Here is a 109,849-nt window from a genome sequence, read left to right as displayed (position 1 = left end):
TTCGAAGAGGTCGAAGCCAAGTACGCCGACGCAGACCGCATGCTCGGACATCTGGTCAAGGTGACGCCGTCGTCGAAGGTTGTCGGCGACCTCGCGCTCCATCTTGTCGGTGCCGGTGTGCCTTCGGAGGAGTTCGCCGCAGATCCGGCGAAGTTCGACATTCCCGACTCCGTGGTCGGCTTCCTGCGCGGCGAACTCGGTACGCCTCCCGGTGGCTGGCCGGAACCGTTCCGCAGCAAGGCACTCGAAGGCCGTGGCCAGGCCAAGCCCGAAGCGACGCTCTCCGCCGAGGACGAGGTACTGCTGGAGGGCTCGTCGAAGGACCGTCAGGCGACGCTGAACCGTCTGCTCTTCCCCGGCCCGACAAAGGAATTCCTCGAGCACCGCGAGAAGTACGGCGACACGTCGCGGTTGTCGGCGAACCAGTTCTTCTACGGTCTGCGGCGCGGCGACGAGCACCGCGTCGAATTGGCTCCCGGCGTGGAACTGATCATCGGTCTCGAAGCGATTTCCGAGCCCGACGAGCGCGGCTACCGCACTGTCATGTGCATCCTGAACGGCCAGCTGCGTCCGGTCTCGATCCGCGATCGCTCCATTGCCAGTGACGTGCCGGTGGCGGAGAAGGCCGACAAGAACAACCCGGGCCACGTGGCGGCACCGTTCGCGGGCGTCGTGACGCTCGCGGTCAAGGAAGGCCAGAAGATCGAGGCCGGCGACACCGTGGCCACGATCGAAGCGATGAAGATGGAAGCGGCGATCACCTCGCCGCGCGCCGGCGTCGTCTCTCGGATCGCGATCAGCGCCGTCCAACAGGTCGAGGGCGGAGACCTGCTGGTAGTCGTCTCGACGGGGGAGAGCGCCGCAGAGTGACACGCATCATCTCGGGACTCGCGGGCGGTCGACGCCTGCGAGTCCCGCCGAGCGGCACCCGTCCGACGTCGGATCGGGTTCGTGAGGCGCTGTTCAGTGCTCTCGAAGCGCGCATCGATCTCGAAGGGTGCGCGGTTCTCGACCTCTTTGCGGGTTCGGGTGCTCTCGGCCTCGAGGCGCTCTCGCGGGGAGCCGAGCACGTTGTTCTCGTGGAATCGGATGCCAAGGCTGCTGCCGTCATCAAGGCGAACATCGGCACAGTCGCGTTGCCTGGGGCGACGGTTCGCGCCGCTCCGGTTGCGGCCGTGGTCTCGGGTCCGAGCGCGCGTGAATACGACATAGTGATCGCGGACCCACCGTATGCGGTAACCGACGAGGCCGTCGTGTCCATGCTCGCTGATCTGCAGGCCAACAAATGGGTGGGGGAGGGCACGATCGTGGTACTCGAACGATCGTCGCGCTCGCCGGAGACCGTGTGGCCTCAGGGCTACGAGCCGATCAAGGCCAAGAACTACGGTGAAGCCCGCATCGAGCTGGCCACCTGCTACGGTCTGGACTCATGACTGGCGCCGTCTGCCCCGGATCCTTCGACCCTGTGACCAACGGTCACCTCGACGTAATCGGAAGAGTTGCTGCGCAATTCGACGAGGTCGTGGTCACCGTGCTGATCAACAAGAGCAAGCGTGGCATGTTCACGATCGACGAGCGGATCGAGATGCTCGAAGATGCGACGAGTCACCTGCCCAATGTTCGCGTCACGTCGTGGCACGGATTGTTGGTCGACTACGCGAAACAAGAAGGCCTCAGCGCGATCGTCAAGGGTCTGCGCGGCGCGAACGACTTCGATTACGAGCTGCAGATGGCCCAGATGAATCAGAAGCTCACGGGCGTCGACACACTGTTCGTCGCCACGAACCCGACCTACAGCTACCTGTCGAGTTCTCTGGTGAAGGAAGTCGCGACTTTCGGCGGCGACGTCTCCGACATGCTCCCGGCCAAGGTGCATTCTCGGCTACTCGCGCGTATCGCCGAACGAGCAGCAGAAAACAGCTGATCCCCGACACACCGACCACGACGACACCCCGTTGGCCGTTCTTCCGGCAAACTTGGACAGGAACGGGCACAGGTCCGAGTGGATCGGTGACGATGTGGGCCGAATTCGGCCGGTAGAGATTGGGGTTGCTTGTGTACCGCGTATTCGAGGCACTGGACGAACTGGTCGCAATTGTCGAAGAGGCGCGCGGTGTTCCCATGACCGCCGGGTGTGTTGTGCCTCGCGGCGACGTACTCGAGCTTCTCGACGACGTCCGGGACGCAATTCCGAGCGAGTTGGACGACGCTCAGGACGTCCTCGATCATCGGGACAAATTGGTCGGTGACGCGCGAGCTAACGCGGAGAAGACCGTCAGCAGCGCCAACGCCGAGGCGACGTCGACTGTGGAGAACGCACGCGACGACGCCGACCGCATTCTGTCCGACGCCAAGGCTCAGGCCGATCGCATGGTTGCCGAAGCACGTGCACATGCCGATCAGTTGGTCGAGGACGCAGAGGCAGAAGCGGAACGCACTGTCACTGACGGCCGTCGTGAGTACGACGCAGTGACCGGACGGGCTCGTACCGAGGCCGATCGGATGATCGAGTCGGGCCAGGCTTCGTACGACCATTCGGTGGCCGAGGGAACGGCAGAGCAGGCTCGTCTGGTCTCCCAGACCGAGGTTGTCCAGTCAGCCCACGCGGAATCTGCGCGGGTGATCGATGCCGCTCACGCCGAGTCCGATCGGATGCGTTCGGAGTGCGACCTGTACGTCGACACCAAGTTGGCCGAGTTCGAGGAGTTCCTCACGGGAACCGTTCGATCGGTCGGGCGTGGTCGTCAGCAGCTTCGAACGGGTTCAGGAGTTCCCGATTACCAGGACGACGATCGTCGTTCGGAGCGGCGCCGCTAGAGCCGATCAGACAGTCGAGGGTGGGTCGTCCGATATGGGGCGGCCCACTTTTTCGTGGACGGAATTGGGATTTGCCTTGTAGCTGCCGTATTGTGGAGTGGTTGCCCATACCAGTTTCAACAGTTAGGTGAGTTCTCTTTGTCAACGCATCGTCGTAGTTCGTCGCATCAGTCAAGTGATGCGGGATTTTTGCTGGACACGGTCAAGCTCGGTCGTCGTCCAGGGTCGATGCGTACCGTCGAGAGAACAATTCAGTCCCCGAACCGTATCGGTCTCGATCTGATCGCGATCGAAGCGGGCGCGGACATAGATCTCGATCTTCGTCTCGAAGCAGTGTCCGAAGGCGTTCTTGTCACCGGAAACGTGCACGCACCCACCAAGGGTGAGTGCTCGCGGTGCCTCGAACCGTTCACCGACACCGTGGACATCTATCTCACGGAGTTGTTCGCTTACCCGGACAGCACCACCGAGGAGACGACGGAAGAGGGAGAGGTCTACGCGGTCGAAGACGACGAAATCGACCTCGAACCGGTCATCGTCGATGCAGTCGGGCTGGCGCTTCCGCTCCAGCCTCTGTGCAGTGACGATTGCCTGGGATTGTGCTCAGAATGTGGCATTCGCCTGGCGATTGCGGAATCTGGGCATGGGCATGACATACTTGATCCTCGCTGGGCTGGTCTCGCGGCCAAATTTGGCGTGGAATCAAACACCAGCGAAAATCTTGTGATCACCGAAGCCGAGGAGAAGTAGAAGTGGCTGTCCCCAAGCGCAAAATGTCGCGATCCAACACGCGGTCGCGTCGTAGCCAGTGGAAGACCACTGTGCCCACCCTCGTTACCTGCCCCAACCGTGGCTGTGGCGAGCAGACCCTTCCCCACATCGCATGCCCGTCATGCGGTACTTACAAGGGCCGCCAGGTAACCGCTGCTGTCTAGTTCTCCCCGGAGAAAGACTATGACGAGCGAAAATACAGTTTCAGCCGCCGGCGGCGAGGGCAATCACGACAAGCTCCTCGCCGCTGTCGGCGTAGATATAGAGCCCGGTCTTCTGACCCTGGCTCTCACGCACCGCTCGTACGCGTACGAGAACGGCGGACTGCCCACGAACGAGCGCCTCGAGTTCCTCGGGGATTCCGTTCTCGGCGTCACGGTGACCGAAAATCTCTACCTGTCCCACCCGGACAAATCCGAAGGTGATCTGGCGAAGATCCGTGCCAGCGTGGTGAACATGCATGCACTCGCCGAGGTCGCCAGGACTCTGGGTGAAGGTGGACTCGGTGCACACCTGCTGTTGGGTAAGGGCGAGGAAATGACGGGCGGCCGTGACAAGCCGTCCATTCTCGCCGACGGCATGGAGTCGATTCTCGGCGCCATTCACCTGCAGCACGGCATCGAGACTGCGCGACGCGTTGTCCTCGATCTGTTCGACGATCTACTCACTCGCGCACCGCTTCTGGGCGCGGGTCTGGATTGGAAGACGAGTCTGCAGGAACTGACCGCAGAACACGGTGCCGGAGTTCCCGTTTACGAGATCACCGCTACCGGACCCGATCACGACAAGGAATTCACGGCCACCGTTCTCATCAGTGGCAAACCCTTGGGTGTCGGTGTCGGTCGTTCCAAGAAGGAAGCCGAGCAGAAGGCAGCAAGTTCGGCATGGAAGACGATGTCGGAGAATGCCGCTGCTACCGCAGTTGCTGCCGACGACGCGCCTGATCTTGCCGGCTGAGTTCACTCTTGCCTGAGCTTCCCGAAGTCGAAGTCGTTCGCCGCGGCCTGCAGTCTCATGCTGTAGGTGCGGCGATCGAGGCCGTCGAGGTCCTCCATCCCCGCGCGATCAGGCGCCACGTTCTCGGTTCCGAGGACTTGATCGGCCAACTCACCGGGCAGACCATCGCTTCGGCAGAGCGTCGAGGCAAGTATCTGTGGCTGGTTCTCGAGCCTGCCGGTGTCGGGCTGGTGGTTCATCTCGGGATGAGCGGACAGATGTTGGTCCAGCCCCCGACAGTCGACTGGGAAAAGCATCTACGCATCCGGTTGGCCCTCGATTCCGGAGCGGATCTTCGATTCGTCGATCAGCGAACTTTCGGTGGCTGGTCGATTTCACCTCTCGTCGAGGTCGACGGAACGATGCTGCCCGAGTCGGTGGCGCACATCGCGCGCGATCCCATGGATGTTGCATTCGATCTCGAATCCGTCGTGAAAGTCCTGCGGGGCAAACACACCGAGATCAAGCGCGCGATTCTCGATCAGACCGTGGTCTCCGGGATCGGAAACATCTACGCCGACGAATCGTTGTGGCGCGCAAAGATTCACGGCAACCGAATCGCCGAATCCCTCACCAGGCCCAAACTTCGAGAGCTGTTGACAGCAGCGCACGCGGTGATGGGTGAAGCGCTCGATCAGGGCGGTACGTCCTTCGATGCTCTGTACGTGAACGTCAACGGCGAGTCCGGTTACTTCGACCGGTCACTGTCGGCCTACGGGCAGGAAAATCTTCCGTGCCCGCGATGCGGCGCGCCGATCAAGCGTGAGAAGTTCATGAATCGATCGTCGTTCAGTTGCCCGAGGTGTCAGCCGACCCCGAGGGCAAGGCGAATCGCCTAGGTCTCCCGCCCATGGGGTTCGGCGGAGTGGCAAGATTGCGTCATGGTTGAACAGACTCCCGACAACGCTGCAACCGCCCCCGCTCACACGGAGCTTTGGGTCGAACGCACCGGAACCCGCCTCTACACCGGCAAGAGTTCGCGCGGCGCAGAGGTTCTCATCGGCTCCGAATCGGTTCCAGGAGTCTTCACGCCCGGCGAACTGCTCAAAATCGCGCTCGCCGCGTGCACCGGTATGAGCTCCGACTTCCCGATTTCTCGCCGCCTCGGTGACAACTACGACGCGACGGTCCGCGTGTCCGGCGCCGCCGATCGGGAGAACGAGGTCTACCCGCAGCTCGACGAGGTCCTCGAACTCGATCTCAGCGAGTTGGATGCCGAAGCACAGCAGCGCCTCATCACTCTCGTCGAGCGCTCCGTGGACAAGGTATGCACCGTCGGGCGCACGCTCAAGGCCGGAACCAAGGTAACTCTGTCGTTCGACACGGAAGCCTGATGTCTCGCGCGGGCAGCATTGTCGCTGCGATCGCACTGGGTTCCATTGTGGCGGTGAGTGCTCCGGCGCACGCCTCGGTCCCGGTCGACGGCTCGGCCGGTGGTTGCGGGTCGTGGACGTCGAGCGTCGTGACGACTGGCGCCGGCATGCTCGAGAATCTCGAATTCGACGGCAACGGGTCGATGGTGTTGTCGCAGTCGGCTCTGATCGGGCCGGGTGCACTGCTGAAAGTGACTCCGGACGGAACCCGGACAACTTTGGTCGGTGACGTTACCGGACCTGGCGGGTTGGTCGCGCGTGACGGATCCGTGTACTTCACCACGGGCAACTCGACTGTCTCGGGACTGTTCGGAATCGCCGACGGCAGCCTTCGTAAGGTCGACGTCGCAGACGGATCGGTGACAACGATTGCCGACGGTCTGGTGATGCCGAACGGGCTTGTGCCGCTGGACGGTAACCGCTTCCTCACCGCTCGCACGCTGACCCGGCCGGGCCTGACAGTCGTCAACGGTGACGGAACCAGTTCGATCGTTCGTGAGGATCTCGGCACCGTCGACGGTCTCGCACGCTCCGGGTCGGCGATCTACGTGAGCACGACCTTCGACATGGTGACCGCCGTCCATGTCCTCGACGCACACGATCTGGGCGGAGCAGTGCGGACGATCACGCTCCCCGGATTCGGTCCGGCAAACATGGCGGACGATCTGACCGTCGGACCGGACGGCGCGCTGTACGTCGCTTTCAATGCCGGCGGCAAAGTTGTTCGCGTCGATCCGGATTCGGGATCTTCGTGTGAGATCGCCTCGGGTCTGTCGTTCACATCCGCGGTCAAGTTCGGCGCCGGTCCGGGCTGGGATCCCAACTCGCTCTACACCACCGGTTTCCTGGGTGAGGTTCACCGTCTCGAACGTGTGGCGGGCTGAGCGCCGTGGCTGAGACAGCGCCTGTGCGGTTGACGGCGTGGGTTCACGGATACGTTCAAGGCGTCGGATTTCGGTGGTGGACCAGGGCCCGCGCTCTCGAACTCGGGTTGATCGGATATGCGTCCAACCAGCGTGACGGTCGAGTGCTCGTCGTGGCGGAAGGCGAACGCACGCAACTCGAGCGATTGTTGGAGTTACTGCGCTCGGGGACTACCCCGGGCACGGTGGATCTTGTGGTCGACAGCTGGGACCCCGCCAGGGGCGACCTGACAGGGTTCGTCGAACGCTGACCGGTTTGGCGGTAAAGTTTCCCCCCATGCACCTCAAGAGTCTGACACTCAAGGGATTCAAATCCTTTGCGTCGGCAACGACTCTTCGGTTCGAGCCGGGGATCACCTGCGTCGTCGGCCCCAACGGCTCGGGTAAATCCAACGTCGTCGATGCGTTGACCTGGGTGATGGGCGAGCAGGGCGCCAAGGCCTTGCGCGGCGGCAAGATGGAAGACGTAATCTTTGCCGGGACCTCCGGTCGGGCGCCGCTGGGCCGCGCCGAGGTGACCCTGACCATCGACAACGCCGACGGCGCGCTCCCGATCGAGTACTCCGAGGTGTCGATCACGCGCCGGATGTTCCGCGACGGCGCGGGGGAGTACGAGATCAACGGCTCGTCCTGCCGTCTGATGGACGTCCAGGAACTGCTCAGCGACTCCGGTATCGGCCGCGAGATGCACGTCATCGTCGGGCAGGGACGGCTCGCCGCGATCCTCGAATCCCGGCCCGAAGATCGGCGCGCCTTCATCGAAGAAGCCGCCGGAGTCCTCAAACATCGCCGCCGCAAGGAAAAAGCGGTCCGCAAGCTCGATTCCATGCAGGCCAATCTCGCTCGGCTCAGTGACCTCACCTCGGAACTGCGTCGGCAACTCAAACCGCTGGGACGCCAAGCCGAGGTTGCTCGGCGAGCGCAGACGGTGCAGGCCGACCTGCGTGATGCAAAGATGCGTCTGGCTGCTGACGATCTGGTGACCCGTCGAAACCAGTTGAACGACCAGGCGCAGGACGAGAAAGCGGCCCGTGAACAGCACAACCAGGTGGCGGCTGCGCTGGACGAGGCCAATCTCGAACTCGGGCGCCAGGAGCAAGCTCTCGCTCGTCTGACTCCGGGATCGGAAGCCGCTGCGCAGAGTTGGTTCCAGCTTTCCGCGCTTGCCGAACGCGTCAACGCCACCGTGCGCATCGCCCGCGAGCGTGCGCGTCATCTCGACTCCGAACCCGTCGGCAACCGAGGCCAGGACCCGGACGAGATGGAGGCGCGCGCCGAACGTCTTGCAGCCGAGGAAGCCGAACTCCTCGAAGGCGTCGAGATCGCGCGAGCGGCATCGGAAGCAGCTCGTGAGCAGCTGGCAGCCACGGAAGATGCTGCAGCAGAGGCGGAACGGGCGCACATGGCGGAAGTCCGCGCCGTCGCGGATCGGCGCGAAGGTCTCGCTCGACTCTCCGGTCAGGTCGACACTCTGCGTACCCGCGTCGAATCCGTCGACGCGGAAGTGTCTCGGCTGACCGAAGCGATCGACGAGGCTCGCCTGCGTGGGGATGCCGCACAGGCCGAGTTCGACACGGTGCAGGAAAGCATCGGGGATCTCGATGCCGGTGAAGTCGGCCTCGACACCAATCACGAACGCGCCATCGAAGCTCTCGAGATGATCGACGCGCGCGTCGAGGAACTTCGCGAGGAAGAAAAGACGAGCGGGCAACGTATCGCTTCGCTCCGTGCGCGCGTCGAGGCGCTGTCGATGGGCTTGCAGCGCAAGGACGGTGGCGGTTGGCTGCTCGAACACCGGCGTGACGACGGCATCACCTCGCTGGCCGGATTGATCCACGTCGAACCAGGTTACGAAGCCGCGATCGCCGCCGCGATGGGACCGGCAGCGGACGCCGTCGTGGCGCAGTCGCTGGACTCGGCTCGGTCGGCGGTTGCATCACTGGCAGATCAGGACGGTGGGCGTGCATCACTGATCGTGAGCGGTGAGCCGGCGATCAAGCGCGAGGCCGAGATCGCGCCGGGTAGTCGTCATGCCGTCGACGTCATCGACTGCCCTGACGAGTTGCGTGCCGGATTGACCGCCATCCTCGATGGCGTCGTCCTGGTCGAGACACTCGATGACGCGATTCGAGTTGTTGCTGACCACAAGGGAATTCGTGCAGTGACGCGTTCCGGTGATCTGCACGGTCCGGGGTGGATGATCGGCGGCTCGGATCGGCAACCGAGCACGCTCGAGGTGCAGGCGGCGATCGACGCGTCCGCAGCGGAACTGGCGGCAACGGAGAGCCGATCCGAGGAACTCGACGCTGCGCTGTCCGGCGCCCTGGCCGAACAGGCCGCTCGACGCGAGACCGCGGAGCAGACATTGGCCGCGCTCAACGAGTCGGACGCCGCCATGTCCGCCATCTACGAGCAGCTGGGCAGATTGGGGCAGGCAGCACGAGTCGCCCACGCGGAATCCGATCGGCTGACCGCCCAGCGAGTGCGTGCCGAGGAGGGACGCGGTGAGTCGCTGACCAAGCTCGCGGATCTGGAGGAACGACTGCGCGTTGCCGAAACCGACGGCAGTGCACCGGGACACGGCGCAGAATCGACCGCAGCCGACCGTGAAATGGCGGCAGCAGCGCTGGCGGAAGTACGCATCGTCGAAATGGATGCTCGCCTTGCGGTGCGCACCGCCGAAGAACGTGCGGAATCCGTTCGCGGAAAGGCTGATTCGCTTCGCCGCGCCGCGGCCGCCGAACGAGAAGCGCGAATTCGCGCCGAACGGGCTCTGCGCGCCAGGGCGCACGCGGCGGAGGTTGCAGCTGCCGTCGCCGAATCGGGACAACGTGTGGCGGCCGAACTCGAGACCGTCGTCGCTGCGGCTCTTGCTCACCGCGACGAGTTGGCTCGGGCCCGCTCCGAGTGCACGGCCAAACTGGATCAGGTCCGCGAGATAGTCCGAGCACTGACCGGACAACTCGCTTCGCTCACCGACGCCGTCCATCGCGACGAGGTCGCCAAGGCTCAGGCAGCGTTGCGCATCGAACAACTCGAGGAGTCGATCCTCGATCAGTACGGTATCGGCCTCGACGACCTGATCGCCGAGTACGGGCCCGACGTCGAACTGCCGCCGACGGCACTCGAAATCGAGGAGTACGAACAGGCGAAGGAGCGTGGAGAGCAGGTCACCGCGCCCGCTCCGCTTCCGTACGACCGAGCCACTCAGGAACGCCGAGCCAAGCGTGCAGAGAAAGACCTCGCCACCCTCGGCAAGGTCAATCCGCTCGCGCTCGAGGAATTTGCAGCACTCGAAGAGCGGTACACCTTCCTCTCCACTCAGCTCGAAGACGTCAAGACCGCTCGCAAGGACCTTCTTGCTGTGGTCGCAGACGTGGACGCGCGAATTCTGCAGGTATTCACCGAGGCGTACGCCGACGTCGAGCGTGAGTTCGTGGGAGTGTTCGAGAAATTGTTCCCCGGGGGCGAAGGGCGACTGGTCCTCACCGACCCCTCGGACATGCTCACCACCGGCATCGAAGTCGAGGCGCGTCCGCCCGGCAAGAAGGTCAAGCGGTTGTCGTTGCTGTCGGGCGGCGAGAAGTCGTTGACCGCGGTGGCCATGCTGGTCGCGATCTTCCGGGCTCGCCCTTCCCCGTTCTACGTCATGGACGAGGTCGAGGCGGCGTTGGACGACACCAACCTGCGGCGGCTGATCGGACTCTTCGAACAATTGCGGGAGAAGTCGCAGTTGATCGTCATCACCCACCAGAAACCGACCATGGAAATCGCCGACGCGTTGTACGGAGTCAGCATGCGCGGCGACGGAATCACCACAGTGATTTCGCAGCGACTTCGCGGTCAAGACATGGCCTCTACGTAAGCCCTGCTCACTTTCCGGCTCGGAGCCTGAAACAATGGGCCGGTGACTACCCAGGCTTGGATCATCATCGCGGCTGTAGCAGCCGTACTACTCGTCGTTCTCGTTGCCGGATTCCTGCGCTACCGCAAGGGGCAGGTGTCGCTGAAGGCGCCCGAGACGAAGCCGGAGCTCGGCGCCCCCGAGAAGGACAAGTCAGGCGGCTACAAGGCCGGCGGCGGGTTCAACTTCAGTCAGGGGTCCACGGCGACGGCGCCGCCTCCGGTGGTTCCGACACCTCCGGTCGCGGAGAAGCCGCCCGTTGTCGAAAAGCCGATAGTTGAAGAACCTGTCGTCGAAAAACCGGTTGTCGAGAAGCCGGCTGCTGCGGAACCGGCTGTCGAGGAACCTGTCGCTGAGAAGCCGGCCGTCGTCGAGGAACCGGTAGTAGAAGAGCCGGTAGTAGAAGAGCCGGTAATCGCAAAGCCGGTTGTCGAAGAACCGGGTGTCGAACCTGTTGTCGTTCCCGAACCTGTAGTTGTACCCCAGCCTGTCGTGCCTGCACCGCGCGTGCTGGACGAGATCGACCCGACCGAGGGTCGGCTGGACCGACTGCGCGGACGCCTCTCCCGCTCGCAGTCAGCGGTCGGCAAGAGCTTGCTCGGTCTGCTCGGTGGCGGCGATCTGGACGAGGATTCGTGGGAAGAAGTCGAGGACACCCTTCTGATCGCGGACCTCGGCTCCGCGACCACCGAGAAAGTCGTCACCAAGCTTCGTGAGCAGATGGCGGCCCGCAGTGTCCGCACCGAGGCTGACGCCCGCGCACTGCTTCGCGAGGTGCTGATCGCCGAACTGCGTCCCGAACTGGACCGTTCCATTCGCGCACTGCCGCACGACGATCACCCGGCTGTTCTGCTGGTCGTCGGTGTCAACGGGACCGGCAAGACCACCACCACCGGCAAGCTGGCTCGCGTGCTCGTCGCCGACGGTCGTCGCGTAGTGCTCGGTGCCGCGGACACGTTCCGCGCCGCCGCAGCCGATCAGCTCCAGACGTGGGCCGAACGTGTCGGCGCCGAAGTTGTCCGTGGCAAGGAGGGCGGCGATCCCGCTGCGATCGCGTTCGACGCGGTTTCTCGCGGCATCGCGGACGGCGTCGACGTGGTCCTCATCGACACCGCCGGCCGCCTGCACACCAAGACCGGTTTGATGGACGAACTCGGCAAGGTCAAGCGGGTCATCGAGAAGAAGGCGTCAGTCGACGACGTTCTGTTGGTTCTCGACGCGACGGTCGGCCAGAACGGACTCGCGCAGGCACGAGTGTTCGCGGAGGTCGTGGACATCACCGGCGTCGTGTTGACCAAGCTGGACGGAACCGCGAAGGGCGGAATCGTCTTCCAGGTTCAGCATGAACTGGGTGTGCCGGTGAAGTTGGTCGGTCTCGGTGAAGGCGCCGACGATCTGGCGCCGTTCGAGCCGGGTGCGTTCGTAGACGCCCTGTTGGGCTGACGCCCCCGTGCGCCTTTTCGGTAGTTCGAACTACCGAAAAGGCGCACAGGGTTCGTAGAACCCCCTGGCGAAACCTGTTTGCAACAAAGTTGGGCAATTGGTTCACGTCTGCGAAACGCGACAGCGCCATGGACGAAACACCAGCCCAGCACTCTTCTCCTTAACGACGTGCTGCCCGGCACGTGCGACTAGGAGGTAGTAAGTGAGTACCGACGATTTGTTGGCGAACTCCGGTAACGCCGCATGGATGCTGATGGCTGCATCTCTGGTCTTGCTGATGACACCCGGCCTCGCTTTCTTCTACGGCGGGATGTCTCGGTCCAAGTCCGTCCTGAACATGATGATGATGTCCTTCGGGGCCATGGCCGTCATCGGCGTCATCTACGTTCTGTGGGGATGGTCGATGTCCTACGGCACCGAGAACATCGGGGGCATTTTTGCCAACCCGTTCGAGTTCTTCGGCCTCAAGAACAGCATCACCGATGCTGACGGCAACTTCATCGCCGGCGCGTGGGGCTACCCCAACGTCATCGACATCGCGTTCCAGGTGACATTCGCGATCATCACCACCGCCCTCATCAGTGGCGCCCTGGCCGAGCGAGTCAAGTTCGGCACCTGGCTCCTGTTCTCGGGTATCTGGGTCACCGTCGTCTACTTCCCCCTCGCACACATGGTGTGGGGCGGCGGACTCCTCTCGGGCTCCGAGGACGGCATCGCGGCAAAGCTCTTCGGCACCACGGTCAACGACGACGGAGTCACCGTCGCCAACGTCGCTCCGATCGACTTCGCCGGTGGCACAGTCGTTCACATCAACGCCGGTATGGCCGGTCTGGTTCTCGCCCTCATCGTCGGCAAGCGTCTCGGCTTCGGCAAGACCGCCTTCCGTCCGCACAACCTGCCGTTCGTGATGCTCGGCGCCGCACTGCTCTGGTTCGGTTGGTTCGGCTTCAACGCCGGCTCGGCATTCGCCGCCGACGGTAACGCCGGTCTCGCTTGGGTCAACACGACCACCGCGACGTGTGCTGCAGTCCTGGCCTGGCTCGCTACCGAGCGTATTCGTGACGGTCACGCCACCAGCCTCGGCGCAGCATCCGGTGCGGTTGCCGGTCTGGTCGCCATCACTCCGGCTGCCGGTGCGCTCAACCCGGTCGGTTCCATCTTCCTCGGCGCTGTCGCCGGCATCCTGTCTGCTCTCGCAGTCGGCCTGAAGTTCCGCTTCGGCTTCGACGACTCGCTCGACGTCGTCGGTGTTCACCTCGTCTCCGGCTTGTGGGGCACGATCGGTATCGGATTCTTCGGCACCGCAACCGGCCTCTTCTACGGCGGCGACTACAAGCAACTGGTGGTTCAGATCGTGATCGCACTCGCAGCACTCGTCTTCACCGGCGTTCTGACGACGATTATCGGCTTCGCGCTCAAGCCCCTGGGCTGGCGAATCTCGGCCGAGGACGAGGCACGCGGCATCGACGAGACCGAACACGCAGAGACCGCATACGACCTCGCGTGATCAGCACGTGATTAAAGTGAATTCAGGCACTTCAGAGTTGGGAAAGGGATGAGCACATGAAGCTGATCACAGCAATCGTCAAGCCGTTCACGCTCGAGGACGTCAAGACCGGACTCGAGCAGGCCGGAGTGCTGGGTATGACAGTCAGCGAAGTTCAGGGCTACGGCCGACAGAAGGGCCACACCGAGGTGTACCGAGGCGCGGAGTACTCCGTGGACTTCGTACCCAAGGTTCGGGTCGAGGTCGTCGTCGACGACGCGGCCGTGGACAAGGTGGTCGAGGTGATCGTCGAGGCCGCTCGCACCGGCAAGATCGGTGACGGCAAGGTGTGGGTCTCGCCCGTCGAGTCGGTCATCCGGGTTCGAACCGGGGAACGCGGTGGCGATGCACTCTGACCCGAAAGGGTCCGAGAACTTCGGCCCTGGTTCCGTCGCGAAAGCGACGGGGCCAGGGCCGGTCTCGTCAGGGGGATCCGACGAAGCTGCGGACCTGGCCCGCGCACGCAAGGCCCTACTCACCGGAGGCGTCAAGAACAGGAGGCTCGACGCCCCGTCACTGCGACATGCACTGGTCGATCTGCACGAATTCTGGTTGACCACCAAGGGGACCGAACTGGGCATCAAACCGGATTGTGGGTTTGCCATCGTCGCCGTGGGTGGTCTGGGCCGACGCGAACTGTTGCCGTATTCCGACCTCGATCTGATTTTGCTGCACGACGACATGGACCCGGCAGTCGTCTCCCACGTTGCGGACAGCCTGTGGTACCCGCTGTGGGACGCGCACATCAAACTCGACCACAGCGTGCGGACGCTTCCGCAGGCGCTCCAGGTTGCGGCCACCGACATGACCGCGGCGCTCGGAATGCTCGAAGCGCGCCACATTGCCGGCGACGTGGAACTGAGCAACTTGTTGATCAGTGGTGTCCGTCGACAGTGGCGTATGGACATCCGCAGCCGGTTCGACGAGTTGATCACCCAGACTCGTACGAGGTGGGAGCGCAGCGGCGAGATCGCCCATCGCGCCGAACCGGATCTCAAGAGCGGCCGCGGAGGGTTGCGTGACGTGCAGTTGCTCAACGCCCTGTCCATCGCCCAGTTGACCGACGGGATGCCAGGACTCGGACCCAACTCGCCCGGCGGCGGTCTGGCACTCGCGCACAGGCGGTTGCTCGACGTGCGCACCGAACTTCATCGCGTTGCCGGTCGCGCCCGCGATCAACTGCGAGCACAGGACGCCGACGAAATCGGTGCGGCGCTGCGGATCGGGGACCGATTCGATCTTGCGCGCCTCCTCAGTGAATCAGCGCGCACCATCAGCTATTCGGTGGACGTCGGTATCCGTACCGCCGGAAACTCCTTGCCCAGGCGCGGTTTGTCTCGGCTGCGTCGTGCGCCGGTGCGGCGGCCCCTGGACGAGGGCGTCGTCGAGCACGCGGGTGAGGTTGTTCTGGCGCGCGACGCCAGGCCGAAGAAGGACCCCGGTCTGGTGATGCGGGTGGCGGCAGCAGCAGCCACCAACGGCATGCCGATCTCTGCGTCGACGCTCAATCGCCTGGCCGACAATGCCCCCGAACTACGTGAACCGTGGCCCAAGAACGCGGTCAACGATCTTCTTGTCGTGCTCGGTTCGGGCTCGCGCGCGGTTCCGGTGATCGAGGCGATGGACCGGACCGGGCTCTGGGGTCGACTCCTGCCGGAGTGGGGAACCATTCGCGATCTTCCGCCGCGCGACGCCGTTCACACGTGGACGGTCGATCGCCACCTGGTCGAAACTGCCGCCTATGCAAGCGGATTCACCACGCGTGTCGCCCGGCCGGATCTGCTCATGCTCGGTGCGTTGATCCACGACATCGGCAAGGGTCGAGGGGGAGATCACAGCGTCGTCGGTGCCGAACTGGCCACCGCTATCGGAAATCGCTTGGGGCTCTGGCCTTCCGACGTCGCGACGTTGACGGCGATGGTGCGCTATCACCTGCTGTTGCCGGAAACCGCGACCCGTCGCGACCTCGACGATCCGGCAACGGTGCAGCGAGTGGTCGACGCACTCGAGGGAGACGGGACCCTTCTCGATCTCCTGCATTCGTTGGCGGAAGCGGATTCTCTGGCCACCGGGCCTGGTGTCTGGGGCGACTGGAAGTCGTCGTTGATCGGCGAGCTCGTGCGTCGTTGCCGATTGCTGATGGCGGGGGAGGAGCTCCCGCAACCAGATCCACTCGCACCCGAGCAGTTGGCCATCGCCGAGGACGGCGGGGTTCACGTCTCGCTCGTTCCGGCCGAGAATCCGCACACCTACGTCGTGACGGTCATCGCGCCCGACGCACCCGGGTTGTTGTCTCGGGCTGCCGGGGTTCTGGCGCTGCAGTCGTTGCGGGTGCATTCCGCTTCGCTGGGGTCGCATGCGGGTTCGGCGGTCAACTCGTTTGTCGTGACGCCGAGGTTCGGTACACCGCCGCAAGCGGTGTTGCTCCGACAGGAACTGATCCGAGCGTCCGCCGGTGAGCTGAATCTGCTCGAACTTCTCGATGCAAAGGACGAAGAGGCGCGGGCGGAGCAGTGGGACGACCCGATCCAGACCAACAAGGATTCGGCGGTTCCGGTGCTCTATTCGCAGGCGCCGCCGCGGGTCATCTGGTTCGACGCGCCCGGCGACGGTCACGCGATCCTCGAATTGCGCACCGAGGACCGCGTCGGCCTGCTCTGCCGACTGGCCGCAGCACTCGAACACAGTGGTGCCGATATCCGGTGGGCAAAGGTCGCGACGTTGGGTTCTTCGGTGGTCGACGCGTTCTGCCTCGACTTCGGTGAGGCAGACACCCGCGCGGCCAGAGAGCGTGTGGAAGAGGCGGTCCTCGCGGTGGTTCCGGTGCCTCAACCCAAGAAGAAAGAGGATTGACGGACCTGGTTTCGGCGGTTACGCCCGCATCGGCTGGGATCGGTGCGGGCGTAGCGGCTAGGCTGGTGCCCGAGAATATCCACGGCTAACTCGCACGACCTTCAGGAGCGCACTCGGTGTTCGAATCCCTTTCCGACAGATTGACCGGATCTCTCAAGGATCTGCGTGGCAAGGGTCGTCTGTCCGGCGCCGACATCGACGCTACGGCCCGCGAGATCCGCCTTGCCCTGCTCGAGGCCGACGTCGCACTTCCCGTAGTGCGCAGTTTCATCGCCAAGGTCAAGGAACGAGCCAAGGGCGCCGAGGTCTCGGGTGCACTCAACCCGGCTCAGCAGGTCGTCAAGATCGTCAACGAAGAGCTGGTCGAGGTTCTCGGCGGCGAAACCCGTCGACTCCAGTTCGCCAAGACTCCGCCGACGGTCATCATGTTGGCCGGTCTGCAGGGTTCCGGTAAGACCACGCTGGCCGGAAAGTTGGCCAAATGGCTCAAGGATCAGGGGCACACGCCGCTCCTCGTCGCCTGTGACCTTCAGCGTCCGGGCGCCGTCACTCAGCTTCAGATCGTCGGTGAGCGCGCGGGCGCTGCAGTCTTCGCTCCGCATCCCGGCACCTCCATCGGCGGCGGCGAGAACGCCCTCGGTGTGTCCGCTGCCGACCCCGTCGAGGTCGCCCGCGCCGGCGTCGAGGAAGCACGCAACAAGCATTACGACGTCGTGATCGTCGATACCGCCGGTCGTCTCGGCATCGACTCGGAGCTGATGGCGCAGGCCGCCGGCATCCGTGACGCCGTCAACCCGGACGAGACCATCTTCGTTCTCGACGCCATGATCGGTCAGGACGCGGTCAGTACCGCCGACGCTTTCCGTGAGGGAGTCGGCATCACCGGCGTCGTCCTCACCAAGCTCGACGGCGACGCCCGCGGTGGCGCCGCGCTGAGCGTCCGCGAGGTCACCGGCCAGCCGATCCTCTTCGCCTCCACCGGTGAGAAGCTCGAAGACTTCGACGTCTTCCACCCCGATCGCATGGCCAGCCGGATCCTCGGCATGGGCGACGTCCTGAGCCTCATCGAGCAGGCCGAGCAGGTTTTCGACGCAGATCAGGCCGAAGCCACCGCAGCCAAGATCGGTTCCGGTCAGCTCACCCTCGAAGACTTCCTCGATCAGATGATGGCCGTCCGCAAGATGGGCCCGATCGGCAACCTGCTCGGCATGCTGCCGGGTGCAGGCGGCATGAAGGACGCGCTTGCCAACGTCGACGAGAAGCAACTCGATCGCATTCAGGCAATCATCCGCGGTATGACGCCGGCCGAGCGTGACGATCCGAAGATCATCAACGCCTCACGCCGACTGCGCATCGCGAACGGTTCGGGCGTCAAGGTTTCCGACGTCAACCAGTTGGTGGACCGTTTCTTCGAGGCTCGCAAGATGATGGCTGCCATGGCCGGCCGTATGGGCATGCCCGGCGCCCGCAAGCAGGTGCGCAGCAAGAAGGGCAAGAAGGGCAAGAAGGGCGGCAAGGGTCCGACGCAGCCCAAGATGCGCGGAGGATTCCCCGGCATGGGCGGGTTCCCGGGTATGCCCGGCGGCATGCCGGCCGGAATGCCCGACCTGTCGAACATGCCCAAGGGTCTCGATCAGTTGCCGCCCGGACTGGAAGGCATCGATCTCTCCCAGCTCAAGCTGCCCAAGAAGTAGTCGGTGACTGCGCTTCATCTTCGGGGTATCGGTCTGCCCGATGCCCGGCCGATCGAATTGTGGATCGTCGACGGGCGGATTTCTTTCGAGCCGGTGTCGGTTGCGGAGACGATCGTCGAATCGGGTTGGATCACACCGGGTCTCGTGGATGCGCACTGTCACGTCGGTATCCGTTACGGCGGTGGCGGCGGCGAAACCGTCGACGGCTTGCTGGGGCAGGCGCAGACCGAACGTGACGCGGGCGTGCTGTTGCTTCGCGACGCAGGATCACCGGTCGACACCAGGTTCATCGACGAGCGCCTCGATTTGCCGCGGATCATTCGCGCAGGTCAGCACATCGCGGCACCCAAGCGATACATCCCGGGCCTGCCGGTCGATCTGGACGACGAATCTCAGTTGCCGGCCGAAGTCGTGCGGCAGGCACGCGCCGGTGACGGTTGGGTCAAGCTCGTCGGGGACTGGATCGATCGTTCCATCGGCGACCTCGCCCCGTTGTGGAGTGACGAGATTCTGGTCGAGGCCATCGCCGCCGCTCATGCCGAAGGCGCACGGGTCACCGCTCACGTTTTTGCCGAAGACGCTCTACCCGGACTGATCAACGCCGGTATCGACTGCATCGAGCACGGGACCGGACTGACGGACGCGACCATCGAATCGATGGTCGCTCACGGCACAGCCCTGGTTCCGACGCTGATCAACATCGCTACTTTCCCCGAGATCGCGGACTCTGCCACGCGGTATCCGACCTACGCAGCGCACATGCGGGATCTGCACGCTCGTCGACACCAGACCATCGGTGCCGCTCACGACGCGGGGATTCCGATCTATGCCGGAACGGATGCCGGCGGTTCGATCAGGCATGGGCGGATCGCCGACGAGGTGGCCGAACTCCAGGTTGCCGGTCTGACGGCGCACCAGGCGCTGGGTGCAGCCTGCTGGGACGCACGGAGTTGGTTGGGCGCTCAGGGCATCGAAGAAGGAGCGCCCGCCGACCTGGTGGTGTACGCCGAAGATCCGCGCGGAAACCCCGCTGTGCTCGCGAAGCCGACGCGTGTGATCCTGCGCGGCACCCCCGTGAGTGGTTAGGGAGTCCCTGCACTCCCCGAACGCGCACAGGGTGGTTTCCGAACGAGCCCACCCATCTGGCACAATGGACCATTGTTCGTCGCAACCGGTTACGTACCGCTGCGGCGGTCACAGGATAGAGGCAAAACCGGGCTCACAAATCGTGTGGGTCGCTGAATTGCACGTGACATGCGCAGCACTGTTGTGCGCGCTGAAGGAGAACTGCAGCTGTGGCTGTCAAAATCAAGCTCACCCGCCTCGGCAAGATCCGCAACGCTCAGTACCGCGTTGTCATCGCCGACTCGCGCACCCGTCGTGACGGCCGTGCGATCGAGACCATCGGCAAGTACCACCCCAAGGAAGAGCCCTCGCTGATCGACATCGATTCCGAGCGCGCTCAGTACTGGCTGTCCGTGGGCGCACAGCCCACCGAGCCCGTCGAGGCACTCCTCAAGATCACCGGTGACTGGCAGAAGTTCAAGGGCCTGCCGGGCACCGAAGGCACCCTGCGTGTCAAGGAAGCCAAGCCCACCAAGCTCGAGCTCTTCCAGGCTGCACTCGCGCAGGCCGAGAACGAGCCGGTTGCTGAAGCAATCACCCCCAAGAAGAAGAAGGCTGCAAAGGCTGACGAGGCCAAGGCAGAAGACACCGCGGCTGACGCCGAGGCTCCCGCTGCAGACGCCGAGGCTGCTGACAAGTGAGTGCCGTCGTCGCTGATGCGGTAGAGCATCTCGTGCGTGGCATCGTCGCCAATCCCGACGATGTTCGTGTCGAGCTGATCACCGGACGTCGGGGACGGACCGTCGAGGTGCACGTGCACCCCGACGATCTCGGCAAGGTCATCGGTCGGGGTGGTCGCACGGCGACCGCTCTGCGGACCTTGGTGTCCGGCATCGGTGGCCGCGGTATCCGTGTTGATGTCGTCGACACCGATCAGTAGACGGCAGTAAACAGGTGGAACTCGTAGTCGGTCGTGTCGCGAAGTCGCATGGCATCAAAGGTGAATTGGTTGTCGAGGTTCGTACAGACGAGCCCGAAGATCGTTTTGCCGTAGGTTCCGTGCTGCGTGGGCGTAAGCCGCGCGAGTCCACACTGAAGTCGTACACAGTGGAAGCCGCCCGGGATCATTCCGGGCGGCTTCTGCTGCGCCTCGAAGGCGTCAGTGACCGTGGCGACGCAGATGCGTTGCGCGGCACACTGTTTGTGATCGACAGTTCCGAACTCGAGCCTTCGGATGATCCGAACGAGTTCTACGATCACGAACTCGAAGGACTGAAGGTCGTCCTCACGGACGGCACCGAGGTCGGTTCGGTCATCGAGGTATTGCATTCCGCCGCAGGCGAATTGCTTTCGATTCGCCGCGCCGGTGAGACGTCCGGTGAATTGCTGATCCCGTTTGTCGCAGCCATCGTCACCTCGGTGTCGATCGCCGACGGCGTCGTGGTGATCGAGCCCCCCGAGGGACTGCTCGATCCGGACTTCGGTGACAAGTCGAACAGCGACAATTCGAACGCCGACAGCGACTGATCGCTTGTCATGCGTCTCGATGTAGTCACCATCTTTCCCGAGTATCTCGAACCGCTTCGTGCTGCCTTGCTGGGAAAGGCAATCGAACGTGGCTTGATCTCGGTCGACGTCCACGATCTGCGGTCGTGGACCCACGACGTCCACAAAGCCGTCGACGATTCTCCGTACGGCGGCGGACCCGGCATGGTCATGAAACCGACCGTCTGGGGCCCGGCCCTGGACGACGTGATCGGACGAGCAGATACTGACGGCCCGGATGACGCCGAGACGATTCTGGTGGTGCCCACTCCTGCCGGCGTCCCGTTCACTCAGGCGACCGCGCACCGCTGGTCTACCGCAAAGCATCTTGTCTTCGCCTGCGGCCGATACGAAGGAATCGATCAACGAGTTTTCGACGACGCAGCCAAGCGGGTTCGCGTCGAAGAAGTCAGCATCGGCGACTACGTACTGATCGGCGGTGAAGCTGCCGTGCTGGTGATGGTCGAGGCTGTTGTTCGACTGATGCCCGGCGTTCTCGGCAATCAGCTTTCACACCAAGAAGATTCGTTTTCCGACGGACTCCTCGAAGGACCCAGCTACACGCGTCCGGCCGTGTGGCGCGACCTCGAGGTCCCTCCTGTTCTGCTGTCCGGTGATCACGCAAAGATCAAGGCTTGGCGCCATGAGCAGTCGCTGCAGCGCACGGCCGAGCGTCGACCGGACCTGCTCGCTTAGTTATTTCGCTTCAACCAGGTGATGCTCGCGCCGTCACTCAGCGATTCGGTTGCAGTCGGCGTGAACGGTGTCGGCTCGAAGTTGCCTCTGATCATTGGTATACCAGCGCCTGCGACAACCGGATACCTCTTGACGACCAATTCGTCGATCTCCGGTAGCAGTTCGCCGGCGAGAGTTCCGCCGCCGCAGAGCCAGATGTCTTGTCCTTCCTCCTCTTTGAGGGATTTGACCAGCGCCAGGGGATCAGCGCGGACGAGGGTGATCGCAGGATCCTCGGTGTCGGGGAGGGTGGTGGAGACGACGAACTGGCGCAGATGTGCGAAGGGGCTGCTCACCCCGGCGGACAGTCCGGGCTCGTAGGAACCGCGACCCATGATGACGGTGTCGAAGACCTTGTTGGGTACGCCCTCCACTCCGAGGGAAGACCGCACGTGCGTTGGCACGGTGTCGGGATACCGATCGCATATCCAGGCCGTGATCTGTTCGGATACCGGGTAGAAGTCGAATTCGCCGCCGGGTCCCGCGATGTAGCCGTCGAGCGATGCTCCTACGTAGTACACAAGCTTTCGCATGAAATGCTCCGTTCGTAGTACTCTGTTTGTAGTGGTTTAACCTAGGGTCGTGTCTGGAGTGATGTCAAGTGCGAAAGAACCCGGAACGTCGGCTTGCCCTGATCGACGCGGCAATCGAGGTGTTGGCGCGAGAGGGCGCTCGAGGCTTGACCTTTCGAGCCGTCGACAGTCAGGCAGCTGTGCCGAACGGGACTGCGTCGAACTACTTTTCCAATCGCGACGACCTACTGACACAAGCCGGTGGCCGGATCTACGAGCGACTGATTCCGGACGACCTCGAGGGATTGATCGATCCCGTCAACGGCACCGATCGTGAGCGTCTGGTGACGCTCATGCTCGAAGTGGTCGAGCGGGTCACCTCGTTCGGGACGGGTTTCCTTGCGCTCATGGAGTTGCGACTGGAGGCGACGCGTCGACCGGACCTGCGTGCGGTACTGACCGTCCGCATCCGAGAAGACTTCGATCTGAACGTAGCCAATCATCTGGCGTCGGGCGTGCCCGGTGATGCGATGACCGTTCGCCTGCTCTACATGTCGTTGAACTGGCTCGCCCTGGATCGACTCACATTGCCGAACCTGTTCGGAGAGGAAGACATTCGAACGATCGTCGAGGCGGCAGTGGATCGCGCGTTACCCCGCGAGTCGTAGAAGGTCAGTGCCGTTCGGTTGGTTTGCGGCGGAACGAGAAGTATCGATGACCGAAGAAACTCACACCGGCAACGATCAGCATGACAACGGCCTGAGCGGGGAGCGGCGGGGCGTGCAGAATCGATACTGCGAGTGTTCCGAGAATCAGATTCAGCACGAGGCCACCGGAATTGACGACAATGAACGCGCCCAGGTCGCGGGCAACATGTCCGCGAACGCGGAAAACGAGAGTCCGATGCAGAACAAAAGCGATGAGGACGCTGATGGAGTACGCGCCGATCACGGCCACCTGATACAGATTCTTGTTGTCGAGGATCAATGACCACATCACGAAGAGCACGTAACCGATCGCCGTATTGGCAACTCCGACAATGGCAAACGCGATGGGTTGATGCTTGACCACCCGCAGCAGTGGGCCGGGGTTCTCGGTTGATGCGACGTCTTCGGTCATGAAGACTCGGTGTGCACGTCGCTGATCCGGTCCTTGCGTCGCGCGCGCAGATACATCCATTCGAGCACCCCGAGTCCGAGGACTCCGGCGACCATCGAAGCGCCGCCGACCTTCCATCCCGGGGGACGCCACGTCAGGACAAGTTCCGCGTCTTTCGTACCGGCTGGAACGTCCACGGTGACAAAGGACTTCGCGACGACGTCGATCGGGACAGGCTGACCGTCGATGCTCGCCCGATATCCGGGCCAGCCGAGCCGTGCGAACACAACCTTGCCGCCGGTCTCCGAACTGACACGAAGGGTGCTCGACATGTTCGATTCCCCGGTCGAAACAGCCTCGACGCCGTGGGCGTCGGCGATGCGTCCGTTGCGTGTCGAGACGGGGCCGTCGACGCGTTCGAGTACCGAGATGTAGTTCTCGTGTCCGGGGTAGTCGACCCATTTCCATCCGTCGGGAGCCGGGTTCTTGCGTGCATCGGGGTAGAGGGCGTTTTGCAGTACGACGCGGTCCACGTTCATCAGATCGACGATGGTGCGGCCAGTGGTGGGTTCGACGGTGAATGCGCGTCGGAAGGCGTCGGGGCACACGCTCATGTCCCAGCGCATGCAGAGCAGGTCACCGAAGTAGAAGTGCCCGTTGGGGGTGTAGCCGCTGGTGTAAGTCAGTTCGAGGTCTTTGGGGTAGTTGCCGAAGGCCAGGGAACCGTACGCTCCGTCGAGTGTTCGCTCGCCGGGGCCGATGAGCGCGCGGTCGCCCAGTTGTAGTGTCGTGCCTTCGAAGTCGGGGAAGGCTTCCTTTATCTCCGAGCGGGATTCGGGCAGGTTCCAGCTCATCGGGGTCGGTTGTGCTGCTCGAACCTGGGCATAGGCGATGGGGGAGACCGCGACGATCGCGACGAGGCATGCGAACGCAGTGCCCTTGGTACGGCCGAGCCACACCATCGCGGCGCCGAGGGCAACGACGGCGACGGCTGAGATCACATGCCATTTCGCGAGCCCCGGGGCTGCCGAGGCGGACCGAATCAGAAGCAGGCCCACGAGGATTCCCGCTGCAACGCAGCGCCCGCGCAACTTGTCGGTCGTGGCGTAACGCCCAAGCAGGATGCACACCAGAAGCAGAAGGCCGATCGCCACCATCGGAAGCACGCGTGCGGGCCACCGCAGTGGGCCGATCGTGCTCGGCCCGGCCGTCCACATGAGGACGGCGACGGTGAAGATCCCGACGGCGGTCAATTCGCGTGCCGCGGCGCGTGCCTTGCCCCAGTCGATGAACGCCAGCGCCGGAATGAGGAACCAAGCGATGTAGACCATGGGCATGGTCTGGATGTATCCCCACCAGGAGGTGAACGCAGGCATGGTGCTCGGCAGGCTCGCGTTCAGCGATTCCGACCACGGAACGGCGAGGAATGCGTCGTTCTTGACCTCGGATGCACCGCGCCAGGTGACGTCGGCGGTGAGCAGGCTCGGCAGATACGTCGCGAGCCCGGCCAAAGCCGCACATGCGGACACCGCCAGAAGCCGCAGCGACGGCAGCCAACGCCGCTGATAGACAACTTCGCCGATTGCGACCGCGCCGATCATCAAGCCGGATTCGACTGCGGGAAAAACATATTGGACCGACATCGCGAGATACAGGAACACGAAGGTCGGGATCGGACCGCTCTTACCTCGCGCGTAGCGGATTGCCGACGCCCACGCCTGAACCATCCATGCAGTGCCGGTGAAGGCAGTCATCCAACTGGCCGAGTCGAAGAACAGTAGGAAACCGGTGAACGGAATGGAGACGCCGGCGACCGCAGCCCACGTGGGCTTCGAACCGTACTCGAGACAGATCCGATAGACGCCCAGCGCAAGGATGATCGCGAAAATCAACTTCACGATCGTCGCGTACAACGCCAAGTTGTCGAAGGACGGTGCGATCAGGTCGATCAGGAGTTGCGGTGGATTGAGAAGGCCCGCTTCCTCGATCGCGTAGTTGCCCGCCATCCAGTTCTCGGGGACGAGTACCGGGAGGTGTCCTTCTCGCAGACTGCGGCCGAGCATGACCCACAGCGGTGCGTACTGGGACTCGGTGTCGTCCGTGTAGAAGTGACGAGCATTCGCGAGCACCACGGCCAGGTAACCGGCGATGACACCGACCGCCGTGACGGCGCCCCACTTGTACACATCGGCCCGGGCGAGAGTGCGAGTTTCCACCACGAGTTCCAGACCTTAACAGGGCAGGTCGGGCGTACGGAGACGCGAGCGCGTCACGCGCCGCCGGCATCCGAAGTCAAGACATCTTTGCGTGTTAAAGTTCGCGACGGTGTGGGCCCGATCGTGCCTGTCTCTCGGCGCCAGTCGAGCCCCCTGAAGGGAGTGGAAGCGAGTGCACTCGATTTCCGTCGTAGTGCCCGTTTATCAGGGCGAAAAGACGATCACAGCGCTCGTCGAGGAGCTGGACGCCCTGGGCGCACCGAGTACGACGCCCGGTGGTGCGCAGTTCTCCGTCGACGAGATCGTGCTGGTCCACGACAACGGCCCGGACCGCTCCGACGTCGTGTTACTCGAATTGGAGCGCCGTTTCGAGCAGGTGCGTGTCGTGTGGCTCAGCCGCAACTACGGCCAGGACGCGGCGACCATCGCCGGCATGGCCGCTGCAACCGGCCAGTGGATTGTGACGATGGACGAGGACGGCCAGCACGACCCGGTGCACATCGGGGCTTTCCTCGACACCGCGCTGGCGGAGCGATCCGATCTCGTGTATTCCAAACCCACGAACACCCGCCCTCACGGATTTTTGCGGAACCTGACCTCGCGCGGCGCAAAGATCGTCTTGGCGACGGTGTTCGCGTTCCCTGATTCGACGAGATTCGAAAGTTACCGCCTGATCCGCGGTGACATCGGTCGACAGTTGGCCGGCGTCGCCGCCAACGGCGTGTATCTGGACGTCGCGCTGACGTGGGTTGTCGGTAACACGGCCACCGCCCCGGTGACACTTCGAGCCGAAGGCCGCGAGGAATCCGGATACAACTATCGCCGTTTGTTCTCGTTGTTCTGGAAGATGGTGTTGTGTAGCGGAACCCGCGGTCTGCGGCTGGTCAGTCTGCTTGGAGTCACCCTGGCGTCAGCCGGTGTGATCATGGCCGCGGTGATCTTCATCCAGGCCATGACCGGCGACAACAACGACCCCGAAGGATGGGCGTCGATCATCATGGCGCTGCTGGTCTGTTCAGGTGCGATCCTGTTCTCGCTCGGGCTGATCGCCGAATACCTCGGTGTGGCACTGCACGTCCTCGTCGGAAAGCCGCTGTATCTGACTGTCGATTCACCGCGGCCGGGAACCTCGATCGATCGGCGTACTCGTGAGCACTGATCGAATCATCTTTTCCCGCCCCTATCGGGCCTCGAACGAATTGTCGAATCTGGCAACGGTTCTGGAGTCCGATCACATTCACGGTGACGGGCGTTTCACCAAGTCCGCGACTGCAGCCATCAAAACGATTACCGGATCCACGCATGCCCTGCTGACCACCTCGTGCACGCACGCACTCGAATTGGGTGCCCTGCTGCTCGAATTGGGCCCGGGCGACGAGGTGATCGTTCCGAGCTTCGCGTTCAGTTCGGCGGCGACCGCCGTCGCGTTGCGTGGGGCCACTGTTGTTTTCGTCGACATCGATCCGAGTACCGGCAACATCGATCCGGCGTGCGTCGCGGCGGCGATCACCGAACGCACCAAAGCGGTACTCGTCATGCATTACGGCGGGGTCGCCGCCGACATGGAACCTCTGCTCGACCTCGCGGAACTTCACGGCGTCGCGTTGATCGAAGACAACGCACACGGGCTCGGCGGAAAGTGGCGCGGGCGCACGCTCGGCACCATCGGAACAATCGGAACGCAGAGTTTTCACGACACCAAGAACGTTCATTGCGGCGAGGGTGGCGCGCTGTTGCTCTCCGACGATCAGCTGATGACCCGCGCCGAAATCATCCGTGAGAAGGGGACCGACCGTGCGCGTTTCCTGCGCGGACAGGTCGACAAATATTCGTGGCAGGACATCGGGTCGAGTTATCTGCCCAGTGAACTCAATGCCGCCGTCCTCGACGCACAACTCTCCGAGTTCGACGCGATTCAGGCGGCCAGGCATCGCGTCTGGGATGCCTACAGCGCGAGTCTGGGCGAGTGGGCGTCCGCGAATGATGTCGTGCCCATGGCGGTCCCCGACGATCGCGAGCACACCGCGCACCTGTTCTATCTCAAGATGCCGACCGAAGAGAGCCGTGACGGCTTGATTCAGCACCTTGCCGCCGACGGAATCGTGGCGCCGTTCCATTACGTTCCGCTGGATACGAGTGCGGCTGGTGTGCGCTACGGACGAACACCGGAGCCGTGCGTGCGTAGTGCCGAGTTCTCGGCGTCGATCCTTCGACTGCCGCTATGGCCGATGCTTACATCCGAACAGCAGGAGCGGGTCATCAGTTCGGTGCTCGAGTACAAGCAAGACTGAGTTCGAACAGACCCTCGTGGACAGAATCAGGGTCCGGATGCTTCGGGCATCGCCGAATCCGTGGTCGTGGATGCTGCAGCCCAGTCGTCGATGCTTCCGCTCGGGAAGAGGATTTGTGTGACGCCGGTGACTGTGTCGCGCGCGTGCAGTGCACTTTCGTCGTCGACAGCATCGGTGAACGAAGTGTCGGGATAGAAGCTGTCCTCGTCCGTGTACTGGACGTCTTCTCGAGAACCGATCGCGATGATGTATCGGTTGTCGTCACCGACGATGCCGGTGGACAGGTGTATCCACTTGTCCTCGACACAGCACATCCAGCCTTGTTTGACTCCGATGACCGGCTCGCCGAACAGGGCCTCGGGCAGTCCGAACCTCTGGTCGTAACCGTCGGTTCCTTCGGGAGTGGATTGCCGCAGGTACTCGACGAACTGGTCGACCCGTTCGGGTCCGAGTTGGTCGGAGTCGTCGAGGACGGCGTTGTAGAAGGTGACCAGGTCACGGGTCGTGGTCTCGGTGTTCCACCACATTCCGTCCCACGGCGGCGTCGTCGCGGTCAGTGCGTAACGCTCGGCGACGCGGGTGATCACCTCTTGACCGCCGACCTCGTCCCACAGGAGGTTGGCTGCAGTGTCGTCGGAGGATTCGAGCATCGCCGCCATGAGGGTGCGGTCGTCGTCCGTAATGGGCCGCTCGCCTCGCGCGTCCTGATGAAGTAGATCCTCCGCGATGAATAGCTTTGCCACCGAGGCGGTTTCGATCTGCTGGTCGCCTGACACATCGAGGTACTTGTCCGAGGAGCGGTCGAGGATGGCGATGGAGACGTCCGCGCCGCGCCCGAGCGCCGCCACCTGAGCTTGCGCCAGTCGACCGTCGAGAGTCTCCGCGACCGGAACATTGGTGTCGGGGAAGGCGGGGGTCTGCATCGAATCATCCGGGTTCTGTCCGCCGCTGCACGACGCCGCAAAAGTAACTGCGGCCGCCATTGCGGCAATCCGGACGTGCCGCGTACTCATCTGTTTCCCCCGGTAGCCCTGACACGGCACTGTTGCCGATCTTCTTGTCTCAGGATAGCGGTAGGGTCGGATCTCGTGATTCTCAAGACCGTGAACCAGCGCATTGCCGAGGAACTCGACGTCCGCGAAGGCCAGGTTGCAGCAGCAGTCGACCTTCTCGACGGCGGAGCCACGGTGCCCTTCATCGCCCGGTACCGCAAGGAAGTCACCGGCACGCTCGACGACGCTCAGTTGCGACTCCTGGACGAGAGACTGCGGTATCTCCGCGAGCTCGACGACCGTCGTGACGCCGTGCTCACGGAGATCGACTCTCAGGGCAAATTGGACGATCAATTGCGTGGTCAGATCATGCTGGCCGAGACAAAAGCGCGGCTGGAGGACATTTACCTTCCCTTCAAGCCGAAGCGTCGTACCAAGGCGCAGATCGCCCGTGAGGCCGGCCACGAACCCGTCGCGGATGCCCTCATCGGCGACCCCGCCACCGATCCCGCGCAGTATTCGGACGAGCAACTCGACGGAGCCCGGTCGATCCTCGTGGAGCGCTTCGCCGAGGACGCCGATCTGGTCGGCGAATTGCGTGAGCTGATGTGGAGTCGCGGCCAGGTCGTCTCCTCAGTCCGCAAGGGCAAGGAATCCGATGGCTCGAAGTTTGCTGACTACTTCGAGTTCTCTGAACCGTTCTCCAAATTGCCTTCGCATCGCATCCTTGCCGTCCTGCGCGGAGAGAAGGAAGAAGTGCTGTCGGTGAACATGGCTGCCGACACCGAAGAGCTCGCGCCGGGGGAGCGCACGGTCTACGAAGGCCGCATCGCGTCGCGGTTCGAGATCGCCGACCGTGGCCGTGCCGCAGACGGGTGGCTCCTCGACACCGTGAGGTGGGCGTGGAAGACGAAGTTCGCGGTCACGCTCGGTATCGACACTCGGATGCGTTTGCGACAGTCGGCCGAAAAGGATGCCGTCGACGTCTTCGCCACCAACCTCAAGGATCTACTTCTCGCGGCTCCCGCAGGCGCCCGACCCACTATGGGACTCGACCCCGGATTTCGCACCGGAACCAAAGTTGCCGTCGTCGACGGAACCGGCAAAGTTGTTGCCTACGAGACGATTTACCCACACCAGCCGCAGAACAAATGGGACGCTGCTCTCGCGACGCTTGCCGGGCTTGTCACCAAGTACGGCGTCGAACTGATCGCCATCGGCAACGGCACGGCTTCACGCGAGACCGACACGCTCGCTACCGAACTGATCAAGAAGACCGGCGCGCCCAACCTGACCAAGATCGTCGTGTCCGAGGCAGGCGCGTCGGTGTACTCGGCTTCGGCCTATGCGTCGCAGGAACTTCCCGACCTCGACGTCTCGATTCGCGGTGCGGTGTCCATCGCGCGTCGCCTGCAGGATCCGTTGGCGGAGTTGGTGAAGATCGATCCCAAGTCCATCGGCGTCGGTCAGTACCAGCACGACATCACCGAATCGCTGCTCTCACGTTCCCTCGACGCCGTCGTCGAAGATGCCGTCAACTCGGTCGGCGTCGACGTCAACACTGCGTCCGTGCCGCTGCTCGCTCGGGTGTCCGGAATTGCAGGCTCGCTCGCGGAGAGCATCGTCGCGCATCGGGACCAGAACGGTCCGTTCAAATCCCGCAAGGGACTCAAGGACGTCTCACGATTGGGGCCCAAGGCATTCGAGCAGTGTGCCGGCTTCCTCCGGATCGCCGACGGCGACGACCCCCTCGACGCGTCGAGCGTCCACCCGGAGGCGTACCCGGTGGTTCGCAAGATCGTCGCGAGTGCCGGCGGGGACGTGCGCACGGTGATCGGAAACTCGCAGGCACTTCGATCGGTCAAGGCGTCCGACTACGTCGACGAGCGATTCGGTCTGCCGACCGTCACTGACATCATCTCCGAGTTGGAGAAGCCTGGACGAGATCCGCGACCCGAGTTCAAGACCGCGACTTTTGCCGCAGGCATCGAAAAGGTCGCGCACCTCAAGCCCGGTATGACGCTCGAAGGTGTGGTCACCAACGTCGCGGCCTTCGGCGCCTTCGTCGACATCGGAGTTCATCAGGACGGTCTGGTTCACGTCTCGGCGATGTCACACAACTTCGTCAAGGACCCACGAGAGGTCGTCAAATCGGGTGACGTCGTCAAGGTGAAGGTTCTCGAAGTGGACGAGGCGCGCCAACGCATCGGGTTGACGCTCCGACTCGACGACGAGGTGGGCGCACCCCGCAAGTCCGAAGGCCCGCGAGGTGGGCAACCTCAGCGACAGGGCCAGCCTCCGCGTCAGGGCCAGCCTCCGCGTCAGGGTCAGGGTCAGGGTCAGGGTCAGGGCCAGCAACGAGGTGGCGGAGGGCGACAGGGTGGACGCGAGTGGGTTCCGGACAACCGTGCGCCCGTCGCAGGATCGATGGCCGACGCGCTGCGCAAGGCCGGATTCGGCAAGTAAAGCCGTACGCCGGGTTTTCGAAGTCCGTATCGTCACAATCGAGTCGGTTCGCGGTATGAATCCGATCAGGGTCGGATCATGAATTCGGTGAAGGGAGGACAGTGATGCGGGAGTGGCTCGAGCGAGAGATCATCGCCCACGGCCGATTGCCGCTGCTGTTCTTCCTTCTCGGGTTCCTGTCCGCCTTCCTTTTCATCCGCCTGAGCGTCCGGATGATCCGCGCGAAGGTGAAATGGTGGCCGGGCAACATCGCGCCAGGCGGTCAGCACGTGCATCACGTCGTCTTCGGTGTGATCGCCATGATGATCTCCGGTGGTGCGCTGATCGCGGTCTACGTCGACGGTTCGCAGACCACCGGTGCCGTACTGGCGGCGATCTTCGGTATGGGTGCTGCATTGGTGCTCGACGAGTTTGCACTGATCTTCTACCTGAAGGACGTGTACTGGTCCGAGCAAGGTCGGACCTCGGTGGACGCGGTCTTCGTCGCGATCGCCGTGACCGGTCTGGTGCTGTTGGGTTTCCGCCCGCTCGAACTGCTCGACGTCGCCGGATTCCGTGAGGAACGAGATCCGTGGATCAAGTTGGTCTTCGTTTTTGTCGCGTTGATCAACTTCGCCCTGGCCGCCATCGTCATTCTCAAGGGGAAGATCTGGACGGGGCTCGTTGGCCTGTTCGTCTTTCCGTTGCTGGTAATCGGTGCAGTTCGCCTGAGCCGGCCGGGTGCGCCGTGGGCACGTTGGCGATACACGCGCAAGCCGAAACGGATGAACCGCGCTCTCGAGCGTGAACGGAAATGGCGTCGGCCCGTCATCCGGGCCAAGATCTACGTACAGGATCTCATTGCCGGATCGCCGAGCGTCGAACATGCCATGACGGCGGCCGAGCAGGAATTGGACCACACCATCCACGCGGCTCCGCCACCACCGATTTCCCCACTGGTGTCCGCGTCTGGCATAATGGACGGGTTGCCTGGACCAGGCAGCAGCACTTGATCTGGGCACGAACCAGACGAGCGCCGTTTCGGGAGACTGAAACGCGTGCCGCTCGGTTCCTCTGCTCCTGCGAAATACAAGGATGACATATGAACACCCTGGACTTCCTGGACAAAAAGTCGCTTCGCGACGACATCCCCGAGTTCCGTCCCGGCGACACGCTCAACGTGAACGTCAAGGTTATCGAAGGCTCCAAGGAGCGCGTGCAGGTCTTCAAGGGCGTCGTTATTCGTCGCCAGGGCGGCGGCGTTCGCGAGACCTTCACCGTCCGTAAGGTCTCCTTCGGCGTCGGCGTCGAGCGCACCTTCCCGGTTCACAGCCCCACGCTGGCCTCCATCGAGGTTCTGACCCGCGGTGACGTCCGTCGCGCCAAGCTGTACTACCTCCGTGAGCTTCGTGGCAAGAAGGCGAAGATCAAGGAAAAGCGCTGATCTTTCCGATGAGCCCGGCACCGCGTACGCGCGGTGTCGGGCTAATCTGGTTTCTGTGGCAGATTCTTCGAAGGAGCAGGCATTGTCGTCCGGACCCGAGAATCATGAGGGATCAAGCGGTTCCGAGGAACCGACCTCACATCGGCCGCAGAAGAAACAGCGATCGTTCCTGCGAGAACTCCCTGTTCTGATCGGCGTTGCGCTGGTACTCAGCATCGTTCTTCAGGCATTTGTCTTCAGAGTTTTTCTCATCCCATCCGAGTCGATGGAACCGACACTGCACGGCTGTGCGGGATGTACCGGTGACCGCATCGTGGTGGAGAAAATCGGATACCGCTTCGGCGATCCGGAACCCGGCGACGTCGTCGTCTTCAAGGGACCCGATTCGTGGAACACGAAGTACGTGTCCAATCGGTCCGACAACGTTGTCGTCCGAGGCATTCAAGAGGTCGGTTCGTGGGTCGGCCTCGTCCCGCCCGACGAGAACGACTTGGTCAAGCGAGTGATCGCAACCGGCGGCCAGACCGTCGAATGCTGCGATGATCAGGGCCGCGTCCTGGTGGACGGCAAACCACTCGACGAGCCATATATCAAGATGGACTTCCCGTTCACTCCGGGAACACAAACGTGTGACACCGAACTGAAGTCGGGGCGCTGCTTCGGACCGATCACCGTGCCCGAGGGACACGTATGGGTCATGGGTGACAACCGGAGTAATTCCGCCGATTCGCGCTACCACGTCGACGACGAGTTCCAGGGAACTGTCCCGGTCGACAACATCATCGGTCAAGCACGATTCATCGTCCTTCCCCCGTCGCGAATGGGCGGCATCGATGCGCCTGATATTCAGGGCAATTGAGTTGTCGGACCGCGCACATGGATTCGCTTAGTTCCGAGTAGGCAGAGACAGTGAGTAGTTGGCCCCCTCGCGTTGTCATTCGCAGATCGGCAGGTCTGCGGACGATGGAGTCTGCGTTGGCGCGAACCGGTCTCGGCCCGGTCGCCGGCGTCGACGAAGCCGGTCGCGGAGCGTGCGCTGGCCCGCTCGTCATTGCAGCGTGTGTCCTGGCACCGAAACCGCAAGCGGCACTGGCGCGTCTGGACGATTCGAAGAAGCTGACCGAACGTGCTCGCGAGGAGCTTTTCCCAGCCATCAAACGCTTGGCATTGGCGTGGAGTGTCATCGCTGTTCCCGCCGCGGAAGTCGACCAGATCGGTATTCACGTCGCGAACATCGAGGGGATGCGGCGAGCAGTTGCGGGCCTCGACCTCGAACCGGGCTACGTCCTCACCGACGGATTCCGGGTTCCGGGTTTGACGGCTCCCTCGCTGCCGGTCATCGGCGGTGACGGCGCCGCCGCATGTATCGCTGCGGCCAGCGTTCTCGCGAAGGTGACCCGAGATCGCGTGATGACGGAGATGGACAACACTCATCCCGGATACGGCTTCGCAATTCACAAGGGATACAGCACGCCCCTGCACATGGACGCTCTCGATGAGCTGGGGCCGTGCCCAGAGCACCGCATGACCTACGCCAACGTGGTGGCTGCGGGAGTCCGGTTGGAACAACGTGCAGGCCGTACGGGATGATGGAAGTTCAGACGAACTGGGAGGACTGGCTAAACCGATGAGTGCCGAGGATCTCGAGAAGTACGAAACCGAGATGGAGCTGTCGCTCTACCGCGAATACCGGGACATCGTTGGACAGTTCTCCTACGTCGTGGAGACCGAACGACGTTTCTACCTGGCCAACACGGTCGAGTTGCTGCCCCACAATTCAGACGGGGAGATCTACTTCGAACTGCGGATGTCCGACGCGTGGGTGTGGGACATGTACCGCCCGGCGCGATTCGTGAAATACGTACGCGTCGTGACGTTCAAAGACGTCAACATCGAAGAGCTGGACAAGCCGGATCTGCGCCTTCCCGACTGACCTGCGCCTGCCAGACTGCTCGACAACGAAGTGCCCCGCCGATATCGGCGGGGCACTTCCTATTTCGCGGAGTTGCGCGGGGTCAGTTGCCCTTGACGTTCACGATCTGACGCAGCGTGTGCCGAATCTCGACCAAGTCCTTCGCGTCGTCCATCACGACGTCGATGTCCTTGTAGGAACCCGGGATCTCGTCGAGGAACGCCGCGGAGCGCTTGTATTCGATTCCGACCATTGCCTTGTCGAGATCTTCGATGGTGAAGGTCTTGCGTGCCTGGTTACGTCCGTACACCCGACCCGCGCCGTGGGGGCTGGACTTGAACGACGGTACGTTTCCCTTACCGATGACGACGTAACTCGCTGTCCCCATCGAACCGGGGATGAGCCCGGGAGTGCCCTCGTCTGCCTTGATCGCACCCTTGCGGCTCAGCCACACACCTCGACCCATGTGGAATTCCTTCTGGGTGAAGTTGTGGTGGCAGTTGATCCGCTCGACTTCGTCGATGATCGCGGGCTTGCCGTCACCCATGAAGTGCGCGAAGTCCTTCACCACGCGGTCCATCATCTCTTCGCGGTTGAGCAGAGCGAAGTGCTGAGCCCAGTTCAGATCGGTGATGTACGAGTCGAATTCGGGTGTCTTCTCGATCAGGTAGGCAAGATCCGGATCGGGAAGATTGATGTACCACCGCTCGCACAAGTCCTTGGCGATCTTGATGTGATGCTGTGCGAGCTTGTTTCCGATACCGCGGCTGCCTGAGTGCAGGAACAGCCAGACGCCGTCGCTCTCGTCGAGCGTCACCTCGATGAAGTGATTACCAGAACCCAGCGTTCCGAGCTGAAACCTCCAGTTATTCTTGAACTTGTCGTAGAAGGGCAGGCGATCGCCCGCCATGGTCTCGAGTTCTGCGATGCGGATTTGCGCCGTGTCGCTCAGCGTCTTGTTGTAGACACCCGCCGAGAGTGGAACGGAGCGTTCGATGCTGTGGCGAAGAATGCTCAGGTCGCGGCCTTGGAGGTCGCGTGCGTTGAACTGGGTTTTGACTGCGATCATTCCGCAGCCGATATCGACTCCGACGGCGGCGGGCATGATTGCGCCTTCCGTCGGAATGACCGAACCCACCGTCGCTCCCGCACCGAGGTGCGCATCCGGCATCAATGCCAGATGTGGACGGACAAAAGGCATCTGGGACGTGCGCAGCGCTTGCTCGCGAGTATTCTCGTCGAGTATCGATGCCCAGTTCCACAGCCTCTTGGTGATCTTCTCCATCAGATTTCTCCCACATAGTTCACAGCCGAACCGATCGGTCCGGTGTGTCGTGCAGGAATGACCATGCGCTCGGTCAGTGGTTGTGTGCAACCCCTTTTCATGTGCGCAGGCCGTCTGCGAGTTCGTAGATTCGTCCGACGTACTTCTCCTGGAAGGCTTTTCGGGCAGCGTCTGCTTGTTGTCGCTCGCCCATTCTGGAGTAGAGGTACTCGAGTTGAACCAAGCTCTCGCCGATGTCGACGCGTCGCTGGTCGAGAACCGTCAGCTCGTCGACCAGTCGAGCCAGATCTAACGCGGTGCCCGGTACCTCGTCCATGGTGGTCCTCGATGTTCATGGGTGCTTCCTGACTTCGAGGCTAGCACTCTTCGAACATAGTTTCGATACCCGTCCTGTTTGTTTACTTCGACAACGTGGCGGTCAGTTGGTCGATGGCATACGGAATGCTCAGGACTGTGTTGCCGGACATCGCCGCACCAACCGGTGGATCTGCGGTGTATCGCACGACTACCGCGTTTCCGTTCTTCACAGCGGGTAGCCGCTGGTAGAGGCTGTTGCCGGCGAGGGCCTTCTCTCCCTCCGGGTCGGCCATCACGATCAAGCGGTCGACTGACTCGAGGATGTCGTAACGCTCGTTCGGAAGCCAGTCGCCGAACTGTTCGCCGACAAAGGCGTCGACCGCCGGAGGGAGGGTGAACCCGAGCGAAGAGAGGAAGATGCCGCGTGGGTCGTGCGACGAGAACACGTATCCCTCGGGAGTGTCGAGGTTGACGATCGTTGCGGTTTTCCCGGCGAACTCCGGGTGCGCGGCGCGAGCGGCGGCAAACGCGTTTTCGGTATCCGCGATCAGTTGCTGAGCTTGTGGTTCTTTGCCGAGAGCGCGCCCGGCTGTGAGCGTCATGTCGGTCCACGGCGTTGTGTACGCGTCGTAGTCCTTGCTCTGCGCGACAGTCGGCGCGATCGAGGTCAGCTTCTTGTACGTTTCCGTGTCGATGTCGGCGTACAGCGCAAGAATCAGATCCGGTGCGAGGGAGGCGATTTGCTCGAAGTTGAAGTCTCCGCCGCTGTTGATGTACGTCGGAGTCTTTCCCCTCCAGTAGTCCTTCGTCCACGGCCAGCTTTCATCCATGCCGGAGCCCCACCATTCGGCCATGCCGACGGGTTCAACTCCGAGGGCAAGCAATGGTTCGTGATCGGTATATCCGAGTGTCACTACGCGCTGTGGTTCGGCATCGATTGTCGTCGAACCCAGTGCGTGCTCGATCGTCACGGGGAATGCGTCGTTGCTCTGGGTCGCTGATGCGGTGTCGACGCCTTGTGAGGTTCCACAGGCGGTCGAGAACCCGATGATCGCGGCCGTCGTGAATAAGGCGGCGAGGATTCGGGTGCTACGTGAGGGCACGTGCATGCTCCTTCGAAGTGGTGGGCGAGTGATCTGAGTTCCGCATTGAAGTGCTGAACTGGTCGCGTCAGCAATAAAGTGAGGCTAACCTTTGCAGAATCGTCGGTCCATCCTTCCGGATAGACTCGGATACGCCCAGAAAGACGCAAAATGTCCACTATCGAGTACTCGACTCGACCAAAGTCCTTGCTAGCGCTGCCTGATAGTCGCGGACGGACATTCAAAGATTTTCAGGTTTTCGCCAACGTCGTCGACGGCGTGACCGCGTACGGGGCTCATCGACATCCGGAGCATCAGATCGCGTGGATGAGCGAAGGGACGATGCAGGTCGCTGCCGGGGGCAACGTGTGGCACCTGCACAGCGAACACTTGGTCTGGTTGCCTGGCACCGTTCTCCACGACATGACGCTTCTGTCAGAGGGATGCATGATCGCGGCTTATGCGCGCCCGGATCTACGCCCCGATGGGCCTAGGTGGACTCAGCCACTTGTTCTCGAAGTCGATGCTTTGTCCGCTCAATTGCTGCGGCATCTCGCCGATCGGACCATCGACGATGCTCGGCGGTTGATGAGTCAGGAGTTGCTCTACGACATTCTTGCTGCCGCCCCCGAACGGCACGACGTCCTCGCGGTTCCTCGCAGCGCTGTGGCGAGTTCGGTTTCTGCACGGATCCTCGCCGATCCGGCAGACTCACGAACACTAGGGGAGTGGGCAGGCGAACTCGGGGTCAGTTCCAAAACCTTGATGCGCGCCTTTGTCGCCGATACCGGGATTACTTTCGGACAGTGGAGAACTCGTGCACGCATGTATGCGTCACTCGAGATGCTCGCGCGGGGTGAGGGCGTCAACGACGTTGCCCCGCAGGTGGGTTACCGAACCAGTAGTGGGTTCATCGCCGCATTCCGCGAAACTTTTGGTACGACGCCCGCCAGGTACGGCGCGAAAGCTGATGCAATGATTCGCTGAATTGGAAACCGACGCCGCACACGCGGAGACGATAGTTGATAGATCTTGCTCGCGTCGACAGGCTAAAAGCTGAGGGTGGCAATCTCCCGTACACCCAGGCTGGCTTTGTGGAGGCTGAGCGTCGGCGTGGGCATCGGATTCGTCATTCAAGGCTGCGTCTAGAACATCGGTCAATCGCTTACGGGCAGCATTTCGACGGCGATTAGACAAAATTCAGAAATGTCCTCAGCGTGAGCGTTTTCCGGCAATCTGCGCAACCGTGGAAGCTGTAACACACAATGCTGCGCCAGACAGGAGGACAACCCAAAGCCCCCACCCGATCGATGGAGAAACGGTGGTGCGAAGAATTGTTGCTTCTACGTCGGACACGTTCATGGCGTCGATTATTCCGATCACGACCGTGATTGCGCCTACCGCTGGCGCGACCCACCGGTCTCCAAACTTTGCCTTTCCTCCTCTAGACAGAATAGTGAACAGTGCGATTGCTGCCACCGCGCCGAGAACGAGTGTTAGGACGCCGTCTCCGTCGACACCGGACTTTGAGAAGTTGAGAAATGTCACCCATGGACCGAGGCTTCCGACGACTATCCCGAAACATGCAAGCAAAGCTGCCACGATATTTGGCAGGTAGTTGGAAGGGAGGGGAGAGTCGGCCTGTACGAATCCAACCGGCGGTACACCTGCGAATCGCCACTCTGTCTCGTGTTCGGAATGGGGTTCGTAAGGTTGATCCGATTCTGGCGACGGTGCTTGGTGCTGAGCGAGCCAGTATTCCGGTGGTCGGGGCTCGTAGTTCGGTTGGTCAAATGGAGAGTTGGGTGGCTGCGTCACTTGAGAACCAACTTTCTGCTGTGTAAGCCGCTCAGTTTGTGGGTGAGTTGATTGCAACTGCAATCCGTCGGACAGACTATACAAGTGAAAGCTTCGCGGAGTTCTTATGGTTTCGGTCAGGGGTAAATTCGAAGAGTTGACTGTCTTTTCAGAGTTAGAAAATGTTCGCCAAGAGCCTGTCTGCTTACTTCGAACGAATCGTGAATAGATCTGGCGGGCGGAGCAGAGTCCCGGCGACGTTGACCGCCTGGGTGCTTCGCGTAGAATGCCTTTGCTTACGCCTATGTTGACTCACTTTGCTTCCTGAGACCTTCCCTGCTGTCTTCGTGGGACGGGGTGTTTGCTTGTAGGGAATTCGACAACTAGGTAGTTCGAATTTATGGAGTTTAGTACAAAGCTGGAAGTTCCAGGTTTTCCTCGTCGGGCGAATTTAGACCACAGCTGGATGTCGTGCGCTTCTCCTTTCAGTGTCGCAACACTGAACGTGATTGTTGGTTTTCAATTGCGGAACATGCCTCCAGAACGAGGAGATGGGCCGAGCTGCCAGCATGCGCTGGTGGCTCGGCCCATCTCCTATCCGAACTGGGTCAGCTCATGTTGCCGAGCACATTGCCCAGGACGCCGCTGATGACATTGGTCATCGAGCCCTGCGGGTCGGTCAGGGAGCCGAATACCTGGCCCGATCCGGAGTTGAGTGAGCCGAAGCCCATGTCTTCGAGGCTTCCGGCGCCCGCCTCGACGGGGTTCGGCTGCCGGATGGTGACACACACGCCCATCGGATTGATGTTCCAGTTTCCGCCCGCGAGCACAATGTTGGTGCCGGCGCCGCTGTCGAGCTGCGTGCCGACGACGGCGTTGTCGGGAACCTTGTAGGTGGTTTCCAAAGCGATGACGCCACCGCCCGCCGTGGTCCATCCGCCGCCCTTGGCGATTACGGAGTCATTCCCGACGACGACGGTCTTGGTGACGTCGTCCCACTTCTGGTCGCCGATAAGCCATTTGACGTTCAGACGAGCCTTCACCAGCTGGAATCCCGCCGGATGGAAATCGCGGATCTCGTTGACGAGGGCTCCCGAACCGGAAACCTTGGTGATGTAGGTGACCGTCTGACCCGCTGCGACCTTGCCGTCGCCGACAACCTCCTTGCTGACGGTGTAAGGCGTCCAGACGGAGCCGGGCCAATCGTCGGTGACCGACTGGTTGAGCGCGCAGGCCGGCGCTGCTTGTGCCACCGAAGCACCAAGTCCAACAGTGACGCCGGCGGCGATGAGAACGAGGGAAGTGGTGGTGGCTACTGCGTGGCGTAGTGAGCGGCGGGCCATGTAGAACTCCATTCAGCGGGGTGCGTGACGGTTTGAGCAAAACTGTAACTAGTTCTACTGGACTTTCGTCCAATTTGTGGGGATTTCAGAAAATTGTCGGAGTGTGCGCCGTCGTTCATGTATCGCGCTGCCGAATTCCACAGGTTCTGGGTTGTCAACAGGTTGGTTTTGGGTGGCTTGGTTTTGTGGTGGTGGGTTGAGGGTGTGTTGGGACGCGTTTCGTATGGGGCGGGCGCGCGGTCGTGTGAGTGGTGGGGGCTGCGATGGCGGGAAATATGGCGTTGGGTGCTCGGGGCGAGGATGTGGCTGTCGAGTTCCTGATCGGTGCGGGTTTGGAGATTGTCGAGCGTAATTGGCGTTGTCGGTACGGCGAGTTGGATGTTGTTGCGACGTCCGGTGATCGGATTGTGTTCGTGGAGGTGAAGACTCGCTCTGGTGTCGGGTACGGAAGTCCTGCGGAGTCGGTGACGTTCGCGAAGCAGCGTCGGATTCGGGTTTTGGCGATGCAGTGGCTCACTGATTCGGGCCGGTCGTGGTCGAGGGTGCGTTTCGATGTGGTGGCGGTGTTGATCGGCCGCGACGGTGAGCCTTCGGTCGAGCATTTTGTGGACGCGTTCTGATGGCGTTGGGGCGGGCGCATTCTGTTGCGGTCAGTGGCGTGGACGGGCAGATCGTGGAGATCGAGGCGGATATCGGGCGCGGGTTGCCTGCGGTGCATTTGGTGGGGCTGCCTGATACGGCGTTGCACGAGTCGCGTGATCGGATTCGCGCGGCAGTGACCAATTCTGGTGAGGAGTGGCCGGACAGCAAGGTGATTTTGGCGTTGTCGCCGGCGACGTTGCCGAAGGTGGGCAGTGTTTACGATTTGGCTTTGTCGTTGTCGGTTCTCGATGCGGCGAAGAAGCTACCGCGGAAGTTGTTGCGGGAGACTGTGTTTTTGGGGGAGTTGGCGCTCGACGGTCGTTTGCGGTCGGTGCGTGGTGTGTTGCCTGCGGTGCTTGCGGCGAAGCGGGCGGGGTGGGGGACTGTGGTGGTTCCAGCTCGGGCGTTGGCTGAGGCGGGCTTGGTGAAGGGGATCGAGGTGCTGGGTGCCGATGATTTGTCTGCGGTGATCGGGTGGTTGCGTGGTGAGTTGGCGCTGGCTGTTCCTGATGTTTTCGAGCGTGCTGGTGTGGTGGTGGTGCGGGATTTGAGTGAGGTTGTCGGGCAGACGGATGCTCGGTGGGCGATCGAGGTTGCTGCGGCGGGTGCGCATCATTTGATGTTGACTGGTCCGCCGGGGATCGGGAAAACGATGTTGGCGCAGAGGCTTCCGGGGATTCTTCCGCCGTTGACGGAGGGGGAGTCGTTGGAGGTGACGGCGATTCATTCGGTGGCGGGGGTGTTGCCGGAGGATCGGCCGTTGATCGATATGCCGCCTTTCATTGCGCCGCATCACAGTTCGTCGGTCAGCTCACTGGTGGGTGGCGGCAGTGGGATGGCTCGTCCTGGTGCGGTCAGCCGCGCCCATCGCGGCGTGCTGTTTCTCGACGAGTCCGTCAATAGCGAAACACCCCACACTCACGGATCGTCCATACTGCCACAAAACCCCACGTGACAGGGGTTACTTGGGTGATTGCGGGGTGTGTCGCTTGTTAGCGAGAAGCGAGCGCTAGGCGCGCAATAGCTGCGACTGTCGGTTGATGGATCACGCGCAGGGGAACCCCACTAGCCTGTGTGGATTTCGCAAGATAGGTAGCGAGATCAAATCCGTCTTTCATGTACCTCTATTGTCTCACATTTCCCTATTTACTTAAAGATTCAACTATGTCTAACTAGAAGTATCGCAATGGCAAAAGTCGTTGTGTCGCATCTAGTTTGAAAGTTGGTGAGAGCAATGGGTTTCAGAAGCGTTCGCGTATCTGACCTTACGGGTATCGAGCTCGATGATGACCAGGTGGTCAACGTCGTCGTTCGACATCCCGAGCACGAAGAGGCTCGTCAATTCGACGCCTCGCAGGAAGAGCTGAAGGCGCTCAAGACAGTGGGAAACCTCGTGAGTCTCGAACTTCGGTTTGCAAATGGGACTTCGCAGGACGTGTTCGCCACTGCTGTCGAGTTCGCGAAGTTGGTTCCTGCGGAGAAGTTGACGACATTCGATCAGCTTCGTGGTCGGCGTAAGGGGTATCGCCCGAACGTGGACTGACTCCCCGTCTCATCTACACAACTAAATACGCTCCTCGTTTCACCTTGAGATTCGTCTCGGTGAAGCGAGGAGCTTTCAATTTGATGCGTCTGGACATGAAATGCCCCGGCTCGCAATGAGCCGGGGTCTTACTCCCACGATCTAAGCTGCAACGACACGAGCTTCCCTGACGAGCTGCCACCGTGAAGCCAGTTCCAGCACGCTATGTGCGGCATCCCAGTAGTCCGTGAACTCCAGGTTGTTGCTGCTCCAAGAGTCTTCGTCGCTGAGGGTAGTGACCTCGCCCTTATACTTCTCAGTACTGAACAACAGATCCACCAACTCTTGCGGAACGGACGTGGAGTCGCCTTCATCGTCAGGTGGTCCGATGATGAACACGTTGCCTGCCACGACGTCTTGGAACCGCCAGACACTGTCCGAGAGCCAGAGCAGCATCGTCGCTCTCTGGTTCATCTTGAGGCCGATGTTCTTCCCCTCCTCGTTCACGAACATCGATGCCTTCTGAGCTTCGAGTTCGAGTACTTGGAAGTGTCCATCAACGATGCCCTGCATAGTCTTGATGTCGCCTTGTTCAAGTTCCATCGTCTGTACCAGTACATCGAGGTCTGCCGGAATGATGAGGCATTGGATTGAACCCATCGTGCTCACGTCCTTCTTGATCGTGGGGTGCTTCCGCAGTCGGCTGACTACGGAGGTGGCCCCGCGATCGGGCGCTACTTCTTGACCTTCGGCTTCTTGTAGGTCGAGCTGAATGCACAGTATTTGTCGAGGCATTTGTTGCTGCCTGGACTTGTTATGTGGCCGTTCCTGCAGGTTGAGACACCAGTTGGTTGTTTGATCGCCACAGTCTTCTCGACGGCCTCACCGACGCTTAGAACGGTCGGTGTGCGTAAGTCTGCGATCTCGGCAGTGAGGTCTCGGATCTGAACTGCGAGGTTAACCAGGTCATCGAACGGGATGCAGGCGAGTACGTCATCATCTGCGTTGAACACCACGGTAGGGATGCGATTCAAGCTTGCGCCGGCCTTCGCCTGACGCATCCAGTCTTTGATCGCGATGGTCTTGTGATTCTTAGCTTCGATGTCGAACGGGGTGTCTTGGAAGTAGTCGTTCAGATCCATCTTCTGATGCGAACCTGCACCACTTCGCTTGTCCCGCTGGACTCTTGCGCCTAGCTTCTTGCGGAGGGTCTTGGCGATTTGCTCTTCGAGAGACTGGCCCTTTTCGCTGGCGATGCTCATGACAACCCCGCTGCGAGCGTTCCGCTAGTCAAGAACGTGATCATGAGTGCAAAGAGCAGATGCTTGGCGAACCTACCCGTTCGGCTGCCGCTGGCGTTCGATACAACCACATGAAATGCAACGGCAACCATTGGTAGACATGTAAGAAGACACAGCGCTAGGAAGAAGTTGTGCCAGTTCATTACTCGACCACCCGGACACGCTTCTTCCGTGACTTGGCCTCGATCTCGAAGGCTACGAGAACGTCGGTGATCTCGTACGCTGCATCAAGGTTGCGCTGCGCTTCAAGTAGAAGGTTCGCTCTCAACTCGATCAGGGCGTCGGGGGACTGATCCTCATAAAAGGCTTCGCGGGGGATGCCTAGTTGTTCTGCTGCTGTTTCTGCTGTGTGTAGTTCACTCATATCACTTCCTTCCTTATTGCGAAAATATCTGTGCGGCATAGTCTTTTGCTTCCCACGTCGAACGTGCCGCCGTTCGGCCAGATGTGTTCATACCGCACCCCGTTGAAGGTGATGATGGTGTAGAAGGCCTTGTCGTACTCTCCTTCGTAGCGCATGAAGCCTGCTGGAACTAGGCGGTCTTTGCGTCTATTCGCCATCACCAACCTCCGGCTTGTACACCTCAACCGTTGGTCGGTAGAAGTCCCCGCTCCAACGCCATGCGAGGCCACCAAGCTTCAGACGTCGGTTGAGTTCAAACTCTTCATCGTCGTAGCCGAAGTCCTGGGCGTGCTCCATCTTGCGGATGAGTTGAGCGTTCGGGATACCTGCGAACTTGGCTGCGATCTCGGTTTCGAGGCGGGATGGTTGGGGTGGTTCGTTGTGACCGTAGGTAGAGGAGTGCTCGCTCATGCAGTTGTCTCCGCAGCAACCAACCGACCTGCATCATCTAGTGCGATTATTAGCTTCAAGAGAGCTTTGACGGGTGTGTCGGCTAGATATGCCATATCTCTATATACAATCGACCAACCGTTGTTATTTGTTGCCCTGCCAAGCATCGCGGTGTCTTCGATTCGTTTTGAACGAAGGGGCAATCTCTCTAGTAGGTAGTCTGAGGTGTAAAGCGGGCACACTATGAATGCTGGCGGTAGTATCTCCGCAGCGTACAATGTTTCAATCGTGCCAAAATCGTTAACAAAGAACTTTGCATCTTCGATTTGCCATTCTGGAAATCGCTCATACACGACTTTACATAGCTCAAATAGTTCTTTATCCATTACTCGCCTCCTTCCTTCGTCTCAAAAACCGTGACTGGTATGAACTCCTTGCCCTCCTCATCGACCTTGTTGAAGGCGTAACCAAGCAGCATGTTCACCGTCGTGTTGAGGGACAATCCGTGCTGAACAGACAGGTCTTGTAGGCGCTCGGCCATCGAATGATCTGTCAATCGCAATGCAATTGGCTTGATTGGTTGTCCGTTCATGCCGCACCTCCGCGGTAAGCACCATGCAAGATGTGCGGAGCCAATGCCTCCATGCGGACAAGAGCTTCTTCCCGTGTGATCAGTCGCTCGTCTACCTCGTTGAACGTATCCTCGAATGCGAGGATGAGTGCGAGCTTGGCGATGTCTGCCCGTAGATCCACCGTGTCGGCTAGATGGTCGATGCACGGTTGGTTCGGCAGTGATTCAGGTCCGTTGTGTGCCATGGATGATTCCTTGTTCAGTTGTTATTTGGTTGTGTGACAGTCAATCTGGTCGCGCCATCGAGTAATCAAGTGTCCTGTTGAGGGTGGGCTTCAACAGAACCTCGATGGAGTAACTAGATACCCGTCATGAGTCCACGTACTAGCCGAATGTGTGCGGATTACGTTCCACTGGTGGTACTTCAGAGAAGCTGGAGGGCAAACTTTGAAGCGGTACAGATGTGGGAACTCGTGACAGGTACGAAGTGCTGATCCAGGTGCAGAGATCAGCGACTTGGGATCAGGGGGTGAGCTGGGCCTCGCGGAAGGAGGTCTCACGACGTGGACTCCCTTGCGCCTTATTAATCGGCGCGACCCTCTCACCTAAACCCTGACCAGTAGAGCGCACGAGCTGTGGGTTCATGCGCCCACTTCCCAGCACACGATGAATATGCCGGGAAGTGGAAGTGGTTCATGCGGTTAAATGGCTGCTAGTAATGCGCCGCATATCCTCTTACGAGTGCATTTGGTTGCTTCCCTAGGAGAAATTGTCTCTCCATCCACTACTAGCAGTTGTTCTATGTAAGGCGTATGGTGCTGGTAGCAATCACATTTGTACGCATTCTGGTGTCTTGCAAAACAGAGCAGACTAAGCGGCTTCCAGAGTTGCTTACCATTCCTAGGTGGCAAGTACTTGTATCTGCTTATTGCTACCAGCATCGTACGTCTTACATAGTCCATGTTGCGCACACAAGGCAGGGCTTGAACCTGCACTCTAACGTCGGTCTGGAACAGTTAGATTGATCCTCGCCAACAGCGTCTACCAATTCCGCCACTTGTATGCACATAAGAGCGCACCAGGTAGCTGTAAAAAATCGCAATTCAATGCTCTAATTATTTTCTGATGCGCCCATTTAACTGCATGAACTGTTCTGTAAAGGTGCATCTCGGCCGCCCTCGCTGTGCGGCTAAGTGTGGTGCTTGGTTGCCGTCCTGATCAGACATGGCCTTACCGTTCGAGACGGAGTTTTGCGGGCAACCTTGCTACCTTCTGGGTCTCACTATCGCAGTGAACGCTTTCGTGAGATGAAAGACTGTGAGCGCGATAATATCGTCTCCTTGTCTTTGCGAGCCTCACGTGCTCGGCGCTTCGTCTTGTACTGGCCGATCAACCGTAGAAACGGTGTGTCATCGGCGTGCTCGTACTCGAGATTGATGTTCACGATTTCGCGTTCTGTATTCATTGCTTTGGTGTTCCCCTCTGCGAATAACTATGAGCCAAAAGGCCAATAAGTGCAATAGCGAAATGTCACGAAATGCGTTGTGGTTGTGGATAACTCGCTACTTGGTGAACAGGTACAGATGGCCGTCGTCGTCTTCAACAGAGTGGATGGCGTTCAAGGCGAAGTCGTGTGCGATACCTGCCTCATCCCACTTGGCGTGTTGTCTCATGTCTTCAGGTAGGTGCTGCCTCAACTGATCCAGCTGAGCTTCGAGTCCGCTCTCGATCAAGTAGTCGGCTGCGTACGCCTCGATGCTCTCGAAGTGACCCAGGTGGTGGTCCTCGAACATGTTGATCGCCGCTTCTAGCTCTTCGCCGTTCCTGAAGCCGACGTACTCAAGCCAGTGTGCGACTGCGATTCCCTTAGCTGTGACAGCCTGCTCAACTCGTTCAAGTAGCTCGGGATCTTCTTCACCGAGTGGGCAACCTACGGAGTGAGGGGCGGATAGGTGGGCGCGACAGGCGGGGCAGAAGTCGTCCTGTTCAGTTGGTTCATCTGGGGGAGTGAGCCACTGCTTCGACCATCCTTCGACGGGATCATGTGACTCACGAGCCATGACGTACGCGCCAAGGGCTTCGAGGTGTTCGCGGTTGTAGTCGGTGTCGGCGTTGGCCCAAGACTCGTTGATCTCAGCGACTACCTGGGGTAGATCGATCGCTCCAGTACTGGTGAGGCTATAGAGGGCGCTCGCCTGACCGCCATGCCATTGCGAGGCGATCACGCGTGCGCCAGCGTCTCCAATTGAGCGCTCTTCTGATGTGGCGCTTGCTATTTCGTGGTCGATAAGTTGTTCATCTGACCAGTGTTCGGGGTTGGGCTGGTTTAGTTTTTCATTCATATCACCTCCTTTGCGTTAAAGTCCTCTAAATTACTTCTTGTATGATCATTATCCGTGCATCGTATTTGTCTGAGAGTTCGTCTAGAAATTCCCCATGGTTCTCGTAGTTTTCCTCGGTTGCCAAAATGAACAATTGCAGCGTGGTTGCCGCAATGCGAGGTAATCGGGGAACGGGGTCATACTTTTCGGCCAGATGTTTCTTGAGTGAGATGCGACATTTTTCATAGACGTATTCAACCTTGTGGAATGCTGCCTTATTTTCGTTGCTGTTCGCAACTAGGGTTGCTACCTGCTCATTAATGTCGCGGGTCAAGCTGACAACCTCTTTAAGCATATCTTTTTCCCTACGGCCCGCAGGCTGGGAATTCGATACTTTCTGTGCTATCTGGAATTTCTCGTCATATTCGTCCCAAAGACGGTCAAAATGCTTGGCTTTGTCGCTCCAATCTATGGGCACGACCTTAGATAGGGCTTTGAGGATATCGATGATACCGTCCCTGTCGAGCATCTTGGCTTGGAATTGCTTTAGTGGTCCGAGAAGGTCGCCCTCATTTTCGTAGCCGACTAGGCACGGCACGATCCGAACATGAGCGTTTGACACCTGTTTGGAAAGTGCTCCAGCCTCAAAATTTATCCAAGGCGCATTCTCTGTTTCTTTGGTGACGATGGCGATACAGAAGGAGCTACCGTCTAGTTTGGCTTTAATGTCGTCGAACCCACGTGCGCCAGCGTCAATGTCTGTACTTGACATGAACGGTTCGACCCGTTCGAACATGTCTTTGAGCAGTTCGTGCCATACCTTGGCGATATTCGAAGATCTACTCCCAGACCAACTGATGAATACTTTGGTCTTCGGTGGTTCGCGCATCTCATCTTCCATGCGCGAACAGTACCAATCCGACCAGTCCCTACGTGTGCCAGACCAGCACTGGAACGATGAACAGCGACAGGTACAGGGTTCCAACGATGATCACGGCGACTACCAGGAACGTCGCGATCCATCGGCCGGCTAGCTTGAGTGCGGGGATCAAGTAGGGGAGAAGGTTCACCGTTCGTCCCTCGTGATCACTACCTCTGTGTCGCGCTCAAGTGCGACGAGATCAAGGCTGTCGAGCCGTGTGGTGATCTGAATTGTGACAAATTCATCTGCTCGAAGTGTGATCGTGGCTTCTGAGAAGTTGATCGGCACGTCGCCGATGGACAGTGATACATGTCTAGGATTCGGACTGTCTGAGTGTATTCGTGTGTAGCCCTTAGGTTTTGGATTCTCGATGTTCTTGGTTGTTGTCATATTACTTCCTCTTCTTATTTTTCTTTGGTGTGCTTCCTACATGCCACTGATGACAGAATCGGCAGGAGTAGATCTGTAGTACTCGGTGCGGGATCGATGGGATTCGCCGTCTACTCTTCAGATATCGATGCGCAGCGAAGTACGTCTTGTACCCACGTTTGCCTTCGTGTTCAGATGCGATCTCTGGACTCATACATGGTCTTCGTGTCCGTCATAGATGTAGAACCACAGCGGTCCCTTGTCGTGGACACTGCGGATCAGGTGACCTTCGTGCTTCAGATCGAGGACGCGAGCGGGGTAGCGCCACGCGACTTTGCGGAGTTCAAGGTTGCTGACCTTGCCCTTGGCCTTGAGCAGTTTGAGGATCTTGGCTGTGTGAGTTTCCTTGGTAGCGATCATGATTCGGTACTCCGAGAAGTAAATCCAAGCTCTTCGCCGCCAGCGCCCTGTGCTTCGACCAGCTCGACCATGACTTTTATCGTCTGTTTGAGCTCCTGGTTCTGAGTTATCTCGCCGATGATCTTCAGTTTGTCGATTGCAGTTTTTGCTTGGGCGTTCATGAATTGACCCGCCCATCTGGTGAAACCCCGACGTATAGCCGTGATTCACCATCTACGTAACCGCCAACCCAACCCTCGGCATAACCCGCGCAGATTGCTGCATCTGGTGGGTAGACGTAGTAGTCGTCAGCTCGGTACTCCACGCCGTAGCGATGGCAGAGGTTGCGTAGTGCTTCCTCTTGAGCAGTGTTGATCTTGTAGCGTTCGGGTTCTTCGGGGGAGGGGAAGCGTTCCATCAGTTCGACCTCACACAGCTGATGGCGACGTGGTCGCCGTCGGATCGATAATTTTCCTCCTGCGCGCCTGTGACCACGTAGCACTTGTTTCCGTCGTGGTCGAACATGCTGACAGTTGGAGTCTTCCCCTGGTTCTCTCGGCTACTCACTTGGTAAATAGTGTTCGTCCAAGGCAATTCGATGTATCGCGCTGCGAGGGCTGTCCCTGTCGAGGCGACCACTGCAACGGCGATCACCCCTACTGTGACGATTGCCGTCTTGGTGTGTCGACCGCTCATCTACTTGTTCCTCCTGAGCGCCCTGTAGATCAGGTATCCGATGAATCCAAGTACGACCGTGATTAAGACGAGCGACGCTGTGATCCAGATCGGTGAAACCACCCACCACCAGGACCAATTGATCACGTTCAGTAGCTTGAGGGTGATGAAGACGATGGTGAGCAGACCAACGAAGCCGATGCCTCCGCTGCTCGATGAACTGCTTGATGATGAATAACGTGTGGACATAAATTGGTTCTCCTTATTAAGTTGTGTACTCGCTGACACAGCTGGACGACGAGCGGGTGTATAGCAACTAATAGTGCGTGGTGCGCTGAATAATAGTTACGCTCGACGGCCAGCAATGCCAGCGGTTGGGTTCTAGTCGAGACCTTTGTTTTCTCTCGACAGGTTGCAGCTATTGCAGATGTACATCAGGTCGTAAACGGTCGCCCCCGCGTACTTCGTGTGGTGGATTTGGCACCCCTTAGGCACGTGATCGAGGCAAAGCTCACACTGGTACGGGTTCTTGCCGAGTCGGCTCATGCACTCCACCACGTACACCCTGATCGTTGGATCAAGCCAGTTCTCCACGCTGTTGTTCCCCTTCTTTGGGGGTCCGAGAACCTTTGTCGCATGTTGGTTAATGCTTTTGGTGCTGGCTGGTGTCGTGAGGAATTTCTGAATCTTCGAGGCGGACAGGCCGTGCCGTGTCAGTGCAATGATCCTGTCGCCATCAGTCATCCCGTCCGTCAGTTTTGGAAATGGACGCCTGACTGGAACGAGCTTGGTTCGACTGCGTTCCAGCATTCGTTGCTTCTTTGGTTCATCGAACGGAAACTCGCCACTTCGTGCGTCTGCTACTAGCTGAACATCTACTTGTAAAAAATGCGAAATATACTTGTCGCTCATATCGCTGGCGAAACAGCGTTGTAAATCGTTTGTCAAGGACTTTTTCATATATGCATCTATTTTCTCATATCTAGCAATTTCTGCATATATCTACTAATTGGTGGTTTTGTTGTGGCGTCTCCATAGCAATTCCCGGTCCAAATTTTGACGTTTGATGTAGCGATTCAATGTTTCGCGGTTCACGTCAAACATGCGGGCGATTGCGGACTTGGAGACTCGTTTCAGCTGAAGCTCGAGGATCTGCTCGTCTTTGCCATACAGCTTGAGGTTTTCGACCTTGCCCGAACCAACTGGCCGGCCAAGGATCATGCCTTCAGCTTTCTTACGTGCCAACGCTTCCCGTGTTCGTGCCGAGATGAGATTGCGCTCTATCTCAGCAGACAGTCCGAACGCGAACGCGAGCACCTTGGAGTTGATGTCGTCCTTGAAGACGATGTTCTCCTTGACCGCGACGACACCGATGCCACGATCGAGTAGGTCATGGATCGTGTTCTGTACGTCCAAAAGCCGACGCGAGATACGACTGGTCTCGCTCACGACGAGCATGTCGCCGCGTTCAAGCCCTTCGAGTACTTCGCTTAACTTTCGTTCGGTGAGGGCGCTCTTGTAGCCACTGATCGTCTCGCCCACAGTCTCAGTGATCTCGATACGTTCTCGCTCGGCAAAGATGCGTATGCCGCTGAGTTGGTTCTCCACGTCTTGCTTGTTGGTACTGACTCGCACATAGGCGATGACTCTTGGCATATGCCTCCTCTTGGTGGTTGCTGGTGATTGGTGTCGGCGTGGACCTGTACGGTCATCCGATGAGCTTTGGTGACTTCCTCTTGCTAGTCCTGATGACCGTCGGGTTCATCGTCGTTGGGATGTGGGCTACGTTCGTTCAGGGCTGGACGAGCTTGGGTGCGCTCATGGCGTTCTTCGCCATTGGCGGAGTGCTCTACACAATCTGGACTGCCCTTGCGTGGCTTGTGAACGTCTCGGCCTAGTCCTTCTTCACCCGCAACGTGCCCGCTGTGAGGTCGAGCTTCTTCTCTAGCTCGGCTATGGAGAGTTCGGTGATCTCTTCAGTTGGGGTATCTTGTTTGACTGTCCAGCCTGCACTCTTCGCTTCGGAGACGGTCAACCAGGAGGCTGTTTCATCAAAGTCATTCCACCCACTTTTCAAAAAGACGTCTCCGAGTACCGCCAGAACCTTGGCTTCATCGCCGTCAGTATCCACGATGATGTCGCCTACTTCGAGGTTGTCAAACGTCTTGACGCTACGGACGAGTTCTAAGTGCTCGCTGTATACGCCGTTGCCATCGGTGTCGTTGTAGTAGACGGTGTCGCTCTCACTCCAGTTATTTGAGCTCACTCTGGCGATAGTGAATACCCGGCCAAATGTCCAGCCAGCTCCACCTCTACTCTCCTGTGGATCTCTGGGAATAATACAGCGAACCTTCTGTCCCACTTTAAATTTCGCTTGTTTCATATCACCTCCTTCGGTGTCTCTTGGTTGTTTTCTGATGGTTGATCTGCACTGCGGATGATGGATGAAGTGTCCCGTCACGCTGCGGCCTTGCGCTTCCCGTGAGTGGTGCGCTTGAACTCGTCGTACTCATCGAGGATGTCTCCGAGATGGACTGTCACGTCTTCACCAGACTGTGTGGTGAAGTGGATGTGCGGCACCGCGCTAGTCGCTGCGGGCTTGTATCCGTTGTTGATCGTGTACCACTGGATCGCCTTGAGGTCGGTGGCGCGGAGGTCTCCCGATTTGGTGCGCTTCGGCTGACGGTTGGGCTGAGATTCACTCTCGATCTGTAATCCGAGTTGGAGCTCTTGGGTCATTGCTCCGTGACCTGTTTCTTCCCACGCCTACTTATTCGTCCGCCCTTCGCACCTGCGATCCGAGCCAGCTTGGGGTCGGCAGCAAAGCCTCCAGTCGTGCCTAGACGTCCACCGATCGCGCCGATCTTCTTGTAAAAATCTGGGTCTTTCGCGAGGTTGCGGTCCCTAGCTTTCAGCCCGCCGGCCTTCGTGCCGCTCACCTGTTGCTCCACGGGAACCATGAACGGTCGCTCTTGTTAGTCGCGACCATGTGCCTTGTCTCAGCATCCTGAAGTGCCTTGATCGCCGACTGGTTGCGTCGGTTATCTAGCTTGAGTGAGTCGTGTTGCAGGCTCAGATCTTCAAGTCGGTCCGATAGCTTCTCGACCAATGCCGTCAAGTGACGATTCGTAGCCTGGCACTCCTCGTACGCCTCGTACGCCTCGTTGAGCATGTGGGCAGTCACTTCATCATGACGCGGCTCAGTGGTGGGCTGAGTGACCTTTACGGGCTTAGGTGAGCTGTGCGTCTTAGACGCAACGGGTCGCGGTGCTGGGTTCATCGCTCTCTTGGCAGATACACGCTGCGCTTGTGCGTTTCGGCGTCTTTGGAACTCTTCCCAGGTCTTTGCCTGGCGGATGAACTTGACCGTGGATACCTTGTATCCGGTTTGCATTGCGATTTCGTCTGGAGTTGATTTCTTCGATCGTGCAACGATGCTGTCGAAAATCTCTCTATTGATCTTGGTTGAGCCACTTGCTGGCATAGTTGGTTTCTCCCGAGGTCTCCACCTCTCTAATTGTTATTGCGCTGGTTCGTTTGAACTGGCTGGGGCTGCGAGCAGCGTTCCTATCGCTTGAAGCAACGACTTCTCGTGCTCTGACAGCGGTTTCGGGTTGTTCAGTTGAACGTCAGCTTCCATCTCGTATTGACGAACCTCCCGCGGATCGTTCCACCAGGCGAGACTCATCACGCAGTCTCTACCGGGGGAGTGATGCTGTCATCAGTCCACTCGGGTGGTAGGTCATACGTTCCCGCTTTGATTTCCTCAACTGCTTCAGCGATCGCGGTGATCTCTTCTGCCGTGCAGTTCTTGAGGAAAGGTTTGCTCGTCCCGAACTTGCTTCCAGTCACGTGGCCTACCAGGTTGCGCCGTGCCTTGTCGGATATAGGCAGATCCAACATTTGTCGTTGGAGGTTCAGGACTACATCGTCCTTACCCGAGGTCTTCACGATGATCTCGTTCGGTACAACTTGGTCGCGATCACCAGTGAATACAGGTGTGGCAGGCGTTTCGTCATTCCTCAAGATTCGTGCTTTCTCGGACACAAGCTTGCGTAGATTCGCGATCGCTACAGTTGCGTGGTCCTCTGTTCGTAGGGACACGAGACGAGTATCGATCTGCTCCTTCGGGAACTTCAGATCTACGCACAGTTGTCGGATCTCGCTGATTTGTTCGTCGGTGGGCTTAGCCTGCCTGTTGGCGGCCTTGTTCCCGTCGTCGTCATCGTCCTCTGCAGATAGTCCGAGAATCGCCATCGTGGTCTGTCGCCGTTGATACGTGATTGCTGAACCGAGTCCTTGAGGATCGTTCTTGACCAGTAGAAGGTCAGTGTCGTGCATTACTCCGACACCTGATTCGTGTACCAAGTAGCTTCGGAGGAAGTGCTTGCCGTCCTTCGACATCACCCACTGCGTGAGTGCTAGCTTGTGCTTCGAGAGCAGTGGCAGAGCGGCATTTTGGACGTCTGCAAGTTCGGCATATGTATTGCCGTAGTGTGCGTTCTTCGCGCCCTTGATGACCGTCTTAACCTCTCCCTGAAGCTTCACAAGAGCTGCTGCGATGGCTGGTGGCATTAGAAGGGGAAGCTCAGGCGCAGCCGGCATATCTGCTGGCTTCTTAACCTCGCTTGGTTCTTCCTGCTTTTCCTTTTCTGCCATCTGTAATCTCCTTATTAAGTTGTTTCTCTATCCGCTGCAGGTCGGGATCTCGCATCACTAGATCATCTAGGACCATGGATCGCGACACTGTGTGCCCAAGTTGTTCGGTCAGCTTCTCCGCTCGCACATCGACTGCTTTAGCTCGTGTAGCTGGGAACAGGACGCTGAACATTGATTTCTTGATTCCCCATTTGCGGACTTGCTTCGGGTATCTCTCGTTCGGTTTGTTCATAATCTAAGAATCTTCCATCTATTTAGTTACAGCCCCCTGCTTAATGTCTTGTGTGTCGAATCGGTTAGTCTGTCCAGCTCACAATGTGCTGCGTTGATTCACTAATAACTATGAGCCAAACGCGTAAATTATGCAATAGCGAAATGTGACCTGTGGAAAACTCAGTTCATGACATTGTGTGGTTAAATGTTAAGGAGATGAGCTATGTTTCAACCCAGTACCAGCCGCCAGGTAGCCCGCAGGGTCGAGACATACCCGTAGAGGCTGCTACCAGCGGAGATGAACCGCCACGCGCTGACGCTCAGTACCTGTATCGTTCTTCTATGCAGTTACTTGCCCGCGACAGGGAGATCCTCAACTTGGTCAGTCGCTTCTCTCAGCTGTCCAGCGGACATATTGATGCTCTGATCTTTTCCGAACTTGCATCCAGAACGCCGTGTTCAAATGCGTTGCGACGACTAACTGGACTGGGCTTGTTGCACCGTGTCAATCAGATGTTGCCTGGTGGCGCTCGTGGGGGATCGCAGCGGTATTGCTACGCCCTCGGGCCAAACGCTTGGCGCATGTACTCAAGTACTCGCTACCGACCGCAGCGGACATTGAACCCCCACACTCTCGCAATCGCTGATGCTTACGTGGCAATCAAACAGGCTGAGCGCGAAAAGTGGGTGGACGTACTGACTTACGGTACGGAGCCTGACAGTTGGATTGATGTTGCTGGCGCTGATCTTCGCCCTGATCTGTACGTCGAGCTTGGACTTCGGGAGAAGCGTGAGCGAGTGGTGCTGTGGCTTGAAGTTGATATGGGCAGTGAACGACAAAAGCAGATCCTGGAGAAAGTGGATCGTTACAAGTACGCGCTCGAACATTCGGCAGAGTACCCGCTTGATGTGTTCCCTAGCGTGCTTTTCCTGGCCTGTGACGAGGCTCGGGCCGATGAGTTGAGAACTATCCTCCGTCGTGCGCCGCAGACTCCTGAGGGCTTTATATCAGTTGCGTTGCTGTCGAGTTTTCCACAGCTCTTGAGGTAGATAGTACAACGGTTTGACTATTGGTTATTTGCGGGGGTGGTGAGATAATAGATATAGAGGTGGTGACACCTGAATAACAATATAAAAGCTGGAGATTTGAATATGACATATAGGGAACGAAGATTAGCAAGGGCTGCTCGACTTGAAGAGTGGGCAGAGAAACGAGCAGCCAAGGCAGAAGACAACTTCACTACGGTTCGTAGTCTGGTAAAGGACGTGCCGTTTGGTCAACCAATATTAGTAGGACACCACTCTGAACGTGCATCGCTACGTCACCGCGATCGAGTAATCGGTGCCATGGATCGCGGCGTGGAGAACTCGCAGAAGTCAGAAGAGATGAAGTCCAAGGCAAGTAACATTCGATCTGCCGTAGACCGTGCAATCTATGACGATGACGCAGACGCGATCGACAAGCTGCGGGAGAAGATACAGAATGCAGAACGCCTCCGTGATGAGATAAAAGCTTACAATGCGTCTGCAAGGAAGGGGCAGGCTGATGAGTCATTATTGAGTGAAAAGATGAGAAGCAACCTTCACGAGCTTCAAAGTATGCGGGGGATGATGGGAAAGAATGGACAGTTGCCACCGTTCCTCGGTAGTAATCTATCGGGGTCGATAAGCCGAAATAAGAAGCGACTTGCGAGGCTTGAACGTGACAGTTCGGCAAGTCGTTGACACGAGAACGGGCGAGATTATTGATCTTGCCCCAAGTAAGCAGTCGATCAGGCCTAAGCCTGTGTCCTACAAACGTAGGCCAGTCAATAATGACGACTCCGCTCTAGTCATAGGTCTACTCGGCTTACTAGTGGCAGCGATAGCAATAACTAAATAATGGAGAAACAACTCAATATGAACTACCGTGGATATGAAATACGTGCAGAAATCAGGACATTGGAGCAACACGCGCTCGATGATGAAGGTCAAGTGATCGAAGCGATCAGCAACACCGCAGAGATTGAACTTGAAGGCTATTACTTTGTATCGCCAGAAGATGAAGCGGGCGAAAACATGATGTCGATTGATCAGGTAAAAGAGGCCGTTGACAAATTGCTTCGCAAAGAATAATGCACCACTAATAGAAGAACCCCGCTACTTGGCGGGGTTCTTCTTGTCTGAGGCACCCTTGCGGGCGGGGCTAGGCCTCCTATACATATTACGACGATCGTAGTTCATCATGAAAGTTTTGTGGCGTTTCAGGTTCTCTGCGAGATCAGCTTGTCTTGCTGCGTCTGTGGTGGGTGACGGCGTTTGAGGGATGACGATTCGTCTGTTGGTAAGAGGGAGTTGTTTTTCATTATCCACCATGCTGTCTTCAGTATGGCATGAGGCGAGGGATTGTGGAATATGGAAAACGTCAAGTATGTGAAAATATAGCCGACTGTGCTTAAATGGAGGAAGCCAATGCACGACTTGCTAAACGACTGTTGCGGCTGTCTAAGTCAGATTAGGGACATGTAAAGGGTTAAAGTATAACCCACTATTTCTAGTGGGCGCACAACTTGCTATGCCCTTATTATACGAAACTTCGCTGATTTAGTCCATACCTTTACAAGAAATCAGTTTGCAGTCTGATTGGATTGAATGCAGCTGAGGGGGATACATCGGAAGTGGGCGGCTTAATTAACCGCATTCTCTTGCAGTTGTGCGAGGGACCTGCCACAGGCTAGCCGATGCCCCCTCGCATGCATTTAAGCCCAAAACTGTGGGTGCAGCCCTGACAGGCTTGGCGAACCGTGACTAAATGTTGACTCGCCCGACTTACTCAGCGCTGAACTATCGAGAAACTTCCGTTGGAACAGATCCCAACTGGCAAGCCGACAGGAGTGTCGTGAGCATTGGCGGAGGTGTAAGGATAGCTTGTAAAGAACGCAGTTTGTCTCTCCCCTCAAGTAGTAGGGAGTGGGGGTGGAGTGGGCTATTAATTGATTCTTTGTGGCCGAACGAGATGCTCGCGTACTGCTTCAACCATGGTTTGCCGATGCTTGAAGACGGTAGATTTTGCCTGGTCGAGTCGAGTGTGATCCCAAGTTCCAGTAATAGTGTCAGATTCAATTATTTTCGCAAATGTGCGGGACAGTACAGTGTAGTCGTCTTTAAGCTGGTTGAGTTCACGACGAACGTCTTTCTGTTCGACTATCATGATTGCGTTTGTGAACGAAAGCTCGGCTTTTAGAATCGCGGGTGCGGATTCTTTGAACTGAGCGTTCAATCGGGGCCTTATTTTCTTAAGTTTGAGCGTTATAGCTAGATGATCCGCTGTTCCCGGATCATATTTAGAATATTGTCTCTGGACAAGCTGCATTTCGTCCACAATATTCGTAACCTTCAATATTGCGATGTCGGCGTCCCCGATGGCCTCCCAAATGGGCGCAATAGTGTCGATCTGGCGGTGCGCGGCGATTTGATCGAATTGCTCCTGCTGTCTGCGGTCGGCATCCTTGCGCGTGACTGCCAGTTGGTAGAGGGAAACGGTGACTGCACTCGCGGTGAGCAACCCCGAGAACCAGCCTGATAAAGAACCCCACTGTGACGATCCCCAGTCGTGTGCGAACCCCCACCCCACGAGAAGGCCGAGTACCAATGCTGCGACACCAAGTGGCCAGTACCAGATTCTTACGTCGAGTCCAGGAATTGGAAACGAGAACTTTGTAATCCACTTCCGAAGTCGCTTACGACGGGAGCCCGAAGCTTTTGATCTCCGGAGGTCTGGGTCTTCATCAACATTTTCGTGGGTCACCCGCTGATTTAAGCAGATCCGACCGATCGTCCTTCACTGTCAGACCACTATGCGAACATCCTCGCTATGAACCTGATCCCCACCACTGACATCGCCGTGGATGAAAGCGCCCTTTACCTGGCGGCATCTCCCCACACTCGTGCGCAGGTTCTAACGACTCCATGCCCCGTGCCGGCCACTCCAGGTGTTTACGGCTGGTGGTTCCGAGAGTTGCCCGCTGAGATCAACACGGCAGGGTGCGCGAAGAAGGACGGACTGACCTTGCTGTACACGGGGATCAGTCCATCAGCACCTCCCACTAATGGAAAAGCACCGAGCAAGCAGACTCTTCGGACTCGGATCAAGACTCACTACAAAGGTAACGCAGCAGGTTCGACGTTGCGGCTGACTCTTGGGTGCCTACTGTCCGATCGGTTGGGGATCGAGCTACGTCTGGTTGGTTCGGGCAAACGGCTGACATTCGTTGCGGGCGAGAAGGTCTTGTCCGAGTGGATGGCTGAGAACGCATTGGTCTCGTGGGTTCTGAACCCCGAGCCTTGGGTGTTGGAGCACCAGCTCATCTCAAGTCTGGACGTTCCTCTGAACTTGGATGCCAACGCACACAACAGTTTCTTCCCAACTCTGAAGGCTGCGCGGCAATCGGCACGCGATCGGGCGAGGGAATTGCCAGTGGTACCGAACCCTGGTGTGGGTGGACGTTGATCCTCGCTTAGACGCTGCTGAATACGATCGCTGCTAGAAACAGCACGATCAGTGAGAGGAAGATGTATCCAAGGATGAGGCCCGCGAGCGCAAGACCGTTTCCTTGTTCGCCAGTTCGCTTGATCTGACTGCGGGCTATGTGACCAACTGGGATTGCAAGTGGCGCGATGACGATCCCCAGCACTAACGCGGCAACGGCCATTGAGTTCGTGCGCGGGTTATAGCTACCCATGGACTCTTGGCTTTGAACTACCGTGCGGGCCTTGGCTTGGGCAACCTGTCGAGTGTCTTCACGAGCAATACGGACGCGCTCAGACCGTTCGGGGGCGACCAGGAGCAGCACGAGAATCACCACGGCAACGAGGGATGCGACGAGACTGGCCTTCTGCGCCGTTGGTGCGTATTCGTGGGTCCATGACATATTGACCTGCTCGTCATACACGATTTGGACTGCACATGCGGCACCAAAAAGCACTAAGGCGCAGATTGCTGGAATCATGCTCCCCGCGACCGTAATTCCGGTGACAAGGCTCGATCGGTACTGAGGGAAGAGGCTCAGGACGAGCCAAACTGTGCTGATCACCATTACAGCCGAAGCCAGGAACCACAGGAGGAGGTAGAGCACAATCGTCGAGGTCCACTGTGGATCGATAGCGAGCGATTCGACACCTGAATATTGAGTGTTGGTGAGCCGTGCTGCGAGCAGTGCTATTACCGCTGCCACCAGGGAAGTAATCGCTAATCCGCGTCCTCTCCCAATGAGCCGACGCTGCGACTCAGTAGCGGAATTTTCGAGATGATCTTGGCGATAGAGATCCGACATTTGTTATGTCTCCTAAAGAGTTCCTTAGCGGATGAAAACGGAGTGTAGCGCGGTTCGTTGCGAATCGGAATATTTGTCATCTGTTTGGGGGACAAAGGAATCGGGGGCTTGCGGCCGACAGAGTTTTCCACAGGTCGTTGCATTTCGCTATTGCATTTATCGTTAGTTTGGCTCATAGTTATTTGCATAGTAAATAAGCAGGAATCAATGCAATATGAGTTCAAACGATCAACCCAATAAGAACCGCCGCGGCCTCGTAGTCTTTCTACTAGTAATCGTTGCCTTCATCGCCGTCGCAGCCTTCAATCAAAAGACCGACCAACCAACTGGCCTCGTAGTTCCAACTGAAACCTCGACATCAGCACCCGCGCAACAGAAGTCCTGGCACAAGGTCATTGAGCTATCCGGCTCCACAAGTAAGCGCAGTGACATCTTCCAGCTGAACAGCTCCAAGCAACGGATCACTTACACAGTGAACGGTGAGTACAGCCCGTTCGTGAACGTCTACGTGATGGCAGAGGGTAAGTCTCTCGACAAGCACGGCGGAATCCCTGAGGTCACGATGGCTCCAGTAAGTGGAGATACGTTGATGTACAAGGCATCTGGTGGCTACTACCTTGATGTTTCGGGGAATGGTGAGTGGACGGTGGTTGTGGAAGAGGAGCAATAGGTCATGGCCGCCCGTTCTTCAAGAACCATCTGCGGACTCATTTATGATCCCTGGATCTCCACTGGGATCTTCTTCGGGTCTGTAATAGTCACACTGAGCGTCTTGCTTCTAGCTGGGGTTGTAACGATCAGCAACACCGACCCAGCCCTTGTTGAATCCGCCGCAGTCTCAACAGCCCCGATCACTCCTAATAGCCTCGAAGCATTGGTCAATTCCGAACGTACAAACGCCGGTAAGCAGCCGCTCATCACTGACTCGACGCTCAGATCGAGCGCGTGTGCCAAAGCGGATCACATGCTCTCACAGGACTATTGGGCACATGCCTCACCAGATGGCGTGACTCCCTGGAGCTTCATCGAGAAGGCCGGCTACCGCTACACAACTGCGGGGGAGAACCTTGCGAAGTCATACCCCGACGATGCGAGCCTCGTTGCTGCCTGGATGAACAGTCCATCTCACCGAGAGAACGTACTCGGAGATTTCAAAGATCAAGGGATCTGCCAGAAGACAGGGACGTTGCAGGGGAAGACGACGACGGTGACTGTGCAGCATGTTGGGGTGCGGTCATGAGTCGGGTGATCAGGTTTCGTGGCCGTCATGTTGTAACGGGCGAGTGGTTCTACGGAAGTCTGCTCGCACCGAACATCATTGGTGTGATTGAGCAGAATGACAAACGTGACGGTCGGGGTCGCCGTCCAGAGCTAGCCGAGTTTTGTGTCGTTGATCCTGAGACGGTTGGGCAGTTCGTTGGCCTGCTCGACCGCAGCAACAAAGAAATCTATGAGGGCGACATTCTCCAGTCCGGTCGTGCACTGACCCGACCAAGGATAGTGACGTTTAGTCAGGCTCAGTTCATCCTCGAAGGGAGCATGTTGTCACTATCGGGCGAGATCGGCACGAACGAAAACATCGAGGTGATAGGCAATCTCTACGAGCATCCCCACCTGCTGGAAGAGTCGTCATGACAGTGACACTCAAGATCGCCCCGTCGATCGAAGAGCTACGTGACGCGCCGACGCTCAGACCAGTGTCAGTAGAACTTGAGATCACTCAACCTGACAGCGGTTCATCGTTAGAGGCACTCACCCAACACTTCGAAGAGACGGCACGTGCGTTCAACCGCGTTCGGGAAGTAGTCGGTTTGATAGATCCGGAAGGATTGAAATTCCTTCTCGCACTGTTGCGCCCTACTCTCCATGGCACGGGACTTCGGATCGTGAACAAGCGTGGGCGAAACAAGCTGGTGATGAGGGGCTGAAGTGGCGAAGTTCTACGTCTACATCACCGATCGACTTCATGGTGACCAGAACTTTGGCTTCGCTCACGAACGCGTGTTCACCGAGATCTACGAAGCAGAGAGCAAAGCTGATGTCAAAGAGCTGGTGCTGAAGGACTTCGATTACATGCCGAAGGTGCGTGAGAAGATGACGGCGAAAGTGCCTGATACTGAACGGTTCATCACTAGCATCCATGAACTCAACGACTACTGGCATGACATCTGGTTGACCCCGCACAAGTGCAGGGAGTGCCTTAACGAGTACACGAAGATCGAGAAGGCGAAGTTTCGCATGGGTGGCTCACCTGAGTTCTGCTCTAGCGAGTGCCAGAAGCAGTACAACATCCGCTTCGAGGCAACGACGGTGGACAGCTACAACACTGCAACCGTCTACATGATCACCCACAAGCCGAGCGGAAAGAGGTACATCGGCGTGACCACACGTTGGTTGATGCAGCGCTGGTGGGAGCACATCAAGGCGCAGAGCGGATCGCCATTCCATCAACTCGTACAGGCGAGCAGCATCACCGACTTCACGTTCGAAGTGCTGGAGGTGTTCAAGCCGAGTGAACATGACCCTTATGAACGTGAGTCGATCTACATCAAGCAGTACGACGCAGTGGAACTGGGCCTTAACGCTGTAAGCGGTCACGCTGCGAAGAAGTAAGCCGACATGACCACATACCCATCTTTGCCGCTCGAACCCCACGAGCGGCCTTCTGTGCGTTCCTAGTGACATATTTCAAGCATTGTCGTAGGTTAAGAACATATGGGTAACCAACCAATCATCATCCGGCGCAGTCTCTTTGGCCTAGTTGGGTTGATTCTGGTTGGACTTCTGATCGCTGGATTCATCTATGGACTGGCGTACTTCCTCCACACTCAGAATCCACGCGATACGACACCGATTGCAATCCTCCAGCTGATGGGCGTCGTCGTTCTAATCTCCACAGCAGTAACCGCCATCGTCTACAACCTCCACTCGATGACACTCAACGACAGCGGCGTGACGATCAAGAACTGGGGGAGTCTGTTCTTCAGCAGCGAGACACACTGCGATTGGAACGAGATCGAAGACCTCAACGTGCAGCGCGGGGGACCGTTGGCGTTCGTCGGCGGTTACGGAAATCTTCTGATCCAAACAGCAGGCACCGAGACGAACCTTCGTTTCAACTACTGCCCACGTCCTGGGTACTGGCGTGACTACATCGACCAGCGCAGCGAGAGCACACCTGAGCTAGTCCGCAACGTCTAGAAGAACGAGAAGATCGCACCGGACACAACGAGGAGGCCCAGACCGAGAAGCAGTATATGGAAATCGTCCTTCATCGTTTTCTTCTCAGATTCCTTGAAACCGCTGGTACTCGACTTGCTGCTTGTCTGCCAGAGATCCCAGCCACCGACAAGGACAAGGAAGATTCCGACGAGTCCTGCAACTGCTTGTAAAAACCGCAGCACGCCCAAGATGAAATCCATCGTGAAGTCTTACCACGGCACACCGTCAGCAACGCCGGTACCACGGGTTCCCGCTTAGTTATCTGTTACTAGTTGTTGCGACCAATCGCCTTGTCGCGGTCGTGATTAAGCTGGTGGGATCAATCAGCGCACGGGAGTACATCATGCACCGTCTCTTTATCAGTATGGGACTCGATTCAGAGATCGGGATCTACGAGTTGTACGACCGAACGATGGCATCCGTCAGGCGTTGCCTGAGTGAACTTGGTTACTTCATAGGCCCTTCGACGCTTGAGGATCGATCCGAGCAGCTCGGTCGCGGGTTCACTCAGTACCTCACGTTGGAACCTGAAGGACAGCTGGCCGCGACGGTTATTGAGATGGATCAGATAGTCCTCTTCGAGCTACACATCGATGCACTGGAACGGGAAGTCAACCGTGGGTTGCAGTCGATCGTCAACGATCTGATTGACACCTATGACGACATCCACGCGTCTGTACGCATCGCTGACGACGTTCGTGACTGATCATCGCGGGCCGAGTTCAGTTTCCAGTCGTTCGGCAACGCTGTCGGGCATGGTCGAGCATGAATCTTCGCCGCGATCCTCCGAGTGATCTAGAGCTGTATCCGTAATCCCCACCGTCGCAACAGTGCCTTCCCATCCACCAAGCGCAGCGATCGAGCCAGGGTTGAACCTCGCGGCTATGTCCACCTTCTCAATAGCGAGCTGATCTGCATCGGGTCCAAGGTAGATCCCGCCGTCTGCTGCACGTTCGATGTACGCGGGTCGAGGCAGCACTCCCGATAGTTGGTTGGCGTTGTACTCACTCATGAACCACGGCGGGGTGTTGAAGTAGTACCAACTCGCAGCACAGACCCCGTAAAGACCAGGACCGAACTGTGCGTAGTTGAGGTACAGCTCCAAGATCCGCTGATCTGACATCGAGTAGCTGAACTCTGTCGCCATAACTGCTTCGAGTCCCTTACGGATTGCACTACGCCCAGGCCAAAGGAAGATGTTCTTCACCAGCTGCTGGGGGATGGTTGATCCACCTACTCCAGCGTCGCCGTCCATGTATTCCCTTGCCTTAGAGGTCAAGTCGCTGATCTCAAACCCACCAGCTCGCATACCAAGTCGCTGATCTTCGTGAGCGATCACTGCTGCAATCATGTATCGGCTGATGTGGTCGAGATCCACGTACTGGTAAACGATCGGGCCTTCGTCTTGCAGCATGAACGACGTCCGAGGTGGTGTGAACCATCGGTACGAGAGCGTCACCATCTCCGAAAGCACTAGGGGAGTGAGCATTACGAACGCAACGTACATCGGCCACCGACGCCAGCGGGGGCGATGCCTGCGGGTGGCCGGCGGGTGTTCCGGCTCGTAGATCTCGTACTCGGGTTCCGGTGTGTGTACCCGCTGAGACTCGGGGAGGAGATCGTCGAGGGAGAGTCCCCGTGACCTGTCGAAAGCGGTGGTGTTGGCGGTATCCATGGGTGGCCTCCCAATTCTCTGGAAAATCGCGCAGGGGACAAATAGCCGAATGCGGATTTCGACCCATTTTATGCGAGATTCCGAGAAAGGGGATAGCGAGTTTCGGTGGTGGGGGATGGAGAGAATCGCGAGGTGGGATTAGCGATTCGAAGAGGGTATGTAGCCGTCCATCGTCTGATGGGTGAACAAGTAGTCGATCTTATCTGCGTACTTGCGAACGTACGGGGTGAGGGTGATCTTTGCTGTTAGGGGAATATTTAGTGAACCGTTTGTTTTAACTATCATTACGTTACTTATTTAAACACAAAGTCAAAAGAATTGCAATAGTAAAGTTGAAAACTGTGGATAAGTCCGGGCATTTCGCTATTGCATTTATTGGTCTTTTGGCTCATAGTTATTTGCATAGGAGAAACATGAATATATGAATCTAGAAAAGACATCCAAACCCGAGTACATCAGCACCAAGTACTCCTCGCCTCGCGATGAAATCCTGCATCACCTCTCGCTAGAAGGCGGGGCCAACCAAAGCTCAGGGGACACCGCATCTACCACTGGCTACTTCGCCAGGATCAGTAACAGTGAAGCCGAACTCCAAGAGCTGACAACCAACTTCGAGGAAGCCATGCAGTCTGCCGGCCTCGCTGATCCGTCTGCCTTAATCGGCCACTACCTCCTCATTGAAACCGACGATGGCTTCGTTCACGTAGGTGACTACAAGTCTGAGGAAGAGGTGATCGCTGACTATCTCAAGCTCGAAGCTGCTTATGAGGACTGGGCGGGGGAGATGGCATGAGAGAGATCAAGTTTCGAGCATGGCAACCATTCACTTCGCTACACCGCAAGAAGGGTATGTACGTAGTTGACGACATGCTGTGGCATCGGGTTACTGGGCATCAACCGAACGCAGGCGAGGCCTTTCTCGCAAAGAACGTCGGCTGGAGTCAGAGTAGTGAGTACTTCGAGGATGTCGAGATCATGCAGTTCACTGGACTCAAGGATAAGAACGGCGTCGAGATTTATGAGGGTGACATCGTCCGCTCGCAAAGGCGCAGCGATCACTACGACTTGATCTACTACGAAGTCCAAATGCCTACGTACAAGGCTGCGTGGTTCCTTCATACCGTCGCGCTCCATCACAAGCATGAAGGCTGGAAGGACGTCAGCAGTGGGGGCTATGTCGATATGTACCTGTCCGCGAAGTATGACGGTGACAACTGTTTCATCGAGGTCATCGGAAACATCCACGAGAATCCAGAACTCCTGGAGGTCACCTCATGACCCCAACTCAAACCCTCCGCGCTGCAATCAAACTGGCCAACACCAACGGCTACGACAACCCTGCACTCTTCGGAACCATGGATCTAATTAACCAGTGGAACATGCCACCTCGTGCAGTACTGGGGATCTTGCTGATGAACCACGACTTCTGCCGAGCACTTTGGGGTGAGGAGTGGATCGTTCGTACTCAGACTGTCGCGGTGTCTGATGATCCGTTCGGGTATCTCGCGGGGAGTTTGGAGGAGCCGGGATGAGTAACACCCCTACAGAGTCAGAGTTCGATAAAGAACTAGATCACATCATGGGGTGGTGTAGCGGTGAATACCACAGTCCGTGCTGGTATAAGGATAATGTCATCGATAAAGGCCTATCTGTCGAAGAGGAAGATGATTTAGTCAGAACAGCCGTCAGGCGAATGTTTGACAAATATACTCAAGCAAAGGAGCGTGAAGCAAGGATAGCTTCAGTTCAGTTGTATATGGACACATGCGAAAACAATAGCCTAGACCCTAGCTGGGAATCTATCCACGAGTTTCAAGATGGACAGATAAAAGCACTCGCTGACTTGGAAGCAGAAAAGGAGACTCTATGAGTGATGCTACTAGTAAGGATGATGAGCTGCGACAAGAAGTACGGCAGCATTTTGCCACTGCATGGCAGGACGGGTACGGATGTGCAAAATATCCTAAATATAAGGAGTGAACCGACATGCACACCGACATGGTTATGAGGTTATTCAAGCAATATGGCGTAGAACAGCGGATAGACGAGACAAGCAGGTCTTTGCACAGAGGCTACTTCATACCTGAGATGGAGATAATCGCAGAGGGACGCATAGCTGAACTCACCGCCTTCAAGACTAAGCAGGAGGTAGCTAACTAGCCCCATATGGAAAGAACCAAATCCAGACGAACATCCGAGCGCAAAGCTCCTGAACCACTCAACATCGATTACCCCGCCATGATGGAAGAGATTCTGAACATGCCTGGCGATGTTGGCAACGCATACAACAGGTTTCGACGTTACTCGCTGCTCAACCAGGCGCTACTCATGAGCCAAGGCGTTACAGAGCCGATCAACACGTTTAAGGGCTGGCAGGACCTTGGAAGACAGGTTCAGAAGGGCAGCAAAGCCAAGTTCATCATCCGCCCGATCACCATCAAGCGAGAGAACGACAAAGGCGAGGAAGAGCAGTTCATGCGCTTCAAACCCGTCAACTGCCTGTTCACCGTGTCTGAGACTGAAGGTGACGATCTACCCGAGTACGAGCCACCTGAGTGGAATGAGAAGCGAGCACTCGGAGCACTGGCGATCAACCGGGTGGCGTACGAAGGACTTGATGGCAATGTGGCCGGCTACTCCTACGAGCGCAACGTCGCAGTATCTCCCGTAGCCCCTTACCCGTTCAAAACACTGATGCACGAACTCGGACATGTAGTCCTCGGACACACAGCAGCAGACGCTCACGCCGAGTACACCCAACACAGGGGAATCGCTGAGTTCCAAGCTGAGGCAACGGCTTACCTAGTTCTCAACGAGCTAGGAGCTACCGATCAGATGGATGCTTCTGTCAGTCGCGGCTATGTCCAGTCCTGGCTCAGCGGCGAAAAGCCTGACGACAAGGCGATCCGTGCGGTGTTCAGCACGACGGACAAGATCGTGAGAGCGGGGCTTGAATCCGTCGATCACTCCATCTCCAGCGATCAGTAGATTGCACTGATCGCCAGGAAGAGGACGCCGAAAGGTGCAAGTGTCATCGATGCTTGAACCATGCGGTGCTTTTTCCACGCGATCTTGCTCATCTCCACGAGTTGTTTAGATAGGACGGGCAAGATCGGTGTGTTTTCCAGATGGTCCTGCACGGTATCGGGCGTCAACTCACGTAGATGACCGAAGTAGATGAAGTTGCTTTGCGACTCGGGCACGAGATTTGACGATCGGAGACGAGGGCGAACGACCCAGACCGCACAAATGACACCTAGAACAAGCAAGCAGTTTCCGATGACATACCAGACGACTGCCCATCCACTCAGGTGCTCGAACACTCGATCTTTGCTCGACAGCGTCACCACTCCGACAAGAAGTGCGCTCTGGATCGTTAGTGCGAAGGAGGCTTTGGTGTCAACCTTGCCAGTCCAGTCGGTAAGGGCTGAGTGGATCTTCCAGGCGGTTTCGACCGGATTGGGTTCGGTCACGAGTACGGCCTGTACCAGGTGGAGGTCCGGATGTTCTCAAAGCTTCCGCTCACATCTTTCCACTGAGCGTTCGACCACATGGGTACCGTATCGTCGCTCGTTGAATCCGCGTTCTTCGAGTAGCAGTTGGAGTATTTCAGCTTTTCGTACACCTCTTCGGTGATGATGGTTGCGCCACCACCCTTGTAATCACTGAGCTTGGCTGCGATGTTTGGCGACCTTCCGATGGAAACAAGATCGCTGTTGCCGCGTACACCAGCTCGGACTATCAGGGCTGTACCAATGTCGATGCCAGTTCTGTGTCGGACTTTCCAGTCGTCCTGGACCCATTTGTCACGGTAGGCATCGTGATAGGTCAAGAGTTCGTCGTGGACGACCTTGAGGACTGCCCAGTTGATTCGGAGGGCAGCATCTACTGCTTTGTCGGCCGCGTCATCGCCGATGAAGATCGCCATGACCCTGTCCCCGTCGAAGGATCGGATCTCGCCGCCTCGATCTCGCAGGACGCGAGATACAGCGTGCAAGTAAGCGCGGATGATCTTCGCGGCGTCCTGTGTGGTGAAGTGGCTGGCCATCCCGGTGGAGTCCGCCATGTCTGCGTACAGGTAGACCGCATCACTGACGTAGACCGCACCATCCTTCTGCGCCACGTCATCCGTCGTGGGAACCACCCGTGCGAACCGCGTACTGAAGTCTGTTCTGACGATGTCTCGAACTGCCTTGGCACAGTCGTCCTTGAATCCCACTGGACACCCCTCTGAGTTGGTGGATCAAGGGTACCGGTTGGTACCGACAGGGCCGATGACGTAAAAACCCCGCCACTGGATGTGGCGGGGCGGGTAACTCAATTATTGGGGAATAGTTGCAAGTAGATACCAATCAACATTAGTGCTACAGTTATTCCACTGATTACAAACATCAAGTCACGACAGCTCCTTCCTTAGCAGCTCACGAATTTCGCGAACACTCAAGCTTACCATATTTCTCCCGATAATGTGCGTGCACTATGGACGGAACTAGCAGTCTGTCGTAAACTCTAAGTATATGACAGAGGTTAGTGAAACTGAAGAGAAGAATAAAGGCGGCCGACCGTTAGTGTTTAAGTCGGTCGAGGAACTTGATTCCGCAATCAATGCCTACTTCGATATGCAAAACCCTCACCTTGAGGATCGGATGGTTGACTCTGGGGTGAACGAGAAGGGTGAAACGATCTTCCTTCGCCGCAAGGTGATGACACAGCAGAAGCCTTACACAATGAGCGGGCTCGCTCTAGCGCTCGGAGTTAACCGACGAACCCTCCTCGACTACTCGAAGAAGGACCAGTTTTCTCCCACGTTGGAGGCTGCGAAGGCTCGCTGCGAAAGTTATGCCGAATCTCAACTCTTCGGACCGTTCGCGAACGGAGCCAAGTTCAACTTGATCAACAACTACAGGGGTAGACACCAAGACTGGTCAGATCGTCAGGAACTCACTGGTGCCGAGGGTGCACCACTCATGCCGATCGGATTAGACAGCGCCATTTTGGCCAGGATGCAAGACCGTGGCGAGACTCCACCAGTCACAACGGAAGATAGCGGAGAGTAGTTCTCGCTTCAAAGTCCTCAGGTGCGGTCGACGCTTCGGCAAGACCACCTACGCAGTCGAGGAGATGAAAGGCGCGTGCCTCTTTGAGCCCGGGCCTGTTGCTTACTTCGCCACCACCAGAGATCAAGCTCGCGACATCGTATGGGCTGAACTCCTCGAAAACGTCATAGGCACAAGCAATTACGTCACTCACAACGAACAACGGCTTGAGGTCACGCTTCGACGGCCTGACGGGTCTCTGAACCGTATCCGCTTGTTCGGCTGGGAGAACATCGAGACTGCCCGAGGCAAGAAGTACAGCCTGGTGGTCCTGGACGAGTTGGACTCGATGCGTGCCTTCGAGAAGCAATGGCGCGAGATCATCCGTGCGACCCTCGCTGACTATCGCGGACGTGCCTTGTTCATGGGTACGCCGAAGGGCTACAAGTCGCTCTATCGCCTTGAGAAGCTGTCGAAGACGAACGCGAACTATGAGGTCTTCCACTTCACGAGCTTTGACAATCCCTTCCTAAGTGTCGAAGAGCTGGATGAGATGCGCGGCGAGATGACCGTGACCCAGTACGCCCAGGAGATGCTGGCCGAGTACCACAAGATGGAAGGCCTGATCTACGAAGAGTTCAATCGTGATCAGCACATCAAGGCGTTGCCGTTTACCCCTGAACGATGGGCGCTCAGTATCGACTTCGGTTACAACCACCCGTTCGCAGCGGGGATCTTTGCCATTGGCTCGGACAACAGCCTGCATCTGGATCGGATGGTCTACAAGCGCAAGCTCAGTGACGAGCAGCGTATGAACGCCGTGCGCGACTTAATTGGGGATACCAAACTCGACTTCCAGATCGGGGACTCGGAAGACCCGCTGGCGATCGACACACTCAACAGACAGCTCGGACTCAAGATCCAGCCTGTGGTCAAGGGTGCCGGCTCAGTCTTAGAGGGCATCAACAAGTCGAAATCCCTGCTCCATCAAGGACGTCTGACCATGGACCCATCCTGCGAGGACTTGGCATGGGAGAAGGAAAACTACAGTTGGAAGCTGGACAAGAACGACGAGCCGCTTGACGAACCAGTGAAGCAAGATGACGACGCTTGTGACATGGAGAGGTACGCGGTGATCACGATCCACGGCACGAAGAAGAAGGAGTTCAGGGTGCGAACTGCGTAGGCAGATATGCTCGCAGCTAAACCTCCCGACGCAAGGACGTGGAATTTGATCGACTTGGATGATTTGCCCCGGACGAAGAAGTTGCTCCGCACGGGTGTTCCCGAGATGCTGTACCAGTACACCAATGCAGCCTCAGCAATGTCGATCATCAAGAGTCGATCGTTCTGGGCGGGACTACCTGAGCAGATGAATGATGAAAAAGAACTGAAACTGGCGTACCAGCATTTGAACAACATCTCCCTCGGGCATCATCTGTACAAGACGCTGACTGGCGATGATTCGCTGTTTGCAAAGTGGGTAGCTGACCGTGATTACGATTATTTTCTCGAGAAGAGTCCGAAGTCGTTCATCGTCTCGTTGACGCCTGAGGGAGATTCACTCTCACAATGGCGTGCCTACTGCGAACGAACAGGAGGGTACTGCGTTGGTATACCGGGAGATGTTATACAGACGGCAGCTGACGACGATGATTGGTTCTTAGCTCCATGTCTATACGAACATGACGATATACAGACACTTGTAAATGAGATATTCGATTATCACGTCGAACTCTTTCGTAAGGCTACAGCCTCCGTTTCATCGACCACGGATTTCGGTAAGGCTACTGTGGCTTGCGGCGATGCACTCTTGTCGGATCTAAGGTTCTACGGTCACTTCATCAAGCATGAGTCTTTCAAAGATGAGAAGGAATGGCGTCTCTTGAAGACGGACCATCACCCGGCTGGCAGCGATCTGCGCTATGCGGGCGGACGTGAGGGTATCCGTGCTTTCATTGAGTTCAAATTTCTCCCTGATATCCATCCTGGATTCCCTTCGAGGCCAAGGCCATCACTCAGGATCGGACCAAATGTCATCCCTGGTAATGCGGAGTATGCGTCGACACGGTTTCTTGAGCAATTGAACGGCGATGGTAACGCTGACGTCTGGAGTACGAACAGCAGCTTCAGATGATCTTGCATAGTTGTGGACACCTAGGTCTTAGGTGAGTTGATGGCCCGTTGAAAAGCGTGACATCCGAATTGGCTTCGCTCTCGATGTGTAAGCCGTCTAGTCAGAAAGGCTAAATTGCTCTAATATCAGAAGTAGAACAACCGTAGCGCACACAACTTCATATGGCACAAAAAAGAACACCCCTTCGTATCAAGCTCGCATCAGCGTTACTCGGCAGGAACAAAGCCTTCATTCCTCATCTCAGCAACACGCTTGAGATGTTCGACACCGGTAACTCCATCAAGAACTACCGCACCAAGCAGGAAGCGATTACTGCCAACCTGGGTTGGGCGTTCACTGCGAACGACGCCATCGTGCGCCCGACTGCCAGGGTTGAGCTGAAACTCTACAAGCGGGACAAGAAGGGTGATAGGACTGAGATCTTCGAGCACGACATCTTGGACCTGCTCAAACGCCCGAACGGTGCGCTCAAGGGCAAACAGATGCGCCGACTCCACTTCAGCTATATGAACTTCACAGGTGAGAGCTACGAGCTGATGATGAAGGGTGACAAGCCTTTCGAGCCTGCCAAGGGACAGCTACCTGACTCGTTCCATGTCTTGCCTGCACATCTCGTTGAGTTCAAGCTAGGGGAGACGTACAGCCAGAGCACGGTGAAGTTCGACAACAAGATCTACTCGATCGGTTCCGTGATCCGCGACCTCAACCCCGATCCGCGGAATCCGTACTTCGGTCAGTCCATCATCACGGCAGCAGCCGCGACCATCGACACCGACGAGCAGATGAAGAACTGGAATCGTCGTTTCTTCGCGAACAACGCACGTCCAGGATTGATCTTCTCAACCAAGGAAGAGATGTCCGATGAGGTCTACAAGCGCTGGAAGGAACAGTTCAGTGATCAACACACTGGTTCCGAGAACGCGTACAAGAACCTCCTGGTAGAGAACGGTGATGCCAAGCCCTACATGGTGAGCCAGCAAGACCTCGACTTCCTCAACAGTCGCAAGTTCACTCGCGACGAGATCTTCGCGATGTTCCAGACCTCACCCGGTGTCGTCGGCATGATCGAGAACGCCAACAAGTCGATCATGGACGGTGCGATCTACATCCACACGATCAACAACGTCCTCCCTCGCATCGAGGACTGGGTAGAGCTGCAGAACACTAGCTGGATACAGGTCTACGACCCATCACTTGAACTCGACTTCGTGAATCCCGTACCTGAGGACAAAGAAGCCAAGCTCAAAGAGGCTGACAAGGGCGTAAACAAATGGCTGACGATCGATGAGGTTCGTGAACAGTACGGCATGGAGCCACTACCAGAAGGCCTAGGATCGACGATCTACGCACAAGGGTCTCTCAGTCCACTTGAAGCCTTAGCGCGCCAGGAAACGCCTGAAACGACGCCACAGGGCAATGGAAAAGATGAAACCTCAACGGACGCAACGACTGAGGGTAAGAAGAGCTTCCCAAAACCATAGTGACCCGAGACTTCGCCGACGACAAAGTCGAGGAGTATCGACGTAAGGGAGATCGCCACGAAGCAGCGATGCTTCAGTCGCTCCGCGCTCAATTCGACAGCCAGCGGACATTCATACTGGGCAAGCTGGACACCACGCCGACGCCTACTAAGGGCTACACCCGCAAGGACTGGCTCAGCGATGTGGTCGAGTGGGATGGTTTCGACATTGAGCTGGCGCGTGCACTAGCGCCGGTACTACTGACGGTCATCGGTGAGACGGGCAAGCTCGCGATGCAACAGGTTGCACTAGATCCCTCGCTGTTCAACACGTTCAACTCAGCAATCCAGGCTTACTACAACGGGCGCAGCACCAAAGTTGCGAAGGACATCAACGACGAAACTGAGAAGCAGCTACGGGCTGAACTGTCGCAGGGTATTCAGGCCGGCGAAACAAGCTTCGAGCTTCGGGCGCGCATTGAGAAGGTGTTCGGCGCTGCCCTAACCTACCGAGCTGATCGCATCGCACGAACGGAAGTCACTACGGCACAAAGCTTTGCAGACATCGAAGCGTGGAGTCAGTCTGGCGTTGTCGAGTCGAAGGAGTGGTACACAGCGCTTGATGAGCGTGTATGTAAGTTCTGCCGACCGATGCACGGCACGGTCATAGGTCTGAGAAAGAAGTTTTTCAAGAAGGGGGACATATTCGAGGGTGATGACGGCAAGACGATCAAGCTCGACTACACCGACATACACGGGCCTTCGCTGCACGGGAACTGCCGATGTGTGTTGCTGCCAGTACTCGTCGCAGAAGACTAGGACTCGGTGCCAGCTCGACAACTACGATTTGATCATGCTGAAAGATGCCCTCGACAAATGCCCGCTCGATGGCCCGTTGCCAGACGGAACATGCCAGTACGTTAGTCACGTTGATCGTCCTGGTTACGGCGCTATTTGCTCAAAGCACGACTACCGTCTCAGGCGCTACGGAGATCCGTATGCGACCCCACTTCCGAAGGGCTCAACTGAGCCGACTTATGACGAGATCATGCAACGACGGGCGAACGGTGACATCGACAGAAACGCCTAGTGCTCTGGATTGAATCAGTCAAAAGTGCTTTATTCAGAGGTAGATGCAGTACATCACTACCCCACATCAAGCCGAGTTGAACGCCGCTGAAGTCATGAAGACTTGGGGCTTTACTGATGCGGTCGCAACTACGGGGGGAGCAGATGGTGGGATTGACGTCCGATCATCACGTGCTCTGGCACAGGTGAAGTGGAAGGGTGGTGCTGCGGGCAGGCCCGAGATGCAGCAGCTCTACGGGGCGCGGGGCACTGAGACTAAGAAAGTGCTGTTCTTCTTTGCAGCATCGGCATACAGCAAGGCTGCGATTGGGTACGCCGACGAAGTGGGGATCGGACTGTTCACCTACGACCCGGTAGGGGTGATGACGCCCATCAACGGCGTGGCTCAGCGAGTAATCAGCTCGGGTACACCCGCTACCGCGCCCACTGTCAGCCCTAGCTCGCAAGATGGATTGTTCATCGGCGCACTACTTCTCGCAATCGTCGTCATCGGTGGTGTCGTCATCGCTCTCGCGCATCTCTGATCCGGCCTCTGCCTTCATCTTCGCAGCCATGGCTTCGGCACGCATTGGATACGTCTGTGCTGCCTGAGCGAAGATTCGCAGAGAATCAGAAGTGTTGTGAATCCCTGCGGCTGTCTTGAAAGCTGCAACCCATCGAAAGGAATCCGGAAGCTGCACATCAAGCGGCGGCTGTTCGAAGTCCACCTTCAAGATGACTCCGCCGGTCTCGCCGTCGATCTCTAGTTGATCCATCGAAACACGCCTCTCGGCGGCAGTTGATCCTCGCGGAGTGAACGAGATATCGGCAATCGATTCAGGTACTACAATTATGTCGATAGTTTCTTGGTGCTTATCGATATTGTCGATCTGGTGAAGGCCAGCCAGTGCGTTATTCTTCACCTCTTTATGCAGGTAAGGCTGAAAAGATCTGAGAGCCATTACTAGATGGACCTCTAGATAGGGTGCCGTGCGAGCCTTCCAGTTCCTCCAGGCTTTTGCGCTGGTGCATACCGGGAAATAAACATCCCGCGGCTCTATATCGCCTTTCGATTGTTCCTTAGTCTTTTCCCACATCCACAGGTCCAGAGCCGATCGAAGCTTGTGCACCGCGTCGCCAAATATTTGACCCCACTCATTCGAAGGCGGGGGCGTTACTACCTGGATCTCAACTTCGAATCTCCTGCCGTCATCAGATTTCCGATGGACTATTCGAGTGCTTTCCCGTGCCCACGTCGCTACCTCGTGTTCAAGGCTCTCGATATGGCTTAGGCCTCGCTTCACTCTTGCCATTACGGTGGGGCTCAGCGGAGTTACGTAGCTCTTATCTTGAGTGCTCATGGCGTGACTCTACATGATGTGACAACTTCGTACTATTGATTTAATTGTGAAGATAGTTGTATCTTTAGGATTAGAGAACAACTATGGAAAAGAAACTCAAGTTATATACAACCACGATCAAATCAATTGACGACGAAAATAAGTCGATCCGCTTCCGTATCAGTGACGATTCAATTGACCGATATGGCGAGAAGGTTGATCAGTCCTGGAATCTGAAGAACTTCCTGAAGAACCCGATCGGTCTTTGGAATCACAAGAGCTACAACGTCGAGCCTGAAGATGTGCTTGGCCAGTGGAGTGACATCAAGACCGAAGACGACGGTACCTACGGGACGCTGACCTTCGACGTAGACATCAACCCCAAGGCCCTGACGGTATTCAACCAGTACGTCAAGCGGACGCTTCGTTGCGTCAGCGTTGGCTTCATACCTCACTCGATGGAGTGGGAAGACGACACTCCAGTACTGAAAGACAATGAACTGCTTGAGGTCTCGTGTGTGCCGATCCCTGCGAATGCTAACGCAGTGGCACTCGCATTAAAGGACGGCTCACTCAACACCAAGGATGCCCAGTGGATGCTGCGCAGTATGCGAGACGGTGCGACGGAGCTGCAGGAACAACTGAATAAGAACAAGCCTGAAGAGGGCGAGGAGAAGCACGTGGAAGAAGTAAAGACCCAACTCAAGGATCTATCCGATCTGATCGTCAACCTAGGCGAGCAATTTTCAGCGCTCGACACGAAGATCGAGACGGTCAGCGGTGAACTAACCGAGGTCAAATCCACAGTCGCAGAACTGAAGCCAGTGGAGACGGGCGGATCAACCGAACAGGGGCAACCAGCTAAGGGCGGCGAAGACGACCAGCCCGGTGCAGGTGAGGACGAGTTCGATGAAGACGCTGAACTTACTCCAGAGCTACAGGCGCAGATCGACGAAGAGTTCGCCTCTGAGTCGCAACAGCAATAACCAACCAAATCTATTTTGCCGAAGGGGGTGATATGAAGAAGACAGTTAAAGAGTACACAGCCGAAAAAGTGGCTGAAGCAATCAAAAACAAGTCACAGGATCAAGTTCCTGGTGCAGGCGACGGAACGACAACCGTAGTCGAGACAGAAGACAGCAAGAACGCGGACATCAGCAAGGCATTCTTCAAAGCTCTTGCGACGAACCAAGGTATGGGCGAGGCGCAGAAGAAGATCCGCGAGCAGTACAAAGCCAAAGCTCAAACCATCGGAACACCTGATGAAGGTGGAGTTCTCGTACCGTTGACAGTTGACGCGAATATTCGCACTCAACTTGAGTACATCTCTCCGATCCGCCAGATCGCACGAGTAATCAGCAACGCTCCAGCGCGACTACAACTTCCGTCTGCTGATGGTGGCAACGCCTACTGGGTCGCTGAAGCTGCGCTGATCCCAGAGACAGAAGTCAACTTCGCGGTGAAAGAGCTTGTCCCAGAGAAGCTTGCGAGCCGGATCAAGGGCATCACTCTTGAGTTCCTACAAGACGCAGCGATCAACCCAAGTGCTCAGGCCCTACTGGAGAACCAACTAGCGCAGAAGGCTGCTCTCGTTGAGAACCAAGCGTTTGCGAACGGCGACGGCGCTGACAAGCCTTTCGGTTTCCGTTCTAGTGCGGTGACTCCATCGACACTCGCTCAGGCTGGTGCAGCTCTCGCGTGGAGTGATCTCCTAGCCCTCCAGTTCAAACTGCCTACCGCATACCGTAACCAGGGCGTCTACGTGATGTCATCTGCTGCGCTCGCGAAGGTCATTGGTCTCAAAGACACTGCTGGCCGTCCGCTGTACATCAACTCGATCAATGAGAGCGGTGCGAACACACTCCTCGGTCGTCCTGTGTACATCGTTGATGAGATCCCTACTACGGGAACGACTCCGAACTTCGTGACTGAGGTTTGGTACGGCGTATTCAGTGATTACGTGATTGGTGATCGACTAGGTACGACGTTTGATCTTGGCACCAGTGGTGATGACTTCGATCGTGCGGTGTACACACTTCGGATGCTCAAACGAGTCGGTGGTGTTCCAACAAGCAACAACTTCGCGAAGCTTACCGGAGTGACACTCGCCTAATGACGGTCGTAACTTTCGTGGATGATGTCTATCCTCACTGTATCGGTGACGTGGTAGATCTCTCAGCCGGAGAATTAAAAGCGATTGATGCCACTGTGTCAAAGCGTGGCATCAAGGGTTACGAAACGGCCAAAGGTGAATCGGTGGAAAAAGCTGCAAAGCCTGAGGCTAAAACAGAAACAAAGACACAAAAGAAGTAGATCAGATCAACTTCGCACGAGGGTCGCTAGTAATAGCGGCTCTCTTGTTTTATATTGAGGCTAGATGAGCAAGATAATCACCCTCCCACAACTCAAGGATATAAACCCTGGTGTAAATGACGCTGTAGGAGGCCTTGTGGTCGCCGCAGTGAACTCCTGGATCGAAACTGCGACAAGTAGGTGCTGGGGTGAGACGAGAACCGTCACAGAGCTTCAAAACGCTTCGGGGATCGTGTGGCTCGACCATATGGATGTCGTCGAAGTCCTCTCTGTCACAACGGGATACCCGAACAGTGATCCGCACACGATCGATTCCAACAGCTACTACGTGACTCCCGAAGGGCGGTTGGTGCTAAGCAGAGGCCGGCAAACGTCGCTGCCACCGTCAACACTCGACTATCTCTCGATCGAGTACACGTACGGGGTTGCAGAGGAAGATGTACCAGCGGCGTTGGTGCTCGCAGGGCTCGGACTCGCGACGGGTTACTACGAGTACGTCTCAAATGGTGGAAGGGAAGTCAGTCGCGCGCAGGTTGGCAGCTACACCTTGCAGTTTGCCGCAGGTAGTAGTGACGGATCAGGAAGCGGAGCACTTGGTTCGACAGTCACGCGGGATACGGCGGTGATCAACTCTTACGCAATGCGGAGGGTGTGATGCTGCTGCTTAATCACATGTGCACCGTCAGCAGGGACACTCCGGTGGGTACGAATGGGCGAATGAAGATGCAGCTCTACAAAACTGGGATTCGATGCCTCGCGTTGCCGATGGGATCAGCAGTCACAATCCAGAACGAGATGCAGATGGGTCGTGGATTCGAGGTCAGCATGGGTCCGGGTGAAGACATCAAGGTTGGCGATCAGTTGTCCTGCAATGGAATGACTCTGAGCGTCAAGTACATCCGTGACTACACAAATGTACCGCCCGTTAGTCACATAGAGCTGGTGTGCGAGCAGGTGATCTGATGGCATCTGTCACGATCACCGTCGATTCAGCTCAAGTCCGCAAGATGCTGGAGATCGCACCTGAACGTGTCAGGACTCGGCTGAACCGTGTTCTGAACATCGTTGCTGTCGAGACACAGCGTGAGATGCGAATCAAAGCGCAGGTAGGCGTCAGTGGAGATCTACGTCAGTCAATCAAGCAGGAAGTCACTGGCACAACGGCGATCATCGGCCCAACAGCAAAGTACGCGGAGGCTGTCGAGAACGGATCTCGTCCTCACTGGACTAGCGTGAAACCCGATACCTCGCTCTACAAGTGGGCGGAGGCTAAGGGAATCTCACCATATGCGGTGCAACGGTCGATCGCTTACAAGGGTACGAAGGCCCATCCATTCGTCGCACCAACGGTGACGCTGATGGAACCCCGCATACAGCGACGGTTCGATACGGAGATAGACAAACTAACGGAGGAACTTATGAATGGGTAAATCGAGATCAATCAAAGACGCACTGGTGCAGGTGCTCTCGGAGATTCAGAACGGAGATGAGCCAGCGTTCGTGGAGGTGACTGACAGCACTTCGAGGGACTTCGAGGGGTACCCGTCGGTTCGTGTGCTTCCCAACTACATAGAGAACAACAAAGGCTCGATGAGCGAGAACGATCGCGATGTCTGGTTTCAGGTGGTGGTTCACCTGAAGCTGGAGGACGTGACGAAGGTTCAGTCTGAGACGATTGATCAAATGTACGACCTGACAGATCTAATTATGGACACGCTCGATGAAGCGGACTTCAACAACACTTTGGAGAAGAAAGACTCCACCATAGGTACGTACATTATGGATGCCGACCGTGCGGACTGGGATGTAGTCGAAAGTAAGGGAGGTGCTTTGCTGATGCTTGTCATCGGAGTGCAGGTTTCCTATTCAAAAGATTTAGATAATGGAGTAAATTAGCGATATGAGTGAAAGTGTCAAGAAAAAATCAAAGGAAGAGGTGATCGGGCAACTAAGTCACGAAGCTCGGCTGTATTTCGTGCCGAATTTTGGGACCGTTGAGGCAGAGACCCTTGAAGAAGCAGTCGAAAAAGTAAAGAAGAAGAAAGAAGAGGACGGTGATGCCAACTGAACCATACATAGGAAGGCGTGAAGCGATTGGCTTCGGCATAGGAACAGATCCAACTGTGAGGGTTGCTCCACAGGGTTGGATTCACTGGCTAGACCAGGACATTCAGCTGAAGCAAGAGATCATCGAAAACGAAAGCGCTATGGGCGTTGTCGAGAAGATCAATGACAGCGAAGGTGTCGGGAAGTGGTTCGAAGGAACGATCGGTGGCAAGGTCACCGAGGTTGGCGTTGGGTTTCCACTACTAGGGATCTTCGGATCAGTCACTTCAGGTGCCGTAGTTGGCGGCGTGTATCCACACACCTTTGACGTCAATCAGTCGAGCATCCCACCTGCGATCACTCTCGCAAAGGTCACACCGATTCAATCGAACCGGCACAGCTACACAACCTTCGATACGTTCGAACTGACAGCTGAGGAAAAGAGCTGGGTGCAGATTAGCTCGGCGATCAAGGCTCGAATCGGTGAGACGTCGACTGAGGTAGTCGCACTCACAACTGAGAAAGAGTTCACGAGCAAGAATATTGTGCTCAAGACCGCTGCTTCAAGTGCTGGCCTGGCTGCTGCGCCGGCCATTGCGGCCAAGAGTCTGAAGCTCAATATCGAGCGACCATCCGAGATGTGGTTCCCGCTAGGTGGTGACGACAACCCTGTGTTTGATCGGGGTGTCTTCGAGGCTAAGGGGGAGTTCGTGATTCGCTACCTCAGCACTGACGTGGAAGACGAGTATCTTGCCAACGCAATCAAGGCGATGAGCATCAAGATGACCAACGGCGCAACGAGTCTGGAGTTCATCGCTACTAAAGTGCGCTTCCGTGAACTTGAGAAGTCGAGCGACCGCGACGAGATCGTGACCCAGACGGTGAGCTTCTACTGCGAGTTCGATACGACGGCAGGAAAAGCAATCCAAGCTGTACTGAAGAATCCTCGCGCATCGTACGCCGCAGCGTAGAACGCTATTGACCAATGATATGCCCCTTGCTTAAATAGGGGCATATTTAATTGGAGAATCATCGATGGTAATTTCATTTAAGCTAACACGGAAATTCAGCCTTGCAGGAATCGCTGACGAGTGGGACGAACAATGCTTCATTCGTTACAACACCATCACCGTTGCGGAGCGTCGTGAACTTGCGCAAGAAAAAATCGTCGATGACTCGAAAGCAACCCAGCGGATTGTCGATGTCGTCACGAGTCATATAGTTGGTGGGCAGGTCTACTCACAAGCGGACGCTGGTGGTCTTGCTCTGGTCAAATTCACTTCAGAAGACGCCGTGACAGTACTTGACCTGCTTCCTATGGGTATTATCGAGCGCATCTATGACGCAATGAATTCAAGTGAGTACTCCGACCCAAAAGCCTCGTAGGCGATGCAAAGATCGCCGCAGAAGATCTCCAAGAGCGCATGCGCGACTACATAGTCCGTGGGCTGGACGTGGACGTACCGGCAAGCGTTAAAGATGACTTGCTCATCTTTCGTTATCAGCAGGTGTTCAATCTTTCCTATAACGATGTACTGAGGGAGCCTGAAGAAGCCCTAGAGCGGGCAATTCTCATATGGTCGCTTTATGATGAGCGTGATAAATTGGAAGAGAAGAGGCGGCAGCGAAACAACTAATAAGCCGTTGTGAGTTAAGTAGTGGCGAATAAGAACATCAAGATCACCATATCCGCCGAAGATCAAGCTTCCAGAATTATTGAAGGTGCGGCCGACAAAATCAATGGAGCTACCGAAAGTGTTTCCGATAAGTCCCGTGAGGCGGCAGATAAATTCACAAGTCACTTCGGCTTTATTTCTACGGGAATACGTGCAGCAGCGGCAACAGCAGTAACCGGAGGCGCTGCACTTATTGGATTCGGACTGACCTCCGGTGCTCAGTTGCAGAACACCGCTGCATCCTTCAAAGCGCTGACCGGCGATGCGGCCACGGCGAAGAGCCTGTTCACAGACTTGTATGACTTTGCCCGCGGTACACCGTTTGCGTTCCCAGACGTAACAAGCGCAGCGAAGACCCTACTTGGTTACGGACGTACAGCGCAGCAAGTGAAGAACGACGTCAAGGTACTCGGAGGCATGGTAGCCACCACTGGTGCCGATTGGAGTCGCCTTGCTGTCGTATACGGCCAAGTGAATGCTGCTGGACAGCTTTACGCCCAGGATGCGCTGCAGCTCATCGAGAATGGCGTCCCGATCACCACTGCACTCGCCAAAGATCTTGGTATTTCGATTCAAGATGTTAAGAAGCGGATGGAAGAAGGCGCAATTAGCGCTGAGGATTTCAACCGCTCGATGGCGAAGATGGTCCCCGCAGATGCGATCGAACAAATGAGCAACACAATGACCGGGAAGCTCTCAGGGCTCACAGGGTCAGTTCGCAACCTAGCCTTCTCGCTTGTCGGGATCGACTATTCCCAGATCGAAGATGGTGGCCCACTTCTGGTTAAGCAGGGAGGTCTATTTGATCGGCTCACCAAGGGCGTCGAGGGACTGTCGAAGAAGTTGAGCGAACCAAAGATCAAGGACGCGCTGTCCAAGATCGGTAACGCCATGGCTGATGTAGTCGAAGGCGGGGGTCGTATCCTACTCAACTTCATCTCTTGGGCATCGAGCAATATGGGTCTACTCCAAGCTGCGGCAACAGCATTGGGGTTTGCGTTCGTCTCGATGAAGATTGGCAATGTTGTTGCAGACTTCGCTGCACTTGTTCGCGTCGTTCCGACAGTTAGCGCCGCACTAGCGCTGTTTAACCTGAACCCCGTCGTATTGGGGATCAGTGCAGTCGTTGGAGTGGTCGCAGCACTCGGGTTCGGTATGGATGCGCTGCGTGCTTCGTCAGGTCAAACCTCCTCTGCCATCGACGCACACAAGGCTGCGCAAGATCGGCTCGCACAAACGAACCGAGATGCCAAGCTCGCTCAGGATGCCCTCAATGGAGCGGTGCTAAGCGCCGAAGGTGCAAATCTCAATGTTGAACGCGCACAACGTGCCTACAACGATGCGGTCGCACAGTATGGGCCGAAGTCGCTCGAGGCTAGGGAAGCTGCGTATCAACTGAAGGAGGCCGAGAATCGACTGGCTGAGGCCAACGAGAACGTTAGGCGGAAGACCGAGGAGGCGCGGCAAGCGCAGGACAACCGTGCGAAGGCAGAGGGTGCAGTCAAAGCTACTTCTGAGCGTATTGGTGGTGCAGTTGCAGGAGAAGCCGCTCAGTGGTCAAACTTGGCTGGACGAATTAACGAAGCCGCAGAAGCCCGCAACAGGGGTGAGTTCAAATCTGCACTCCCAACGATGAATGCCGCACCAGGACTGAAGAACGCAATCGGTACGGCTTACTCACCAGGTGGCCGAACGCTTGTCGGTGAGCACGGCCCAGAGATCGTGAACATGCCGCGTGGATCTCAAGTTACGCAGGCCTATCGCACACGCAACGAGTTGAACTCGGGCGGCGATGGCGGGGGAGTCACCAACATCTTGTCGGGCAACTTCACCTTCAACAACCAAGAGGCGTCTGACGCATTCTTCAACCGACTCGATTCAACACAACGACTAGCAAAGGTAGGCATGTAATGAGCGCAATCGCATTGAAATACGGGGCATTTGACCTCCAGACCGACAAGATCACTACGACGGATACGGACGTCTATTCACCTCCGAAGAACAACGTGCAGGCTGACAAGCTCGCTGGTGCGGACGGAGCTGTGATCGTGAAGACGAACTTTGAACCGAAGACCTTTACCGTTGCCGGCCGAATCAGGGGGAGTACCCGTGAGGAGACGGAGAAGTTGATCGACGCGTTCAACACAGCCATGATGCAACCGAATCAGGCCTTCGACATCGCTCGCAGTGGTGACATCAGGCGGTACGTTTCAACTGCTCAAGGCATCATCATCAGCACAAGCGGACACAACACGGCGGGCTTCTCGGTGGACTTCATGTGTCCTACTGGCGTTGCTTCCGACACCTACAACACGGCGCTGCTCAGCCCGTCGAACGTCGCGACTTCTACGGCTTCACTCGGCGTCACCGTTGGCGGCACGTATCAAGCCGAGCCAGTGATCAAGCTGAAGATCAACACACTCACAGGTGGGACAGCCAAGCGAATCACCGTGACGAACGGATCGACCATGCGCGGAGTATCAGTGACGCGTAACTGGGTAGCGGGGGACACGATCGAGATCGACTGTCTTCGCAAGACCATCTTCGTCAACAGTGTTCCGACTGACTACCTCGGGCAATTCCCGGTGTGGGTGGTAGGACCAGGAGTGATCGCATACAGCGACGACTTCACTGCTCGCGACGTGACAATCGAGTCGATCTACGTAAGACGTTGGCTCTAAACATCATTCACCTATAGGACGATCAGAGCGCTCGTCGTATATTGAGGGAAAGCAGTAAACAGGAAATCACATCAATGGCCAACAGTTTGTACGACAAAGCGAGAGAAGGCTTTCTGGACGGATCTATCGTCCTGACGACCAACAACATCAAGGCAGTGCTCGTGGATACGAGTACCTACACTCCGAACCTGGCGACTCATGCCAACCTGAGCGACATCCCAACACCAGCGCGAGTAGCAACGAGTGGAAACCTGACTGGCAAGACCGTGACCAACGGAGTTTTCGACGCAGATGACCTGACGTTCGCCGCACTCGGTGGCGCGAGTGTTGAAGCGATTGTTCTGTACAAGGACACAGGAACAGCAAGCACCTCACGACTGATCCACTACATGGATACAGGTACAGGACTTCCCTTCACTCCGAACGGTGGTGATTTGAATCTGGCCTGGTCAAACGCGGCAAATAAGATCTTCAAGATCTAAGGCTCGACCAGGTGATCTACTACTTCGGTGACGGATCAGACGGCGCACTCAACGTAGCGTCGGGCACTCAGAACTTGCCGTTGAATCAGATCCACCAGTTCACGAATGTCACGATCGCAGCGGGTGCGACTCTCAGTACTGCATCGACAACGGGATCGGTTCTCTTCATTGCCGTGCAAGACACCTTCACTTTGAACGGCACGATGAATGTGTCGGGCAAGGTCAACCCTGGCTCTGCGGACTGGTCGTTCACAGTAGATGGAGTCACCTACTCATCACCTGGTGTTGCCGTGGGTTCTTACTACTCTGACCATGGCCCGGCCAACTTCGGTTTTGGTAGCGGAGGTGCTGGAGGAGGGTTCAGTGGAGGACCGCTCGGCGGCAGTGGTGGCAGCGGTGGGTATGGGATCTCCGGTGGCGCAGGGGTAGGCCAATCACGCAATTCAAATGGCACGTTCAGTATGAACGGAAACGCGGGTTCGAACTCGGGCGGTGGGTCGGGAAGTAGCGCGATCAGGATCAACAAGGACAGCACTCGCTTCCTGACCGTCACCAGCAACAGCGGTAGGGGTGGAATCTCTTACGGTGAGAGCGGCGCTGACGGCTCGGGGTCGGTTATTGACCAAGGTGGAACTGGGGGCGTAAGTGGCTACTGGGGATCAAATGGCGGTGGTGGTGCTGGAGGTATCGCAGGACGCGCAGGTGTCCACATTGTCATCCGAGCCAGGAAGGTAGTTCTCAACGGCACGATCATCACCAGTGGATCGGCGGGTGGCAATGGAGGTAACGGCGGGCGGTTGATCCAGCAGTCAGGTGCAGCTGACTACTGGGGATCTCCAGGACTCGGCGGTGGTGGGGGATCGGGTGGAAACATCTCGATCTTCTACGCAGACACACTCACCAACACTGCGGCGAAGTTCGTCAATGGTGGGTCAGGTGGAGTTGCCGGGTATGGCAACACTGGGTTTGTGCAACCAGTAAGTCAGGGCGGTTCAGGAATCCCCGGCACTTTCACTTCCAAGAAACTCACCCCTGCTGAGTACGCGTCATCAATATCAGTCGATAGCACCAATTCTCAAGTCGCATACGGATCGCCAACTCTGACCGCTGGAGCGGTGACAGTCACGCCGACTAGCGCAGCCTCCGGTTACGCGGCAGGGCCACCGCTAATCACCATGAATATCCGGGACGTTGGAAACTCAGCGTCGGTAACCGGCTATGGATCACCAACGATCACACAAGGACTTCCCCCTCCACCCCCTCCAGTGAACTGGGAAGACCTCGGAGTTGAGAACACCAAAGAGTATGTAGCCAAGGTCTATTCGAAGACTGGGCAGTTCATGCGCGTACTCACGGACATCACAGACGATCTGACCTTCTCCCAACAGATCCTCACACCAGGAACCACCACCACGATCAGACTGGCTCGATCTGCCGAGAACACGATCGAACTGCGCGAAGCACTCACCGATCAAGCTGGTGTGGGATATACCGATCAAACCAGTGATCCGTACGTCGTCACCAGCACCACGGCAAACACCGTCGGCCCAGACACGGACATCGAGATCGGACTCGGCGTGGATATCTTCGCCCACTACGGAGGCTATGAACCCCTCGTCAATGAGAAGGGCGAGCCGTACGTGGATCAGGACGGAGATCCCTACATCGTTTCTACTGGTGCCCCAATGGGCCGGCGGGTCTTCAGCGGCAAGATCATGAAGTACCGCGCTCACTACGGCGACACGGAGTACGTAGAAGCCACGCTCATCTCGCACGGGGTCGAGCTGACAAAGGGTGAGCTGATCAAGAGTGGTGCAGCTACAACAGTGACCTATCCGTCTACTGAAATCGCTACAATCGCCAAGAGTCTCCTCGACACCAACCCAGGCCGAATCGGTTACACCACAGGGTCAATCGACACCACAGGCGTTACGCCGACGATGAAGTTTGAGCTGAACACCAAACTCGAGGGGATCAAGAGCCTCTACTCCCAGACTCCAGACGGCTACTTCTGGTACGTCGATGTCGGGGAGAACCTGCTCTACATCAAGAAGCGAAACACGGTGGCAGACCACATCTTCGTCAAGGGAAAACACCTGGCGGACATCGACATTGAGAAGTCTGCAGAAGATCTGAGAAACAAGGTTTACTTCGTGGGTGGTGATCCAGGCAGCGGCACACTCTTCAAGGTCTATACCGATACTGCGGCAATTACCGATTCTGAACTGGGAGTACACCGAATAACAGACCGACGCTTCACCCTCACGGCAAGTGCTCAGCGTTATGCCAGCAAAGTAATGAGTGAGTATGGCCGTCCGATTTGGACATCGACAATCACGATCCCTTCGAGCGTGTATGACATCGAGAGCATCAAACTGGGGCAGATGGTTGGTTTTAGGAACTTTGGGAACTTCGTAGACACGCAACTTCTTCAGATTGTCGGGTACAACTACACCTCGACGCTGATCACGTTGACGCTCGGAACTCTTCAAGAGGGGATGGCAGAGATCATCGCAGACCTGGATGAGGGGTTGTCGAATGAACAATACCAACAGCTACCCACAACTCCGTCTTAACGTGTTATATTAGCGATAAAGAGGAACAATTCAATATGGCAAAACAAATTACAGATAACGCTTCAAAATCCCCGGTCGCGGCAACGGATATTCTTCTTGTGCGAGACGTTACAACTAATACAGACAAGAAGACTACAGTTGCCGGTTTAGCGCCGGGGATCTCGTCAACCCTTTTTTCTAGAACCACGGACGCTAATGGGTGGACTGTGATAGATATGGGGGTTTACAAGAGGTATCTATTTCAAAAGTCATATAATTCTTCATTTGCGATGCCTGTGGGTCAACTTAATATCGACTCTCAACCTCTGCCCGTCGGGTTAACTGACTTCCGTACTAAAAATGTAAAGATTACGACCGCAAGTTCTAACGCTGCAGTGGTTACTGGCGGCTACATAGGTGGCGCTACTCCGGACTTCAATATTATTAATGTGTACTTGTATAACACTACAGGGTCGGGAATGACCCTTAGTTTCTGGTACTTCTCGATTGAGTTAACGGTATGACATTAGTATCTACTATTCTTCCTAAAGGAATAGGCAACTTATGAACGGTGCCGAGGTTGCGTTAGCAGCGCTTGGGATACTTGCGACGATTGCTGGGGCGTTGATCTGGACTGTGAAGTTCATGTTAACTAAGAATGATCAGACGCTAAATAAGCTGGCTAAGTCGATCGACAAAAGTGCTAACGCAAGTGACGCACTGCAGAAGTCGTTGAGGGAGCGCGACGCCCGCGACCGCGAATTTCAACAGGAGGTGATCAAGAACTTTGCCAAGGTATCTAACTCGCTCGATCGAGTCGAAAGCAAGGCAGATGCGAGTTTCTCTGTGGTGCAATCAATTGCAGAGTCTCTGTCCTCGGAGAACTTGACCTGATGGCGCGTTTCGTTGCCCCGGTCGCAGATCGAATCACTCAGCAGTTCGGTGAGAATCCTGACTACTACAAGTCGCTCGGGCAACTAGGCCATACGGGTATCGACTACGGATGTCCGATGGGCACTGCCATTCGAGCTACGGGTGATGGAAGAGTTAGCTTCGTGGGTCCAGGCGCAAATCATGGCGGGTTTCTGTCCGTGGCAGGAAATGCGATCCTTCTTGACCATGTCGATATTTACAGCGCCTACTCGCATTTGAGTCGATTTGCGGTCACCCAAGGCCAGCAGGTCACCCAAGGCCAGATAATTGGATATTCGGGAAACACGGGGCAAGTCACTGGTCCTCATCTGCACTTTGAGTTTTGGGGCAAGCCGACGAACTGGAAAAACGGTTGGTCCGGACGGGTTAATCCGTCTGCCTACCTAAATAATGAAGGAGGAGATGAAGAGATGCAACCAACAACATATGAGGTGGCCAACATTTACGCACAGGCCCTATTGTTTCGAGATATGAGCCGCGAGGAATGGAAGCAGTTTCACGAGGGGAAGAGTAGAAACAAACTATTTGACGAGTTCAATAGTTCGGGAGAGCGACGCGACAGGCTCTTTGAGTTCAGGATGGCGATATCTGATTCAAGCGCGTCTAAGAGTGACCGGGCCAGCATGGCCGCGGCGCTAGAACAAGCTCGAATCGCGCAAGAAGAAATGGACAAGATCGTTCGTAAGAAAGAAGAGGTGGAAGTGAGGAACCGTGAGCTGGAAAGCGAACGAACCGCCGACAAAGAAGCTGGTGAATCCATACTGCGCAGGCTCGGTCAGTTCGTCAGCAAATACATACCAGGATTGAAATAAGGAGGTGAACATGAACCATACATACGACCAACCAACATCAGCACCAACATCGAAAGTGGCAGCAGCAGGAATCGGTGGATCAGTCGCGATCGTACTCATCTGGCTTGCCGGACAGTTCGGTGTCGAACTCAGTGCGGAGGTTGCATCTGCAATCACCGCGATCGTTGCGTTTGCAGCTGGATACTTCAAACGAAGCAGCACTAACTAGCTCTCAAAAGCATTTTGCGTCGCGCCTGACACGTGTTGTCGGGCGCTTTTGATATGTAAGGCCTGCGAGTTGCACGGCGTCTCCTGCAAGCTCTGATACGCTAAATTCCACTGAGTAAATTAGTTGTTCAAATCCAAGGAGAGCCAAGTGGCTGAACGCATCATCAAGCAACTGATCGATGATCTGGACGGAAATGACATTGACGAGGGATTCGGTCAGAAGGTCGAATTCTCTTACCAGGGAACCGATTACACGATCGACTTGCGTGACTCTAATGTGGACAAGCTGGAGAAGACACTCAAGCCTTACATCGAAGCTGCACAGAAGATCGGCGTAGCCCGCAAGACCCGCAAGGGGAGCGGAACACCCAATGCCGCAAGTGGTTCCGGTCGTTCAAAGGAACAGCTCCAGGCGATCCGTGACTGGGCAGTGAAGAACGGCTTCGAGGTTGCACCTCGCGGACGTATCAAGGCTGAAGTGATCGACGCCTTCGACGCAGCGCACTAGCGTCTCTGCGCCACTTCTCCGCCGCTACATGTGGTGGCATCAGACTCCCCTGGCCGAAATCCGGTTGGGGGAGTCGTTTTGTCTGACCACCTCTGTTAATCCGTGGAGCATCGGCGGGGTAGGGGAGTGCTGCGGGAGGGTGTCACCCCTGAAGAACGGATTCCAACGAGACGAGTAGGGGAGTGCTGCGGGAGGGTGTCACCCCTGAAGAACGGATTCCAACGAGACGAGTAGGGGAGTGCTGGAGTGAGCGTGATTGTCGTGGGCACTCAGTATGGTGTGTGGATGCCAACTTACGGAGTCTGGAAGTCGAGTCGATACTTCATGGTCACCGATCTCGATCCTGCGAAAGAGTCTGACTCGCTGTCCGAGCTTGAGTCATTTGCCTTGCAGCGCAACTGGTATGCACCCGCTCCGGCATTGATCGCCCGACGGAACGGTAGCGCCTGGGTTCCACTTGACTGGGTACGGAAGGATGGACGCGACCCGCTCACACCGGGCCAGCCGATCAAGTACCAGGAAGTGCGCGAAGGTAAGCGAGCGTGGGCGAAACATCTTGGTAAGCGGCCTACTGATCTCACGCAGGCATAGCCAGAAAGACCGAACCCCAGCAACGAAAATGTCTGCTGGGGTTCGGTCGTAGATCGACGTGATGGGGCGTCACCTGATGTCCGTGAAGTCTCTCAAGGTGTCTCGGATTCGGATGAAGTCATGGTTCGCCAGTGAATCGACTTCGCCAGTGATTGCCTGGATGCGTGCGCGAGTCGGAGAGTCGAGATAGTTGTTCGGATCAATCTCATCTCCCATCATGCGGCGCGCTTCGTGTGCGATTTCTCGGCACTCGATCATGACGGACTCGGCGTGCATCTCCAGTCGTTCCGCTGCCTCGACCATGGCTTGCAGGTCATTGATTCGATCGGCGTCACCCACGGGTCTCCTCCTGAATCTTCCGGAGCTCTTGGAAGACCCGAACATCCTCCAGCCAGGCCGCCCTGTCTTTGTCGCGTTCAACGCGGTGCTCAAGTTCCTGTTTGAACCACTCGACGAGATCGACTTCGTTTGGGGAGGCAGTACCCGCTTCGATCTTCTCGCAGCACTCCTTGATTACATCCATGATCGGGCGTCCGCCGTCGTTGGTGAAGTTGACGAAGTAGGCCAAGATGGAGTCGTTGATCTGCTGCCATTCAGTGCGCTGTTCATCCATGTTGATCATCCCATCCTCAAAGCTCGTAGTGGCTGAAGAACATTCGTGGTCGAAGCAGTTCTGAGTTCGTTCAAGTTGTAGGAGACCCGGAACAATCGCAGAAGTGATTCAGTGTCGTATTGCTCGATCGCTTGACGATGTTTCTCTGCTTCGAAGATCAACTCTTCGCTGACTCGTGTGATCGTCTGTCCAAGCTCTCTCATCGCAAATGCTTGATCGATGAGGTTGTCGAGGATCTGGACGGGCGGGAGATCTGTCATCACTGCTCCAATCGGCGGGTCGGTCATGGTGAGTGCTGGACGGCTTGGCTGATGCGGAACTGAATGTGCTCCAGGTAGGCATTCAGGCTGACTAGCATGATCATCGCGAGCGCGGGATTCTCTTCGCGTAGATCGTCTACAGCACTTGCCATCTCGTGCGCATCTTCGACCAGCTTCTCAATCGTGGCGACTGCTTCAGCTTGCAGCGTCATGATTGGTCTCCTGGTTCATCAGGGACGTCGTAGACGCCCTTTCCTACGGGCTTTGTGGTCTGAGGTTGTACTTTGGCTGGAGTTCGTCGGGCGGCAATCTCTTTCCTGACTTCTTCAACTGGTCGCCCATATCGAGCGCGTGATCGAGAAGCGATGTAGCTCGCTGCTCCTGTTGGTTCCTGGGGTGGTCGGGCTTTGATGGTGACGATGGACCGTCCCGATGAATCTGGAATCTGCGCGATTGCTTCGTGCACACGCGCATGTTGAAAGTCGTAGTCGCTCAGCAGTTCCGATCCGAATTCCTGCCGCCACATATGAGCTTCCTCGTAGCTCGTGCGGTAGATGATGCGAGTGCCGACGTTGTTGAAGATCGCAGTCTTAGTCTTCTTGGGAAGCTCCGAGATGAACTGCGTTCCCAGCGTGACCCAGAGATTGTGTTTGCGACCGCGATTGAGAAGATCGTCGAGGCCGTTTTTAATGTTGGCGGTCACTTGGAATTCATCGAGGTAAAGCGCGTTGCCGCGCTCTGGAGAGAGCCGTTGTGCTGTCGTCCAAAGGGTTTCAACCAGAAGGGAGCCAAGAAGCTCTGCACTGTCCTTCGGAAGGCCGGCAAGGCTGATCACGACGATCTTGTTTTGCGTGAGGATCTCTTCCCAGTTCAGGCTATTGCTGGACTGGCCGATCATGTTGCGGATCTCAGGACGACCGACGAGCTGCCACAGACGCCGGTAGAGCGGGTCTACGTATCGATCCCACTCAGTCTGCTTGGGACCACCCCGCCCTATTTTCTCCATGCGTTTCCAGAATTCGCGAAGGTCTGGATCGGTGATCTTCTTAATGATGGCGTCGGCCCAAGCAATCTCGGCACTGGTCTGCGGACGGATCAAGACACCCAAGTCAATTAGGTTGAGGCCTCCGTGATCGATGATCGTCCACAACCCATGATGAAGGAGGTCCCGGACTGAAACGCCAGTTGCAATGTCGGGGTACAGGGAAGTGAAGACGCCAGTAATTTGGTCGATCGCACCCCGACCTGCGCCTTGGTTGATCGGGTCGAAGCCGACTGGATGATCTGCGTCTGCCAGTACATGGACTCGGATCACATCATCAGCACGCCACTTTGGAATGCTGTCCAACGCTCGGTTAGCGAGGCTTTGAGGTGATTCGCTGGCGCTGGCATCGATGACGATGGCACCGTATCCGTTGCTGACGTCGTCGTGGAAGCTGTTCGACATGCCTACCGACTTACCCGACCCGATCATGCCTGCGAAGAGCGTGTTCAGGTTGGCGTAGTCATAGCTCTGAGCAATTGGTCGATTGATCCCCGGGATGTTGCTCCATCCGAGTTGCCGTCCGACTCGAGAAACGGCTTCGGTTGGAGGAATGCGCCGAGCGACCCCCTGGGAGAGTCCTTGGATCTGCGGATCTCCAACAGGCCAGCCGAGATACGCGACTAGCTCTGAGGCTGAGAACATGTTGCCCTTGTTGAACGGAGTGACAGCTCCGTGCACCATTGGGTTGAGTTTGCCTAGGGGGATCGGCTTCGAGTACAGCCTGTTCGCTGCGCCGTTCTCGCTAGTGATGGCACGAGTTACTTTTAGTACCAACTCTTTTGCGCGGGCTTCGGTGGCTGCGCTCGCAGCGATGCGACCGACCACCGTGAAGATCTGGTCGTTGACCTTCTCCCGACGATCCGCCACTTCGTCCTTCGTCGCCTTCGTTCCACGAACAACAACGTCAAACAACGATGGCTTGGACTTAGCGAGCCCTTGATCCGACTCGATCAACTTAGGTCGATCAGAGTGGTATGCGATCCATTGCAAGGTCACCGTTTCGCTGCCAGTGGTGAGCAAAGACTTGAGAATCTTCGTCGAATAGTCAGCAGTGTTGTCGAATCGAAGCGTCCGTTCGGGATTCGTCATGAACAACCGAACACCGTGGTTGTAGCTGGGCTGCACGGCCTTCTCGACGGGAACAATGTCGATGCCTGGAAGGTGACCCTCCACTTGATCGAGTAGATATTCAGCGTCACGTGACGGAACTCTGAGAAGGTGTTGGATACCCCTCTCAGAGGAGTGAACTTCGAAGACGATTGACGGATCACCGGTGAATTTGTTGTCGCGGAGATTCGAACCGATGCTACGGATTACAGCCTGGACCTGCTTCTCGGTGACGTTGGTCGGAAAAACGAGCTGATGCGAGGTGCGGTCTGCGTCGTACTGATCCTGACTCTTAGCCCTCATATCGAACAACCCCCAAAAAAGTGGAGGCGACAGGATGCTAAGTGTGACAAGTAGTTCCAGCATCTACTGTCTACTTTGGCATCCTGCCGCCGATTTGACTAGTCGGTATCGCCGAAGTTGCGACGTGCGATGTAGTGTGCGATATAGAACGTCACCAGTCGCCACGCAACGAACGAGATGGTGACCGCGCCGATGATGGCGATTATCAAAGGAGCCGCTGCCTGGATGATCGGCACCACGATCGAAAGAGCGATCGCGATGCCGAGTACCGACCAAGCAACGGAAGGAAGACGTTTGATCATGAGCCGTACCTCCTTCGAAAGTACTGCTCGATGATCTCTGCCTCATTGGCGTAGGTTGCGGCTCGCTGCTCGACTTTCTGGACGTACTCGTTGACTGCGCGTCTCTTCAGGCGCTTGTCGAAGAAGGCGAGGGCGAGGAGTACCAACCAGATCGGGATTCCTAGGATGAACAGAAATGCAAGTGCGCTTAACAGCTCCATGATTTACCCTTCGGGGCTTCAGTATCTTCCGATGTTCATTCGGCGACTCTCGGTTGAGCGGGTCTGAATCGAGAGTTACGCGGCTGATGCCACCTGAGACGTGAAGTAAGGTCGCCGCACTTACGGGGACAGGCAGCGTCTCCTGTCCCCGTAAGTGGTCCTGCGACCTAATGGCGATATTTCATCGCGTTCGGAGTGCGGAGTACGTACTCATCAAGTGCGCGATTCATAGCGATCATGCTGCGTACGTACTCCATGCGATCGGCGTCTTGATCGAGCAGACGGCGATCGTGGACTGAGAGTGGCGCGGGTTGAACTGTGGTTTCGCGCCGACTATCAGGTTGAGACTTGTTGCGCTGGAAGGCCCACCAGAACATGCCAGCAAACCAGACTGCGATGACTGCCGCTGCAATGATCATTTCCATGGTCACTGCCCCATCATGCGTCGGCGCTGGCGCTCGGTGACGTTTGACGCGAATGCCGTCACGAAACCGTGAACAATGGCATTGCCAACCTCGTCATTGCCTACTCGTGCACGTCCGGCCTCGGAAATATTGAGAGCCCAGTGCAAGTTGTCCGTGCTGGCCATGTACTCGAAGGCGTTAGCTTCTTGTTCCAGTGCCACCCGAAGTGCGTACTGTTCCAACAGCCCGCTCGGTGATGTGGTGCTGACTTCGGTCGGTGTCCCGTTGTACTCACCGCGAGTAAGTTGCTTCTTCACTTGAATCTCCTTGTGGGAGTTGAGGCACCGCCACAAGTGGCGCGGTGCGAAGCGGTTGGAAGCGACGTTCAAACCGCCTGTATCGAACTGCGGTTGAAGGCGCTTCCTGTGTGGAGTTTTCAATCTGCGTCGATCCGTTGGCTTGCGATCTGGAATGAACTTAACAGCTGTGAAGTTCGTCGTCAACGACAAAGTTCAGCACCGAACGGCAAATCTGACACGCGGCATATAGCTTGCGCCGACAAGTGACGTACGCTACGGGCATGACTGATCGCTCAGACGTTCCTCGGGATGCTGCAATGACTGCAAGCGCACGAACCAAGCGTCGGCGGACGCGGAACTTCATCCTTGACGCGCTTGGTGAGCAGAGGTGGGATGACCGCAAGATGTTTACCGTGATCAATGTGGCGAAGGCGGCAGGCATCAGCACTCCGACCTTCTATAGCTACTTCCACGGGCTTGACGAAGCTGTGAGGGCCTACTTGCTTCGCCTTATTGCTCCGAGTGAAGTGGTCCACGAAGAGCCGCCGCAGGAATTTCATGAATCCTGGCAAAGGTTGAGAGTGATGTCCGCGGACGCGATTTCACTACTGACAACGTCGGATGCTGCGCCTAGTGCATTTGATCAATCCATCGAAAGTCATCGCGTACCAGACGATTTGGAGTTTTCCGCACCCAATGTTCTCAGGGATCGGCTGTTCTACGCCATTCTGATCGGCTATCGGGTTAGTGTCGAACTAGATGTTCGGTTTCCGTTGGCGCGCGTAGACGTGACTGCCGGACTCTTCGTGAAAGAGGCGATCGACGTTGTAGAGCGATACCTGAATTCGGTTCTAGACAACGAAGATCAAGTAGCAATCAACTACCACGTATACGGTGCAATCTATGCCCGCCGCATCTTGAACTTTACTGACGAAGAGGATGGTTGGGCCACTGCTAGGAAGGCCGCTGATGCTCTCACTGAGTACCTGACCGCTAAGTACCCTACGCCTTCCATTCTATCTGAATCAGTTCAGGATCAAACCTCCACTTAGACTTGTACTTTGGGTACTTGTAGCCCGGCACATGGGGGAGGGGGTGGACAGAGATCCGATCAATGAGTAGAAACAACAGCGATCGCTGCCATTCAAGTGTCTCGTTCTCCCATCGTTCACGGAGGTCGCCGCTTACGTCCGTCGTGTTGACTGCCTCGCTCACTAACTCGGCATCAATTTGCTTGGTGATGAGCGCTAAGTCATTGTCTGCCTGTGTCTTTGCGCGTTCGAACTGCTCGCGTGTGAGAAGTTTGTTGACGTAGTAGTCATCCGTGATCTCGTTGATTGACGATTCTAAGGCTCGCTGTTGGTCGTTCAGAGTCTTCAACGTGTCTGCGCTCGTCTTGTGTTTGTGGAGTGTCGTAGCGAGCTCAGGTGAGTTGAGGCGGAACATAATTGAGTCCACAACCAGGTCGATGATCGGCTCGACCATTCGCGAAACCTTCCCGCATCCGTGCTGGCGACCCGTTTGATTGTCGGTCTTTCCACAGGCTGCAGTGGTCTTGTATGACCCATCCCGTTGCTGTTTGCTTTTATGGAACATCTTCTCGCCACAGGCGCCGCAGATGAGAAACCCCTTCAATAGATGCTTGCGCGCCCGTCCGGGATGAGGTGACTTCCTTCGGCTGATGTCGATCGCAAGTTTGAGGTTCGCCCACTCGTCTGGACTGAGGATTGCAGGTGACTGGGCGGGATACTCGACACCCTTGTGCAGCACGATCCCCGCATTGATCGGTCGTATCAAGACGTTGCGAACCTTGAGTGAGTTCCAGTCCTTCCCGTGGGTCGTTCGGATGCCTCGTTGATTCAAGCTGACTGCAATCGACCACCACGACCGCCCGACGACGAACCTCTCGTACATGTCACGGATGATGGCGGCTTCGCTCTCGCGGATAGCTTTGCGCTGAGGCTCGAAGCCGTAGGGACGCTGCCCACCGAGGTACTTGCCATCCTTGGCGGCTTGCAACTTGGCGGTCTGCTGGCGCTCGATCATGTGTTCGACTTCGTACCGGGCTGCCGCACCGATGATCCGAGCGTTGAAACGACCTGAGGGTGTGGACAGGTCAATGTGGCCGGCAAGAACGGTGTGGGTCGTCACACGATGGATCTCGGATACGTCAACATATTCCTCGAGTTCGACGGGAGATCTCTGTAAGCGGTCCTGATGGTATGCCAGAACCGTCCCGACAGCACCTGTCCTCATCAGCTCCAGCAACTGTTTGTAGCCAGGCCTGGGCTTTCCGGAGTACGCGCTGATGTCGTTGTCTACGAGTACGTGCTGAACCGAGAGGCCGAGGCGATCGGCCATTACGCGGCAGTCTGATTGCTGGCGTTCGACTCCAGCGCTCTTGCCTGTTTTATCGCTACTGATTCGGCAGTAGATTGCGGCGAAGGTGTTGGGAGAGTTGGTAATTCGGTCTTGCATCTGTACCCCTCATTGTATCAACGTGTGGGGCATTTCACAATCTTTCGACGAATGTGCCGAGATCGGGGTGAAGGTGCTCGAAGCGCTACGCACACCACTCGAAGACGGGGAAGTGCGAATCGCCCGGCGGGACGGAGTTGCTCGGTACCCGGCGCGGTTCCAGCTGATCCTGGCCGCGAATCCGTGCCCATGCGCGCCGCCGCGAGACGCAGACTGCGTCTGCGCACCCGCGGCGCGTCGCCGTTACCTGGGGAAATTGTCTGGCCCGTTGTTGGACCGAGTCGACATCAGGGTCCGGATGCAAGCGGTAGCAACCGGAGCGCTGATCGACGAAGTGGGGGAAAGCACCAGCGATGTTCGTGCGCGCGTGGCGGCGGCTCGAGACACTGCAGCCCAGCGGTGGAGTGAGTACGGGTGGCGGACCAACGCGGAGGTACCAGGGCCGGCGTTGAGACAGAAGTTCAGACTCTCGCGTGCAGCGCTGGCACCGGTGGAACGGGCGCTGCGTAAAGGTGTGATCACTGCTCGAGGGGCGGACCGAGCGTTGCGGGTTGCCTGGAGTGTCGCCGACTTGGCAGGTGAGGCGATGCCCGGACCAGATCAAGTTGTCACCGCACTCGACTTCCGCGACAGGGGATTCCAATGACTGCACACGACCCACGACTACTCGCCTGGGCATATCTGTCCCGCGTCGTGCAGGGCCCTAGCGCGTATATGTCCATGTTGATCGACGAGCTCGGGGTCGAAGAAACTGCGAGGGCGGTCCGCAACGGCGATCTGCCACCCGCGATCGAGGAGAAGACGCGAGCCCGCGCTCACATCGACACAGCCCAACGAGACCTCGACCTGATGGAGGCGATGGGTGGCAGACTCGTAACACCGAACTGCGCCGATTGGCCGGCGTGGCGAATGCTTTCCTTTGACGGACTCGATCCCTCCGGGGGTGAGACGGCGCCATTTGTGTTGTGGGTGTTGGGGTCCGGGGATCTGGTAGATCTTACGGAGAGAGCCGTCGCAATTGTCGGCACGCGGGCATCTACTGCGTACGGCGAACATGTGACGGCAGAGATTGCCGGTGACCTGGCTGTCGACGGATGGACCGTGATTTCCGGGGCGGCCTTCGGTATCGACGGGGCCGCGCACCGCGCTGCATTGGGCGTAGGGGGAACCACACTGGCTGTCTTGGCCTGTGGCGTGGATCGGGCGTATCCGTCGGGGCATGCGCGACTACTCAAGCAGATAGCGAATTCGGGTGCAGTGATAAGTGAGTATCCACCGGGTACAACACCTGCAAAGTTTCGGTTCCTGGCGAGGAATCGACTGGTTGCTGCGTTGTCGGACGGAGTAGTGGTGGTCGAGGCCGGATGGCGCAGTGGGGCACGCAATACCGCCAATTGGGCTCGAAAGCTAGGCCGTCCCGTCATGGCGGTGCCCGGACCGGTGACCTCGGCGTCGTCGACCGGATGTCACCGAATGATTCGCGAAGGTGAAGCCCAACTCGTCTCCAACGCCGTGGACGTAGTCGAAGCGTCGGGTCCGTTCGGTGTGGGTGATTCCGCGGAGGATGTCGCCGCGACGCGTGACATCGACGCATTGCGAGGCAATTCTCGATTGGTGTACGAAGCTTTGCCGGGAACAGGTTCCCGTAGTACCCGTGAGTTGTCCGAGGAATCGGGATTGCTCATAGCTCAGGTTCGTGCAACTCTTCCTCTGCTCGAACTCGAGGGGTTTGCGAGTTCTGATTCGAGTGGTTGGTTTCGGACGCGGTAGCGCGAGAACTTCATTCTGCTCTTCCTGTGGGCAGGTGGCGATGCTCACTAACTGTTCCTGCGACTGCGAAACGTGAATACCCTCGCGGTGTTGGTAATTGCACGTCAGGGCTGTTTTTCGTGAACTTGCTCGGCTGTGCGCAGCGTTATTCTCGACCCTGCTATCCAGACCTGGCGGTGAATTTCAACGGGCCTCAGGAAAGTCTCAGGTCAATGTGCTTAGACGTCTGATTAGTCTGGATCACAGTGAAGGTGGGTATTGATTGGTATGTCGTTAACCCGCTGCTAATTCGGACCATTGAGTCTGTTCGGAAATGGCAGAGGTTTTCGGACTTCTTTTGTTCATCAACGCTCTATCTGTGTATTGTGAAGGAGAATTGAATCGATCATTGAAAGAGGAGTGCAATGGCTGAGAAGCTGATTCGGCAACTCATCGACGACCTTGACGGTAAGCCGATTGACGATGGATTCGGTGATCGAATTGAGTTCTCTTACCAGGGAACGGATTACGTGATCGATCTGCGCGCCACCAATGCGGAGAAGTTCGACGCTGCGGTGAAGCCGTTCGTCGAGGCAGCTGCGAAGGTGAGCGGAAAACGCAGTAAGAAGGCTCAGGCTGCATCTCCGCAGGCCACGTCGGGTTCCGGACGCTCCAAGGAGACGCTCCAGGCCATTCGCGACTGGGCGGGTAAGAACGGTTACGAAGTTGCTCCGCGTGGGCGTATCAAAGCGGAAATCATCGACGCTTTCGATGCTGCACACTAGGCTGAATTAAATACCTCCTCTGGCTCCTGGCGAACCGCGTCAGGAGCCAGAGGCGTATTGCGACCCGGAAGCGTATTTTACTGTTGCTTTGCTAATTTCTCCGATAGTGATGTCCTGCCTGATCATCCGCTGGTTCGTGAGCCGATAATTTGGCTGCCCATTTACCGGGCAGAGTGGTCGGTTTATTTCGTTGCGTGCCGTCATCTGTCGGCGCGCTGGACGGATTCACCGTGGAGGCATTTTGCCCGTGCACTGCAATTGTCGTGTACCTTAGTTAGGTAACACTAACTTTCGGAAGGATCTTTCTGTGGCCAAGCCGACAACTGCATTGACGGTTCTGCGGACCGAACAATTGACTCCCCATATGGTGCGAGTGTTTCTCGGGGGATCGGGCTTCGAGTCGTTCACTCCCAGCGAATACAGCGATTCCTATGTAAAGATCGAATTCGGCACGCCTGATCAGCCGGTACTGCGTACCTACACGATTCGTTCGTACGATCTTGACGCCAAAGAGATTGCAATCGATTTCGTCGTCCACGGTGACATGGGTGTCGCAGGTCCGTGGGCCGCGTCAGTTCAGCCGGGCGCGGAGATTACCTTGCGTGGACCCGGTGGCGCGTTTTCGCCGTCACCAACCGCTGATTGGTATCTCTTCGTCGGAGACGAGACCGCAATACCCGCTATTTCGGCGTCGATAGCGCGATTGGCGCCGAATGCGGTCGGCTACGCCGTTGTCGAGGTCGGTGGACCAGAGGACGAAATCGCACTCGATGCCCCAGAAGGTATCGCGGTGACCTGGCTACATCGCGGAGCGTCATCCGACGCGGTGGGTGAAGAGTCGGCGGGTGACAACGCGCCAGTCGTCGCCGCGGTCAAGGCGCTCGAGTGGCTACCGGGCGAACCGCACGTATTCATTCACGGTGAAGCGCAAGCCGTCATGCATAACCTCCGGCCGTACATTCGCAAGGAACGAAACGTCCCGGCGTCGGCCGCTTCTATTTCCGGATACTGGCGTCGTGGTCGCACCGAAGAAGGCTTCCGCGTCTGGAAGTCCGAACTCGCCGCGGCCGAAAGCTAACTCGCTGCGGCCTTACCGCGAGTCAGCAACACGAGCGCAACGGCCGCGAGAACTCCGAAGGTGGGAATTGCAATTGCCATCGGAACTGCTGTGTCTTCTCCCGCAATTCCCACCAACGGCGAAACCAACGCCGCCAAGCCGAACTGGCCGGCTCCCATCAGGGCTGAACCGGTGCCGGCCGCGTTCGTGACCTCTCCTTGGGCGAGAGCGGTCGCATTGCCCATGATGAACCCGATGCTCGAAACTGCCACGAACAGCGGAACCAAGATCAACCAGGTATTCGTGGAACTGAAAACCACACTGGTGCAGAACAATACGGCGCCACCAGCGAGGAGCAGGCACACCCCGAATCGGAGTAGGGTGCGAGCTCCGATGCGACCGAGCAGGCGAGTGGTGATCATCGCTGCCGCGACCATTCCGGTGGCGTTCACTGCGAACACGATCGAGAATTGCGACGGACTCAGCCCGAGGACATTCTGAACGACGAACGGCGACGCGGAGATGTACGAGAACAGGGCGCCGAATCCGAAGACGAATGCGAGCGCATATCCGAGGTAGTGCTGATTTCGGACGACGTATCTCAGATTCGAGATCAGTGACTTCAATCCACCGCCGTGGCGTCGCTCGGATGGGAGTGTCTCGGGAACAAGCAAAACGACACCAGCCACCATCACGGCGCCCGCGACCGCCAGGATCCAGAAGATTCCGCGCCACCCGACGGGGCCGAGAAGTGCGCCGCCGATCAGTGGCGCGACCACGGGAGCGATACCGCCGATGATCATCATGATGCTGAAGAGCTTCGCTGCGTCGTCGCCGCGCGCCCGGTCGGCAATACAAGCACGGGCCAAGACGATGGCAGCGCCTCCACTCAATCCCTGGACGAGTCGGGCGCCGATGAGAAACTCGATGTTGGGCGCCACCGCGCACGCCGCACCGCTCAGCGCTGTAATGATCGTCGCGGCAAGCAGTATTCGCCGCCTCCCCAGTCCGTCGGAGATCGGACCGATGATCAGCTGGCCGATTCCGAGGCCGGCCATGAAGGTAGTCAGTGTCAGCTGAACGCTGGCCGCAGTAGTGTCGAGTGCATCCGCCATCAAAGGTAGGCCGGGCAGGTACATGTCGATGGACAGTGGAGCGATTGCGGAAATCAGTGCCAGTACACACAACATCTTCAGAGGAATTGCTCGATTCACCGATCAACCCTATCGGCGAGGCAGCTTGCAGTTTCAATCGCGGCGGGCGAGCGTGTGTTCATGACTGACGCATTGCCGGCGAGCTTGAGTGGTCACCTCGATGCGTATGCCGAGCACCTCCGACTGAGCCGAGGGCGGTCGGAACACACGATCCGTGCCTACGTCGGTGACGCGCGGGCATTGCTGACCCATTTCGCTGCAGGTTCGGAGACTGCAGATCTCGATGGCCTCGACCTAGGAGTCATGCGCTCGTGGTTGGCTGCCCAGAATGCCGTGGGAACGGCCCGGACCACGGTAGCTCGACGGGCGTCGTCGGCGCGCGGTTTCACGGCGTGGCTCGCGCAGACAGGACGCATTCCCGTCGACCCCGGTACGCGTCTGGCAGCTCCACCTGCCCGCCGCACGCTGCCGACGGTGCTGCGTCAGAGTCAGGCGATCGATGCAATGGATGCGGCCGAAAGCGGTGCGCAGCAACAAGAGCCGCTCGCGCTGCGAGACCGGCTCGTCGTGGAGTTGTTGTACTCCACCGGAATTCGCGTCGGCGAGTTGTGTGGACTGGACGTCGAGTCGGTCGACGCCGATCGACGCCTGCTGCGTGTGCTCGGCAAGGGAAACAAGGAGCGATCGGTGCCCTACGGCCTCCCCGCAGAATCGGCACTGAACGGGTGGCTGGAGCACGGAAGACCCGCACTGACTTCGGATCGGTCTGGGCGGGCATTGCTCCTCGGCGTCCGAGGCGGCCGACTCGATCAGCGTCAGGCTCGTTCGGTGGTCCACGAAACCATGGCTGCAATTCCAGGGGCTCCCGACATGGGTCCGCACGGGCTCCGGCACTCGGCTGCGACACATTTGCTCGAAGGCGGTGCAGACCTCCGTGTGGTGCAAGAACTTCTCGGGCACGCGAGTCTGGCGACCACTCAGCTGTACACGCATGTATCGGTCGAACGGCTTCGATCCGTCCACGATCAGGCCCATCCGCGCGCCTAGATTGTGAAGCGACGCGAGTTCTCGGCGGGTATTTGGTAGCGTCGCAGGTCAGAAGAGTGAACAATCGGCAAAGTTCGATCGTCGTGTCAAGACACTCGATTACATGCGATATCCGGGGGATTCGTGAACCGCCAAGATGTGAAGCACCCGCCGAACAGTGGCCAACCGGCCTGGCTGTCCGAAGCGCCGCAACCGGCTCCCATGCCGGTGTCGACGCCGGAGCCGGCGGCACGACCGCAAGAGGCCTGGGCCGCGCCGCCGCCGCCGTCGAGCCAGCAGCAGGTGACCAATCAGGACCTGGTTGCCGAAGCTTTACTGAAACGCCCTAAACGGACACCGCGCGGCGGCTGGCGAAGAGGATTGCATCGTGCGACCGGGGGCGTGGTCAATCTGGGGGATTCGACCAACGAACAGCGCAACCGCGCACTGGCCGCCAGAATCGAGCAGCCGATACGCAACGACTACCGAATAGCGTTGCTCTCGCTCAAGGGTGGCGTCGGCAAGACCACCGTGACGGTCGGACTCGGTGCGACGTTTGCTTCGCTGCGTGGCGACTGCGTCGTGGCGGTCGACGCCAATCCCGACTTCGGAACCTTGGCGCAACGTGTTCCGCTGCAGACAAATTCGACAGTGCGCGATCTGATCGCCGCGAGGCCGGACATAAAGAGCTATTCGGACGTACGCGCGCACACATCTCAGTCGCCGAGTCGTCTCGAGGTCTTGGCCAGTGAGCAGGATCCGGCGATTTCGGAGGCGTTCAGCGAGGACGACTATCGCCAGGTCATCGACATCTTGCAGGTCTACTACAACATCATCCTCACCGATTGCGGTACCGGGATCATGCACTCGGCGATGAACGGCGTTCTCGATCTTGCCAATTCGTTGGTTCTCGTCAGTTCTCCGGCAATCGACGGAGCGCGAAGTGCAGCGGCAACGCTCGATTGGCTTCAGTTGCACGGATACGGTCATCTGGTCGAACGGACCGTCGTCGTGATCAGCGCCGCCCGACCAGGGTCGAGCGTGATCGACATGGATGCGTTGGTGGACTACTTCATGCGTCGATGCCGCGCCGTCGAGGTCATCCCTTTCGACGAGCATCTCGCGGAGGGATCGGTCATGGATCTCGAGTTGATGCGACCGGCCACCAGGCGAGCATTCATGGAACTGGCAGCGATGGTTGCCGACGACTTTGCGGACGCCGTGGGTCGGCACGCCGTCTCCGAGTGGCACTGACTCAACCCCATCGGTCTCAACCCCCCGTCAGTGGCTTGAGTCTGAGCGGTTGCGACCGAACCAGTCCGAGTGGATCGAGATACTCGCGCCCTTTGCGCAGGCCCCAGTGCAAACACGCGGCGACGACGCACCCGTCGTGCCCGGGTTCGAGGGTTCCGATCACCGCCCCGGTTGCGATGCGTTCACCTGCTCGAACGTCGGCCGCGACGGGTTCGTAGGTAGTACGTAGGCCGCCGTCGTGATCAATCGACACCGTCGGCTTTCCCGCGACGACTCCCGCGAACGCCACGATGCCGTCGCCGGCCGCGAGGACGGATTGGCCGGGACTGCCGCCTAGATCGACGCCGCGATGACCGGGCAGCCAGTTCTGGGCCGGTTTGTCGAAAGCGTGTTCCACATGCGGCCGCGGAGTGAGCGGCCAGTCGAAACGCGCCTCTGCCGACGCCGTGCTTACGGCGACAAAGCAGAAAATCACAGCGCCGACCACTCCTTTTCGGGCTCCGCTCAACATCGTCATTGCTTGATCTTGCGTGGAGTCGTGCGCGCTTCAATGCAGATCAGACGGGTAATCCACAGGATGGCCGCCGATCCACAACCGCCGGTTCGGTCTGTTGCTTCCGGGGTGGTTATGGCATCGGGGGACGAGGACGTACACTTGTCGAGCGGTCTGTGCTCGCACAGTCCGACTTCGCGCGCCCGCGCACGTTTTCCGGCCTCGGCTGGTCCTGGTTCTCACGAAACAGGTCCGACGGCCGTGCGGGTGCCAGGGCAGGGATCACCCGATCGCCTGCATCAACCGGATTGAAAGTTTGAGGTACACAGCCATGGCTGTCGTAACCATGAAGCAGATGCTCGATAGTGGAACCCACTTCGGACATCAGACCCGTCGCTGGAACCCGAAGATGAAGCGATTCATCTTGACCGACCGCAACGGCATCTACATCATCGACCTCCAGCAGACGCTGACGTACATCGACAAGGCGTACGAGTTCGTCAAGGAGACCGTTGCCCACGGCGGCACCGTTCTCTTCGTCGGCACCAAGAAGCAGGCGCAGGAGTCCATCGCTTCCGAAGCGACTCGCGTCGGAATGCCCTACGTCAACCAGCGTTGGCTCGGCGGCATGCTCACCAACTTCACCACCGTCCACAAGCGTCTGCTTCGCCTCAAGGAGCTCGAGGCAATGGAGCAGACCGGTGGATTCGAAGGTCGCACCAAGAAGGAAATCCTCATGCTCACGCGTGAGATGACCAAGCTGGATCGCACCCTCGGTGGTATCCGCGACATGGCCAAGGTTCCTTCCGCGGTGTGGATCGTCGACACCAACAAGGAGCACCTGGCAGTTGCCGAGGCTCGCAAGCTGAACATCCCGGTCATCGCGATCCTGGACACCAACTGCGACCCCGACCTCGTCGACTACCCGATCCCGGGCAACGACGACGCCATCCGCTCCGCAGCACTGCTGACCAAGGTTGTCGCTTCCGCGGTTGCCGAGGGAGTGCAGGCACGTGCAGGACTGAGCGCCGACAAGGACGCGAAGCCCGAAGCCGGCGCAGGCGAGCCCCTCGCCGAGTGGGAGCAGGAACTGCTCTCGCAGGCAGCTCCGGCTGCAGAGGCTGAGGCAGCTCCCGCTGCAGAGGCTGAGGCAGCCCCCGCCGCAGAGGCACCGGCCACCGAGGCCTGATTCGTTGAAACCGGCCCTGACCAAGAGTTCTTTTGGTCAGGGCCGTTTCACCGTTAGGCCGTGCTCACCGTTAGTCCTAGGTCCGAAACAGACACATGAGGAGGCTCGCTAATCATGGCGAACTACACCGCCGCTGACGTCAAGCGGCTCCGTGAGCTCACCGGCTCCGGAATGATGGCATGTAAGAACGCACTCGCAGATGCAGACGGCGATTTCGACAAGGCCGTCGAGCAGCTGCGCATCAAGGGCGCGAAGGATGTCGGAAAGCGCGCAGAGCGCACCACCGCTGAGGGTCTCGTCGTCGCCAAGGACGGCGTCATGATCGAGATCAACTGCGAGACCGACTTCGTCGCCAAGAACGACGAGTTCATCAAGCTGGCCGACGCCATCGTGACCGTCGCTGCCGCTGGCAAGCCCGCCGACCTCGACGCACTCAAGGCGCTCGACCTCGACGGCAAGACCATCGACACCGTCATCCAGGAGCAGTCCGCGAAGATCGGCGAGAAGCTCGAGCTGAGCCGCGTCGCTTCCTTCGACGGCCCCGTTGCCGTGTACCTGCACAAGCGCAGTGCCGACTTGCCGCCCGCCGTCGGCGTGCTCGTCGAGTACACCGGTGAAGGCGATGCCGCAGCCGAGGCTGCTCGCGCAGCTGCAATGCAGGTCGCTGCACTCAAGGCCAAGTACGTCACGCGTGACGAGGTCCCCGCGGAGATCGTCGCTTCCGAGCGCCACATCGCCGAAGAGACCGCTCGCGCGGAGGGCAAGCCCGAGCAGGCTCTGCCGAAGATCATCGAAGGCCGCGTCAACGGCTACTTCAAGGACGTCGTGCTGACCGAGCAGTCTTCGGTTCAGGACTCCAAGAAGACCGTCAAGGCGATCCTCGACGACGCCGGCGTGACCATCAAGCGCTTCGTGCGTTTCGAGGTCGGCGCCTCCGCTTAATCGGAGCCCGTACACATGGACCCCGCCAGAAGAGCATTTGCTCTACCGGCGGGGTCTACGTGTACCTGGGGCCTCCGATGAGGCAGGATGGGAGTGCCTTGGGACTAGTCCCGAGGGCTTTCTGTGTCACCGTCGCCGATTCGGTGACAGAAGAAGAACGAAGGACCTACAGGGTCTTGTATCGAACTGAGGAGAACAATGTCCGAACCTGCCAACGAACGTCCAGGATTCAAGCGGGTCCTGCTCAAACTCGGCGGCGAAATGTTCGGAGGCGGCAAAGTCGGTCTCGATCCCGACGTGGTCACCAAGGTGGCTGAGCAGATCGCAGAGGTCGTTCGATCAGGCGTACAGGTTGCAGTGGTCATCGGCGGCGGAAACTTCTTCCGCGGAGCGGAACTGCAGCAGCGTGGCCTCGATCGCGCGCGCTCCGACTACATGGGCATGCTCGGCACCGTCATGAACTGCCTCGCTCTGCAGGATTTCCTGGAGAAGGCCGGCGTCGATTCTCGTGTGCAGACTGCCATCACCATGGGACAGGTCGCCGAGCCGTACCTTCCCCTTCGAGCACGTAGGCACCTCGAGAAGGGGCGCGTGGTCATCTTCGGTGCCGGGATGGGTATGCCGTACTTCTCCACCGACACCACTGCTGCGCAGCGCGCGCTGGAGATCGGTGCCGAGGTAGTGCTGATGGCCAAGGCCGTCGACGGCGTCTACTCGGCCGACCCACGTATCGACCCGGACGCGACGATGTACGAACAGATCACGCACCGCGAGGTCATCGAGCGTGAACTCAAGGTCGCGGACGCAACGGCGTTCAGCCTGTGCATGGACAACTCGATGCCGATGATGGTGTTCAACCTCCTCACCGAAGGAAACATCGCTCGCGCGGTGTCCGGTGAGAAGATCGGCACCCTGATCAAGTCGTGAGTGAACCCCGAAAAATGATGCAGAACAACATGGAGGAACAGCCGTGATCGATGAAGCGCTCTTCGAGGCAGAAGAGAAGATGGAAAAGGCTGTCACGGTAGCCAAGGACGATCTCGGCTCGGTTCGTACCGGACGCGCCAACCCCGGTATGTTCTCGCGCATTGTGATCGACTACTACGGTTCGATCACACCGATCACGCAGCTCGCGAGCATCAACGTCCCCGAGGCCCGCATGGTCATCGTCAAGCCGTACGAGGCTTCGCAGCTCAACGCGATCGAGACGGCGATCCGCAACTCGGATCTCGGCGTCAACCCGTCGAACGACGGCAGCATCATCCGCATCTCGGTTCCGCAGCTCACGGAAGAGCGTCGTCGTGAACTGGTGAAGCAGGCCAAGTCCAAGGGCGAGGACTCGAAGGTCACGCTGCGCAACATCCGCCGCAAGGCGATGGACGAACTCGGCCGGATCCAGAAGGACGGCGAAGCCGGCGAGGACGAGGTCGGTCGCGCAGAGAAAGAACTCGACAAGACCACGGCGAAGTACGTGCACACGGTCGAGGAACTCGTCAAGCACAAGGAAGCAGAGTTGATGGAGGTATAGCCTCCTCGTTTGCAGTGTTTGTCGTCGGGAGTAGATCAGGGAGTCTGGGTGCACGCACAAGAGGGAACCGCCGGTGGTCCCGTCACGGACGGGCCTACGGGCGGCGCTGAGGGCGCGCAACCGCCGAAGTCGAAGGCCGGCCGGAACCTACCTGCCGCCATCGGCGTCGGAGCCGGTCTCGGCGCCCTGGTCATCGGCACTTTGATCTTTCTGCCTCCTGGGTGGATCGCTGTAGTCGCGATCGCGATGTTCATCGCGACGTGGGAGGTCACCACGCGGCTTCGTGAAGCCGACATCGAGGTGCCGCGAATTCCGCTGCTCGTCGGAGGGCAAGCCACGATCTGGCTTGGCTGGCCGTGGGGACCGGTCGGAGTGCTCAGCGGATTCACCGCGACTGTCCTGGTGTGCATGGTGTGGCGGTTGTTCGACCACGGGCTCAAGGCGACTCCGAAGAACTTCCTGAGAGACACCTCCATCACGGTGTTCGTTCTGGCGTGGATCCCGCTGTTGGCGTCCTTCGGTGCATTGATGGTGCTCGAAGACGACGGCCCGGGTCGTGTCTTTGTCCTGATGATCGGCGTCGTGTGTTCCGACGTCGGCGGTTATGCCGCGGGAGTCCTGTTCGGAAAGCACCCGATGGTCCCGGCGGTGAGCCCGAAGAAGTCCTGGGAGGGATTCGTCGGCTCCCTCATTTTCTGCGTCATCGGCAGCCTGCTTTCGGTGACCCTGATCCTCGACGCGAACTCGATGATCGGCGTCCTGCTCGGCGTGGTGCTGGTGGTCGTCGCGACGGTCGGTGACCTGATCGAATCGCAGATCAAGCGTGAACTCGGCATCAAGGA

Annotated in this window: 135 protein-coding genes, 1 tRNA gene and 2 pseudogenes (2 of these 138 only partly in view); 89 read left to right on the top strand and 49 right to left on the bottom strand. The window is 57.8% G+C overall.

Annotated features, from left to right (window positions below):
* From ACFQ6Y_RS09210 to trmD, 22 genes are all read left to right on the top strand, one after another.
* Positions 1–870, top strand: the end of a protein-coding gene (locus tag ACFQ6Y_RS09210) for a pyruvate carboxylase (RefSeq protein WP_378449561.1). Its footprint begins 2,535 nt before the window's first position; the window shows 870 of its 3,405 coding nt (coding positions 2,536–3,405); its start codon lies off the left edge, out of view; it ends in the stop codon at positions 868–870.
* The gene (gene rsmD, locus ACFQ6Y_RS09205; protein ID WP_003942746.1) at positions 867–1,433 is read left to right on the top strand and encodes a 16S rRNA (guanine(966)-N(2))-methyltransferase RsmD; all 567 of its coding nucleotides are present in this window, start codon (positions 867–869) and stop codon (positions 1,431–1,433) included. The genes ACFQ6Y_RS09210 and rsmD overlap by 4 nt, the downstream gene beginning before the upstream one ends.
* Positions 1,430–1,924 carry a pantetheine-phosphate adenylyltransferase gene (gene coaD / locus ACFQ6Y_RS09200; RefSeq protein WP_003942776.1) on the top strand — a complete coding sequence of 165 codons (495 nt, stop codon included), beginning with the start codon at positions 1,430–1,432 and terminating at the stop codon, positions 1,922–1,924. The genes rsmD and coaD overlap by 4 nt, the downstream gene beginning before the upstream one ends.
* 131 nt (positions 1,925–2,055) lie before the next feature.
* Positions 2,056–2,817 carry a DivIVA domain-containing protein gene (locus ACFQ6Y_RS09195; protein WP_230813222.1) on the top strand — a complete coding sequence of 254 codons (762 nt, stop codon included), beginning with the start codon at positions 2,056–2,058 and terminating at the stop codon, positions 2,815–2,817.
* Positions 2,818–3,006: 189 nt separating this feature from the next.
* Positions 3,007–3,567, top strand: a complete 561-nt coding sequence (locus ACFQ6Y_RS09190; RefSeq protein WP_007729319.1) for a DUF177 domain-containing protein — start codon at positions 3,007–3,009, stop codon at positions 3,565–3,567.
* A 2-nt stretch (positions 3,568–3,569) separates the two neighbouring features.
* On the top strand, positions 3,570–3,752 hold the full coding sequence (gene rpmF / locus ACFQ6Y_RS09185) for a 50S ribosomal protein L32 (protein ID WP_007729318.1): 183 nt from the start codon (positions 3,570–3,572) through the stop codon (positions 3,750–3,752).
* 19 nt (positions 3,753–3,771) lie between these two features.
* Positions 3,772–4,545, top strand: a complete 774-nt coding sequence (gene rnc / locus ACFQ6Y_RS09180) for a ribonuclease III (protein WP_378449558.1) — start codon at positions 3,772–3,774, stop codon at positions 4,543–4,545.
* Positions 4,546–4,553: 8 nt separating this feature from the next.
* Entirely contained in the window at positions 4,554–5,423 is an 870-nt protein-coding gene (gene mutM / locus ACFQ6Y_RS09175; protein ID WP_378631279.1) for a bifunctional DNA-formamidopyrimidine glycosylase/DNA-(apurinic or apyrimidinic site) lyase, read from the top strand.
* 42 nt (positions 5,424–5,465) lie between these two features.
* A complete protein-coding gene (locus ACFQ6Y_RS09170) occupies positions 5,466–5,918 on the top strand; it encodes an OsmC family protein (RefSeq protein ID WP_378631276.1) in 453 nt (150 codons plus the stop codon).
* A complete protein-coding gene (locus tag ACFQ6Y_RS09165) occupies positions 5,918–6,841 on the top strand; it encodes an SMP-30/gluconolactonase/LRE family protein (protein ID WP_378631273.1) in 924 nt (307 codons plus the stop codon). Before ACFQ6Y_RS09170 ends, ACFQ6Y_RS09165 begins: the two co-directional genes overlap by 1 nt.
* 5 nt (positions 6,842–6,846) lie before the next feature.
* Entirely contained in the window at positions 6,847–7,131 is a 285-nt protein-coding gene (locus ACFQ6Y_RS09160; RefSeq protein ID WP_230812898.1) for an acylphosphatase, read from the top strand.
* A gap of 26 nt (positions 7,132–7,157) precedes the next feature.
* Complete coding sequence (smc, locus tag ACFQ6Y_RS09155; protein ID WP_378631270.1) at positions 7,158–10,745, top strand: chromosome segregation protein SMC; 3,588 nt, start codon at positions 7,158–7,160, stop codon at positions 10,743–10,745.
* Between the two features lie 42 nt (positions 10,746–10,787).
* A complete protein-coding gene (gene ftsY, locus ACFQ6Y_RS09150) occupies positions 10,788–12,227 on the top strand; it encodes a signal recognition particle-docking protein FtsY (RefSeq protein ID WP_378631268.1) in 1,440 nt (479 codons plus the stop codon).
* Between the two features lie 247 nt (positions 12,228–12,474).
* The gene (locus ACFQ6Y_RS09145) at positions 12,475–13,734 is read left to right on the top strand and encodes an ammonium transporter (protein WP_042450902.1); all 1,260 of its coding nucleotides are present in this window, start codon (positions 12,475–12,477) and stop codon (positions 13,732–13,734) included.
* Positions 13,735–13,790: 56 nt separating this feature from the next.
* Positions 13,791–14,129 (top strand): P-II family nitrogen regulator, encoded by a 339-nt coding sequence (locus ACFQ6Y_RS09140; RefSeq protein WP_003942772.1) that lies wholly within the window; start codon positions 13,791–13,793, stop codon positions 14,127–14,129.
* Positions 14,119–16,626, top strand: coding sequence for a [protein-PII] uridylyltransferase (locus ACFQ6Y_RS09135; protein ID WP_378449552.1), 2,508 nt, complete (start codon positions 14,119–14,121; stop codon positions 16,624–16,626). The genes ACFQ6Y_RS09140 and ACFQ6Y_RS09135 overlap by 11 nt, the downstream gene beginning before the upstream one ends.
* A 116-nt stretch (positions 16,627–16,742) precedes the next feature.
* A complete protein-coding gene (gene ffh / locus ACFQ6Y_RS09130; RefSeq protein ID WP_230812905.1) occupies positions 16,743–18,320 on the top strand; it encodes a signal recognition particle protein in 1,578 nt (525 codons plus the stop codon).
* A gap of 3 nt (positions 18,321–18,323) precedes the next feature.
* The gene (locus ACFQ6Y_RS09125; RefSeq protein WP_378631265.1) at positions 18,324–19,406 is read left to right on the top strand and encodes an amidohydrolase family protein; all 1,083 of its coding nucleotides are present in this window, start codon (positions 18,324–18,326) and stop codon (positions 19,404–19,406) included.
* Between the two features lie 209 nt (positions 19,407–19,615).
* Positions 19,616–20,086 (top strand): 30S ribosomal protein S16, encoded by a 471-nt coding sequence (gene rpsP / locus ACFQ6Y_RS09120; protein WP_003942818.1) that lies wholly within the window; start codon positions 19,616–19,618, stop codon positions 20,084–20,086.
* Positions 20,083–20,325, top strand: a complete 243-nt coding sequence (locus ACFQ6Y_RS09115) for an RNA-binding protein (RefSeq protein ID WP_003939023.1) — start codon at positions 20,083–20,085, stop codon at positions 20,323–20,325. The genes rpsP and ACFQ6Y_RS09115 overlap by 4 nt, the downstream gene beginning before the upstream one ends.
* 14 nt (positions 20,326–20,339) lie before the next feature.
* Positions 20,340–20,912 (top strand): ribosome maturation factor RimM, encoded by a 573-nt coding sequence (rimM, locus tag ACFQ6Y_RS09110; RefSeq protein ID WP_378631262.1) that lies wholly within the window; start codon positions 20,340–20,342, stop codon positions 20,910–20,912.
* 9 nt (positions 20,913–20,921) lie between these two features.
* On the top strand, positions 20,922–21,626 hold the full coding sequence (gene trmD, locus ACFQ6Y_RS09105; RefSeq protein ID WP_378631259.1) for a tRNA (guanosine(37)-N1)-methyltransferase TrmD: 705 nt from the start codon (positions 20,922–20,924) through the stop codon (positions 21,624–21,626).
* Here the strand turns inward: trmD and ACFQ6Y_RS09100 are convergent.
* Positions 21,623–22,198: a dihydrofolate reductase family protein gene (locus ACFQ6Y_RS09100; protein ID WP_378631256.1), complete on the bottom strand. Its 576-nt coding sequence runs from the start codon at positions 22,196–22,198 to the stop codon at positions 21,623–21,625. The two genes, trmD and ACFQ6Y_RS09100, sit on opposite strands and share 4 nt — an antisense overlap.
* 68 nt (positions 22,199–22,266) lie before the next feature.
* Between ACFQ6Y_RS09100 and ACFQ6Y_RS09095 the strand changes: the two genes are divergently transcribed.
* On the top strand, positions 22,267–22,845 hold the full coding sequence (locus tag ACFQ6Y_RS09095) for a TetR/AcrR family transcriptional regulator (protein ID WP_378449548.1): 579 nt from the start codon (positions 22,267–22,269) through the stop codon (positions 22,843–22,845).
* Between the two features lie 4 nt (positions 22,846–22,849).
* Here the strand turns inward: ACFQ6Y_RS09095 and ACFQ6Y_RS09090 are convergent, their stop codons facing one another.
* Together ACFQ6Y_RS09090 and ACFQ6Y_RS09085 are read right to left on the bottom strand one after the other, a co-directional pair.
* On the bottom strand, positions 22,850–23,296 hold the full coding sequence (locus ACFQ6Y_RS09090) for a GtrA family protein (protein WP_283303750.1): 447 nt from the start codon (positions 23,294–23,296) through the stop codon (positions 22,850–22,852).
* The gene (locus ACFQ6Y_RS09085; protein ID WP_378631253.1) at positions 23,293–25,491 is read right to left on the bottom strand and encodes a hypothetical protein; all 2,199 of its coding nucleotides are present in this window, start codon (positions 25,489–25,491) and stop codon (positions 23,293–23,295) included. The genes ACFQ6Y_RS09090 and ACFQ6Y_RS09085 overlap by 4 nt, the downstream gene beginning before the upstream one ends.
* Before the next feature lie 172 nt (positions 25,492–25,663).
* On the opposite strand from ACFQ6Y_RS09085, the gene ACFQ6Y_RS09080 reads away from it, so the two are divergent.
* Positions 25,664–26,650, top strand: a complete 987-nt coding sequence (locus tag ACFQ6Y_RS09080; protein ID WP_378631250.1) for a glycosyltransferase — start codon at positions 25,664–25,666, stop codon at positions 26,648–26,650.
* Entirely contained in the window at positions 26,640–27,782 is a 1,143-nt protein-coding gene (rffA, locus tag ACFQ6Y_RS09075) for a dTDP-4-amino-4,6-dideoxygalactose transaminase (protein WP_378631246.1), read from the top strand. The genes ACFQ6Y_RS09080 and rffA overlap by 11 nt, the downstream gene beginning before the upstream one ends.
* Before the next feature lie 26 nt (positions 27,783–27,808).
* Here the strand turns inward: rffA and ACFQ6Y_RS09070 are convergent, their stop codons facing one another.
* On the bottom strand, positions 27,809–28,795 hold the full coding sequence (locus ACFQ6Y_RS09070; RefSeq protein WP_378631244.1) for a serine hydrolase: 987 nt from the start codon (positions 28,793–28,795) through the stop codon (positions 27,809–27,811).
* Positions 28,796–28,870: 75 nt separating this feature from the next.
* Here ACFQ6Y_RS09070 and ACFQ6Y_RS09065 point away from each other — a divergent pair, with 75 nt between their 5' ends.
* The 6 genes from ACFQ6Y_RS09065 (at position 28,871) to ACFQ6Y_RS09040 (ending at position 34,596) form a co-directional block, all read left to right on the top strand.
* Positions 28,871–31,240, top strand: coding sequence for a Tex family protein (locus ACFQ6Y_RS09065; protein WP_378631241.1), 2,370 nt, complete (start codon positions 28,871–28,873; stop codon positions 31,238–31,240).
* Between the two features lie 104 nt (positions 31,241–31,344).
* Positions 31,345–32,232: a hypothetical protein gene (locus tag ACFQ6Y_RS09060; RefSeq protein WP_378631238.1), complete on the top strand. Its 888-nt coding sequence runs from the start codon at positions 31,345–31,347 to the stop codon at positions 32,230–32,232.
* A gap of 89 nt (positions 32,233–32,321) precedes the next feature.
* Entirely contained in the window at positions 32,322–32,663 is a 342-nt protein-coding gene (gene rplS / locus ACFQ6Y_RS09055) for a 50S ribosomal protein L19 (protein WP_003942791.1), read from the top strand.
* Positions 32,664–32,718: 55 nt separating this feature from the next.
* Positions 32,719–33,522: a signal peptidase I gene (gene lepB, locus ACFQ6Y_RS09050; protein ID WP_230812928.1), complete on the top strand. Its 804-nt coding sequence runs from the start codon at positions 32,719–32,721 to the stop codon at positions 33,520–33,522.
* 50 nt (positions 33,523–33,572) lie between these two features.
* Complete coding sequence (locus ACFQ6Y_RS09045; protein WP_378631236.1) at positions 33,573–34,253, top strand: ribonuclease HII; 681 nt, start codon at positions 33,573–33,575, stop codon at positions 34,251–34,253.
* A gap of 37 nt (positions 34,254–34,290) precedes the next feature.
* A complete protein-coding gene (locus ACFQ6Y_RS09040; RefSeq protein WP_003942715.1) occupies positions 34,291–34,596 on the top strand; it encodes a DUF2469 domain-containing protein in 306 nt (101 codons plus the stop codon).
* A gap of 82 nt (positions 34,597–34,678) precedes the next feature.
* Here ACFQ6Y_RS09040 and ACFQ6Y_RS09035 read toward each other — a convergent pair whose 3' ends face one another.
* The 3 genes from ACFQ6Y_RS09035 to ACFQ6Y_RS09025 form a co-directional block, all read right to left on the bottom strand.
* Entirely contained in the window at positions 34,679–35,860 is a 1,182-nt protein-coding gene (locus ACFQ6Y_RS09035; RefSeq protein ID WP_378631233.1) for an RtcB family protein, read from the bottom strand.
* 97 nt (positions 35,861–35,957) lie between these two features.
* Positions 35,958–36,176 carry a hypothetical protein gene (locus tag ACFQ6Y_RS09030; RefSeq protein ID WP_378631231.1) on the bottom strand — a complete coding sequence of 73 codons (219 nt, stop codon included), beginning with the start codon at positions 36,174–36,176 and terminating at the stop codon, positions 35,958–35,960.
* Between the two features lie 82 nt (positions 36,177–36,258).
* Positions 36,259–37,266 carry an iron-siderophore ABC transporter substrate-binding protein gene (locus ACFQ6Y_RS09025; protein ID WP_378631228.1) on the bottom strand — a complete coding sequence of 336 codons (1,008 nt, stop codon included), beginning with the start codon at positions 37,264–37,266 and terminating at the stop codon, positions 36,259–36,261.
* Positions 37,267–37,410: 144 nt separating this feature from the next.
* Between ACFQ6Y_RS09025 and ACFQ6Y_RS09020 the strand changes: the two genes are divergently transcribed.
* Entirely contained in the window at positions 37,411–38,226 is an 816-nt protein-coding gene (locus tag ACFQ6Y_RS09020) for an AraC family transcriptional regulator (protein WP_378631225.1), read from the top strand.
* Positions 38,227–39,644: 1,418 nt separating this feature from the next.
* Here ACFQ6Y_RS09020 and ACFQ6Y_RS09015 read toward each other — a convergent pair.
* On the bottom strand, positions 39,645–40,379 hold the full coding sequence (locus ACFQ6Y_RS09015; RefSeq protein ID WP_378631223.1) for a hypothetical protein: 735 nt from the start codon (positions 40,377–40,379) through the stop codon (positions 39,645–39,647).
* Between the two features lie 263 nt (positions 40,380–40,642).
* On the opposite strand from ACFQ6Y_RS09015, the gene ACFQ6Y_RS09010 reads away from it, so the two are divergent.
* From ACFQ6Y_RS09010 to ACFQ6Y_RS09000, 3 genes and pseudogenes are all read left to right on the top strand, one after another.
* A complete protein-coding gene (locus tag ACFQ6Y_RS09010; RefSeq protein WP_378631221.1) occupies positions 40,643–40,999 on the top strand; it encodes a YraN family protein in 357 nt (118 codons plus the stop codon).
* A pseudogene (locus ACFQ6Y_RS09005) lies at positions 40,999–41,913 on the top strand (YifB family Mg chelatase-like AAA ATPase); the annotation flags it as partial. The gene ACFQ6Y_RS09010 and the pseudogene ACFQ6Y_RS09005, both read left to right, overlap by 1 nt.
* A gap of 342 nt (positions 41,914–42,255) precedes the next feature.
* Complete coding sequence (locus ACFQ6Y_RS09000) at positions 42,256–42,564, top strand: hypothetical protein (RefSeq protein ID WP_064444397.1); 309 nt, start codon at positions 42,256–42,258, stop codon at positions 42,562–42,564.
* A gap of 141 nt (positions 42,565–42,705) precedes the next feature.
* On the opposite strand, the gene ACFQ6Y_RS08995 is transcribed toward ACFQ6Y_RS09000, so the two are convergent.
* The 18 genes from ACFQ6Y_RS08995 to ACFQ6Y_RS08910 form a co-directional block, all read right to left on the bottom strand.
* Positions 42,706–43,203 carry a DUF3846 domain-containing protein gene (locus tag ACFQ6Y_RS08995; RefSeq protein ID WP_378631217.1) on the bottom strand — a complete coding sequence of 166 codons (498 nt, stop codon included), beginning with the start codon at positions 43,201–43,203 and terminating at the stop codon, positions 42,706–42,708.
* 74 nt (positions 43,204–43,277) lie between these two features.
* Entirely contained in the window at positions 43,278–43,805 is a 528-nt protein-coding gene (locus tag ACFQ6Y_RS08990) for a hypothetical protein (RefSeq protein ID WP_378631215.1), read from the bottom strand.
* A gap of 181 nt (positions 43,806–43,986) precedes the next feature.
* Positions 43,987–44,208 carry a hypothetical protein gene (locus ACFQ6Y_RS08985; protein WP_020907307.1) on the bottom strand — a complete coding sequence of 74 codons (222 nt, stop codon included), beginning with the start codon at positions 44,206–44,208 and terminating at the stop codon, positions 43,987–43,989.
* A gap of 186 nt (positions 44,209–44,394) precedes the next feature.
* The gene (locus ACFQ6Y_RS08980; RefSeq protein ID WP_378631211.1) at positions 44,395–44,658 is read right to left on the bottom strand and encodes a hypothetical protein; all 264 of its coding nucleotides are present in this window, start codon (positions 44,656–44,658) and stop codon (positions 44,395–44,397) included.
* Entirely contained in the window at positions 44,655–45,023 is a 369-nt protein-coding gene (locus ACFQ6Y_RS08975; RefSeq protein ID WP_378631209.1) for a hypothetical protein, read from the bottom strand. Before ACFQ6Y_RS08975 ends, ACFQ6Y_RS08980 begins: the two co-directional genes overlap by 4 nt.
* Positions 45,023–45,229, bottom strand: a complete 207-nt coding sequence (locus ACFQ6Y_RS08970; protein ID WP_378631206.1) for a hypothetical protein — start codon at positions 45,227–45,229, stop codon at positions 45,023–45,025. Before ACFQ6Y_RS08970 ends, ACFQ6Y_RS08975 begins: the two co-directional genes overlap by 1 nt.
* The gene (locus tag ACFQ6Y_RS08965) at positions 45,226–45,453 is read right to left on the bottom strand and encodes a hypothetical protein (protein ID WP_073513809.1); all 228 of its coding nucleotides are present in this window, start codon (positions 45,451–45,453) and stop codon (positions 45,226–45,228) included. Before ACFQ6Y_RS08965 ends, ACFQ6Y_RS08970 begins: the two co-directional genes overlap by 4 nt.
* Before the next feature lie 723 nt (positions 45,454–46,176).
* Positions 46,177–46,271: transfer RNA gene (locus ACFQ6Y_RS08960), tRNA-OTHER, on the bottom strand.
* Between the two features lie 499 nt (positions 46,272–46,770).
* Positions 46,771–47,550: a hypothetical protein gene (locus ACFQ6Y_RS08955; RefSeq protein WP_378631203.1), complete on the bottom strand. Its 780-nt coding sequence runs from the start codon at positions 47,548–47,550 to the stop codon at positions 46,771–46,773.
* Positions 47,551–47,575: 25 nt separating this feature from the next.
* Entirely contained in the window at positions 47,576–48,430 is an 855-nt protein-coding gene (locus tag ACFQ6Y_RS08950; RefSeq protein ID WP_378631200.1) for a TIR domain-containing protein, read from the bottom strand.
* A 28-nt stretch (positions 48,431–48,458) separates the two neighbouring features.
* Positions 48,459–48,599, bottom strand: a complete 141-nt coding sequence (locus ACFQ6Y_RS08945) for a hypothetical protein (protein WP_218680383.1) — start codon at positions 48,597–48,599, stop codon at positions 48,459–48,461.
* Positions 48,596–48,841, bottom strand: a complete 246-nt coding sequence (locus tag ACFQ6Y_RS08940) for a hypothetical protein (protein WP_378631197.1) — start codon at positions 48,839–48,841, stop codon at positions 48,596–48,598. The genes ACFQ6Y_RS08945 and ACFQ6Y_RS08940 overlap by 4 nt, the downstream gene beginning before the upstream one ends.
* A 189-nt stretch (positions 48,842–49,030) precedes the next feature.
* On the bottom strand, positions 49,031–49,240 hold the full coding sequence (locus tag ACFQ6Y_RS08935; RefSeq protein WP_378631194.1) for a hypothetical protein: 210 nt from the start codon (positions 49,238–49,240) through the stop codon (positions 49,031–49,033).
* Complete coding sequence (locus ACFQ6Y_RS08930) at positions 49,237–49,401, bottom strand: hypothetical protein (RefSeq protein WP_168422032.1); 165 nt, start codon at positions 49,399–49,401, stop codon at positions 49,237–49,239. The genes ACFQ6Y_RS08935 and ACFQ6Y_RS08930 overlap by 4 nt, the downstream gene beginning before the upstream one ends.
* A complete protein-coding gene (locus tag ACFQ6Y_RS08925) occupies positions 49,398–49,637 on the bottom strand; it encodes a hypothetical protein (RefSeq protein WP_020907314.1) in 240 nt (79 codons plus the stop codon). The genes ACFQ6Y_RS08930 and ACFQ6Y_RS08925 overlap by 4 nt, the downstream gene beginning before the upstream one ends.
* Positions 49,638–49,915: 278 nt before the next feature.
* Positions 49,916–50,143 (bottom strand): hypothetical protein, encoded by a 228-nt coding sequence (locus tag ACFQ6Y_RS08920; RefSeq protein WP_378631192.1) that lies wholly within the window; start codon positions 50,141–50,143, stop codon positions 49,916–49,918.
* 132 nt (positions 50,144–50,275) lie between these two features.
* On the bottom strand, positions 50,276–50,854 hold the full coding sequence (locus ACFQ6Y_RS08915; RefSeq protein ID WP_378631190.1) for a hypothetical protein: 579 nt from the start codon (positions 50,852–50,854) through the stop codon (positions 50,276–50,278).
* 45 nt (positions 50,855–50,899) lie between these two features.
* Positions 50,900–51,550, bottom strand: a complete 651-nt coding sequence (locus ACFQ6Y_RS08910; RefSeq protein WP_378631188.1) for a recombinase family protein — start codon at positions 51,548–51,550, stop codon at positions 50,900–50,902.
* A 59-nt stretch (positions 51,551–51,609) separates the two neighbouring features.
* Here ACFQ6Y_RS08910 and ACFQ6Y_RS08905 point away from each other — a divergent pair, with 59 nt between their 5' ends.
* Complete coding sequence (locus tag ACFQ6Y_RS08905; RefSeq protein WP_030537814.1) at positions 51,610–51,792, top strand: hypothetical protein; 183 nt, start codon at positions 51,610–51,612, stop codon at positions 51,790–51,792.
* Here ACFQ6Y_RS08905 and ACFQ6Y_RS08900 read toward each other — a convergent pair.
* The 4 genes from ACFQ6Y_RS08900 to ACFQ6Y_RS08885 form a co-directional block, all read right to left on the bottom strand.
* A complete protein-coding gene (locus tag ACFQ6Y_RS08900) occupies positions 51,789–52,277 on the bottom strand; it encodes a hypothetical protein (RefSeq protein WP_336874366.1) in 489 nt (162 codons plus the stop codon). The two genes, ACFQ6Y_RS08905 and ACFQ6Y_RS08900, sit on opposite strands and share 4 nt — an antisense overlap.
* A gap of 74 nt (positions 52,278–52,351) precedes the next feature.
* Positions 52,352–52,633 carry a hypothetical protein gene (locus ACFQ6Y_RS08895; RefSeq protein ID WP_151530625.1) on the bottom strand — a complete coding sequence of 94 codons (282 nt, stop codon included), beginning with the start codon at positions 52,631–52,633 and terminating at the stop codon, positions 52,352–52,354.
* A 196-nt stretch (positions 52,634–52,829) separates the two neighbouring features.
* On the bottom strand, positions 52,830–53,378 hold the full coding sequence (locus ACFQ6Y_RS08890) for a hypothetical protein (RefSeq protein WP_378631185.1): 549 nt from the start codon (positions 53,376–53,378) through the stop codon (positions 52,830–52,832).
* A gap of 203 nt (positions 53,379–53,581) precedes the next feature.
* Positions 53,582–54,553, bottom strand: coding sequence for an ERF family protein (locus ACFQ6Y_RS08885; RefSeq protein WP_378631183.1), 972 nt, complete (start codon positions 54,551–54,553; stop codon positions 53,582–53,584).
* Between the two features lie 429 nt (positions 54,554–54,982).
* Between ACFQ6Y_RS08885 and ACFQ6Y_RS08880 the strand changes: the two genes are divergently transcribed.
* The 3 genes from ACFQ6Y_RS08880 (at position 54,983) to ACFQ6Y_RS08870 (ending at position 56,881) form a co-directional block, all read left to right on the top strand.
* Positions 54,983–55,816: a replication-relaxation family protein gene (locus tag ACFQ6Y_RS08880; protein ID WP_378631181.1), complete on the top strand. Its 834-nt coding sequence runs from the start codon at positions 54,983–54,985 to the stop codon at positions 55,814–55,816.
* Positions 55,817–55,918: 102 nt separating this feature from the next.
* Positions 55,919–56,491 (top strand): DUF3560 domain-containing protein, encoded by a 573-nt coding sequence (locus tag ACFQ6Y_RS08875; RefSeq protein WP_378631179.1) that lies wholly within the window; start codon positions 55,919–55,921, stop codon positions 56,489–56,491.
* Positions 56,492–56,647: 156 nt separating this feature from the next.
* Positions 56,648–56,881 carry a hypothetical protein gene (locus ACFQ6Y_RS08870; protein WP_378631177.1) on the top strand — a complete coding sequence of 78 codons (234 nt, stop codon included), beginning with the start codon at positions 56,648–56,650 and terminating at the stop codon, positions 56,879–56,881.
* Positions 56,882–57,734: 853 nt separating this feature from the next.
* On the opposite strand, the gene ACFQ6Y_RS08865 is transcribed toward ACFQ6Y_RS08870, so the two are convergent.
* Positions 57,735–58,553 carry a hypothetical protein gene (locus ACFQ6Y_RS08865; protein WP_378631175.1) on the bottom strand — a complete coding sequence of 273 codons (819 nt, stop codon included), beginning with the start codon at positions 58,551–58,553 and terminating at the stop codon, positions 57,735–57,737.
* Positions 58,554–58,619: 66 nt separating this feature from the next.
* Between ACFQ6Y_RS08865 and ACFQ6Y_RS08860 the strand changes: the two genes are divergently transcribed.
* Entirely contained in the window at positions 58,620–59,255 is a 636-nt protein-coding gene (locus tag ACFQ6Y_RS08860; RefSeq protein WP_378631173.1) for a GIY-YIG nuclease family protein, read from the top strand.
* Positions 59,256–59,262: 7 nt separating this feature from the next.
* Here the strand turns inward: ACFQ6Y_RS08860 and ACFQ6Y_RS08855 are convergent, their stop codons facing one another.
* Positions 59,263–60,078, bottom strand: coding sequence for a DUF4190 domain-containing protein (locus ACFQ6Y_RS08855; protein ID WP_378631171.1), 816 nt, complete (start codon positions 60,076–60,078; stop codon positions 59,263–59,265).
* 214 nt (positions 60,079–60,292) lie between these two features.
* On the opposite strand from ACFQ6Y_RS08855, the gene ACFQ6Y_RS08850 reads away from it, so the two are divergent.
* The 5 genes from ACFQ6Y_RS08850 to ACFQ6Y_RS08830 all read left to right on the top strand — a co-directional run bounded on the left by ACFQ6Y_RS08850 (position 60,293) and on the right by ACFQ6Y_RS08830 (position 63,279).
* Complete coding sequence (locus ACFQ6Y_RS08850; RefSeq protein ID WP_378631169.1) at positions 60,293–60,748, top strand: hypothetical protein; 456 nt, start codon at positions 60,293–60,295, stop codon at positions 60,746–60,748.
* Between the two features lie 3 nt (positions 60,749–60,751).
* A complete protein-coding gene (locus ACFQ6Y_RS08845) occupies positions 60,752–61,318 on the top strand; it encodes a CAP domain-containing protein (protein WP_378631167.1) in 567 nt (188 codons plus the stop codon).
* Positions 61,315–61,713, top strand: a complete 399-nt coding sequence (locus ACFQ6Y_RS08840; RefSeq protein WP_378631165.1) for a YopX family protein — start codon at positions 61,315–61,317, stop codon at positions 61,711–61,713. The genes ACFQ6Y_RS08845 and ACFQ6Y_RS08840 overlap by 4 nt, the downstream gene beginning before the upstream one ends.
* Positions 61,714–62,007: 294 nt before the next feature.
* Positions 62,008–62,691: a GIY-YIG nuclease family protein gene (locus ACFQ6Y_RS08835; RefSeq protein WP_378631163.1), complete on the top strand. Its 684-nt coding sequence runs from the start codon at positions 62,008–62,010 to the stop codon at positions 62,689–62,691.
* Positions 62,692–62,844: 153 nt separating this feature from the next.
* On the top strand, positions 62,845–63,279 hold the full coding sequence (locus ACFQ6Y_RS08830) for a hypothetical protein (RefSeq protein WP_378631161.1): 435 nt from the start codon (positions 62,845–62,847) through the stop codon (positions 63,277–63,279).
* Here ACFQ6Y_RS08830 and ACFQ6Y_RS08825 read toward each other — a convergent pair.
* Positions 63,276–63,500, bottom strand: coding sequence for a hypothetical protein (locus ACFQ6Y_RS08825; RefSeq protein WP_378631159.1), 225 nt, complete (start codon positions 63,498–63,500; stop codon positions 63,276–63,278). The two genes, ACFQ6Y_RS08830 and ACFQ6Y_RS08825, sit on opposite strands and share 4 nt — an antisense overlap.
* A gap of 143 nt (positions 63,501–63,643) precedes the next feature.
* On the opposite strand from ACFQ6Y_RS08825, the gene ACFQ6Y_RS08820 reads away from it, so the two are divergent.
* Complete coding sequence (locus tag ACFQ6Y_RS08820; protein WP_378631157.1) at positions 63,644–64,006, top strand: hypothetical protein; 363 nt, start codon at positions 63,644–63,646, stop codon at positions 64,004–64,006.
* Here ACFQ6Y_RS08820 and ACFQ6Y_RS08815 read toward each other — a convergent pair whose 3' ends face one another.
* Positions 64,007–64,975, bottom strand: a complete 969-nt coding sequence (locus tag ACFQ6Y_RS08815) for a transglycosylase domain-containing protein (protein WP_378631155.1) — start codon at positions 64,973–64,975, stop codon at positions 64,007–64,009.
* A gap of 421 nt (positions 64,976–65,396) precedes the next feature.
* Here ACFQ6Y_RS08815 and ACFQ6Y_RS08810 point away from each other — a divergent pair, with 421 nt between their 5' ends.
* The 5 genes from ACFQ6Y_RS08810 (at position 65,397) to ACFQ6Y_RS08790 (ending at position 67,963) form a co-directional block, all read left to right on the top strand.
* Positions 65,397–65,768 carry a hypothetical protein gene (locus tag ACFQ6Y_RS08810; protein ID WP_378631153.1) on the top strand — a complete coding sequence of 124 codons (372 nt, stop codon included), beginning with the start codon at positions 65,397–65,399 and terminating at the stop codon, positions 65,766–65,768.
* The gene (locus ACFQ6Y_RS08805) at positions 65,765–66,253 is read left to right on the top strand and encodes a YopX family protein (RefSeq protein ID WP_378631151.1); all 489 of its coding nucleotides are present in this window, start codon (positions 65,765–65,767) and stop codon (positions 66,251–66,253) included. The genes ACFQ6Y_RS08810 and ACFQ6Y_RS08805 overlap by 4 nt, the downstream gene beginning before the upstream one ends.
* Positions 66,250–66,507, top strand: coding sequence for a hypothetical protein (locus ACFQ6Y_RS08800; protein WP_378631149.1), 258 nt, complete (start codon positions 66,250–66,252; stop codon positions 66,505–66,507). Before ACFQ6Y_RS08805 ends, ACFQ6Y_RS08800 begins: the two co-directional genes overlap by 4 nt.
* The gene (locus ACFQ6Y_RS08795; RefSeq protein WP_378631147.1) at positions 66,504–66,845 is read left to right on the top strand and encodes a hypothetical protein; all 342 of its coding nucleotides are present in this window, start codon (positions 66,504–66,506) and stop codon (positions 66,843–66,845) included. Before ACFQ6Y_RS08800 ends, ACFQ6Y_RS08795 begins: the two co-directional genes overlap by 4 nt.
* Before the next feature lie 296 nt (positions 66,846–67,141).
* Complete coding sequence (locus ACFQ6Y_RS08790) at positions 67,142–67,963, top strand: ArdC-like ssDNA-binding domain-containing protein (protein WP_378631144.1); 822 nt, start codon at positions 67,142–67,144, stop codon at positions 67,961–67,963.
* Here ACFQ6Y_RS08790 and ACFQ6Y_RS08785 read toward each other — a convergent pair.
* Positions 67,957–68,448, bottom strand: coding sequence for a Pycsar system effector family protein (locus tag ACFQ6Y_RS08785; protein WP_378631141.1), 492 nt, complete (start codon positions 68,446–68,448; stop codon positions 67,957–67,959). The genes ACFQ6Y_RS08790 and ACFQ6Y_RS08785 overlap by 7 nt on opposite strands.
* Entirely contained in the window at positions 68,445–69,194 is a 750-nt protein-coding gene (locus tag ACFQ6Y_RS08780) for an adenylate/guanylate cyclase domain-containing protein (protein WP_378631139.1), read from the bottom strand. The genes ACFQ6Y_RS08785 and ACFQ6Y_RS08780 overlap by 4 nt, the downstream gene beginning before the upstream one ends.
* Positions 69,195–69,492: 298 nt before the next feature.
* Between ACFQ6Y_RS08780 and ACFQ6Y_RS08775 the strand changes: the two genes are divergently transcribed.
* The 6 genes from ACFQ6Y_RS08775 (at position 69,493) to ACFQ6Y_RS08750 (ending at position 75,220) form a co-directional block, all read left to right on the top strand.
* The gene (locus tag ACFQ6Y_RS08775; RefSeq protein WP_378631136.1) at positions 69,493–70,032 is read left to right on the top strand and encodes a terminase small subunit; all 540 of its coding nucleotides are present in this window, start codon (positions 69,493–69,495) and stop codon (positions 70,030–70,032) included.
* A complete protein-coding gene (locus tag ACFQ6Y_RS08770) occupies positions 69,989–71,197 on the top strand; it encodes a terminase large subunit (RefSeq protein WP_378631133.1) in 1,209 nt (402 codons plus the stop codon). Before ACFQ6Y_RS08775 ends, ACFQ6Y_RS08770 begins: the two co-directional genes overlap by 44 nt.
* Positions 71,198–71,242: 45 nt before the next feature.
* Positions 71,243–72,148 carry a DUF2971 domain-containing protein gene (locus ACFQ6Y_RS08765; RefSeq protein ID WP_378631130.1) on the top strand — a complete coding sequence of 302 codons (906 nt, stop codon included), beginning with the start codon at positions 71,243–71,245 and terminating at the stop codon, positions 72,146–72,148.
* A 161-nt stretch (positions 72,149–72,309) separates the two neighbouring features.
* Positions 72,310–73,629, top strand: coding sequence for a phage portal protein (locus ACFQ6Y_RS08760; RefSeq protein ID WP_378631128.1), 1,320 nt, complete (start codon positions 72,310–72,312; stop codon positions 73,627–73,629).
* Positions 73,629–74,426, top strand: coding sequence for a phage minor head protein (locus tag ACFQ6Y_RS08755; protein WP_378631125.1), 798 nt, complete (start codon positions 73,629–73,631; stop codon positions 74,424–74,426). The genes ACFQ6Y_RS08760 and ACFQ6Y_RS08755 overlap by 1 nt, the downstream gene beginning before the upstream one ends.
* Before the next feature lie 314 nt (positions 74,427–74,740).
* Positions 74,741–75,220 (top strand): restriction endonuclease, encoded by a 480-nt coding sequence (locus tag ACFQ6Y_RS08750; RefSeq protein WP_378631123.1) that lies wholly within the window; start codon positions 74,741–74,743, stop codon positions 75,218–75,220.
* Here the strand turns inward: ACFQ6Y_RS08750 and ACFQ6Y_RS08745 are convergent.
* A complete protein-coding gene (locus tag ACFQ6Y_RS08745; RefSeq protein WP_378631121.1) occupies positions 75,164–76,036 on the bottom strand; it encodes a hypothetical protein in 873 nt (290 codons plus the stop codon). The two genes, ACFQ6Y_RS08750 and ACFQ6Y_RS08745, sit on opposite strands and share 57 nt — an antisense overlap.
* Before the next feature lie 83 nt (positions 76,037–76,119).
* Here ACFQ6Y_RS08745 and ACFQ6Y_RS08740 point away from each other — a divergent pair, with 83 nt between their 5' ends.
* The 20 genes from ACFQ6Y_RS08740 (at position 76,120) to ACFQ6Y_RS08645 (ending at position 90,819) form a co-directional block, all read left to right on the top strand.
* Complete coding sequence (locus tag ACFQ6Y_RS08740; protein WP_378631118.1) at positions 76,120–77,001, top strand: HK97 family phage prohead protease; 882 nt, start codon at positions 76,120–76,122, stop codon at positions 76,999–77,001.
* Between the two features lie 32 nt (positions 77,002–77,033).
* Positions 77,034–78,128 (top strand): phage major capsid protein, encoded by a 1,095-nt coding sequence (locus ACFQ6Y_RS08735; protein WP_378631115.1) that lies wholly within the window; start codon positions 77,034–77,036, stop codon positions 78,126–78,128.
* Positions 78,128–78,328, top strand: coding sequence for a hypothetical protein (locus ACFQ6Y_RS08730; RefSeq protein ID WP_378631113.1), 201 nt, complete (start codon positions 78,128–78,130; stop codon positions 78,326–78,328). The genes ACFQ6Y_RS08735 and ACFQ6Y_RS08730 overlap by 1 nt, the downstream gene beginning before the upstream one ends.
* Positions 78,329–78,392: 64 nt before the next feature.
* Positions 78,393–78,983, top strand: coding sequence for a hypothetical protein (locus ACFQ6Y_RS08725; protein ID WP_378631111.1), 591 nt, complete (start codon positions 78,393–78,395; stop codon positions 78,981–78,983).
* A 62-nt stretch (positions 78,984–79,045) separates the two neighbouring features.
* Positions 79,046–79,291: a hypothetical protein gene (locus ACFQ6Y_RS08720; RefSeq protein ID WP_378631108.1), complete on the top strand. Its 246-nt coding sequence runs from the start codon at positions 79,046–79,048 to the stop codon at positions 79,289–79,291.
* Entirely contained in the window at positions 79,291–79,758 is a 468-nt protein-coding gene (locus ACFQ6Y_RS08715; RefSeq protein WP_378631106.1) for an HK97 gp10 family phage protein, read from the top strand. Before ACFQ6Y_RS08720 ends, ACFQ6Y_RS08715 begins: the two co-directional genes overlap by 1 nt.
* On the top strand, positions 79,751–80,224 hold the full coding sequence (locus ACFQ6Y_RS08710) for a hypothetical protein (RefSeq protein ID WP_378631101.1): 474 nt from the start codon (positions 79,751–79,753) through the stop codon (positions 80,222–80,224). The genes ACFQ6Y_RS08715 and ACFQ6Y_RS08710 overlap by 8 nt, the downstream gene beginning before the upstream one ends.
* Positions 80,225–80,228: 4 nt before the next feature.
* A complete protein-coding gene (locus tag ACFQ6Y_RS08705; RefSeq protein ID WP_378631099.1) occupies positions 80,229–80,396 on the top strand; it encodes a hypothetical protein in 168 nt (55 codons plus the stop codon).
* A complete protein-coding gene (locus ACFQ6Y_RS08700; RefSeq protein ID WP_378631097.1) occupies positions 80,386–81,345 on the top strand; it encodes a phage tail tube protein in 960 nt (319 codons plus the stop codon). The genes ACFQ6Y_RS08705 and ACFQ6Y_RS08700 overlap by 11 nt, the downstream gene beginning before the upstream one ends.
* A 64-nt stretch (positions 81,346–81,409) precedes the next feature.
* Positions 81,410–81,760: a hypothetical protein gene (locus ACFQ6Y_RS08695; protein ID WP_378631094.1), complete on the top strand. Its 351-nt coding sequence runs from the start codon at positions 81,410–81,412 to the stop codon at positions 81,758–81,760.
* A gap of 272 nt (positions 81,761–82,032) precedes the next feature.
* The gene (locus ACFQ6Y_RS08690) at positions 82,033–83,961 is read left to right on the top strand and encodes a tape measure protein (protein WP_378631091.1); all 1,929 of its coding nucleotides are present in this window, start codon (positions 82,033–82,035) and stop codon (positions 83,959–83,961) included.
* Positions 83,961–84,731 (top strand): phage distal tail protein, encoded by a 771-nt coding sequence (locus tag ACFQ6Y_RS08685; protein ID WP_378631088.1) that lies wholly within the window; start codon positions 83,961–83,963, stop codon positions 84,729–84,731. Before ACFQ6Y_RS08690 ends, ACFQ6Y_RS08685 begins: the two co-directional genes overlap by 1 nt.
* A 74-nt stretch (positions 84,732–84,805) precedes the next feature.
* Positions 84,806–85,213 (top strand): hypothetical protein, encoded by a 408-nt coding sequence (locus tag ACFQ6Y_RS08680; RefSeq protein WP_020907356.1) that lies wholly within the window; start codon positions 84,806–84,808, stop codon positions 85,211–85,213.
* A gap of 11 nt (positions 85,214–85,224) precedes the next feature.
* Positions 85,225–87,789, top strand: coding sequence for a hypothetical protein (locus ACFQ6Y_RS08675; RefSeq protein ID WP_378631084.1), 2,565 nt, complete (start codon positions 85,225–85,227; stop codon positions 87,787–87,789).
* A 35-nt stretch (positions 87,790–87,824) separates the two neighbouring features.
* Positions 87,825–88,292 (top strand): hypothetical protein, encoded by a 468-nt coding sequence (locus ACFQ6Y_RS08670; protein WP_378631082.1) that lies wholly within the window; start codon positions 87,825–87,827, stop codon positions 88,290–88,292.
* Positions 88,293–88,332: 40 nt separating this feature from the next.
* A complete protein-coding gene (locus ACFQ6Y_RS08665) occupies positions 88,333–88,662 on the top strand; it encodes a hypothetical protein (RefSeq protein WP_378631079.1) in 330 nt (109 codons plus the stop codon).
* Positions 88,662–89,513 (top strand): M23 family metallopeptidase, encoded by an 852-nt coding sequence (locus ACFQ6Y_RS08660; RefSeq protein ID WP_378631077.1) that lies wholly within the window; start codon positions 88,662–88,664, stop codon positions 89,511–89,513. The genes ACFQ6Y_RS08665 and ACFQ6Y_RS08660 overlap by 1 nt, the downstream gene beginning before the upstream one ends.
* Before the next feature lie 10 nt (positions 89,514–89,523).
* The gene (locus ACFQ6Y_RS08655; RefSeq protein WP_064444459.1) at positions 89,524–89,721 is read left to right on the top strand and encodes a hypothetical protein; all 198 of its coding nucleotides are present in this window, start codon (positions 89,524–89,526) and stop codon (positions 89,719–89,721) included.
* A 147-nt stretch (positions 89,722–89,868) separates the two neighbouring features.
* Entirely contained in the window at positions 89,869–90,228 is a 360-nt protein-coding gene (locus ACFQ6Y_RS08650; RefSeq protein WP_378631074.1) for an Lsr2 family protein, read from the top strand.
* Between the two features lie 285 nt (positions 90,229–90,513).
* Positions 90,514–90,819 carry a hypothetical protein gene (locus ACFQ6Y_RS08645; protein WP_378631073.1) on the top strand — a complete coding sequence of 102 codons (306 nt, stop codon included), beginning with the start codon at positions 90,514–90,516 and terminating at the stop codon, positions 90,817–90,819.
* Positions 90,820–90,888: 69 nt separating this feature from the next.
* Here ACFQ6Y_RS08645 and ACFQ6Y_RS08640 read toward each other — a convergent pair whose 3' ends face one another.
* The 9 genes from ACFQ6Y_RS08640 to ACFQ6Y_RS08600 form a co-directional block, all read right to left on the bottom strand.
* Positions 90,889–91,158, bottom strand: a complete 270-nt coding sequence (locus ACFQ6Y_RS08640) for a hypothetical protein (RefSeq protein WP_064444461.1) — start codon at positions 91,156–91,158, stop codon at positions 90,889–90,891.
* Positions 91,151–91,441, bottom strand: a complete 291-nt coding sequence (locus ACFQ6Y_RS08635; protein WP_378631069.1) for a hypothetical protein — start codon at positions 91,439–91,441, stop codon at positions 91,151–91,153. The genes ACFQ6Y_RS08640 and ACFQ6Y_RS08635 overlap by 8 nt, the downstream gene beginning before the upstream one ends.
* A complete protein-coding gene (locus tag ACFQ6Y_RS08630) occupies positions 91,438–91,692 on the bottom strand; it encodes a hypothetical protein (protein ID WP_218681355.1) in 255 nt (84 codons plus the stop codon). The genes ACFQ6Y_RS08635 and ACFQ6Y_RS08630 overlap by 4 nt, the downstream gene beginning before the upstream one ends.
* A 23-nt stretch (positions 91,693–91,715) precedes the next feature.
* Positions 91,716–91,904: a hypothetical protein gene (locus ACFQ6Y_RS08625; RefSeq protein ID WP_378631066.1), complete on the bottom strand. Its 189-nt coding sequence runs from the start codon at positions 91,902–91,904 to the stop codon at positions 91,716–91,718.
* Entirely contained in the window at positions 91,901–94,210 is a 2,310-nt protein-coding gene (locus ACFQ6Y_RS08620) for a type IV secretory system conjugative DNA transfer family protein (RefSeq protein ID WP_378631063.1), read from the bottom strand. Before ACFQ6Y_RS08620 ends, ACFQ6Y_RS08625 begins: the two co-directional genes overlap by 4 nt.
* A gap of 35 nt (positions 94,211–94,245) precedes the next feature.
* The gene (locus ACFQ6Y_RS08615; RefSeq protein ID WP_073512304.1) at positions 94,246–94,449 is read right to left on the bottom strand and encodes a hypothetical protein; all 204 of its coding nucleotides are present in this window, start codon (positions 94,447–94,449) and stop codon (positions 94,246–94,248) included.
* Positions 94,446–94,649: a hypothetical protein gene (locus tag ACFQ6Y_RS08610; protein WP_378631059.1), complete on the bottom strand. Its 204-nt coding sequence runs from the start codon at positions 94,647–94,649 to the stop codon at positions 94,446–94,448. The genes ACFQ6Y_RS08615 and ACFQ6Y_RS08610 overlap by 4 nt, the downstream gene beginning before the upstream one ends.
* Positions 94,650–94,816: 167 nt before the next feature.
* Positions 94,817–95,080: a hypothetical protein gene (locus tag ACFQ6Y_RS08605; protein ID WP_154100371.1), complete on the bottom strand. Its 264-nt coding sequence runs from the start codon at positions 95,078–95,080 to the stop codon at positions 94,817–94,819.
* Entirely contained in the window at positions 95,077–95,370 is a 294-nt protein-coding gene (locus ACFQ6Y_RS08600) for a hypothetical protein (protein WP_154100372.1), read from the bottom strand. The genes ACFQ6Y_RS08605 and ACFQ6Y_RS08600 overlap by 4 nt, the downstream gene beginning before the upstream one ends.
* 263 nt (positions 95,371–95,633) lie before the next feature.
* Here ACFQ6Y_RS08600 and ACFQ6Y_RS08595 point away from each other — a divergent pair, with 263 nt between their 5' ends.
* On the top strand, positions 95,634–96,404 hold the full coding sequence (locus tag ACFQ6Y_RS08595; protein ID WP_378631055.1) for a hypothetical protein: 771 nt from the start codon (positions 95,634–95,636) through the stop codon (positions 96,402–96,404).
* Here ACFQ6Y_RS08595 and ACFQ6Y_RS08590 read toward each other — a convergent pair.
* Positions 96,355–97,830: a recombinase family protein gene (locus ACFQ6Y_RS08590; RefSeq protein ID WP_378631052.1), complete on the bottom strand. Its 1,476-nt coding sequence runs from the start codon at positions 97,828–97,830 to the stop codon at positions 96,355–96,357. The two genes, ACFQ6Y_RS08595 and ACFQ6Y_RS08590, sit on opposite strands and share 50 nt — an antisense overlap.
* A 46-nt stretch (positions 97,831–97,876) precedes the next feature.
* Between ACFQ6Y_RS08590 and ACFQ6Y_RS08585 the strand changes: the two are divergent.
* The 4 genes and pseudogenes from ACFQ6Y_RS08585 to ACFQ6Y_RS08570 form a co-directional block, all read left to right on the top strand.
* Positions 97,877–98,476, top strand: a pseudogene (locus ACFQ6Y_RS08585) (ATP-binding protein); the annotation flags it as partial.
* Positions 98,473–99,600, top strand: coding sequence for a DNA-processing protein DprA (gene dprA, locus ACFQ6Y_RS08580; RefSeq protein WP_378631049.1), 1,128 nt, complete (start codon positions 98,473–98,475; stop codon positions 99,598–99,600). The pseudogene ACFQ6Y_RS08585 and the gene dprA, both read left to right, overlap by 4 nt.
* 404 nt (positions 99,601–100,004) lie before the next feature.
* On the top strand, positions 100,005–100,364 hold the full coding sequence (locus ACFQ6Y_RS08575; protein WP_378631047.1) for an Lsr2 family protein: 360 nt from the start codon (positions 100,005–100,007) through the stop codon (positions 100,362–100,364).
* Positions 100,365–100,671: 307 nt separating this feature from the next.
* Positions 100,672–101,442 carry a siderophore-interacting protein gene (locus ACFQ6Y_RS08570; protein ID WP_378631044.1) on the top strand — a complete coding sequence of 257 codons (771 nt, stop codon included), beginning with the start codon at positions 100,672–100,674 and terminating at the stop codon, positions 101,440–101,442.
* Here ACFQ6Y_RS08570 and ACFQ6Y_RS08565 read toward each other — a convergent pair.
* Positions 101,439–102,611 (bottom strand): multidrug effflux MFS transporter, encoded by a 1,173-nt coding sequence (locus tag ACFQ6Y_RS08565; protein WP_378631361.1) that lies wholly within the window; start codon positions 102,609–102,611, stop codon positions 101,439–101,441. The genes ACFQ6Y_RS08570 and ACFQ6Y_RS08565 overlap by 4 nt on opposite strands.
* Before the next feature lie 84 nt (positions 102,612–102,695).
* Between ACFQ6Y_RS08565 and ACFQ6Y_RS08560 the strand changes: the two genes are divergently transcribed.
* Both ACFQ6Y_RS08560 and ACFQ6Y_RS08555 read left to right on the top strand, forming a co-directional pair.
* Entirely contained in the window at positions 102,696–103,622 is a 927-nt protein-coding gene (locus ACFQ6Y_RS08560; protein WP_378631041.1) for a tyrosine recombinase XerC, read from the top strand.
* A 123-nt stretch (positions 103,623–103,745) separates the two neighbouring features.
* The gene (locus ACFQ6Y_RS08555; protein ID WP_378631038.1) at positions 103,746–104,855 is read left to right on the top strand and encodes an AAA family ATPase; all 1,110 of its coding nucleotides are present in this window, start codon (positions 103,746–103,748) and stop codon (positions 104,853–104,855) included.
* 16 nt (positions 104,856–104,871) lie between these two features.
* Here the strand turns inward: ACFQ6Y_RS08555 and ACFQ6Y_RS08550 are convergent, their stop codons facing one another.
* Positions 104,872–105,366, bottom strand: a complete 495-nt coding sequence (locus ACFQ6Y_RS08550; protein ID WP_378631359.1) for a M23 family metallopeptidase — start codon at positions 105,364–105,366, stop codon at positions 104,872–104,874.
* A gap of 313 nt (positions 105,367–105,679) precedes the next feature.
* Between ACFQ6Y_RS08550 and rpsB the strand changes: the two genes are divergently transcribed.
* The 5 genes from rpsB to ACFQ6Y_RS08525 form a co-directional block, all read left to right on the top strand.
* Complete coding sequence (gene rpsB, locus ACFQ6Y_RS08545; protein ID WP_003942709.1) at positions 105,680–106,537, top strand: 30S ribosomal protein S2; 858 nt, start codon at positions 105,680–105,682, stop codon at positions 106,535–106,537.
* A gap of 114 nt (positions 106,538–106,651) precedes the next feature.
* Entirely contained in the window at positions 106,652–107,479 is an 828-nt protein-coding gene (tsf, locus tag ACFQ6Y_RS08540; protein ID WP_378631035.1) for a translation elongation factor Ts, read from the top strand.
* Positions 107,480–107,677: 198 nt separating this feature from the next.
* Positions 107,678–108,406 carry a UMP kinase gene (gene pyrH, locus ACFQ6Y_RS08535; protein WP_019747988.1) on the top strand — a complete coding sequence of 243 codons (729 nt, stop codon included), beginning with the start codon at positions 107,678–107,680 and terminating at the stop codon, positions 108,404–108,406.
* Between the two features lie 43 nt (positions 108,407–108,449).
* Complete coding sequence (gene frr / locus ACFQ6Y_RS08530) at positions 108,450–109,007, top strand: ribosome recycling factor (RefSeq protein ID WP_003942777.1); 558 nt, start codon at positions 108,450–108,452, stop codon at positions 109,005–109,007.
* Positions 109,008–109,055: 48 nt separating this feature from the next.
* Positions 109,056–109,849 carry the 5' portion of a phosphatidate cytidylyltransferase gene (locus tag ACFQ6Y_RS08525; RefSeq protein WP_283303770.1) on the top strand. The gene runs 103 nt beyond the window's last position, so only the first 794 of its 897 coding nucleotides appear in the window; it begins with the start codon at positions 109,056–109,058; its stop codon lies beyond the right edge, outside the window.

Origin of the sequence: Rhodococcus sp. NPDC056516 (assembly GCF_042794655.1) — a bacterium.
GTDB lineage: Bacteria > Actinomycetota > Actinomycetes > Mycobacteriales > Mycobacteriaceae > Rhodococcus_F.
Note: the sequence above shows the minus strand (reverse complement) of the source record. Positions and strands in the feature narration are given on the sequence as shown.

Coding starts and splice junctions, on each gene's coding strand:
- coaD (WP_003942776.1), top strand. CDS start 1,430: ATGACTGGCGCCGTCTGCCCCGGATCCTTCGACCCTGTGACCAACGGT.
- ACFQ6Y_RS08715 (WP_378631106.1), top strand. CDS start 79,291: ATGGCATCTGTCACGATCACCGTCGATTCAGCTCAAGTCCGCAAGATG.
- ACFQ6Y_RS08575 (WP_378631047.1), top strand. CDS start 100,005: ATGGCTGAGAAGCTGATTCGGCAACTCATCGACGACCTTGACGGTAAG.
- ACFQ6Y_RS09000 (WP_064444397.1), top strand. CDS start 42,256: ATGGGTTTCAGAAGCGTTCGCGTATCTGACCTTACGGGTATCGAGCTC.
- ACFQ6Y_RS09070 (WP_378631244.1), bottom strand. CDS start 28,795: ATGAGTACGCGGCACGTCCGGATTGCCGCAATGGCGGCCGCAGTTACT.
- ACFQ6Y_RS08730 (WP_378631113.1), top strand. CDS start 78,128: ATGACGGTCGTAACTTTCGTGGATGATGTCTATCCTCACTGTATCGGT.
- ACFQ6Y_RS09020 (WP_378631225.1), top strand. CDS start 37,411: ATGTCCACTATCGAGTACTCGACTCGACCAAAGTCCTTGCTAGCGCTG.
- ACFQ6Y_RS08845 (WP_378631167.1), top strand. CDS start 60,752: ATGGCCGCCCGTTCTTCAAGAACCATCTGCGGACTCATTTATGATCCC.
- ACFQ6Y_RS09165 (WP_378631273.1), top strand. CDS start 5,918: ATGTCTCGCGCGGGCAGCATTGTCGCTGCGATCGCACTGGGTTCCATT.
- smc (WP_378631270.1), top strand. CDS start 7,158: ATGCACCTCAAGAGTCTGACACTCAAGGGATTCAAATCCTTTGCGTCG.
- ACFQ6Y_RS08680 (WP_020907356.1), top strand. CDS start 84,806: ATGGCCAACAGTTTGTACGACAAAGCGAGAGAAGGCTTTCTGGACGGA.
- ACFQ6Y_RS08655 (WP_064444459.1), top strand. CDS start 89,524: ATGAACCATACATACGACCAACCAACATCAGCACCAACATCGAAAGTG.
- ACFQ6Y_RS08970 (WP_378631206.1), bottom strand. CDS start 45,229: ATGAACGGACAACCAATCAAGCCAATTGCATTGCGATTGACAGATCAT.
- ACFQ6Y_RS08920 (WP_378631192.1), bottom strand. CDS start 50,143: ATGTCCACACGTTATTCATCATCAAGCAGTTCATCGAGCAGCGGAGGC.
- ACFQ6Y_RS09090 (WP_283303750.1), bottom strand. CDS start 23,296: ATGACCGAAGACGTCGCATCAACCGAGAACCCCGGCCCACTGCTGCGG.
- ACFQ6Y_RS08710 (WP_378631101.1), top strand. CDS start 79,751: ATGGGTAAATCGAGATCAATCAAAGACGCACTGGTGCAGGTGCTCTCG.
- ACFQ6Y_RS08980 (WP_378631211.1), bottom strand. CDS start 44,658: ATGAGCGAGCACTCCTCTACCTACGGTCACAACGAACCACCCCAACCA.
- ACFQ6Y_RS08625 (WP_378631066.1), bottom strand. CDS start 91,904: ATGACGCTGCAAGCTGAAGCAGTCGCCACGATTGAGAAGCTGGTCGAA.
- ACFQ6Y_RS09035 (WP_378631233.1), bottom strand. CDS start 35,860: ATGGAGAAGATCACCAAGAGGCTGTGGAACTGGGCATCGATACTCGAC.
- ACFQ6Y_RS08850 (WP_378631169.1), top strand. CDS start 60,293: ATGAGTTCAAACGATCAACCCAATAAGAACCGCCGCGGCCTCGTAGTC.
- ACFQ6Y_RS08880 (WP_378631181.1), top strand. CDS start 54,983: ATGAGCTATGTTTCAACCCAGTACCAGCCGCCAGGTAGCCCGCAGGGT.
- ACFQ6Y_RS08610 (WP_378631059.1), bottom strand. CDS start 94,649: ATGGAGCTGTTAAGCGCACTTGCATTTCTGTTCATCCTAGGAATCCCG.
- ACFQ6Y_RS08965 (WP_073513809.1), bottom strand. CDS start 45,453: ATGGCACACAACGGACCTGAATCACTGCCGAACCAACCGTGCATCGAC.
- ACFQ6Y_RS08735 (WP_378631115.1), top strand. CDS start 77,034: ATGAAGAAGACAGTTAAAGAGTACACAGCCGAAAAAGTGGCTGAAGCA.
- ACFQ6Y_RS08645 (WP_378631073.1), top strand. CDS start 90,514: ATGCCAACTTACGGAGTCTGGAAGTCGAGTCGATACTTCATGGTCACC.
- ACFQ6Y_RS08915 (WP_378631190.1), bottom strand. CDS start 50,854: ATGAAAAAGTCCTTGACAAACGATTTACAACGCTGTTTCGCCAGCGAT.
- ACFQ6Y_RS08975 (WP_378631209.1), bottom strand. CDS start 45,023: ATGGATAAAGAACTATTTGAGCTATGTAAAGTCGTGTATGAGCGATTT.
- ACFQ6Y_RS08800 (WP_378631149.1), top strand. CDS start 66,250: ATGACCCCAACTCAAACCCTCCGCGCTGCAATCAAACTGGCCAACACC.
- dprA (WP_378631049.1), top strand. CDS start 98,473: ATGACTGCACACGACCCACGACTACTCGCCTGGGCATATCTGTCCCGC.
- ACFQ6Y_RS08840 (WP_378631165.1), top strand. CDS start 61,315: ATGAGTCGGGTGATCAGGTTTCGTGGCCGTCATGTTGTAACGGGCGAG.
- ACFQ6Y_RS08590 (WP_378631052.1), bottom strand. CDS start 97,830: ATGCAAGACCGAATTACCAACTCTCCCAACACCTTCGCCGCAATCTAC.
- ACFQ6Y_RS08950 (WP_378631200.1), bottom strand. CDS start 48,430: ATGGAAGATGAGATGCGCGAACCACCGAAGACCAAAGTATTCATCAGT.
- ACFQ6Y_RS08985 (WP_020907307.1), bottom strand. CDS start 44,208: ATGAGTGAACTACACACAGCAGAAACAGCAGCAGAACAACTAGGCATC.
- ACFQ6Y_RS08860 (WP_378631173.1), top strand. CDS start 58,620: ATGAACCTGATCCCCACCACTGACATCGCCGTGGATGAAAGCGCCCTT.
- ACFQ6Y_RS08725 (WP_378631111.1), top strand. CDS start 78,393: ATGAGCAAGATAATCACCCTCCCACAACTCAAGGATATAAACCCTGGT.
- ACFQ6Y_RS08615 (WP_073512304.1), bottom strand. CDS start 94,449: ATGATCAAACGTCTTCCTTCCGTTGCTTGGTCGGTACTCGGCATCGCG.
- ACFQ6Y_RS08795 (WP_378631147.1), top strand. CDS start 66,504: ATGAGTAACACCCCTACAGAGTCAGAGTTCGATAAAGAACTAGATCAC.
- ACFQ6Y_RS09030 (WP_378631231.1), bottom strand. CDS start 36,176: ATGGACGAGGTACCGGGCACCGCGTTAGATCTGGCTCGACTGGTCGAC.
- pyrH (WP_019747988.1), top strand. CDS start 107,678: ATGTCCGAACCTGCCAACGAACGTCCAGGATTCAAGCGGGTCCTGCTC.
- ACFQ6Y_RS08695 (WP_378631094.1), top strand. CDS start 81,410: ATGGTAATTTCATTTAAGCTAACACGGAAATTCAGCCTTGCAGGAATC.
- ACFQ6Y_RS09010 (WP_378631221.1), top strand. CDS start 40,643: ATGGCGGGAAATATGGCGTTGGGTGCTCGGGGCGAGGATGTGGCTGTC.
- tsf (WP_378631035.1), top strand. CDS start 106,652: ATGGCGAACTACACCGCCGCTGACGTCAAGCGGCTCCGTGAGCTCACC.
- ACFQ6Y_RS09145 (WP_042450902.1), top strand. CDS start 12,475: ATGCTGATGGCTGCATCTCTGGTCTTGCTGATGACACCCGGCCTCGCT.
- ACFQ6Y_RS08760 (WP_378631128.1), top strand. CDS start 72,310: ATGGCACAAAAAAGAACACCCCTTCGTATCAAGCTCGCATCAGCGTTA.
- ACFQ6Y_RS08550 (WP_378631359.1), bottom strand. CDS start 105,366: ATGTTGAGCGGAGCCCGAAAAGGAGTGGTCGGCGCTGTGATTTTCTGC.
- ACFQ6Y_RS08895 (WP_151530625.1), bottom strand. CDS start 52,633: ATGACCCAAGAGCTCCAACTCGGATTACAGATCGAGAGTGAATCTCAG.
- ACFQ6Y_RS08705 (WP_378631099.1), top strand. CDS start 80,229: ATGAGTGAAAGTGTCAAGAAAAAATCAAAGGAAGAGGTGATCGGGCAA.
- ACFQ6Y_RS08745 (WP_378631121.1), bottom strand. CDS start 76,036: ATGAGCACTCAAGATAAGAGCTACGTAACTCCGCTGAGCCCCACCGTA.
- ACFQ6Y_RS08750 (WP_378631123.1), top strand. CDS start 74,741: ATGCAGTACATCACTACCCCACATCAAGCCGAGTTGAACGCCGCTGAA.
- ACFQ6Y_RS08815 (WP_378631155.1), bottom strand. CDS start 64,975: ATGGATACCGCCAACACCACCGCTTTCGACAGGTCACGGGGACTCTCC.
- ACFQ6Y_RS08820 (WP_378631157.1), top strand. CDS start 63,644: ATGCACCGTCTCTTTATCAGTATGGGACTCGATTCAGAGATCGGGATC.
- ACFQ6Y_RS08700 (WP_378631097.1), top strand. CDS start 80,386: ATGCCAACTGAACCATACATAGGAAGGCGTGAAGCGATTGGCTTCGGC.
- ACFQ6Y_RS08775 (WP_378631136.1), top strand. CDS start 69,493: ATGACAGAGGTTAGTGAAACTGAAGAGAAGAATAAAGGCGGCCGACCG.
- ACFQ6Y_RS08955 (WP_378631203.1), bottom strand. CDS start 47,550: ATGAATGAAAAACTAAACCAGCCCAACCCCGAACACTGGTCAGATGAA.
- trmD (WP_378631259.1), top strand. CDS start 20,922: ATGCGTCTCGATGTAGTCACCATCTTTCCCGAGTATCTCGAACCGCTT.
- ACFQ6Y_RS08940 (WP_378631197.1), bottom strand. CDS start 48,841: ATGACAACAACCAAGAACATCGAGAATCCAAAACCTAAGGGCTACACA.
- ACFQ6Y_RS09100 (WP_378631256.1), bottom strand. CDS start 22,198: ATGCGAAAGCTTGTGTACTACGTAGGAGCATCGCTCGACGGCTACATC.
- ACFQ6Y_RS08870 (WP_378631177.1), top strand. CDS start 56,648: ATGGAGAAACAACTCAATATGAACTACCGTGGATATGAAATACGTGCA.
- ACFQ6Y_RS08910 (WP_378631188.1), bottom strand. CDS start 51,550: ATGCCAAGAGTCATCGCCTATGTGCGAGTCAGTACCAACAAGCAAGAC.
- ACFQ6Y_RS08720 (WP_378631108.1), top strand. CDS start 79,046: ATGAAGATGCAGCTCTACAAAACTGGGATTCGATGCCTCGCGTTGCCG.
- ACFQ6Y_RS09135 (WP_378449552.1), top strand. CDS start 14,119: ATGCACTCTGACCCGAAAGGGTCCGAGAACTTCGGCCCTGGTTCCGTC.
- ACFQ6Y_RS08630 (WP_218681355.1), bottom strand. CDS start 91,692: ATGACAGATCTCCCGCCCGTCCAGATCCTCGACAACCTCATCGATCAA.
- ACFQ6Y_RS08595 (WP_378631055.1), top strand. CDS start 95,634: ATGACTGATCGCTCAGACGTTCCTCGGGATGCTGCAATGACTGCAAGC.
- ACFQ6Y_RS08665 (WP_378631079.1), top strand. CDS start 88,333: ATGAACGGTGCCGAGGTTGCGTTAGCAGCGCTTGGGATACTTGCGACG.
- ACFQ6Y_RS08790 (WP_378631144.1), top strand. CDS start 67,142: ATGGAAAGAACCAAATCCAGACGAACATCCGAGCGCAAAGCTCCTGAA.
- ACFQ6Y_RS08855 (WP_378631171.1), bottom strand. CDS start 60,078: ATGTCGGATCTCTATCGCCAAGATCATCTCGAAAATTCCGCTACTGAG.
- ACFQ6Y_RS09170 (WP_378631276.1), top strand. CDS start 5,466: ATGGTTGAACAGACTCCCGACAACGCTGCAACCGCCCCCGCTCACACG.
- ACFQ6Y_RS08995 (WP_378631217.1), bottom strand. CDS start 43,203: ATGGGTTCAATCCAATGCCTCATCATTCCGGCAGACCTCGATGTACTG.
- ACFQ6Y_RS08565 (WP_378631361.1), bottom strand. CDS start 102,611: ATGTTGTGTGTACTGGCACTGATTTCCGCAATCGCTCCACTGTCCATC.
- ACFQ6Y_RS09040 (WP_003942715.1), top strand. CDS start 34,291: ATGAGTGCCGAGGATCTCGAGAAGTACGAAACCGAGATGGAGCTGTCG.
- ACFQ6Y_RS08930 (WP_168422032.1), bottom strand. CDS start 49,401: ATGAACGCCCAAGCAAAAACTGCAATCGACAAACTGAAGATCATCGGC.
- ACFQ6Y_RS08620 (WP_378631063.1), bottom strand. CDS start 94,210: ATGCTGGAACTACTTGTCACACTTAGCATCCTGTCGCCTCCACTTTTT.
- ACFQ6Y_RS09060 (WP_378631238.1), top strand. CDS start 31,345: ATGCGGGAGTGGCTCGAGCGAGAGATCATCGCCCACGGCCGATTGCCG.
- ACFQ6Y_RS08905 (WP_030537814.1), top strand. CDS start 51,610: ATGAGCTTTGGTGACTTCCTCTTGCTAGTCCTGATGACCGTCGGGTTC.
- ACFQ6Y_RS08990 (WP_378631215.1), bottom strand. CDS start 43,805: ATGAGCATCGCCAGCGAAAAGGGCCAGTCTCTCGAAGAGCAAATCGCC.
- ACFQ6Y_RS08560 (WP_378631041.1), top strand. CDS start 102,696: ATGACTGACGCATTGCCGGCGAGCTTGAGTGGTCACCTCGATGCGTAT.
- ACFQ6Y_RS08660 (WP_378631077.1), top strand. CDS start 88,662: ATGGCGCGTTTCGTTGCCCCGGTCGCAGATCGAATCACTCAGCAGTTC.
- ACFQ6Y_RS08885 (WP_378631183.1), bottom strand. CDS start 54,553: ATGGCAGAAAAGGAAAAGCAGGAAGAACCAAGCGAGGTTAAGAAGCCA.
- rnc (WP_378449558.1), top strand. CDS start 3,772: ATGACGAGCGAAAATACAGTTTCAGCCGCCGGCGGCGAGGGCAATCAC.
- rplS (WP_003942791.1), top strand. CDS start 32,322: ATGAACACCCTGGACTTCCTGGACAAAAAGTCGCTTCGCGACGACATC.
- ACFQ6Y_RS08805 (WP_378631151.1), top strand. CDS start 65,765: ATGAGAGAGATCAAGTTTCGAGCATGGCAACCATTCACTTCGCTACAC.
- ACFQ6Y_RS08810 (WP_378631153.1), top strand. CDS start 65,397: ATGAATCTAGAAAAGACATCCAAACCCGAGTACATCAGCACCAAGTAC.
- ACFQ6Y_RS09140 (WP_003942772.1), top strand. CDS start 13,791: ATGAAGCTGATCACAGCAATCGTCAAGCCGTTCACGCTCGAGGACGTC.
- ACFQ6Y_RS08925 (WP_020907314.1), bottom strand. CDS start 49,637: ATGGAACGCTTCCCCTCCCCCGAAGAACCCGAACGCTACAAGATCAAC.
- ACFQ6Y_RS08670 (WP_378631082.1), top strand. CDS start 87,825: ATGGCAAAACAAATTACAGATAACGCTTCAAAATCCCCGGTCGCGGCA.
- ACFQ6Y_RS08825 (WP_378631159.1), bottom strand. CDS start 63,500: ATGGATTTCATCTTGGGCGTGCTGCGGTTTTTACAAGCAGTTGCAGGA.
- ACFQ6Y_RS09015 (WP_378631223.1), bottom strand. CDS start 40,379: ATGGCCCGCCGCTCACTACGCCACGCAGTAGCCACCACCACTTCCCTC.
- ACFQ6Y_RS08685 (WP_378631088.1), top strand. CDS start 83,961: ATGAGCGCAATCGCATTGAAATACGGGGCATTTGACCTCCAGACCGAC.
- rpsB (WP_003942709.1), top strand. CDS start 105,680: ATGGCTGTCGTAACCATGAAGCAGATGCTCGATAGTGGAACCCACTTC.
- ACFQ6Y_RS08935 (WP_378631194.1), bottom strand. CDS start 49,240: ATGATCGCTACCAAGGAAACTCACACAGCCAAGATCCTCAAACTGCTC.
- ACFQ6Y_RS08875 (WP_378631179.1), top strand. CDS start 55,919: ATGACATATAGGGAACGAAGATTAGCAAGGGCTGCTCGACTTGAAGAG.
- ACFQ6Y_RS08635 (WP_378631069.1), bottom strand. CDS start 91,441: ATGATCAACATGGATGAACAGCGCACTGAATGGCAGCAGATCAACGAC.
- ACFQ6Y_RS09025 (WP_378631228.1), bottom strand. CDS start 37,266: ATGCACGTGCCCTCACGTAGCACCCGAATCCTCGCCGCCTTATTCACG.
- ACFQ6Y_RS08900 (WP_336874366.1), bottom strand. CDS start 52,277: ATGAAACAAGCGAAATTTAAAGTGGGACAGAAGGTTCGCTGTATTATT.
- ACFQ6Y_RS08740 (WP_378631118.1), top strand. CDS start 76,120: ATGGAAAAGAAACTCAAGTTATATACAACCACGATCAAATCAATTGAC.
- ACFQ6Y_RS08890 (WP_378631185.1), bottom strand. CDS start 53,378: ATGCCAGCAAGTGGCTCAACCAAGATCAATAGAGAGATTTTCGACAGC.